This is a genomic window from Amycolatopsis sp. NPDC114504 (assembly GCF_055633595.1).
The window spans coordinates 613021-726856 of record NZ_JBVKDU010000002.1 but is presented as its reverse complement, the minus strand read 5'-3'; the positions used below and the strand labels follow the sequence as shown (position 1 = coordinate 726856).

General features: G+C 70.4%; 110 protein-coding genes and 1 tRNA gene (2 of these 111 running past the window's edge). 71 read left to right on the top strand and 40 right to left on the bottom strand.

The genetic code is table 11. From position 1 onward, the window contains the following. From ACZ7PG_RS15175 to ACZ7PG_RS15125, 11 genes are all read left to right on the top strand, one after another. Positions 1-1215, top strand: the 3' portion of a protein-coding gene (locus tag ACZ7PG_RS15175; RefSeq protein WP_470239658.1) for a glutamyl-tRNA reductase. It extends 93 nt beyond the left edge of the window; the window shows 1215 of its 1308 coding nt (coding positions 94-1308); the start codon falls outside the window, past its left edge; its stop codon occupies positions 1213-1215. A 20-nt stretch (positions 1216-1235) separates the two neighbouring features. Further along, positions 1236-2165 (top strand): hydroxymethylbilane synthase, encoded by a 930-nt coding sequence (gene hemC / locus ACZ7PG_RS15170; RefSeq protein WP_470239657.1) that lies wholly within the window; start codon positions 1236-1238, stop codon positions 2163-2165. A gap of 86 nt (positions 2166-2251) precedes the next feature. After that, positions 2252-3784: a bifunctional uroporphyrinogen-III C-methyltransferase/uroporphyrinogen-III synthase gene (locus tag ACZ7PG_RS15165; RefSeq protein ID WP_470239656.1), complete on the top strand. Its 1533-nt coding sequence runs from the start codon at positions 2252-2254 to the stop codon at positions 3782-3784. Between the two features lie 153 nt (positions 3785-3937). After that, positions 3938-4909, top strand: a complete 972-nt coding sequence (gene hemB / locus ACZ7PG_RS15160; protein ID WP_470239655.1) for a porphobilinogen synthase — start codon at positions 3938-3940, stop codon at positions 4907-4909. Between the two features lie 18 nt (positions 4910-4927). Continuing rightward, entirely contained in the window at positions 4928-5485 is a 558-nt protein-coding gene (locus tag ACZ7PG_RS15155; RefSeq protein ID WP_470239654.1) for a hypothetical protein, read from the top strand. Then, positions 5482-5928, top strand: coding sequence for a hypothetical protein (locus tag ACZ7PG_RS15150; protein WP_470239653.1), 447 nt, complete (start codon positions 5482-5484; stop codon positions 5926-5928). The genes ACZ7PG_RS15155 and ACZ7PG_RS15150 overlap by 4 nt, the downstream gene beginning before the upstream one ends. Positions 5929-5941: 13 nt before the next feature. Beyond that, entirely contained in the window at positions 5942-6280 is a 339-nt protein-coding gene (locus tag ACZ7PG_RS15145; RefSeq protein ID WP_470239652.1) for a hypothetical protein, read from the top strand. A 62-nt stretch (positions 6281-6342) separates the two neighbouring features. Next, positions 6343-7641 (top strand): efflux RND transporter periplasmic adaptor subunit, encoded by a 1299-nt coding sequence (locus tag ACZ7PG_RS15140; RefSeq protein WP_470239651.1) that lies wholly within the window; start codon positions 6343-6345, stop codon positions 7639-7641. Then, positions 7638-8351, top strand: a complete 714-nt coding sequence (locus tag ACZ7PG_RS15135) for an ABC transporter ATP-binding protein (protein ID WP_470239650.1) — start codon at positions 7638-7640, stop codon at positions 8349-8351. Before ACZ7PG_RS15140 ends, ACZ7PG_RS15135 begins: the two co-directional genes overlap by 4 nt. Next, a complete protein-coding gene (locus ACZ7PG_RS15130) occupies positions 8348-9553 on the top strand; it encodes an ABC transporter permease (RefSeq protein ID WP_470239649.1) in 1206 nt (401 codons plus the stop codon). The genes ACZ7PG_RS15135 and ACZ7PG_RS15130 overlap by 4 nt, the downstream gene beginning before the upstream one ends. An 11-nt stretch (positions 9554-9564) precedes the next feature. Continuing rightward, a complete protein-coding gene (locus ACZ7PG_RS15125) occupies positions 9565-10167 on the top strand; it encodes a hypothetical protein (RefSeq protein WP_470239648.1) in 603 nt (200 codons plus the stop codon). Here ACZ7PG_RS15125 and ACZ7PG_RS15120 read toward each other — a convergent pair. Further along, entirely contained in the window at positions 10164-10640 is a 477-nt protein-coding gene (locus tag ACZ7PG_RS15120) for a TspO/MBR family protein (RefSeq protein WP_470239647.1), read from the bottom strand. The genes ACZ7PG_RS15125 and ACZ7PG_RS15120 overlap by 4 nt on opposite strands. A 153-nt stretch (positions 10641-10793) precedes the next feature. Between ACZ7PG_RS15120 and hemL the strand changes: the two genes are divergently transcribed. The 7 genes from hemL (at position 10794) to ACZ7PG_RS15085 (ending at position 18304) form a co-directional block, all read left to right on the top strand. Next, positions 10794-12095 (top strand): glutamate-1-semialdehyde 2,1-aminomutase, encoded by a 1302-nt coding sequence (gene hemL, locus ACZ7PG_RS15115; protein ID WP_470239646.1) that lies wholly within the window; start codon positions 10794-10796, stop codon positions 12093-12095. Further along, positions 12092-12718 carry a histidine phosphatase family protein gene (locus tag ACZ7PG_RS15110; RefSeq protein ID WP_470239645.1) on the top strand — a complete coding sequence of 209 codons (627 nt, stop codon included), beginning with the start codon at positions 12092-12094 and terminating at the stop codon, positions 12716-12718. Before hemL ends, ACZ7PG_RS15110 begins: the two co-directional genes overlap by 4 nt. After that, positions 12715-13284, top strand: a complete 570-nt coding sequence (locus ACZ7PG_RS15105) for a redoxin domain-containing protein (RefSeq protein WP_470239644.1) — start codon at positions 12715-12717, stop codon at positions 13282-13284. Before ACZ7PG_RS15110 ends, ACZ7PG_RS15105 begins: the two co-directional genes overlap by 4 nt. A 277-nt stretch (positions 13285-13561) precedes the next feature. Then, entirely contained in the window at positions 13562-14335 is a 774-nt protein-coding gene (locus ACZ7PG_RS15100; protein ID WP_470239643.1) for a cytochrome c biogenesis CcdA family protein, read from the top strand. Then, entirely contained in the window at positions 14332-15927 is a 1596-nt protein-coding gene (resB, locus tag ACZ7PG_RS15095; RefSeq protein ID WP_470239642.1) for a cytochrome c biogenesis protein ResB, read from the top strand. The genes ACZ7PG_RS15100 and resB overlap by 4 nt, the downstream gene beginning before the upstream one ends. 3 nt (positions 15928-15930) lie before the next feature. Then, entirely contained in the window at positions 15931-16899 is a 969-nt protein-coding gene (gene ccsB / locus ACZ7PG_RS15090) for a c-type cytochrome biogenesis protein CcsB (protein WP_470239641.1), read from the top strand. A 76-nt stretch (positions 16900-16975) separates the two neighbouring features. Then, on the top strand, positions 16976-18304 hold the full coding sequence (locus ACZ7PG_RS15085; RefSeq protein ID WP_470239640.1) for a MinD/ParA family ATP-binding protein: 1329 nt from the start codon (positions 16976-16978) through the stop codon (positions 18302-18304). Between the two features lie 3 nt (positions 18305-18307). Here the strand turns inward: ACZ7PG_RS15085 and ACZ7PG_RS15080 are convergent, their stop codons facing one another. Both ACZ7PG_RS15080 and ACZ7PG_RS15075 read right to left on the bottom strand, forming a co-directional pair. Next, entirely contained in the window at positions 18308-18493 is a 186-nt protein-coding gene (locus ACZ7PG_RS15080; RefSeq protein WP_470239639.1) for a hypothetical protein, read from the bottom strand. Between the two features lie 330 nt (positions 18494-18823). Then, the gene (locus ACZ7PG_RS15075) at positions 18824-19036 is read right to left on the bottom strand and encodes a BldC family transcriptional regulator (RefSeq protein WP_072474890.1); all 213 of its coding nucleotides are present in this window, start codon (positions 19034-19036) and stop codon (positions 18824-18826) included. A gap of 280 nt (positions 19037-19316) precedes the next feature. On the opposite strand from ACZ7PG_RS15075, the gene ACZ7PG_RS15070 reads away from it, so the two are divergent. The 5 genes from ACZ7PG_RS15070 to ACZ7PG_RS15050 all read left to right on the top strand — a co-directional run bounded on the left by ACZ7PG_RS15070 (position 19317) and on the right by ACZ7PG_RS15050 (position 23722). Next, positions 19317-19790 carry an Lrp/AsnC family transcriptional regulator gene (locus ACZ7PG_RS15070; protein WP_364370594.1) on the top strand — a complete coding sequence of 158 codons (474 nt, stop codon included), beginning with the start codon at positions 19317-19319 and terminating at the stop codon, positions 19788-19790. An 11-nt stretch (positions 19791-19801) separates the two neighbouring features. Next, positions 19802-20077, top strand: a complete 276-nt coding sequence (locus ACZ7PG_RS15065) for a DUF4229 domain-containing protein (RefSeq protein WP_470239638.1) — start codon at positions 19802-19804, stop codon at positions 20075-20077. Continuing rightward, a complete protein-coding gene (gene cds1 / locus ACZ7PG_RS15060; RefSeq protein ID WP_470239637.1) occupies positions 20074-21156 on the top strand; it encodes an L-cysteine desulfhydrase Cds1 in 1083 nt (360 codons plus the stop codon). Before ACZ7PG_RS15065 ends, cds1 begins: the two co-directional genes overlap by 4 nt. A 130-nt stretch (positions 21157-21286) precedes the next feature. Further along, positions 21287-22861, top strand: coding sequence for a DUF7405 family protein (locus tag ACZ7PG_RS15055; RefSeq protein ID WP_470239636.1), 1575 nt, complete (start codon positions 21287-21289; stop codon positions 22859-22861). A 102-nt stretch (positions 22862-22963) separates the two neighbouring features. Further along, entirely contained in the window at positions 22964-23722 is a 759-nt protein-coding gene (locus tag ACZ7PG_RS15050) for a response regulator transcription factor (RefSeq protein WP_470239635.1), read from the top strand. On the opposite strand, the gene ACZ7PG_RS15045 is transcribed toward ACZ7PG_RS15050, so the two are convergent. From ACZ7PG_RS15045 to ACZ7PG_RS15030, 4 genes are read right to left on the bottom strand one after another with little or no spacing between them, the layout of a single operon-like run. Continuing rightward, entirely contained in the window at positions 23719-24588 is an 870-nt protein-coding gene (locus ACZ7PG_RS15045; protein WP_470239634.1) for a 1,4-dihydroxy-2-naphthoate polyprenyltransferase, read from the bottom strand. The genes ACZ7PG_RS15050 and ACZ7PG_RS15045 overlap by 4 nt on opposite strands. A gap of 37 nt (positions 24589-24625) precedes the next feature. Continuing rightward, positions 24626-24769, bottom strand: coding sequence for a hypothetical protein (locus ACZ7PG_RS15040; RefSeq protein WP_360472184.1), 144 nt, complete (start codon positions 24767-24769; stop codon positions 24626-24628). Positions 24770-24820: 51 nt separating this feature from the next. Then, positions 24821-25954, bottom strand: a complete 1134-nt coding sequence (gene menE / locus ACZ7PG_RS15035; RefSeq protein WP_470240764.1) for an o-succinylbenzoate--CoA ligase — start codon at positions 25952-25954, stop codon at positions 24821-24823. Between the two features lies 1 nt (position 25955). Further along, positions 25956-26879 carry a 1,4-dihydroxy-2-naphthoyl-CoA synthase gene (locus ACZ7PG_RS15030; RefSeq protein WP_470239633.1) on the bottom strand — a complete coding sequence of 308 codons (924 nt, stop codon included), beginning with the start codon at positions 26877-26879 and terminating at the stop codon, positions 25956-25958. 51 nt (positions 26880-26930) lie between these two features. On the opposite strand from ACZ7PG_RS15030, the gene menD reads away from it, so the two are divergent. The 3 genes from menD (at position 26931) to ACZ7PG_RS15015 (ending at position 30711) form a co-directional block, all read left to right on the top strand. Beyond that, positions 26931-28607, top strand: a complete 1677-nt coding sequence (gene menD / locus ACZ7PG_RS15025; protein WP_470239632.1) for a 2-succinyl-5-enolpyruvyl-6-hydroxy-3-cyclohexene-1-carboxylic-acid synthase — start codon at positions 26931-26933, stop codon at positions 28605-28607. 117 nt (positions 28608-28724) lie between these two features. Continuing rightward, the gene (locus ACZ7PG_RS15020) at positions 28725-30251 is read left to right on the top strand and encodes a M1 family metallopeptidase (protein WP_470239631.1); all 1527 of its coding nucleotides are present in this window, start codon (positions 28725-28727) and stop codon (positions 30249-30251) included. A gap of 22 nt (positions 30252-30273) precedes the next feature. After that, positions 30274-30711, top strand: coding sequence for a DUF3592 domain-containing protein (locus ACZ7PG_RS15015; RefSeq protein ID WP_470239630.1), 438 nt, complete (start codon positions 30274-30276; stop codon positions 30709-30711). Here ACZ7PG_RS15015 and ACZ7PG_RS15010 read toward each other — a convergent pair. Together ACZ7PG_RS15010 and ACZ7PG_RS15005 are read right to left on the bottom strand one after the other, a co-directional pair. Continuing rightward, the gene (locus tag ACZ7PG_RS15010) at positions 30638-31234 is read right to left on the bottom strand and encodes a GNAT family N-acetyltransferase (RefSeq protein ID WP_470239629.1); all 597 of its coding nucleotides are present in this window, start codon (positions 31232-31234) and stop codon (positions 30638-30640) included. The two genes, ACZ7PG_RS15015 and ACZ7PG_RS15010, sit on opposite strands and share 74 nt — an antisense overlap. A 202-nt stretch (positions 31235-31436) precedes the next feature. Beyond that, positions 31437-32273 (bottom strand): inositol monophosphatase family protein, encoded by an 837-nt coding sequence (locus tag ACZ7PG_RS15005; protein ID WP_470239628.1) that lies wholly within the window; start codon positions 32271-32273, stop codon positions 31437-31439. Between the two features lie 177 nt (positions 32274-32450). Here ACZ7PG_RS15005 and ACZ7PG_RS15000 point away from each other — a divergent pair, with 177 nt between their 5' ends. Then, entirely contained in the window at positions 32451-33521 is a 1071-nt protein-coding gene (locus ACZ7PG_RS15000) for a glycosyltransferase family 4 protein (RefSeq protein ID WP_470239627.1), read from the top strand. Position 33522: 1 nt separating this feature from the next. Next, the gene (locus ACZ7PG_RS14995; protein WP_470239626.1) at positions 33523-34626 is read left to right on the top strand and encodes a glycosyltransferase family 4 protein; all 1104 of its coding nucleotides are present in this window, start codon (positions 33523-33525) and stop codon (positions 34624-34626) included. Here the strand turns inward: ACZ7PG_RS14995 and ACZ7PG_RS14990 are convergent. Next, the gene (locus tag ACZ7PG_RS14990; RefSeq protein ID WP_470239625.1) at positions 34619-35086 is read right to left on the bottom strand and encodes a MarR family winged helix-turn-helix transcriptional regulator; all 468 of its coding nucleotides are present in this window, start codon (positions 35084-35086) and stop codon (positions 34619-34621) included. The genes ACZ7PG_RS14995 and ACZ7PG_RS14990 overlap by 8 nt on opposite strands. A gap of 53 nt (positions 35087-35139) precedes the next feature. On the opposite strand from ACZ7PG_RS14990, the gene ACZ7PG_RS14985 reads away from it, so the two are divergent. The 17 genes from ACZ7PG_RS14985 to nuoN all read left to right on the top strand — a co-directional run bounded on the left by ACZ7PG_RS14985 (position 35140) and on the right by nuoN (position 54095). Beyond that, positions 35140-35685, top strand: a complete 546-nt coding sequence (locus ACZ7PG_RS14985; protein ID WP_470239624.1) for a DUF4386 domain-containing protein — start codon at positions 35140-35142, stop codon at positions 35683-35685. A gap of 9 nt (positions 35686-35694) precedes the next feature. Beyond that, a complete protein-coding gene (locus tag ACZ7PG_RS14980; protein ID WP_470239623.1) occupies positions 35695-36384 on the top strand; it encodes a demethylmenaquinone methyltransferase in 690 nt (229 codons plus the stop codon). Between the two features lie 10 nt (positions 36385-36394). Next, positions 36395-37681 (top strand): geranylgeranyl reductase family protein, encoded by a 1287-nt coding sequence (locus tag ACZ7PG_RS14975; RefSeq protein WP_470239622.1) that lies wholly within the window; start codon positions 36395-36397, stop codon positions 37679-37681. A 639-nt stretch (positions 37682-38320) separates the two neighbouring features. Next, complete coding sequence (locus ACZ7PG_RS14970; RefSeq protein ID WP_155548770.1) at positions 38321-38740, top strand: NADH-quinone oxidoreductase subunit A; 420 nt, start codon at positions 38321-38323, stop codon at positions 38738-38740. 4 nt (positions 38741-38744) lie between these two features. After that, a complete protein-coding gene (locus ACZ7PG_RS14965) occupies positions 38745-39293 on the top strand; it encodes a NuoB/complex I 20 kDa subunit family protein (RefSeq protein WP_155548771.1) in 549 nt (182 codons plus the stop codon). A gap of 3 nt (positions 39294-39296) precedes the next feature. Further along, positions 39297-40046, top strand: a complete 750-nt coding sequence (locus ACZ7PG_RS14960; RefSeq protein ID WP_470239621.1) for an NADH-quinone oxidoreductase subunit C — start codon at positions 39297-39299, stop codon at positions 40044-40046. Further along, on the top strand, positions 40043-41374 hold the full coding sequence (locus ACZ7PG_RS14955) for an NADH-quinone oxidoreductase subunit D (RefSeq protein ID WP_470239620.1): 1332 nt from the start codon (positions 40043-40045) through the stop codon (positions 41372-41374). The genes ACZ7PG_RS14960 and ACZ7PG_RS14955 overlap by 4 nt, the downstream gene beginning before the upstream one ends. Further along, complete coding sequence (gene nuoE / locus ACZ7PG_RS14950; protein ID WP_470239619.1) at positions 41371-42249, top strand: NADH-quinone oxidoreductase subunit NuoE; 879 nt, start codon at positions 41371-41373, stop codon at positions 42247-42249. Before ACZ7PG_RS14955 ends, nuoE begins: the two co-directional genes overlap by 4 nt. Then, positions 42249-43529 (top strand): NADH-quinone oxidoreductase subunit NuoF, encoded by a 1281-nt coding sequence (gene nuoF / locus ACZ7PG_RS14945; RefSeq protein ID WP_470239618.1) that lies wholly within the window; start codon positions 42249-42251, stop codon positions 43527-43529. The genes nuoE and nuoF overlap by 1 nt, the downstream gene beginning before the upstream one ends. Next, positions 43526-46000: an NADH-quinone oxidoreductase subunit G gene (locus ACZ7PG_RS14940; protein WP_470239617.1), complete on the top strand. Its 2475-nt coding sequence runs from the start codon at positions 43526-43528 to the stop codon at positions 45998-46000. The genes nuoF and ACZ7PG_RS14940 overlap by 4 nt, the downstream gene beginning before the upstream one ends. Next, positions 45997-47346, top strand: a complete 1350-nt coding sequence (gene nuoH / locus ACZ7PG_RS14935; RefSeq protein WP_470239616.1) for an NADH-quinone oxidoreductase subunit NuoH — start codon at positions 45997-45999, stop codon at positions 47344-47346. Before ACZ7PG_RS14940 ends, nuoH begins: the two co-directional genes overlap by 4 nt. Then, positions 47333-47857 carry an NADH-quinone oxidoreductase subunit NuoI gene (gene nuoI / locus ACZ7PG_RS14930; protein ID WP_013222460.1) on the top strand — a complete coding sequence of 175 codons (525 nt, stop codon included), beginning with the start codon at positions 47333-47335 and terminating at the stop codon, positions 47855-47857. The genes nuoH and nuoI overlap by 14 nt, the downstream gene beginning before the upstream one ends. After that, positions 47854-48723, top strand: a complete 870-nt coding sequence (locus ACZ7PG_RS14925; RefSeq protein WP_470239615.1) for an NADH-quinone oxidoreductase subunit J — start codon at positions 47854-47856, stop codon at positions 48721-48723. Before nuoI ends, ACZ7PG_RS14925 begins: the two co-directional genes overlap by 4 nt. Beyond that, a complete protein-coding gene (gene nuoK / locus ACZ7PG_RS14920) occupies positions 48720-49019 on the top strand; it encodes an NADH-quinone oxidoreductase subunit NuoK (RefSeq protein ID WP_003081840.1) in 300 nt (99 codons plus the stop codon). The genes ACZ7PG_RS14925 and nuoK overlap by 4 nt, the downstream gene beginning before the upstream one ends. Positions 49020-49030: 11 nt before the next feature. Beyond that, positions 49031-50932, top strand: coding sequence for an NADH-quinone oxidoreductase subunit L (gene nuoL, locus ACZ7PG_RS14915; RefSeq protein WP_470239614.1), 1902 nt, complete (start codon positions 49031-49033; stop codon positions 50930-50932). After that, positions 50932-52521 (top strand): NADH-quinone oxidoreductase subunit M, encoded by a 1590-nt coding sequence (locus ACZ7PG_RS14910; RefSeq protein WP_470239613.1) that lies wholly within the window; start codon positions 50932-50934, stop codon positions 52519-52521. The genes nuoL and ACZ7PG_RS14910 overlap by 1 nt, the downstream gene beginning before the upstream one ends. A 2-nt stretch (positions 52522-52523) precedes the next feature. Continuing rightward, positions 52524-54095: an NADH-quinone oxidoreductase subunit NuoN gene (gene nuoN / locus ACZ7PG_RS14905; RefSeq protein ID WP_470239612.1), complete on the top strand. Its 1572-nt coding sequence runs from the start codon at positions 52524-52526 to the stop codon at positions 54093-54095. Positions 54096-54124: 29 nt separating this feature from the next. Here the strand turns inward: nuoN and ACZ7PG_RS14900 are convergent, their stop codons facing one another. The 5 genes from ACZ7PG_RS14900 to ACZ7PG_RS14880 all read right to left on the bottom strand — a co-directional run bounded on the left by ACZ7PG_RS14900 (position 54125) and on the right by ACZ7PG_RS14880 (position 57903). After that, positions 54125-54811 (bottom strand): ESX secretion-associated protein EspG, encoded by a 687-nt coding sequence (locus tag ACZ7PG_RS14900; protein WP_470239611.1) that lies wholly within the window; start codon positions 54809-54811, stop codon positions 54125-54127. Between the two features lie 3 nt (positions 54812-54814). Next, positions 54815-56071 carry a PPE domain-containing protein gene (locus tag ACZ7PG_RS14895; protein WP_470239610.1) on the bottom strand — a complete coding sequence of 419 codons (1257 nt, stop codon included), beginning with the start codon at positions 56069-56071 and terminating at the stop codon, positions 54815-54817. Further along, on the bottom strand, positions 56071-56679 hold the full coding sequence (locus ACZ7PG_RS14890; RefSeq protein WP_470239609.1) for a DUF3558 domain-containing protein: 609 nt from the start codon (positions 56677-56679) through the stop codon (positions 56071-56073). Before ACZ7PG_RS14890 ends, ACZ7PG_RS14895 begins: the two co-directional genes overlap by 1 nt. Beyond that, entirely contained in the window at positions 56679-57086 is a 408-nt protein-coding gene (locus ACZ7PG_RS14885) for a hypothetical protein (RefSeq protein ID WP_470239608.1), read from the bottom strand. The genes ACZ7PG_RS14890 and ACZ7PG_RS14885 overlap by 1 nt, the downstream gene beginning before the upstream one ends. A 160-nt stretch (positions 57087-57246) precedes the next feature. Beyond that, positions 57247-57903 (bottom strand): hypothetical protein, encoded by a 657-nt coding sequence (locus ACZ7PG_RS14880; RefSeq protein ID WP_470239607.1) that lies wholly within the window; start codon positions 57901-57903, stop codon positions 57247-57249. Positions 57904-58231: 328 nt separating this feature from the next. Between ACZ7PG_RS14880 and ACZ7PG_RS14875 the strand changes: the two genes are divergently transcribed. Next, positions 58232-59284 carry a polyprenyl synthetase family protein gene (locus ACZ7PG_RS14875; RefSeq protein ID WP_470240763.1) on the top strand — a complete coding sequence of 351 codons (1053 nt, stop codon included), beginning with the start codon at positions 58232-58234 and terminating at the stop codon, positions 59282-59284. Positions 59285-59299: 15 nt separating this feature from the next. After that, on the top strand, positions 59300-60547 hold the full coding sequence (locus ACZ7PG_RS14870; RefSeq protein ID WP_470239606.1) for a sunset domain-containing protein: 1248 nt from the start codon (positions 59300-59302) through the stop codon (positions 60545-60547). Here ACZ7PG_RS14870 and ACZ7PG_RS14865 read toward each other — a convergent pair. From ACZ7PG_RS14865 to ACZ7PG_RS14850, 4 genes are all read right to left on the bottom strand, one after another. Continuing rightward, positions 60540-60920 (bottom strand): VOC family protein, encoded by a 381-nt coding sequence (locus ACZ7PG_RS14865; RefSeq protein ID WP_470239605.1) that lies wholly within the window; start codon positions 60918-60920, stop codon positions 60540-60542. The genes ACZ7PG_RS14870 and ACZ7PG_RS14865 overlap by 8 nt on opposite strands. A gap of 95 nt (positions 60921-61015) precedes the next feature. Next, positions 61016-62080 carry a 2-oxoacid:ferredoxin oxidoreductase subunit beta gene (locus ACZ7PG_RS14860; RefSeq protein ID WP_470239604.1) on the bottom strand — a complete coding sequence of 355 codons (1065 nt, stop codon included), beginning with the start codon at positions 62078-62080 and terminating at the stop codon, positions 61016-61018. Further along, a complete protein-coding gene (locus ACZ7PG_RS14855; RefSeq protein WP_470239603.1) occupies positions 62077-63993 on the bottom strand; it encodes a 2-oxoacid:acceptor oxidoreductase subunit alpha in 1917 nt (638 codons plus the stop codon). Before ACZ7PG_RS14855 ends, ACZ7PG_RS14860 begins: the two co-directional genes overlap by 4 nt. Positions 63994-64254: 261 nt before the next feature. Continuing rightward, entirely contained in the window at positions 64255-65010 is a 756-nt protein-coding gene (locus tag ACZ7PG_RS14850) for an enoyl-CoA hydratase (RefSeq protein WP_470239602.1), read from the bottom strand. A gap of 22 nt (positions 65011-65032) precedes the next feature. On the opposite strand from ACZ7PG_RS14850, the gene ACZ7PG_RS14845 reads away from it, so the two are divergent. Then, complete coding sequence (locus ACZ7PG_RS14845; RefSeq protein ID WP_470239601.1) at positions 65033-65401, top strand: hypothetical protein; 369 nt, start codon at positions 65033-65035, stop codon at positions 65399-65401. A 250-nt stretch (positions 65402-65651) separates the two neighbouring features. Here ACZ7PG_RS14845 and ACZ7PG_RS14840 read toward each other — a convergent pair whose 3' ends face one another. After that, positions 65652-66098, bottom strand: coding sequence for an Lrp/AsnC family transcriptional regulator (locus tag ACZ7PG_RS14840; protein WP_155548792.1), 447 nt, complete (start codon positions 66096-66098; stop codon positions 65652-65654). An 83-nt stretch (positions 66099-66181) separates the two neighbouring features. Here ACZ7PG_RS14840 and ddaH point away from each other — a divergent pair, with 83 nt between their 5' ends. The 17 genes from ddaH to ACZ7PG_RS14755 all read left to right on the top strand — a co-directional run bounded on the left by ddaH (position 66182) and on the right by ACZ7PG_RS14755 (position 86636). Next, on the top strand, positions 66182-67009 hold the full coding sequence (gene ddaH / locus ACZ7PG_RS14835) for a dimethylargininase (RefSeq protein ID WP_470240762.1): 828 nt from the start codon (positions 66182-66184) through the stop codon (positions 67007-67009). 80 nt (positions 67010-67089) lie between these two features. Continuing rightward, complete coding sequence (locus tag ACZ7PG_RS14830) at positions 67090-67749, top strand: polysaccharide deacetylase family protein (protein ID WP_470239600.1); 660 nt, start codon at positions 67090-67092, stop codon at positions 67747-67749. A 212-nt stretch (positions 67750-67961) separates the two neighbouring features. After that, a complete protein-coding gene (locus tag ACZ7PG_RS14825; RefSeq protein WP_470239599.1) occupies positions 67962-68657 on the top strand; it encodes a glycoside hydrolase family 75 protein in 696 nt (231 codons plus the stop codon). Positions 68658-68721: 64 nt separating this feature from the next. Next, positions 68722-68985: a helix-hairpin-helix domain-containing protein gene (locus ACZ7PG_RS14820; RefSeq protein WP_470239598.1), complete on the top strand. Its 264-nt coding sequence runs from the start codon at positions 68722-68724 to the stop codon at positions 68983-68985. A 185-nt stretch (positions 68986-69170) separates the two neighbouring features. Further along, positions 69171-70487, top strand: coding sequence for a nucleotide sugar dehydrogenase (locus ACZ7PG_RS14815; RefSeq protein WP_470239597.1), 1317 nt, complete (start codon positions 69171-69173; stop codon positions 70485-70487). Then, a complete protein-coding gene (locus ACZ7PG_RS14810) occupies positions 70477-71658 on the top strand; it encodes a glycosyltransferase family 4 protein (RefSeq protein ID WP_470239596.1) in 1182 nt (393 codons plus the stop codon). Before ACZ7PG_RS14815 ends, ACZ7PG_RS14810 begins: the two co-directional genes overlap by 11 nt. Before the next feature lie 108 nt (positions 71659-71766). Continuing rightward, positions 71767-73125, top strand: coding sequence for an exopolysaccharide biosynthesis protein (locus tag ACZ7PG_RS14805; protein WP_470239595.1), 1359 nt, complete (start codon positions 71767-71769; stop codon positions 73123-73125). Further along, positions 73122-74894 (top strand): Wzz/FepE/Etk N-terminal domain-containing protein, encoded by a 1773-nt coding sequence (locus ACZ7PG_RS14800; protein ID WP_470239594.1) that lies wholly within the window; start codon positions 73122-73124, stop codon positions 74892-74894. The genes ACZ7PG_RS14805 and ACZ7PG_RS14800 overlap by 4 nt, the downstream gene beginning before the upstream one ends. Before the next feature lie 33 nt (positions 74895-74927). Beyond that, entirely contained in the window at positions 74928-76838 is a 1911-nt protein-coding gene (asnB, locus tag ACZ7PG_RS14795) for an asparagine synthase (glutamine-hydrolyzing) (RefSeq protein ID WP_470239593.1), read from the top strand. Next, positions 76835-79018 (top strand): bi-domain-containing oxidoreductase, encoded by a 2184-nt coding sequence (locus tag ACZ7PG_RS14790; protein WP_470239592.1) that lies wholly within the window; start codon positions 76835-76837, stop codon positions 79016-79018. Before asnB ends, ACZ7PG_RS14790 begins: the two co-directional genes overlap by 4 nt. 53 nt (positions 79019-79071) lie before the next feature. Continuing rightward, a complete protein-coding gene (locus tag ACZ7PG_RS14785; protein WP_470239591.1) occupies positions 79072-79266 on the top strand; it encodes a hypothetical protein in 195 nt (64 codons plus the stop codon). After that, positions 79263-81209, top strand: a complete 1947-nt coding sequence (locus ACZ7PG_RS14780; protein ID WP_470239590.1) for a heparinase II/III family protein — start codon at positions 79263-79265, stop codon at positions 81207-81209. The genes ACZ7PG_RS14785 and ACZ7PG_RS14780 overlap by 4 nt, the downstream gene beginning before the upstream one ends. Positions 81210-81218: 9 nt before the next feature. After that, complete coding sequence (locus ACZ7PG_RS14775; protein WP_470239589.1) at positions 81219-82742, top strand: right-handed parallel beta-helix repeat-containing protein; 1524 nt, start codon at positions 81219-81221, stop codon at positions 82740-82742. Position 82743: 1 nt separating this feature from the next. Continuing rightward, entirely contained in the window at positions 82744-83997 is a 1254-nt protein-coding gene (locus ACZ7PG_RS14770; protein WP_470239588.1) for an O-antigen ligase domain-containing protein, read from the top strand. Continuing rightward, entirely contained in the window at positions 83994-85169 is a 1176-nt protein-coding gene (locus ACZ7PG_RS14765; protein WP_470239587.1) for a glycosyltransferase, read from the top strand. Before ACZ7PG_RS14770 ends, ACZ7PG_RS14765 begins: the two co-directional genes overlap by 4 nt. After that, positions 85166-85813: a phosphatase PAP2 family protein gene (locus ACZ7PG_RS14760; RefSeq protein ID WP_470239586.1), complete on the top strand. Its 648-nt coding sequence runs from the start codon at positions 85166-85168 to the stop codon at positions 85811-85813. The genes ACZ7PG_RS14765 and ACZ7PG_RS14760 overlap by 4 nt, the downstream gene beginning before the upstream one ends. Positions 85814-86021: 208 nt before the next feature. Further along, complete coding sequence (locus ACZ7PG_RS14755; RefSeq protein ID WP_470239585.1) at positions 86022-86636, top strand: maleylpyruvate isomerase family mycothiol-dependent enzyme; 615 nt, start codon at positions 86022-86024, stop codon at positions 86634-86636. On the opposite strand, the gene ACZ7PG_RS14750 is transcribed toward ACZ7PG_RS14755, so the two are convergent. The 12 genes from ACZ7PG_RS14750 to ACZ7PG_RS14695 all read right to left on the bottom strand — a co-directional run bounded on the left by ACZ7PG_RS14750 (position 86623) and on the right by ACZ7PG_RS14695 (position 99340). After that, positions 86623-87237 carry an HAD family hydrolase gene (locus ACZ7PG_RS14750; protein WP_470239584.1) on the bottom strand — a complete coding sequence of 205 codons (615 nt, stop codon included), beginning with the start codon at positions 87235-87237 and terminating at the stop codon, positions 86623-86625. The genes ACZ7PG_RS14755 and ACZ7PG_RS14750 overlap by 14 nt on opposite strands. A gap of 166 nt (positions 87238-87403) precedes the next feature. Continuing rightward, positions 87404-88885 carry a right-handed parallel beta-helix repeat-containing protein gene (locus ACZ7PG_RS14745; RefSeq protein WP_470239583.1) on the bottom strand — a complete coding sequence of 494 codons (1482 nt, stop codon included), beginning with the start codon at positions 88883-88885 and terminating at the stop codon, positions 87404-87406. A gap of 93 nt (positions 88886-88978) precedes the next feature. Beyond that, complete coding sequence (locus ACZ7PG_RS14740; protein WP_470239582.1) at positions 88979-90295, bottom strand: glutamate-1-semialdehyde 2,1-aminomutase; 1317 nt, start codon at positions 90293-90295, stop codon at positions 88979-88981. Between the two features lie 5 nt (positions 90296-90300). Then, positions 90301-90849, bottom strand: coding sequence for a dTDP-4-dehydrorhamnose 3,5-epimerase family protein (locus ACZ7PG_RS14735; protein WP_470239581.1), 549 nt, complete (start codon positions 90847-90849; stop codon positions 90301-90303). Beyond that, positions 90846-92030, bottom strand: a complete 1185-nt coding sequence (locus tag ACZ7PG_RS14730; RefSeq protein ID WP_470239580.1) for a polysaccharide pyruvyl transferase family protein — start codon at positions 92028-92030, stop codon at positions 90846-90848. Before ACZ7PG_RS14730 ends, ACZ7PG_RS14735 begins: the two co-directional genes overlap by 4 nt. Further along, a complete protein-coding gene (locus ACZ7PG_RS14725; RefSeq protein ID WP_470239579.1) occupies positions 92027-92971 on the bottom strand; it encodes a glycosyltransferase family 2 protein in 945 nt (314 codons plus the stop codon). Before ACZ7PG_RS14725 ends, ACZ7PG_RS14730 begins: the two co-directional genes overlap by 4 nt. 7 nt (positions 92972-92978) lie before the next feature. After that, positions 92979-94361 (bottom strand): hypothetical protein, encoded by a 1383-nt coding sequence (locus tag ACZ7PG_RS14720; RefSeq protein WP_470239578.1) that lies wholly within the window; start codon positions 94359-94361, stop codon positions 92979-92981. A 5-nt stretch (positions 94362-94366) separates the two neighbouring features. Further along, complete coding sequence (locus ACZ7PG_RS14715) at positions 94367-95647, bottom strand: DUF4910 domain-containing protein (RefSeq protein ID WP_470239577.1); 1281 nt, start codon at positions 95645-95647, stop codon at positions 94367-94369. Beyond that, the gene (locus ACZ7PG_RS14710; RefSeq protein WP_470239576.1) at positions 95647-96666 is read right to left on the bottom strand and encodes an NAD-dependent epimerase/dehydratase family protein; all 1020 of its coding nucleotides are present in this window, start codon (positions 96664-96666) and stop codon (positions 95647-95649) included. The genes ACZ7PG_RS14715 and ACZ7PG_RS14710 overlap by 1 nt, the downstream gene beginning before the upstream one ends. 4 nt (positions 96667-96670) lie before the next feature. Further along, positions 96671-97318, bottom strand: a complete 648-nt coding sequence (locus ACZ7PG_RS14705; protein ID WP_470239575.1) for a PIG-L deacetylase family protein — start codon at positions 97316-97318, stop codon at positions 96671-96673. Next, positions 97315-98106 carry a glycosyltransferase family protein gene (locus ACZ7PG_RS14700; RefSeq protein WP_470239574.1) on the bottom strand — a complete coding sequence of 264 codons (792 nt, stop codon included), beginning with the start codon at positions 98104-98106 and terminating at the stop codon, positions 97315-97317. Before ACZ7PG_RS14700 ends, ACZ7PG_RS14705 begins: the two co-directional genes overlap by 4 nt. 1 nt (position 98107) lies before the next feature. Further along, the gene (locus ACZ7PG_RS14695) at positions 98108-99340 is read right to left on the bottom strand and encodes a class I SAM-dependent methyltransferase (protein ID WP_470239573.1); all 1233 of its coding nucleotides are present in this window, start codon (positions 99338-99340) and stop codon (positions 98108-98110) included. A 209-nt stretch (positions 99341-99549) separates the two neighbouring features. Between ACZ7PG_RS14695 and ACZ7PG_RS14690 the strand changes: the two genes are divergently transcribed. After that, entirely contained in the window at positions 99550-99918 is a 369-nt protein-coding gene (locus ACZ7PG_RS14690) for a YrdB family protein (RefSeq protein ID WP_470239572.1), read from the top strand. 58 nt (positions 99919-99976) lie between these two features. Here the strand turns inward: ACZ7PG_RS14690 and ACZ7PG_RS14685 are convergent, their stop codons facing one another. After that, positions 99977-100852 carry an LLM class F420-dependent oxidoreductase gene (locus tag ACZ7PG_RS14685; protein WP_470239571.1) on the bottom strand — a complete coding sequence of 292 codons (876 nt, stop codon included), beginning with the start codon at positions 100850-100852 and terminating at the stop codon, positions 99977-99979. Positions 100853-100892: 40 nt separating this feature from the next. Beyond that, entirely contained in the window at positions 100893-101861 is a 969-nt protein-coding gene (locus tag ACZ7PG_RS14680) for a YncE family protein (RefSeq protein WP_470239570.1), read from the bottom strand. A 132-nt stretch (positions 101862-101993) separates the two neighbouring features. On the opposite strand from ACZ7PG_RS14680, the gene htpX reads away from it, so the two are divergent. The 3 genes from htpX to ACZ7PG_RS14665 are packed head-to-tail and all read left to right on the top strand — an operon-like array spanning position 101994 to position 105304. Further along, positions 101994-102845, top strand: coding sequence for a zinc metalloprotease HtpX (gene htpX / locus ACZ7PG_RS14675; protein ID WP_470239569.1), 852 nt, complete (start codon positions 101994-101996; stop codon positions 102843-102845). Between the two features lie 52 nt (positions 102846-102897). After that, on the top strand, positions 102898-103992 hold the full coding sequence (locus ACZ7PG_RS14670; protein WP_470239568.1) for an LLM class flavin-dependent oxidoreductase: 1095 nt from the start codon (positions 102898-102900) through the stop codon (positions 103990-103992). 1 nt (position 103993) lies between these two features. After that, the gene (locus ACZ7PG_RS14665) at positions 103994-105304 is read left to right on the top strand and encodes an NtaA/DmoA family FMN-dependent monooxygenase (protein ID WP_470239567.1); all 1311 of its coding nucleotides are present in this window, start codon (positions 103994-103996) and stop codon (positions 105302-105304) included. On the opposite strand, the gene rfbA is transcribed toward ACZ7PG_RS14665, so the two are convergent. Together rfbA and ACZ7PG_RS14655 are read right to left on the bottom strand one after the other, a co-directional pair. After that, positions 105301-106182, bottom strand: a complete 882-nt coding sequence (gene rfbA, locus ACZ7PG_RS14660) for a glucose-1-phosphate thymidylyltransferase RfbA (protein WP_470239566.1) — start codon at positions 106180-106182, stop codon at positions 105301-105303. The two genes, ACZ7PG_RS14665 and rfbA, sit on opposite strands and share 4 nt — an antisense overlap. 56 nt (positions 106183-106238) lie before the next feature. Beyond that, complete coding sequence (locus ACZ7PG_RS14655) at positions 106239-107378, bottom strand: sialidase family protein (RefSeq protein WP_470239565.1); 1140 nt, start codon at positions 107376-107378, stop codon at positions 106239-106241. Between the two features lie 187 nt (positions 107379-107565). On the opposite strand from ACZ7PG_RS14655, the gene ACZ7PG_RS14650 reads away from it, so the two are divergent. Further along, entirely contained in the window at positions 107566-108237 is a 672-nt protein-coding gene (locus ACZ7PG_RS14650) for a hypothetical protein (protein ID WP_470239564.1), read from the top strand. A gap of 497 nt (positions 108238-108734) precedes the next feature. Here ACZ7PG_RS14650 and ACZ7PG_RS14645 read toward each other — a convergent pair whose 3' ends face one another. Beyond that, complete coding sequence (locus tag ACZ7PG_RS14645; RefSeq protein WP_470239563.1) at positions 108735-109226, bottom strand: YajQ family cyclic di-GMP-binding protein; 492 nt, start codon at positions 109224-109226, stop codon at positions 108735-108737. A gap of 118 nt (positions 109227-109344) precedes the next feature. Between ACZ7PG_RS14645 and ACZ7PG_RS14640 the strand changes: the two genes are divergently transcribed. Further along, positions 109345-109427 (top strand) — tRNA-Tyr (locus ACZ7PG_RS14640). 112 nt (positions 109428-109539) lie between these two features. Here the strand turns inward: ACZ7PG_RS14640 and lon are convergent. The 3 genes from lon to ACZ7PG_RS14625 all read right to left on the bottom strand — a co-directional run. Then, positions 109540-111942 (bottom strand): endopeptidase La, encoded by a 2403-nt coding sequence (gene lon, locus ACZ7PG_RS14635; RefSeq protein WP_470239562.1) that lies wholly within the window; start codon positions 111940-111942, stop codon positions 109540-109542. Between the two features lie 100 nt (positions 111943-112042). Further along, positions 112043-112897: an SAM-dependent methyltransferase gene (locus tag ACZ7PG_RS14630; protein ID WP_470239561.1), complete on the bottom strand. Its 855-nt coding sequence runs from the start codon at positions 112895-112897 to the stop codon at positions 112043-112045. 70 nt (positions 112898-112967) lie between these two features. Further along, positions 112968-113836, bottom strand: partial view of a GNAT family N-acetyltransferase gene (locus ACZ7PG_RS14625; protein WP_470239560.1) — the 3' portion only. Its footprint extends 70 nt past the window's final position; only the last 869 of its 939 coding nucleotides appear in the window; its start codon lies off the right edge, out of view — the gene reads right to left on this strand; the stop codon is at positions 112968-112970.

Genomic DNA, 113836 nt, shown 5'->3' with positions numbered 1-113836 from the left:
CTCGACGAGCTGCAGCAGGCCGAGCACATCAGCGAGGTCATGCTCGTCTCGACCTGCAACCGCATCGAGGTCTACGCGGTCGTCGAGGCGTTCCACGGCGGTCTCAACGACGTCACCGACGTGCTCTCCCGCCAAGCCGGGATGGAAGCCGCCGAGCTGTACGACAGCCTGTACGTCCACTACGCCGGTGCCGCCGTCGAGCACCTGTTCTCCGTCACCTCGGGCCTGGACTCGATGGTCGTCGGCGAGACGCAGATCCTCGGCCAGATCCGGTCCGCCTACGCCACCGCGCGCGAGGCCGGCACCGTCGGCCGCACGCTGCACGAGCTCATCCAGACCACGCTGCGCGTCGGCAAGCGCGTGCACACCGAGACCGGGCTCGACCAGCTCGGCGCGTCGGTCGTCTCCGAGGCCCTCGCCGCGGCCGGGGACATCGCCGGCAAGCACGCCGTCATCGTCGGCGCCGGTTCGATGGGCGCGCTGAGCGCGTCGCAGCTGCGCAAGGCCGGGATCGGCGAGATCACCGTCGCCAACCGCACCGACGCCCGCGCCCGCCGCCTCGCCGCGAACGTCACCGAGCAGGGCGTCCCCGCCCGCGCGGTCCCGCTGTCCCACGTCGCCGACGCCGTGCGCGACGCCGACATCGTGATCTGCTGCACCGGCGCGCAGGATGCCGTCTTCGGCCCGGCGCAGGTGCTGCCGCGCGGCAACCGCGACCTGGTCGTCTGCGACCTCGGCCTGCCCCGCGACGTCGACCCGGCGGTCGGCGAGCTGGCCGGCGTGCGGGTCGTCGACCTGGCCACCATCCAGCGCCGGATGCGCGAAGCCGGCACCCCGACCACCGAGCGCCAGACGGCCAAGGCGACCGGGATCGTCCTCGACGAGGTGCGCGACTACCTCGCCGGGCAGCGCAGCGCCGAGGTGACCCCGACGGTGACGGCGTTGCGCCGCCGCGCGGCCGAGGTCGTCGACGCCGAGCTGCTGCGGCTGGACCACCGGCTGCCCGACCTCGACGGCGCCGTCCGCGAAGAGGTCGGCCGCACGGTCCGCCGGGTGGTCGACAAGCTGCTGCACGCGCCGACGGTGCGGGTCAAGCAACTGGCCGCCGAGACGGCCGACACCGACTACGCGAACGCGTTGCGAGAACTGTTCTGCCTCGACCCGCAGGCGCCCGCCGCGGTGGCGAGCCCGAAGCCCCCACCGGAGAAGAAGTAGTAGTGACCAGAGTCATTCGCATGGGCACGCGTGGTTCGAAGCTCGCGCTCGCCCAGACCGGGACCGTCGCCGACGCCCTGCGCGCCACCGGCGCCGAGGTCGAGATCGTCAAGGTGACCACCCCCGGTGACCAGTCCTCCGCGCCGATTCCCACGATCGGGGTCGGCGTGTTCACCTCGGCGCTGCGGGAAGCCTTGCAGCGCAACGAGGTCGACGTCATCGTCCACTCGTACAAGGATCTGCCGACCGCGCCGGAGCCGGGCATCTCGCTCGCCGCCGTGCCGCCGCGCGCGGACCCGCGGGACGCTCTGATCGCTCGGGACGGGCTGACCCTGGGCGAGCTGCCGCCGGGCTCCACGGTGGGCACGGGCTCGCCGCGGCGCACCGCGCAGCTGCGCGCGCTGGGTCTCGGTTTGGAAATCGTGCCGATTCGCGGCAATATCGACACCCGCATGCGCAAGGTCACCGACGGCGAGCTCGATGCCGTGGTGCTCGCGCGTGCCGGACTGGCCAGGGTCGGACTGGCCGAGGCGATCACCGAGACCCTCGACCCGATCCAGATGCTGCCCGCGCCCGCCCAGGGCGCGCTGGCGGTGGAGTGCCGGGCCGCCGACGTGGACCTCGAGCACCTGCTCGCATCCACATTGGACGACGAGGGCACGCGGGCCGCGGTGACGGCCGAGCGTGCTCTGCTGGCCGCGCTCGAGGCGGGGTGCAGCGCGCCGGTGGGCGCGCTCGCCGAGATCGTCGAAGATCTCGACGCCGAGGGCAAGGTCGTGGAACGGATCTCGCTGCGCGGCACCGCCGCGGTCGACGGCGAGGACGGCGCGGTGGACATGGTCCGGGCCATCGCGCTGGCCGACAAGCACCAGGCCGCCCAGCTGGGCAAGGACCTGGCCGCCGAGCTGCTGGACCTCGGTGCCGGAGCCCTCTCCGGCCCCGCTCAGTAGCGCTCTCGCGAGCGCTTCGAAAAGAGACGTAGGAGACCTGCGTCCGTGCATTCGCGCACGGCCGCCGCAAGAGGAGAAACGCACAGATGACCCCCGCGCGAAAGACCACCGGGCGCGTAGCGTTCGTGGGCTCCGGGCCCGGCGACGCCGGCCTGCTCACGGTCCGTGCCCAGGAACTGCTCGCCAAGGCCGAGGTCGTGGTGACCGACCCCGACGTGCCCCAGGCCGTGCTGGCCATGGCGGCGGAGGGCGCCGAGGTCCGGCCCGCCGTCGGCGAGGCCACCGAGGTCGCCAAGGACCTCACCGCCGAGGCCAAGGCCGGCCGGCTGGTGCTGCGCCTGATCTCGGGCGACCCGCTGACGACCCCGGCCGTGGTGGCCGAGGTGCAGGCGGTCGCGCGCACGAGCGCCGTGTTCGACATCATCCCGGGCGTCTCGCCGGGCGCGGCCGTCCCGGCGTACGCGGGCGTCGCGCTGGGCGGCACGCACACCGAGGTCGACGTCCGCGGCGACGTCGACTGGGCGGCACTGGCCGCCTCGCCCGGCCCGCTGGTCCTGCACGCGACGTCGGCCCACCTGGCCGAGGCCGCGTCGGCGCTGACCGGCAACGGCGTCCCGGCGTCGACCCCGGTCGCGGTGACCGCGAACGGCACCATCAACACCCAGCGCACCCTCGACACCACGCTCGAGAAGGTCGCCAACGACGCGGGCGAGCTCGTCGGGCCGCTGATCGTCACGATCGGCCAGGCCGCCGGGCACCGCTCGAAGCTGTCCTGGTGGGAGTCGCGCGCGCTGTACGGCTGGAAGGTCCTGGTGCCGCGCACCAAGGAGCAGGCCGGCGAGATGGCCGAGCGCCTGCGCGGCCACGGCGCGACGTCGCACGAGGTCCCGACGATCTCGGTCGAGCCGCCCCGCAGCCCGGCGCAGATGGAGCGCTCGGTCAAGGGCCTGGTCGACGGCCGTTACCAGTGGATCGTCTTCACCTCCACCAACGCGGTCCGCGCGGTGTGGGAGAAGTTCGAGGAGTTCGGGCTCGACGCTCGTGCGTTCTCCGGCGTGAAGATCGCCTGCGTCGGCGCGGCCACCGCGGAGAAGGTCCGCTCGTTCGGCATCATCCCCGAGCTGGTCCCGTCGGGCGAGCAGTCGTCGGAAGGCCTGCTGGCCGAGTTCCCGCCGTACGACGACGTGCTCGACCCGGTCGACCGCGTGCTGCTGCCCCGGGCGGACATCGCCACGGAGACCCTGTCGGCCGGCCTTCGCGAGCGCGGCTGGGAGATCGACGACGTGACGGCCTACCGGACCGTCCGGGCGGCGCCGCCGCCCGCCGAGACCCGCGAGATGATCAAGACCGGCGGGTTCGACGCGGTCTGCTTCACCTCGTCCTCGACCGTGCGGAACCTGGTCGGCATCGCCGGCAAGCCGCACACCCGCACACTGGTCGCGTGCATCGGCCCGAAGACGGCCGAGACCGCGGTGGAGTTCGGGCTGCGGGTCGACGTCCAGCCGGAGAAGGCGGACGTGCCGCACCTGGTGGACGCGCTGGCTGAGCACGCCGCGCGGCTTCGCGCGGAGGGTGCGCTGCCGCCGCCGCGGAAGGCGAAGCGGGCTCGTCGCTCCTGAGGATCTGCAGTTCGTGAAGGCCGTCCCGGTTCGCCGGGGCGGCCTTCACGGCTTTCGGCGCCGCTGGTCGCGGCCGGTGCGCTCACCGATCGGAAAGGGCCGCTGAGCACCCTTGCGGAACGCCGCCTGCCCGGGCGGGGGTAACTTGGAAGGGTGTTCCCAGAGCATCGTCCCCGCAGGCTCCGCACCACCCCGGCCATGCGTCGCTTGGTGGGTGAGACGACGCTGCGGCCACGCCAGCTGATCCTCCCCATGTTCGTCGCCGAAGGGCTCGATGCTCCGAAGGCGATCTCGAGCATGCCGGGTGTCGTGCAGCACACCCGTGACACGCTGCGGAAGGCCGCCGTCGACGCGGTCAACGCCGGGGTCGGCGGGCTCATGCTCTTCGGCGTCCCCGAGCACCGCGACGCCGAGGGCTCCGGGGCCGTCGACGAGAACGGCATCCTCAACGTCGCCCTGCGCGACCTGCGGCACGAGCTCGGCGATGCCACCGTGCTGATGGCCGACACCTGCCTCGACGAGTTCACCGACCACGGCCACTGCGGCGTCCTCGACGCCGACGGCGGGGTCGACAACGACGCCACCCTGCGCCTCTACGCCGAGATGGCCGTCGCGCAGGCCGAAGCCGGGGCGCACGTGCTCGGGCCGTCCGGGATGATGGACGGGCAGATCGGCGTCATCCGCCGGGCGCTCGACGAGGTCGGCCACAGCGACAAGGCCATCCTCGCCTACGCCGCGAAGTACGCCAGCGCCTTCTACGGCCCCTTCCGCGAGGCCGTCGACTCGCAGCTCAAGGGCGACCGCAAGACCTACCAGCAGGACCCGGGCAACGCCCGCGAAGCGCTGCGCGAGATCGAGCTCGACCTCGCCGAGGGCGCGGACATGATCATGGTCAAGCCCGCGCTGTCCTATTTGGACGTCATCAAGGCGGCCGCGGACATCTCCCCGGTGCCGGTGGCGGCGTACAACATCTCGGGCGAGTACGCGATGGTCGAGGCCGCCGCGGCGAACGGCTGGCTCGACCGGGAACGCACGGTCCTCGAGGTGCTGACGTCGATCCGCCGCGCGGGCGCCGACATGATCCTCACGTACTGGGCCGCCGAAGCCGCTGCCTGGCTGGACTGACCAGCTATATTCACCCGCGTGGCGGACAGTAATCCCGAAAAAGCTGACACCGAAGACCTCAGCGGTCTGACCGACGACGAACGGCGCAAAAAGGGCCGCTCGCCGGACCCGCTGATGCCGGGGCAGAAGGCGCCGAAGGCGACACCGCCGCGGCCGGTGGCCATCTCGTTCTGGCTGTGGCTCGTCGGTGGCGTGGTGCTGATCCTCAGCTACGTCCAGCTGCTGACCAGCAAGTCCGCCGTCATCGACCAGTACATCAGGGGCACCACGGACCCGAAGTACACGCCGCAGATGATCGCGGACGGCGTCACGACGCTGCTGTGGTACCTGCTCGGCGGGTCGATCGTGTTCGTGCTGCTGTTCCTGCTCTTCGCGTACAAGGCCCGCGAGGGCACGCGCTCGGCCCGGACGGTGCTCACGATCCTGCCGATCGTGATGGTGCTGCTGATCATGGTCGTCGCGCCGATCATCAACTACCTGACGCTGCTCGGGGTGCTGCTGTTCGTCATCGCGGTGATCCTGATGTACCTGCCGTCGGTGGCGGCCTACTTCCCGAAGGCCGGCCGGAAGCCGTGAGCGACCGGCTCTACGCCGAGTCCGGCGTGAGCTGGGCCGCCATCGTCTGGGGCCCGGTGTTCGCGCTCGTCGGCGCGCTGGCCGAGCTGGCGACGGGCGGGCCGGTGCACGTCGTCGGCTGGCTGATGGTCGGCGCCGGGCTGTGCGCGATCACGGTGCCGTGGGTCTACGCGCGGCGCCGGTTCCTGTCGCTGGAAGTCACGACGAAGCAGCTGCGCCAGGGCCGGGAGAAGGTCGCGGCGGACCAGCTCGCGTCGGTGACGGACGTCGGCGTGCCGGTCGGGGCGCGGGTGCTCGGCGGCGGCTGGTCGGTCCCGCGCAAGTACGACTCGCTGCCGGTGGAGCTCGCGGACGGCACGATCGTCCTGGCGTGGGCGAAGGACGTCGAAGCCCTCCAGGACGCGCTGGACCGGCTCGTGCGGGCGACGCCGAAGGAAGCATGAGAAAATCGCTCCCGTGATCGACCTTCCGCAGCCCACCGGGGCCGAACTCTGGCCGCCGGAAGAAGCCGGCCCCCGGGATCGGCTGCACAAGCCTTGGCGGGCGCTCGTCGCCGCCGTGGAAGTCGTGCTCGCCGTCGCCGCCGGGTGGGCCGCCTACGCGCTCTGGCACGGCGGGTCCGCCACCGTCGTCACGCGCACCGACGACGGCGCGATCCTGGAGTCGCACCGGTACTTCGGCGGCATGCTCGCCGCCGCCATCGGGCTCGGGACCGTGGCCGCGCTCCTGCTGGTCGACGCGGTGCGTCAGCTCTCGCTCGCGGTCCGTGCGCGGCACCCCAAGCCGAAGGCCTGATACACAGCTCCCGCACAGGGAACGAACAGTCAATTGCTAAACAGCGGCGACACTGTTGCCGCATGACGCGCGTGCGTGCCTCGAAGGCATGGGTGATCAACGGTGCTCTGGTCGTACTGCTGGCCGGAGCGGCTTTCGGGATATATCAGGCATTCAGCCCCGAACCGAGCACGGCGCAGGCGCAGACGCGCAGCACTCCGGTGCGCCGCGCGACGGTCACGGAGACCATCTCCGCCGCCGGGACGCTCGCCAGCAGCTACACCGGCGCGGCGAACTTCTCGAGCGCGGGCAAGGTCACCTCGATCGACGTGAAGGTCGGCGACGTCGTGAGCGCCGGCCAGAAGCTCGCCACGATCGACGGCACGCAGGCGTCGAAGCAGCTTCAGGTCGCGAAGGCGAACCTCGCGGTCGCGCAGGACAGCCTGGACTCCGCCGAGGACGCCGAAGACACCCCCACGACCGGGCAGAACAGCCAGAACTCCCAGAACAGCGCGCAGTCGGCCGCCAACAGCGTCACCTCGGCCCAGGCGAAGCTGGACCAGGCCCAGCTCGACGTCCAGACCGCGCAGGAAACCCTCGACAACACGACGCTCTACGCGCCCGGCGCCGGCACGGTCACCGCGGTCAACGGCACGGTCGGGCAGCAGTCCTCCAGCGGCTCGGCTTCGAGCAGCAGCTCGCAGTCGTCGTCCAGCGGCAGTGGCCAGGGCGGGCAGGGGTCGAACTCCAGCTCGACGTCTTCGTCGAGCAGCTCCAGCAGCGGCTTCATCACCATCACGAACATGACCGGCCTGGTCGTGAACACCTCGGTCGCCGAGATCGACGTCAGCAAGGTCAAGGCGGGCCAGAAGGCCACCGTGACGCTCAACGCGCTGCCGGACAAGCCGGTCCAGGCGACCGTCTCCAGCATCAACCTGACGCCGACCACGAGCGGCAGCGTCGTGTCCTACGGCGCGCAGCTGGCCCTGACCGACCCGCCGGACGGGCTGCGGCCCGGCCAGTCGGCGAGCGTCGTCATCACCGTCGCCTCGGCCGAAAACGCGCTGAGCGTGCCGGCCGCGGCCGTGACGACCGCCGGCAACACCAACGTCGTCACCGTGCAGGAGAACGGCGCGAACGTCACGCGCCAGGTGCAGGTCGGCATCCGCGGCGAGTCGACGGTGCAGATCACATCCGGCCTGACCGAGGGCGAGAACGTCGTGCTGACCGCGACGGCCGCGACCGGCACCGGGGGCACCGGCCGGACCGGCGGCACGGGTGGCACCGGCGGGTTCCCCGGCGGCGGGACCGGGGGCTTCCCCGGCGGCGGCACGCGCACCGGCGGCACCGGCGGCACGGGTGGCTTCGGCGGCCGCGGGTGAACCCGGTGATCGCGGTCTCCGGACTGCGCAAGACCTACGGCGCCGGTGAGACGGCCGTGCACGCGCTGCGCGGCGTCGAGCTCACCGTGTGGCCCGGCGAGTACGTCGCCATCATGGGTGCCTCGGGCTCGGGCAAGTCGACGCTGCTGAACATGCTCGGCTGCCTCGACGTCCCGACGTCCGGCCAGTACCTCCTGGACGGGTTCGGCGTCGGGAAGCTGAACGAGCGGCAGTTGTCCTTGCTGCGCAACCGGAAGATCGGCTTCATCTTCCAGTCGTTCAACCTGGTGCCGCGGACGTCCGCGCTGTCCAATGTGGAGCTTCCGCTCGTCTACAGTGGACTGCGCCGGTCCGAGCGACGTCGCCGCGCGCTCGCGGCGCTCGACATGGTCGGGCTGTCCGACCGCGCCAAGCACCTCCCCAGCGAGCTGTCCGGCGGGCAGATCCAGCGCGTCGCCGTGGCGCGGGCGCTGGTCACCGGCCCGGCGATGCTGCTGGCCGACGAGCCGACCGGCAACCTGGACCGCCGCAGCACCGCGGACGTCCTCGGCGTCTTCGACCGGCTCAACCAGCTCGGGCGCACCATCGTCGTCATCACGCACGAGGACGAGGTCGCCGCGCACGCGCACCGCGTCGTCCGCGTGGACGACGGCCTCATCGTGTCGGACGAGGTGACCCGCGTGAGCGGCACCGTCGGAGCGGTCTCGTGAACTTCTTCGAAATCCTGCGCTTCGCCGTCCGCGGGCTCACCGCGAACAAGCTGCGCTCGGCGCTCACCACGCTCGGCATCACCATCGGTGTCGCGGCCGTGATCCTGCTCGTCGCGGTCGGCAACGGCGCGTCGGCGGCCATCGCGGCCAGCATCCAGGGCCTCGGCACGAACGTCGTCAACGTCTCCCCGGCGCGCGGCGGCGGGCAGGGCGCGTCCGCGCGGCCGCTGACCGTCCAGGACGCCCACGCGCTCGTCGACCCCATCGGCGCGCCGGACGTCAAAGCCGCCTCGCCGGTGGTGAACACGACGGCGACCGCGACCTACGGGCAGACGTCGTACGACATCTCCAGCGTCGCCGGCACCGAACCCGCGTACTTCGCGACGACCAACCGCGACCTCGCCGAGGGCCAGCTGTTCACGAGCGAAGACGTCACGGCCGCGCGCAAGGTCGTCGTCCTCGGCCCGACGACGGCGGAGTCGATCTTCGGCAGCAGCACCGCCGCGGTCGGTAAGAACGTGCTGCTCAACAGCATCCAGTTCACCGTGATCGGCGTGCTGCAGGCCAAGGGCAGCACCGGCCTGCAGAACGCCGACGACGTCGCGATCGCCCCGATCTCGGCCGTGCAGAACTCCCTGGCCGGCTACGGCAGCCTCAGCCAGATCGCCGTCCAGGCCACCAGCGCGGACTCCGTGTCGCTGGCCCAGTCCGAGATCACCGCGATCCTCAACGCCCGCCACGGCATCCGGCTCGGCGGCACCGCCGACTACCAGATCCAGAACTCCGAGCAGCTGCTCGCGACGCGGACGTCGGCCACCGAGACGTTCACCGTGCTCCTGGCGGCGGTCGCGGCGATCTCCCTGCTGGTCGGCGGGATCGGCGTCACCAACATCATGCTCGTCACGGTGACCGAGCGGATCCGCGAGATCGGCATCCGCAAGGCCATCGGCGCCCCGCGCTCGGCCATCCTCGGCCAGTTCCTCGCCGAAGCGACCATGCTCAGCCTGTTCGGCGGGCTGCTCGGCGTCGCGATCGGGCTGATCGGCAGCCGGTTCACCATCTCCGGGATCAAACCCGTCGTGGTGCCCTCGTCGATCCTGCTCGCCTTCGCGGTATCCGCCCTGATCGGGCTGTTCTTCGGCAGCTTCCCGGCGAACCGGGCCGCCAAGCTGCGGCCGATCGACGCCCTGCGTCACGAATAAGGAGTTCCTCGATGTCTTCGTCCACGACGACCCCGCCGGGATCGGCGCCGCAGGACGAGCCGACGGCCGTCCTCCCGGCCGTCGAGCCGACGGCGGAGCAGATCATCGCCAGCCCGGCGGTCGGCGGTGACCTGAACGCGGAGATGCGCCGCGCCGCGAAGCCCTTCTCCCGCAGCACGCTGGTGCTCGCCGGGCTCGTGGTGCTGGCGATCGCGTTCGGCGGCGGCGCCTGGACGCACGCGGCGTTCGGCTCGTCCTCCTCGACACCCACCGGGCGCCAAGGCGGCACCGGCGGGAACGGCGGGAACCAGACCGGCGGCCCGGGCGGCACCGGCCAGACCGCCGGCACCGGCCAGCAGGGCGGCGGCTTCCGCGGCGCCGGCGGCCGCGGCATCACCGGCACCGTCGACCACGTCGACGGCACCACGGTGTACGTGAAGACCGCGCAGGGCACCGACGTCAAGGTGTCCACATCGGACTCGACCACGGTCGGCGTCACCCAGCAGGGCAAGCTTTCCGACCTCAAGCCGGGCTCGACGGTCGTCGTCCAGGGCCAGGCGGGCGACGACGGGACGGTGGCCGCGCAGGCCATCACCCAGCAGGCGGCGCGCTAGTTGAGCGTGACGATCGCGGTGTTGAGCGCCGTCGCGTAGAGGATCCAGGCGAGGTAGGGCACCAGCAGCGCGGCGGCGACCTTCGAGCGGCGGGCGAACAGGACGATCGTCACGACCACGACGACGTCCAGCACGATGATGTCGACCAGCGCCGCCGTCGCCGCGCCGCCCTCGAAGAACAGCGGCGTCCACAGCAGATTGGCGAGCAGGCCGATGCCGTACGCGGCGAAGCCCCGGGTTTCGCCGTCGGTGCGCCAGTACAGCCAGCCGGCCAGCGCGATCATGACGTACAGGACCGTCCACACCGGACCGAAGAGGGACGAGGGCGGTGCCCACGGCGGCAGCTCGAGCCGCGCGTAGACGTCCTTCGCGGAGACCGCGGCCAGGGCACCGACCACGGCCACCACGGCGACGACGCCGAGGAAGCAGGCCAGCACCAGCCACGGGTTGCGCTGTGACACACGTTCGGTCACCGGCTGTTCCCCTCCCGGGCGGCGTCCGGCCATCCTAGGGCGGTTTGCCACACTGAACCTCATTCTGGTTAGGCCGGCGCTACGGATCGTGACCGGTCCGCGTACGGTGCCCTCTCGCGCCGGCCGACGGCTGAATGAGGTTCACTGGACCTCGTGAGCACTGGAACCGAGCAGTCCAAGGCATGGTTCGAACGCGCGAAGGCGGCCATCCCGGGCGGGGTGAACTCGCCGGTCCGGGCGTTCAACTCGGTCGGCGGCACCCCGCGGTTCATGGTCCGCGGCGAGGGCCCGCACCTGTGGGACGCCGACGGCAACCGCTACGTCGACCTGGTGTCGTCCTGGGGCCCGATGATCCTGGGCCACGCGCACCCGCACGTCGTCGAGGCGGCGCGCGCGGCGGCGACGTCCGGGCTGTCGTTCGGCACCCCGACGATCGGCGAGGTCGAGCTGGCCGAGGAGATCATCGGCCGGGTCGAGCCGGTCGAGCGGGTCCGGCTGGTCAACTCGGGCACCGAGGCCACGATGAGCGCGATCCGGCTGGCCCGCGGCTTCACCGGCCGGTCGAAGATCGTGAAGTTCGCCGGGTGTTACCACGGTCACGTCGACGCGCTGCTCGCCCAGGCCGGCTCCGGCGTCGCGACGCTCGGGCTGCCGACGTCGCCGGGCGTCACCGGCGCCCAGGCCGGGGACACGCTGGTGCTGCCCTACAACGACCTCGACGCCGTCCGGAAGTCCTTTGCGGACAACCCGGGCGAGATCGCCGCGGTGATCACCGAGGCCGCGGCGGGCAACATGGGCGCGATCGCGCCGGACGAAGGCTTCAACGCTGGCCTGCGCGACATCGCCCACGAGAACGGCGCGTTGCTGGTCATGGATGAGGTGATGACCGGGTTCCGCGTCTCGCGCGCGGGCTGGTTCGGCCTCGAAGGCGTGGCCGGCGACCTCTACACGTTCGGCAAGGTGATGTCCGGCGGGCTGCCGGCCGCGGCCTTCGGCGGCCGCGCCGACGTGATGGCCAAGCTGGCCCCGGGCGGGCCGGTCTACCAGGCCGGGACGCTGTCCGGGAACCCCGTCGCGGTGGCGACGGGCCTCGCGACGCTGCGCGCGGCCGACCACGCCGTGTACGCGGCGCTCGACGCCAACGCGAAGCGCCTCGGCGACCTCTTCCGGCGTGAGCTGAGCGCCGCCGGCGTCGCGAACCACGTCCAGTACGCGGGCAACCTGGTCAGCGTGTTCTTCGGCGACCAGGCGGTGCGTGACTACGCGGGCGCGCAGGCGTCCGAGACGTGGCGCTACCCGGCGTTCTTCCACGCGCTGCTCGACGCGGGCGTGTACGGGCCGCCGAGCGCGTACGAGGCCTGGTTCGTCAACGCGGCCATGGACGACGAAGCGTTCTCGGTGATCGAAGCGGCCCTGCCGGCGGCGGCTCGCGCGGCGGCGGAGGCGGTCAAGTGACCACGGTCGTCCACATGCTTCGCCACGGCGAAGTGCACAACCCCGAGAAGATCCTCTACGGCCGTCTGCCGGGCTACCGGCTGTCCGAGCGTGGGCAGCGGCAGGCGCTGACGGTCGCCGAGGCCGTCGCGGGCCACGACCTCGTGCACGTCGTCGCGTCGCCGCTGCAGCGCGCGCAGGAGACGGCGGGCCCGATCGCGGCGGCCCACCGCCTCGACATCGCGACCGACGAGGGCCTGATCGAGGCCGGCAACCAGTTCGAGGGCCTGCACGTCGCGGTCGGCGACGGCGCGCTGAGCGAGCCTCGCCACTGGCCGAAGCTCGTGAACCCGTTCAAGCCGTCGTGGGGCGAGCCGTACCTCGAGATCGCGCACCGGATGCTCGGCGCGGTCCACCGGGCCAGGGAGGCGGCTCTTGGTCACGAGGCTTTGTGCGTGTCGCACCAGCTGCCGATCTGGACGCTCCGGCGGTTCCTCGAAGGCAAGAAGCTGTGGCACGACCCGCGGCGCCGCCAGTGCTCGCTGGCGTCCCTGACGTCCCTGGTCTTCGACGGCGACGAGCTGCGCGAGATCGTCTACAGCGAGCCCGCCGGAACGACCGACCCCAAGGTGACCGGGGCATGAAACGGCTGGTCATCGGGGCCGTGGCGGTGCTGGCGCTGGCCGGCTGCAGCGCGGGCAAGGACGCGGTGGTGCAGGGGAGCAGCTTCAGCTTCGTCTCCCCGGGCGGCAAGGTCGACATCACCTACGACGTCGGACAGCGCCAGACCGCGCCGGTGCTGGCGGGCGACGACCTGATGAACGAGGGCAAGCAGCTGTCGCTGGCGGACTTCCCGGGCAAGGTCGTCGTGCTCAACCTGTGGGGCCAGTGGTGCGGGCCGTGCCGCACGGAGGTCCCGGAGCTGGAATCGCTGGCCAAGCAGGCACCGGCCGTCCAGGTGGTGGGCATCGACGTCCGCGACCCCGCCCGCGAGGTGGCCCAGGACTTCGTCCGCGACCGCAAGCTGACGTACCCATCGATCTACGACCCGGACGGCCGGGTGCTGCTCAAGCTGAGCGGCTACCCGCGCAACATCATCCCATCGACGATCGTGCTGGATAAGCAGCACCGCGTGGCGGCGGTGTTCTTGCGGCCGGTGCTGTCCCAGGACCTCCTCCCGGTGACGCAGCGCCTGGAGAAGGAAGCCTGATCGGGGGAGCCCGGCAGCCGAAGGCGGAACCGGCACCCACCCAGACCCCGCCCACCACCCCGATCCGAAGCCAGAACACGGACGGGAGTGCCGGGTCAAGGCATCTTTCCCGCCTTGACGCGGTGCTGCCGTCCGTAGTCACAATCGGGCTTCGGGGTGGTGAACCACCGCACAGCCGCCGAAACCACCGGGACCTACGTCCTGAACTGCTGTGACCGAGGTCCTGTGAACCGGCCCCGGAGTTCTCACCAGGACCTCACTGCCTACCCTCAATGCCGTGAACTCCGTGACCGAGCTGGCGATCTCCGGACCGCTGCTGCTCGCCGCGGGCGTCGCGCTGCTGGCCGGGACGATCTCCTTCGCCTCGCCGTGCGTCGTGCCGCTCGTGCCGGGGTACCTCGCGTACCTCGCCGCGCTCGTCGGGGCCGATGCTCCCGCCGTCAGCGGTGATGAGGAGCGCAAGAAAGGCCGGTGGGCCGTCCTCGGGGCCGCCCTGCTCTTCGTGCTCGGGTTCACCGTCGTCTTCGTCGCCACGCTGGGCACCCTCGTCTGGCTGGCCGACACCCTCACCCTCAACCAGGACCTCCTCCAGCGCATCGGCGGCGTCCTGACCATCGCGATGGCGCTCGTCTTCCTCGGCTGGATCCCCGGGCTGCAGCGCGAGGTCCGCTCGCACCGCGTCCCCGGCGGTGGCATCTGGGGCGCTCCGCTGCTCGGTGCGATCTTCGGCCTCGGCTGGACGCCCTGCATCGGCCCGACGCTGTCCGCCGTCACCACGCTGGCCAGCGCGACCGGCGGCGCCGAGGCCCGCGGGTACCTGCTGATCGCCGTCTACTGCCTCGGCCTCGGGGTGCCGTTCCTGCTCATCGCGCTCGGCGCCCGCTGGGCCGTGCGCGCCACCGACTGGGTGCGGCGGCACGGCCGCCAGGTGCAGATCTTCGGTGGCGCGATGCTGATGATCGTCGGCATCCTGCTGGTCACCGGCGTGTGGGGAGACCTGACGGGCTGGCTGCGCAACGAGCTCGCCGGCAACCTGGAGCTGCCGCTGTGACGACCACGGAGGCACCCCCCAAGACCCCGCAAGGCCCCACGCCCGCGAAGCGGACCTTCGCCTTCCTGCGCAACACCTGGCGCGGCCTGACGTCGATGCGCACCGCGCTCGTCCTGCTCTTCCTGCTCGCGCTGGCCGCGCTGCCGGGCGCGCTCCTGCCGCAGCGGAAGCTCAACGCCCCCAAAGTTGACGAGTACATCGCCGCCCACGGCTGGTGGGGCACCCTGCTCGACAAGCTCGAGTTCTACGACGTCTACTCCAGCATCTGGTTTTCGGCCGTCTACCTGCTGCTGATGATCTCGCTGGTGGGCTGCCTGGCCCCGCGCAGCTTCGACTACGTCAAGGCGATGCGCGCCAAGCCGGTGCTGACCCCGCGCAACCTCGCGCGGATGCCGCACTACCGGCTCGGCCGCGGCAAGACCGACGTTTCCGCCGAGGTCGCGGCCGTCCACAAGCAGCTGTCCGGCTGGCGCCGCGTCGAGCGCGAAGAGGCCGGCGGCGTCCGCACGATCTCCGCCGAACGCGGGTTCCTGCGCGAGACCGGCAACCTCGTCTTCCACTTCAGCATGCTCGGCCTGATCGTGTTCTTCGCGCTGGGCAAGCTCTACGGCTACGAGGGCCAGGTCATCGTCCAGGCCGACGGCGACAGCTTCTGCAACTCCGGCATCTACAACTACGACTCCTTCAACGCGGGCCTGCGCGTCGACGGCACCGACCTCGACCCGTTCTGCGTGAAGGTCAACGACTTCACCGTGCGGTACACCCCGGCGGGCGAGCCGGAGTACTACCACGCGAACATCCAGTACCAGTCCGGGCCGGACCTCGACACGAACACCTGGCGCCCGTACGGCCTCGAGGTCAACTCGCCGCTGCGGACCGCCGGTGACCGCGTCTACCTGCTGGGCCAGGGCTACTCGCCGCAGTTCACGGTGACCTTCCCCAACGGCGACAAGCGCACCCAGAACACCCAGTGGCGCACGGTCGACCCGACCACGATGCTCGCCGAGGGCGCGACGAAGTTCGACCAGCCCGGCGTCACCGACGAGGTGCAGCGGCGGACCCGCCAGCTCGCCATCACCGGCCTGTTCGCGCCGACGGCGTTCCTGCACGGCAACGTCCTGACGTCGTCGGCGCCGGAGCTGGACGACCCCTCGGTCGCCGTCGACATCATGCGCGGCGACCTCGGTCTGGACGCCGGGCGCGGCCAGTCGGTGTTCGAGATCGACCAGTCGCTGGTGGACGACGGCAGGCTGAAGAAGATCGCCCGCGAGAACATGAAGGTCGGCCAGGAGATCAAGCTCGACGACGGCACAAAGGTCCGCTTCGACGGCGTCAACCACTGGGTCTCCCTGCAGGTTTCCCACGACCCCACCCAGGGCTTCGTGCTCGGTTTCGCCATCTCGATGTTCCTCGGCCTCGGCGCGTCCCTGCTGGTCAAGCGCCGTCGGCTGTGGGTGCGGGTGAAGCCGGGGACCGAGAACGACCCGGGTACCGTGATCGAGGTCGCCGGGCTGGCCCGCACCGACCAGGCGGGGTACGGCGAAGAGTTCCACCGGATCAGCGAGCGCCTGATCAGTGGTCAGAAGGGCTGAGGCATGCCGATCAACGAGACGCTCTCGCAGTACAGCGACTGGCTGTACACCACCGCCGCCGCGATCTACGTCGTCGCGCTGATGATGACGCTGGTCGAGCAGGGCTTCGGCGCCAAGGGCAGGCTCGCCACCGAGCGGGCCAAGCTGCGGGCGCGCGAGCTCGTCGGCGCCGGCGGGCCGCCGATCGAGGAGGTCCAGGTCGCGCAGCGCCACGCCGGGCGGCCCGAGCGGATCGGCAAGATGGGCGCGTCGCTGCTCGTGCTCGGCGCGCTGCTGCAGCTGTCGGCGATCGTGCTGCGCGGGCTCGCCGTGCACCGCGCGCCGTGGGGCAACATGTACGAGTACGGCATGGCGGTCACCTTCATCACGGTGGTCACCTGGATCGTCGTGATGTGGAAGTTCCCGGTCCGGCACCTCACCGGCTTCCTGCTGCTGCCCGTCGTGATCCTGATGTTCATCAACGGCACGCTGCTGTACACGACCGCGGCGCCGGTCCAGCCCGCGCTGCAGTCGTACTGGCTGGTCATCCACGTCTCGGCGGCCATCATCGGCTCCGGCGTGTTCCTCGTTCCCGGGGTCGCCAGCGTGCTGTACCTGTTCCGCGCGGCCTACGAAAGGGACGAGACGAAGTTCGCCCGGTTCGCCTCGAAGCTGCCCGCGGCCGACGTCCTCGACCGGATCGCCTACCGGACGACCATCTTCGCCTTCCCGGTCTTCACCTTCGGCGTCCTCTGCGGCGCGGTCTGGGCCGAGTCGGCCTGGGGCCGGTTCTGGGGCTGGGACCCCAAGGAGACCGTCGCGTTCATCGCCTGGGTCATCTACGCGGCCTACCTGCACTCGCGGGCGACCGCCGGCTGGCGCGGGGCGCGGGCCGCGGCGATCAACATCGTCGGGTTCGCCGCGATGATCTTCAACCTGTTCTTCGTGAACCTCGTCACGGCGGGCTTGCACTCGTACGCCGGGGTGGGCTGAGCAGACCGCGGGATCGCCGACTACCGTCGTCGCCAGGGGGAATGATGTCGGGCGGAGTGCGCGGAGGTTTACACCGGTGACCGGACCCAGCGAAGAATCGGCTCCTGGCCACCCCGAACAGGCCGAACAGCAGCCCGCGGCGGCGGCTGAACCGAGCCTGTTCGCCGAAGACCGGACGGACTCGCACCCGCACCCCGAGACGTCCGGGGCCTTCGACGTGCAGCCGACGCAGGCCGTCGCGCCGCCGCCCAACCCGGCGGTGTCCGGGCCGCACCAGGTGCCGAACCCGGCCGTGTCGGGCCCGCACCAGGTGCCGCAGGCCCAGTACGGCTACGACCAGAACCTCCCGCCGCTGCAGCCGCAGTACGCGCAGGCGCAGGCCCAGTACCCGCAGCAGCCTCAGGGCCAGCCTTCGGGCTTGCCGCAGCCCCAGGGCGGGCGGCACGCGGCGGCGCCGCAGCAGCCGGGTCACGGCCACGACCTGTCGACCGCGCACCTGGTCAAGCAGATCAAGCGGCCTCCGCAGTCGGGCTGGCGCAAGGCCGTCTACGTCGGCTCCGGCAAGCTGATCAACCCCGGCGAGAGCCCGGCGGACACGCAGCGCCGCGACCTGATCGCGCGGGTCAACCAGCCGCTGCGCGGGTGCTACAAGATCGCGATGCTGTCGCTCAAGGGCGGCGTCGGCAAGACGACGGTGACGACGACGCTGGGCGCGACGTTCGCCTCGCTGCGCGGCGACCGCGTGGTGGCCGTGGACGCGAACCCGGACCGCGGCACGCTGTCGCAGAAGCTTCCGCTGGAGACGACGGCGACGGTCCGCCACCTCCTGCGCGACGCGGCCCGCATCACGCGCTACAGCGACGTGCGGTCGTACACGTCCCAGGGGTCCAGCCGGCTGGAAATCCTCGCGAGCGAGCAGGATCCGGCCGTCTCAGAGGCCTTCTCCGAGGACGACTACCGGCGCACGGTCAACCTGCTCGAGCACTTCTACAACATCGTGCTCACCGACTGCGGCACCGGACTGATGCACTCGGCGATGAAGGGCGTCCTGGACGTCGCGGACGCGCTGGTCGTGGTGTCGTCCGGTTCGGTGGACGGCGCCCGCAGCGCGTCGGCGACGCTCGACTGGCTCGAGGCCCACGGCTACGGCGAGCTGGTGAAGCGGTCGGTGGCGGTGATCAACTCGGTCCGCCCCAAGGGCGGGTCGGTCGACCTCGACAAGCTGTCGGCCCACTTCGGGGCGAAGGTCCGGGCGGTGTGCCAGGTGCCGTTCGACCCGCACCTGGAAGAGGGCGCGGAGATCGAGCTGGACCGCTTGTCCGGCGACACCCGCCTGGCCCTGCTGGACCTGGCCGCGACGGTGGCCGACGGCTTCGCGACCCCGCTCTCGCAGGGCTACCGGTAGGGCTCAGCCGTCTTCGTCCCGGCGCTTGCGTTGCTGTTCGGACAGCTGGCGCAGGAAGTCGGGGTCGTCATCCGGGGCGATCGGGGCGCGGCGCGGAGGCGACGTGACCCCGATCCGCTGACCGGCGAACGACCGCCACAGGAGCAGGGCGACGACCAGCGCGCCGACCGCCGCGAGCAGAGCGAGCATGCCGGATCCTTCCGTGTGGGTCCCCCGAGGTTAACCCGTCGAGCCGGTTTCGGCCCGAACCCCGTCGGACGGGGTGATAACCGGAACACGAAGGGCCGAGCGGGGTGGGGACGGTTCCCCTTGACGTGAACACGGATCCGGGACGCGGACGGTTCGCGAGAAAGCCCGCCGGCTGCGTCTTTCACCCGGGATGCGGGCTGGAAGCGCGGGTTCTTCACCCAAGCGCGAGCGGAGCAGGCTCCTCACCCGCGTGCCACCCCGAAACCACGAAGGGCCGCGCGGGGCGGGGAAAGTCCCCCGTACCCGACACGGCCCGGCGCTCGAGATGGATCAGGCCTTGCGGGCCGGTTCGCTGGCGTCCGTGGTCAGCTCCGCGAGGAGCTCGTTCACCTCGGACTCCCGGAACCGCCGGTGCCCGCCCGGGGTCCGGATCGAGCCGATCCGGCCCGCCGTCGCCCACCGGGTGACCGTCTTGGGGTCCACTCGGAACAGTGCTGCCACCTCACCAGGGGTGAGCAGTCGTCCGCCCATCGTCGCGGTCATTTTCCGCCTCCTTAACGACCTCACTGCTATACCGGAGGCGTCCGGGCCCTTCTGGCCCGTTCCGCCGGGGTAGCCAACACGGCAATCGTTGCACTTCACCCGTCGGGTACTCGAACGGTTGTCCAAGAGTAAAGAGCCCTTAAAGGTCAAAACGGACAGTTTGCTTACGTTGTGCAACTAATTTTCCGGTGACCTGACGTGCTCGGATGTCATCCGGCCCGGTCATCGGCCGCGAGGCGTGGTGCCAATGGGGGATTGTCCAACCGCATAGAGTGATGCCGTGGATCAGTTGGACCGGAAGATCATCGCGGCGTTGCGTATCAACGGACGGGCCACTTATGCGGACCTCGGGCGAGCTGTCGGGCTCTCCGCGTCATCAGTGCACGAGCGGGTGGGCAAGCTGGAAGCCGCCGGGGTGATCACCGGCTACCACGCGGTCGTCGACCCGAGCTCGGTCGGCCTCGGCGTCACCGCCCTCGTCAGCATCCATCCGACCGACACGGCAACCGAAGACGACGTCGCCGACGCGCTCGCCGAGCTCGACGAGGTCGAGAGCTGCTACGCGGTGGCGGGCGACGAGGCCTTCGTCGTCAAGGTGCGCGTCTCGACCGTGGACGAGCTGGAGCGGACGCTCGGCCGCCTTCGCCGCATCCCCGGCGTCGGGCGGACGAACACGACCGTCGTGCTCTCGACGCGCTTCGAGGGGCGCCCGAACAACGCGGGCCTGCAGCGCGACCGGGCGGGCGGCGCGTAGCCTGCCTTGGTGTGAGCAACAATCTGGCCCGTGACCTGACGCTGTACCTGCTGGCGCGGTTCGTGCTGGTCGCGGCGATCGCGTGGGTGCTGTCCCTGGCCGGCGTGCCGCTGCTGGTCGCGCTGGTCGTCGGACTGGTCGTCGGGCTCCCCCTGGGCCTCCTGCTGTTCCGCCCGCTGAACGCCCGCGTCACGGCCGGCCTGGCCAAGCGCAACGAGAAGCGCGCCCGGGCCCGTGCCGACCTGCGGGCGCAGCTGCGCGGTGACGTCTCCGGCCACTCCGAATGAGCCGCCTGCACGCCCGCAGCTGGGTCCGTGAGGCCGTCCGGATCATCGAGGCCGACGCGAACCGCAGCGCCGACACCCACCTGCACGTCTTCCCGCTGCCCCCGGAGTGGGGCATCGACCTGTACCTCAAGGACGAGTCCGTCCACCCGACCGGCTCGCTGAAGCACCGGCTTGCCCGGTCGCTGTTCCTGTACGGGCTCGTCAACGGCCAGATCGGGCCGGACACCGTGCTCGTCGAGGCCTCCAGCGGCTCGACCGCGGTGTCCGAGGCCTACTTCGCCCGCATGCTCGGCCTGCGCTTCATCACCGTCGTGCCGCGGCGCACGTCGAAGGAAAAGATCGCGCTCATCGAGTTCTACGGCGGTGAGTGCCACTACGTCGACCAGGCGCCGGCGATGTACCCCGAGGCCGAGCGGCTCGCCGCCGAGTGCGGCGGGCACTACCTCGACCAGTTCACCTACGCCGAGCGCGCGACGGACTGGCGCGGCAACAACAACATCGCCGAGTCCGTCTTCGCGCAGATGCGCTCGGAGCGCCACCCGGTGCCGGCGTGGATCGTGGTCGGCGCGGGCACCGGCGGCACGAGCGCGACCTTCGGCCGGTACGTCCGCTACAAGCGCCACACGACGAAGATCTGCGTCGTCGACCCGGAGAACTCGTCGTTCTTCGGCGCCTGGGAAACCGGGGCGCTCGACTACGCGACCGGCATGCCGTCGCGGATCGAGGGGATCGGCCGGCCGCGCTGCGAACCGTCGTTCGTGCCCGGCGTCATCGACGAGATGTTCCAGGTCCCCGACGCCGGGTCCCTGGCGGCCATCCGGCTGCTGCGCGAGCGCACCGGGCACTGGGCGGGCGGCTCGACGGGCACGAACCTCCACGGCGCGTTCCGGCTCATCTCGCGCATGGTCGAAGACGGCCAGGCGGGCAGCGTCGTGACGCTGCTGTGCGACGGCGGCGAGCGGTACGCGCACACGTACTACAACGACGAGTGGGTCGCCGAGCAAGGTCTGGACCTGGCGCCGCACACGGCGTTGTTCGAGGAGTTCCTGACGACGGGGAAGTTCGTCCCCGAGTCCTGATCCATTGTGGACGTTCGAGTACCTAGGGTTTTCCCCGCATACCTAGGTTCTTTTCGTCATGGTGGCGGGCGCGCGCGAAGATCTACCGTGGCCGGGCGCCGACGAGGGGCGGCGGGTCCCGGAGGTCGCCGTGTCCGCTGTCCCCGAACGTCCCGTGTCGAAGTGCCCGCTCGCCCACCGCTCCGGCGGTGACGCGGGGGTCAGCATCGTCCCGATCCGGTCCCGGCCGGTCGACCGCCGGACCGCCCTGCGCCGCACCGGCGTCGTCGCCGGCGCGATGGCCGCGCTCGGCACGCTCGAGCTGGTCTCCGGGTTCGCCAGGGTGCCGGTGCGGATGGCCTGGGCGGACGGCGACGCCGCATTCCCCGACGTCCAGTTCGACCTCGGCCCGTTCATGCCGCCCGCGCAGACGCTGGACGGCGTCCCGGTCGGGATGCCGCCGATCCACACCACGTTCGTCACCGCGCGGCTGAGCCGGGCACCGTCCAAAGCGGACGCGGGCCGGATGGAAACCGCGTTGCGCACCATCGAAGGCAACTACCCGTACGCGCCCGGCGGCATCTTCACGCACGTCGCCTACAGCGACACCTACTTCGCGCGGTTCCCCGCGGCCCTCGTGAACGCGAACATGCCGCGCACGCTCGCCGGGAACCAGCCGGTGCTGAAGCGGGCCGTCGCGGGCCCCACGGACGTCGCGCCCGGCGCGCACGCGCTCGAACTGCGGCGGCCCGAGTTCACCGTGCCGCTCGTGCTGGAGAACAACGACGTCCTGTTCACCGTCCGCGGCGACGACTGGAGCTACGTGGCCGACGTCGTCGCGTGGCTGGGCGGCAGCGGACGGCTCGTCGGGCGCCCGATCGCGTCGCCGAGGTTCGACGCGGGGATGACGATCACGTCGTCGCGCGCGATGTTCGTGCAGATGGGCCTGCCGCGCTACCTCGCCGACGCCAACCGGCTGCCGTTCGCGTCCTTCGTCAACCCGTTCTCCCCGATGTGGATGGGGTTCGCCGACCAGCAGGTGGACGCGAGCGCGCCGCCGCAGGACGTCACCTTCGTGGGCGGCCACGGGATCCGGCTGACGAACGCGCAACCCGGCGGGTACTTCGACAACGGTGCGGTGCAACACCTTTCGCACGTCCTGCTCGACCTCCAGCAGTTCTACGTGGACGGCCGCGACCCCGAAGAGGACGTTGACCACCGCGAGAACTTCGACGAGCGGCTGCAGTACATGTTCCAGTCACCGGCACAGGTGCCCGAGGACCCGGCCGACCCGTTCCGCGACGGCGGTGGCCCGCGCAGCCTCGGCATGCGCGGCGCGGTGCTGCGGAACCTGTTCAACGGCCGCGACTACGCGCGCACGAGCGCCGAGCGGTTCGCCCGGATCGGGCACGTCTCGCAGCTGCACCGCACCGGCCGGACGGCCGAAGGACGCCCGATCCACCTGCGGATCGACGGTCCCGGCTTCGACGCGATGGACGTCCGCGGCGGCCGGAACACGCCGAAGCTGCAGTTCTCCGGGTTCTTCCCGAGCGCCGACTTCTTCGCGGATCTCCGGCGCAGCCAGGCTTCCGTGGATCTGCTGGACGAATTCGACCTCGAGGAGGAGGACCACGGCCTGGAACGTTTCATCACGGCGACCCGGCGGCAGAACTACCTGGTTCCCCCGCGGCGGCACCGCGCGTTCCCGCTCGCCGAGCTGACCTGATCCCACAGAGCCCCCATTTGGTCCAGACCCTTCCGTGAGCGGGTGTGCGAAACTGTCGAACGGGCGATTCGCGAGGGGAAGCCGACCGGATCGAGGTGGGGCATGGCGACGAAGCCTGCCGTACGCGTCGTGGTGCAGCACGGCAACCGCCTGTTCCGTGAGCTGCTCGCGGAGAACCTGGCGCGCGTCCCCGGCGTTTCCGTCGTGGGGACCGTGCCGTCGCGCACCCGGCTCGCCGAAGTCTGTGAGGGCCGGACGCCGGACGTCGCCGTCTTCGAAGCCGACGCGGGGGATTCCGGTCCCCTGCCCGCGCCGGTCCGCCTCGTCGGTTTGGGCGACGGCGGATCCGGCACCGCGGGCACGACCGCCGTGGTGCCGTACGGGAGCGGGCTGCGGGTCCTGCTCGACGTCATCAAGGAGACGGGCGCACCGGCGCGGACGCCGGCACTGACCACGCGGGAGCGGCAGGTGCTGCGCCTGATCGGCGCCGGCCACACCCCGCGGCAGGTCGCGGTGGTGCTGGGGATCAGCCCGCGGACCGTCGAGAACCACAAGCAGCAGATCTTCGCGAAGCTCGACGTCCACAGCCAGGCGCACGCGGTCGCCCACGCCGTCCGGCTCGGCCTGGTCGGCGCGCCGGTCGAGCTGCCGGGGCCGTACCCGTTGTCGCTGACGCGGCGGGAGCGCGAGATCCTGGCGGCCATCGGCTCCGGCCACACGACCCGGCAGACGGCGTCGGAGCTCGGGATCTCGGCGCGGACGGTGGAGAACCTGCAGGGCGCGCTGTTCCGCAAGCTGCGGGTGCACTCGCGCACCGCGGCCCTCGTCGCCGCCCACGACCTGCGGCTGATCGAGGTCTAGAAGCTCAGCGCGACCGCCGCCAGCACCGCCCAGGCGAGCATCGCCAGGCCGGTGTCGCGCAGGGCCGGGATCAGCTCACGCCCGTGCGCGCCGCCGCCGACCGCGCGGACGGACTTCAGCAGCATCGGCGCCGTCAGGAGGGTGATCAGCAGCAGCGGGTGGAAGACGCCGACCGCGACGCTCAGCACGTACGGCACCGCGAGCAGCGTCAGGTACAGGCGGCGGGTGCCCTGGTCGCCCAGCCGGGTCGCCAGGGTCCGTTTGCCGGACTCGATGTCGGTCGGGATGTCACGCAGGTTGTTGGCCGTCAGGACCGCCGTCGAGAAGCAGCCGACTGCGACCGCGCCCGCCAGCGCCACCCAGCTGACCCGGCCGGCCTGGACGTACACCGTGCCCAGGACGCCGGCCAGGCCGAAGAACACGAACACCGCGATCTCGCCGAAACCGTAGTAGCCGTAAGGCTTCTTGCCGCCGGTGTAGAACCACGCGCCGAGGATGCAGACGCCGCCCATGGCGAGCAGCCACCAGTGCCCGCTGAGCACGACCAGCAGCAGGCCGAGCACCCCGGCCAGGCCCAGCGCGGCCAGCGCCGCCGTCAGCACGGCCTTCGGCGCGGCGACCCCGGAACCGACCAGCCGCAACGGACCGACGCGGTTCTCGTCGGTGCCGCGGATGCCGTCGGAGTAGTCGTTGGCGTAGTTGACGCCGACGATCAGCGAGAGGGCGACCAGCAGCGCGAGGGCCGAGCGCCACCACGAAAACGCGTCCAGCGCGACCGCCGCGCCGACGCCCGCCACCACCGGCGCCACCGCGTTCGGCAGCGTCCGGGGCCGGGCCCCCTCGATCCACTCGCTCACACTCGCCATGGCGTCATTCAACGCCATGTGGATCAGCGGGCGGCGGTCAGTCCGTGGTCGGCAACTGCCAGGTGAGCGTGCCGCTGTTGGGATCCGCGGCGGGCGGGTCGGCCAGCGCGGCGCCCGCGGGGAGCAGGAGCCCCAGCGTGACCGCCGTGCCTGCCAAGGCGATTCTGATCCAGCGCGTCATGGTGAGTAGCCAAGCGGGTGCACGCCGTACATGTCAACGAAGTGCCGCCATTCAGCCGCTCAAACCCGACAGAAGTCGCGCTTTCACCGCCGCGCGGTCGATCTTGCCCGGCCCGCGAAGGGGCAGCTCAGCGGCGTATTCGACGCGTTTCGGCGTGGCCGGCGCGCCCAGTTCGGCTCGGACGGCGGCGCGCAGTTCGTCCGCTTCGGGAGGTTCACCATCCGGGACGACCAGCGCCACGACGGCCTCGCCCCATTCCGCGTCCGGCAGCCCGACGACGCACGCGTCCCGCACGCCCGGCCGCGCTCCGAGCACCCGCTCGATCGCGTTCGCGGACACCTTCACGCCGCCGGTGTTGATCATGTCGTCGGCGCGGCCGAGTACCTCGATCCGGCCGTCGTCGTGACGAACCCCACGGTCGGACGTCGTGAACCAGCCGCCGTCGAACGACTCCGCGGTCAGGTCGGGCCGTCCGCGGTAGCCGTGCGCGAGGACGTCGCCCGCGATGCGGATGCGGTCCCCGGTGACGTCGACGCGGACGCCGTCGAGCGGGAAGCCGTCGTAGACGCAGCCGCTCGCCGTCTCGCTCATGCCGTAGGCGGGCACGATCCGGACGCCGGCGTCGGCCGCGCGCTCGCGCAGGGCCGCCGACGTCGCCGCCGCGCCGACCACGATCGCGTCGAACGCCTTCGCCGCGGCCAGCCCGGCGCCGCCGTCGTCGAGCAGCCGGACCAGCTGGGTGGGCACCAGCGCCGTGTACCGCGGCCCGCCCGTCAGCTTCGCTGCCGCGGCCGCGAAGTCGTCCGGCCGGAAGCCGGCGCCGGTCAGGAAGACGGGCTCGGTGCCGGCCAGCAGCGACCGGACCAGCACCTGCAGGCCGCCGATGTAGTGCGCCGGGGTGGCCAGCAGCCAGTGGCCGGGGCCGCCGAGCCGCACGTGCGTGGCCTCGGCGGACGCGACCAGCGCGCGGACCGAGAGCAGCACGCCCTTGGGCGCGCCGGTCGAGCCCGACGTGGCGATGACCACGGCCGTGTCCGGCTCGGCGGGCTCGGCCGGCGTCATCGCGTCGCGCAGCGCGGGGTCGGTGAACGGCAGCACGGCCGGGCCGCCGCCGAGCGCGTCGGCGACGGCTCTCTTCAGCGCTTCGAGCGCCTCGGGAGAGCCGTCGAGGTGGAGAGGGAGCAGCTCAGTAGTAATAGGGGACGTCCTTGAAGTCGGGGTCGCGCTTCTGCAGGAAGGCGTCACGGCCTTCGACGGCTTCGTCCTGCATGTACGCCAGCCGGGTGGTCTCGCCGGCGAACAGCTGCTGGCCGACCATGCCGTCGTCGGTGAGGTTGAACGCGTACTTGAGCATCCGCTGCGCCGTCGGCGACTTGCGGGTGATCTCCCACGCCCAGGTCAGGGCCTCTTTTTCGAGATCCGCGTGCGGCACGACGGCGTTCACCGCGCCCATCTCGTGCATCTGCTCGGCGGAGTACTCGCGGCCGAGGAAGAAGATCTCCCGGGCGAACTTCTGGCCGACCATCTTCGCCAGATAGGCCGAGCCGTAGCCGCCGTCGAACGAGCCGACGTCGGCGTCGGTCTGCTTGAACTTCGCGTGCTCGGCCGAGGCGAGGGTGAGATCGCACACGACGTGCAGGGAGTGGCCGCCGCCGGCGGCCCAGCCCGGCACGACCGCGATCACCGGTTTCGGGAGGAACCGGATCAGCCGCTGGACCTCGAGGATGTGCAGCCGGCCGGCCCGCGCGGGGTCCACCGTGTCGGAGGTCTCGCCGCTCGCGTACTGATACCCGGAGCGTCCGCGAATACGCTGGTCACCACCGGAGCAGAACGCCCACCCGCCGTCCTTGGGCGACGGGCCGTTCCCGGTGAGCAGGACACAGCCGACGTCGGAGCTCATCCGGGCGTGGTCGAGGGCCCGGTAGAGCTCGTCGACGGTGTGCGGGCGGAAGGCGTTGCGGACCTCCGGGCGGTCGAACGCGATGCGCACCACGCGTTTGCCACCGCGGTTCTCAGCGGAACGGTGGTAGGTGATGTCGGTGAAGGCGAAACCTTCGACCTCGGTCCACGCGGCCGGGTCGAACAGCTCGGAAACTCGGGCGTCATCCACGTTTGGGAGAATAGGACCTGTGGACACTTCTCATCTCGACGGAGCCTGCCGGTGAACCCTTCCACCGCGCAGGCCAGGGTGATCGTCGACGAACTCGTCCGCAACACCGTCTCCCACGTCGTCCTCTGCCCGGGCTCCCGCAACGCGCCGCTGTCGATCGCGCTCTACGACGCCGCGGCGGCCGGGAAGCTGCAGCTCCACGTCCGGATCGACGAGCGCGGCGCCGGTTTCCTCGCGCTCGGCATCGCCGCGCGCACCGGCCGCCCGGTGGCCGTGCTCTGCACGTCCGGCACCGCGGCCGCGAACTTCCACCCGGCCGTGCTGGAGGCCGACCGGGCCGGCGTCCCGCTGATCGTGCTGACCGCCGACCGGCCGCCGGAGCTGCGCGCGGCCGGCGCGTCGCAGGTCATCGACCAGCACCACCTCTACGGCAACGCGATCCGCTACTTCGACGAGCTGGCCGTCGCCGAGCGGCGGGCCGGCCAGAACTCGTACTGGCGCAGCCAGATCTGCCGGGCCTGGAACGCGGCCTACGGCGAATGGCGCTGCGGGCCGGTGCACCTGAACATCCCGTTCCGCGAGCCGCTCGTGCCCGACCTGGACGACGAGGGCGAGTGGTACGAGTCGCTGGACGGCCGTCCCGACGGCTCCCGGTGGACCGAGCTGCCGGACTTCGGCGCGCTGCCGTCGTTCGTGGTGCCCTCGGCGCGCCACGGCCTGGTCATCGCGTGCGACACCGGCGTCCAGGCGGCCAGCGAGTGGGCCGAGCAGCACGGCTGGCCGGTCGTGTCGGAGACCGGCGGGCTGGGCCTGTCCGGCGGCACGGCGATCTCGTCCGGCGCGTGGCTGCTGGGCGTCGAGGAGTTCATCGCGAAGCACAAGCCGGAGCAGGTGCTCTGCCTCGGCCGCCCGACGGTGTTCCGGCAGATCCAGAAGGTGATCTCGGACCCGTCGGTCGAGGTCCTGCTGGTCCGCCCGGACTCGGACTGGCCGGCGCCCGCGCACAACGTCCGGCAGGTCGGGCAGTGGTTCGACGAGCCGACCAAGCCCGCCGACCCGGAGTGGCTGGCGAGCTGGCGCCGGGCGGACGCGGCGGCGTCGTCGGCGGTCGCGTCGGTGCTGGACGCGGAGGCGTGGCCGTCCGGGCTGCGGGTGGCGTCCGAGCTGGTGGACGCGCTGCCCCCGGACTCGCTGCTGGTGGTGGGCTCGTCCAACCCGACGCGGGACGTGGCGCTGGCCGGCCGGCTGCGCGCGGACGTCCTGGTGCACCGCAACCGCGGGGTGGCGGGCATCGACGGAACGGTCTCGACAGCGATCGGCGCGGCGTACGTCCACCGCGGGCCGTCCTACGCGCTGCTGGGCGACCTGACGTTCCTGCACGACGCGTCCGGCCTGCTGACCGGCCCGGCGGAGCAGCGCCCGGACCTGACGATCGTGGTGTGCAACGACGACGGCGGCGGCATCTTTTCGCTGCTGGAGCAGGGAGCGCCCGAGCACGCGGCGAGCTTCGAGCGGGTGTTCGGCACGCCGCACGGCGCGGACCTGGGCGCGTTGTGCGCGGGCTACCGGGTGCCGCACGTGGTGGCGGAGACGCTGACGGAGTTCCGCGCGGCCCTGCGCCCGGCGCCGGGACTGCGGGTGGTGGAGGTCCGGGTGGACCGGTCACGGCACCGGGACCTGCACGGCCGCCTGCGCGCGGCGGTCAGCTCGGCCGTCTCCGCGGCCTGAGTCAACCGGTTTCCGAGCCGGGTCCCAGGAGGTAAGAACCTTCCTTCGCCGGTACCTGGCACCCTCTTGGCTGGCTACGTTCGAGCGCGCTGATCCTCACCCGTTGGAGGGATTCGAATGCGTGCAAGAACTCGCACCGGCCTCGGTGTGCTCGCGGCCGGGGTCGCCTCGGTGCTGCTCGCCGGTACCGCCAGTGCGGCCCCGACGCCCGGAGCACCGGGCGTCGGTGACTCGTACTACCCGAACGCCGGCAACGGCGGGACGGACGTGCTGCACTACGACATCCGCCTGACCTACCAGCCCGCGACCGACGTCCTCGCCGGCACGACCACGCTGCTGCTCACCGCCACGCAGGACCTTTCGCGGTTCGACCTGGACTTCGCGCTGAAGGCGTCGAGCGTGCTGGTCAACAACCGGCCCGCCCAGTTCGCCAACCAGAACGGCAACGGCGAGCTCGTCGTCACCCCGGCGCAGCCGCTGCTCAAGGGCCAGACCGCGACCGTCGTCGTCGCCTACTCGGACACGCCGTCGACCGAGACCGTCGACGGCCTCAACGCGTGGAAGAAGGGGTCGTTCGGCGCGCTCGGCGTCGACGAGCCGCAGAGCTCCGCGTGGTGGTTCCCGGCCAACGACCACCCGACCGACAAGGCGACCTACGACGTCACCATCGAGGCCCCGGATGACAACGTTGCCGTCACCAACGGCACGCTCGTCCGCACCACGAAGCAACGCGCCGGCTGGACCCGCTGGCAGTGGCGCAGCACGAAGCCGCAGGCCACGTACCTGACGTCGTTCATCGTCGGCAAGTACGAGCTGAACCAGTCGACGACCCCGGACGGCAAGCCGTTCATCACGGCGTACGGCTCCGACCTCGGCGACTCGCTGTACGCGGCGAAGGCCAGCGTCGAGCGCACGCCCGAGATCGACGCGTTCCTGGCGACGCAGTTCGGGCCGTACCCGTTCGAGGCCGAGGGCGGCGTCGTGACCAGCGGCATCACGTTCTCGCTGGAGAACCAGACCCGGCCGACCTACGGCGCGCGCAACTTCCGCGCGGGCTCCAACACGACGCTGATCGCGCACGAGAACGCCCACCAGTGGTTCGGCGACAACGTCTCGCTCGGCCGCTGGAGCGACATCTGGCTGAACGAGGGCTTCGCGTCCTACGCCGAGTGGCTCTGGTCGGAGCACGAAGGCGAGGGCTCGGTCGCCGAGCTCGCGCAGTACACGTACGACTCCAACCCGGCCGACGGCGACCTGTGGAAGCTCGTCCCGGCCGACCCGGGCGCGGACAACCAGTTCGACAACGCCGTGTACGACCGCGGCGCGCTGACGCTGCAGGCCCTGCGGACGGCCGTCGGCGACGAGTCGTTCTTCGCCATCTTGAAGGCGTGGCAGGCCCAGAAGGGCGGGTCGCACGGGCGGATCCAGGAGTTCATCGCGCTGGCCGAGAAGGTTTCGGGCAAGCCGCTGTACGACCTGTTCCAGACGTGGCTGTACACGGCGGGCAAGCCGGCGGTGGGCCCGAACGGCGCCTCGCCGGCCGCGTTCACGTCGGCTTCGGCTTCTCATACAGCTGCGAAGCCGAAGTCGTTCGACCAGATCCAGGCGAACCACCGGAATCTCGCCGCGGAACACGCGCACTGAGCGAGACCGCTACGCTCGCCGCGTGAGCACGAGAGGTGAGCGGGTGAGGCGCGTCGGGTGGTGGACCACCCTCGGCGTCGCCTCGCTCCTCACCATCATGTGCGTGTGCCTCCTGTTCGCGGCGATCCGCAACGACGGCGCGATCTCCGCCCAGCTCGGCACGGCGAACGCGACAGTGGATTCGGTGGCTTTCGACCGCACGATCATCCACTTCGAGACCCCGGACGGGATTGTTCACAGCCCGGCGAACGGGGTCCTCTATCCGGACGGCCTGGCCGCGGGACAGCTGGTCCGCATCGAGTACGACGCTTCCGATCCGGAGCTGGCGCGGGTGGCGGGTCGGTCGGCGGCTTTGACGCTGCTGCCGCTCGGGAGTTTTGTGTTCTTCACTTGGCTGGTGGCGGGGCCGGTGCTGTGGTGGATCCGGCGGCTGAACAAGCGTGCCACCGTTCCCGTGTGATGTCGTACTCGACTTCGCCCTGTTCGGATCCTTCGATGGGGTCTTCGTAGTCCGCGGCAGAGATGAACGCCCTGGCGAAGGTCAATCCTGCCGAGGTCATCGTTGCGCGGGATCCGGTGTTGACCGCCATTGTCTGGGCGAAGATGCGGTCGAGGTGTAGGTCTTCGAAGCCGTAGCGGATCAGTTCGCGTGAGCCTTCGCTTGCGTAGCCCCTGCGCCAGTGTTTTTGCAGGAGTCGGTAGCCGAGCTCGGCTTCGCCTTCGATGTTCGGCTGGTCTGGGCCGTGTGGTGGGCGCAGGATCCACCAGCCGATGAATTCTTCGCCCGTGAAGCCCATCCAGAAGCCGAATCCGGGAGCTACGTTCTTTCTGCGGACGTGCGCCTGCTCGACCTCGGCTCGGGTCGACGCGCGGCCGGTTAGGTAGCGCATGACCTCGGGGTCGGAGTCGAGTTCGTACTCGAGTTCCAGGTGCTCGTCGGTGAGGGGGAGGAGGGTGAGCCGCTGGGTTTGGAGGGTCGGCATGGGGTGATCCTCACAGCTGGCGCAACCCGATTTGTTTGTCTCCCGCTCCTCGTCCTCCATTGTTCAACACCGGATACCCGGCCTCAAGGGCGCCTTCGGCGTCGCTTCGCGATTCGCTTCGCTCACCCTTGACCCCGGGTCTCCGGTGCTGACTGCGGCTGGGACGAGGGGCGGGGGAGGTCTAGGGCGGGCCTGTTGCAGCTCAGCCTGCGTTGGCCGTCTCCTGCCACCAGCCCAGTACCTCGTCCGCCACCCCTGGGGCCGCCACCAACAACCCGTCCGTCGGCAGCGCCGTGTCGTCGCCGTGTTTGTCCAGTACCACCGCTCCTGCCTCGATCGCCATCGCCACCGAGCCGGCCACGTCCCACTCGTGGTAGCTGTGCAGTACCGCTGCCGCCGCGTGACCCAAAGCCACCTGGGCGATCGACAGCGCTGCCGAGCCCAGCACCCTTACCCCTGTGTGGGCCGCTGCCGCTCGCTCGATGAAGCCGCCCATTCCCGGCCATGGGCCCTGGCGGGCGAACTCCGTGCAGACCAGCGCTCCCGCCGTTACGCAGCGGTCCACCAGCTTGACCGGCTTGCCGTTCGCGCGGGCCCCTCGTCCGCGCGCCGCCGCGTAGATCTGGGCTCGGTACGGGTCTGCCACCACTCCCACCACCGGGCCCGCCGCGTCGACCAGTGCCAGGCTGTACGCGCACCACGGGACCCCCGCCACGTAGTTCGCCGTGCCGTCCACCGAGTCGACCACCCAGCGGTACTCCGCTACGTCCGCGCCGTGGTCCGCGCCGAACTCGTGGCCCACCACCGGGATGCCCGGGAACTCCGCCGTCAGGACGCGGCGGGTGTGCCGCTCCAGGATGCGATCGGTGTCGGTGACCCAGTCGAACGGCGAATCCAGCGTCGACGGGTGGGCGCCTCGGCCGGCGGTCGCGGTGATCACGTCGGTGGCGTCGTTGGCCAGCCGTCCGGCCACTTCGAGCGCCCTCGACAGCAGGCCGGGCTCGACGGGCCGCGGCGGCCGGGAGGACAAGAGGGTCATGCCTGCTTAGTCTGGGTCACCCTGGTTTCCGGGACACGACCTTGAGATGACATGTCGTGGCCGATCTGTTCCGGCAGCGTTGGCCGCAGTGTCACGCCGCCGCCAGGATCGGGTGCGATCGTCCAAGACGTGCGAGTCGCCATAGTCACCGAAAGTTTCCTGCCCCAGGTGAACGGCGTGACCAACTCCGTCCTGCGGGTCGTCGAGCACCTGCGCGAACGCGCCCACGACGTGCTGATCATCGCCCCCGGCCCCGGCCCGGACTCCTACCGCGGCGCCCCGGTCGTCCGGATCCCCGCGCTGGACTTCCCCGGGGTCAACTCCCTGCCGATCGGCGTGCCGACGCGCACGGTGCTCAACGCGCTCGCCGCGTTCGGCCCGGACGTCGTCCACCTGGCCTCGCCGTTCGTGGTCGGCGCGCGCGGGCTGGCCGCCGCGCGACGGCTGCGCGTCCCGTCGATCGCCGTCTACCAGACCGACATCGCCGGGTTCGCCGCCGCGTACGGCTTCGGCATCGCCGCGCGCGCCGCGTGGCGCTGGGTGCGGCGGCTGCACTCGCGGGCCGACCGGACGCTCGCGCCGTCGAGTGACGCGGTCGAGCAGCTGGAGCTGCACGGCGTCCCGCGCGTGCACCGCTGGGCGCGGGGCGTCGACATCGAACGGTTCTCCCCGCAGCACGCCGACCCGGCGCTGCGGGCCGAGCTGGCGCCGAACGGCGAGCTGCTCATCGGGTTCGTCGGCAGGCTGGCGCCGGAAAAAGAGGTCGACCGGCTGGCCGCGCTCGCCGACGTGCCGGGGATCCGCCTGGTCGTCGTCGGCGACGGACCCGAGCTCGAAAACCTCAGGGAACAGCTGCCCGGCGCGGCCTTCCTCGGCGCGAAGTACGGCGAAGAGCTCTCGAAGGCGTACGCGAGCTTCGACGTCTTCGTCCACACAGGCCCGCACGAGACGTTCTGCCAGGCGGTGCAGGAGGCGATGGCGTCCGGCCTGCCGGTGCTCGCGCCGGACGCCGGCGGCCCGAAGGACCTCGTCCTGCCCGGCCGCACCGGCTACCTGCTGCCCGCGGACCGCGAGCTGTTCGGCCCGGCGCTCGTCGAGAAGGTCGACGCCCTGCGCGACCCCGCCCTGCGGGCGAGGCTCGGCGAGAAGGCCCGCAAGGTCGTGCTGGGCCGCACCTGGCCCGCCGTCTGCCGCGAGCTGATGGGGCACTACGAAGCCGTGCAGGGCCGGGCCGCCCGCGCGGCTTGACATGCACATCGTCCAGCTCGCGAACTTCTACGGGCCGCGCTCGGGCGGGCTGCGCACGGCGCTGCACCACCTCGGCGCCGGGTACGTCGCGAGCGGGCACGAGGTCACGCTGGTGGTACCCGGCACGCGGTACGCCGACGAGGTCCTGCCGACCGGCGTGCGCCGCTTTTCCCTGCCGGCGCCGAAGATCCCGGGTACGGGCGGCTACCGCGCCGTCGACCCGCACCGCGTCCGCTCGGTCCTGCGAAGACTCGAACCCGACCGGCTGGAGGTGTCGGACCGGCTGACGCTGCGGGGGATGGGTGGCTGGGCGCGGCGCCACGGCGTCCCGAGCACGGTCATCTCCCACGAGCGCCTCGACCGGCTGCTGGAGCAGTTCCTGCTGCCCGAGCCGGTGGCGCGCCGCGTCGCCGACGTCGCGAACCGCCGGATGGCCGCGAGCTACGACACGGTCGTCTGCACGACGGCGTTCGCGCGCGCGGAGTTCGACCGGATCGCCGCGCCGAACGTCCACCGGGTGCCGCTCGGCGTCGACCTGGCGACGTTCCGGCCCGCCATGCGCGACGACGGCTGGCGCACCGGCCTGGCCGGGGGAGCGGACGCGCTGCTCGTCCACTGTGGACGGCTCTCGCCGGAGAAGCACGTGGAGCGCAGCGTCGACACGGTCGCTTCGCTGACCGATGCCGGCGTGAAGGTCCGGCTGGTGGTCGCGGGCGACGGGCCCCGCCGGCGGGCGCTGGAACGCCGGGCACGCGGGCTGCCGGTGACGTTCCTGGGGTTCCTGTCCGGCCGCGGCGACGTCGCGCGGCTGCTGGCCAGCGCCGACGTCTCCCTGGCGCCCGGTCCCCACGAGACGTTCGGCCTGGCGGCGCTGGAGGCCCTCGCGTCCGGGACGCCGGTGGTGGTGTCGGCGTCGTCGGCGCTGCGGGAGATCGTCCGGCCCGGCTGCGGCGCGGCGGTCGACGACCACGCGCCCGCGTTCGCGACAGCCGTAACGAACCTGCTGGAAAGCCCCGAGGACCTGCGCCGCGCGGCGGCCCGGGCGCGGGCCGAGGAGTTCACCTGGCCCGCGTCGGTCGCCGGGATGCTGGCGGCGTTCAGCTGATCCGGCCACGCGCGTAGCCGGGGTGGACGCCGGGGGTGAGGCCCTGGTCGTCGGCGATCTTCGTCAGGAGCTCGTGGAGCGTCGCGCGCTCCTCGTCGGTGAGCGGCGCGGTGATGGTGCGCTCGTGGGAGGCCGCCGTCTGGGCGATGCGGCCCATCAGCGCGCGGCCGTCTTCGCTCAGCTCCAGCGCGTAGAGCCGCCGGTCTTCCGCGTTGCGGCGCCGCTCGATCAGGCCGCGTTTCTCCAGGCCGTCGACCAGCGGGACCAGCCGCGTCGCCGGCGTGCCGAGCTGCTTGGCCAGCGCCTGCTGGCTCTGCCCGGGCCGCGACGCGACCAGCCGCAGCAGCCCGACCTGCGGCGGGGTCAGGTCCAGCTCGCCGATCCGCTCGGTGAACCGCATCGCCGCGTGCGCGCCGACCTGGGCGAGCAGGAACGCGCTGCCGAACCGGGGAGCTTCCATGGCCGGAACGATAGTCGTTGACAATTGATTACACCAGTGTAATCGTTTACGGTATGAAACGAATTGCGATCGTCGTCTACGCCCTGTTCACCGTCGCCGGGGGAGTCCTCGGCGCCACCGGCACCCGCCCGGGCTCGTCCGCCGCCGAGGTCACCGCCTACGTCGTCGCCCACCAGGGGCTCGTCCAGGCGCTGGCCCTCGTCGTCTTCGGTGCCGGGCTGTCCCTCGCGACCTGGACCGCGGCCGCGAGACCACCGCGTCTCGGCTTCGCCGGCGGCCTGCTCGCGTCGGGGTCGCTCGTGCTGAGCGGCCTCGCCACGTGGACGGCCGCCCAGAACCCGGACTTCGCCCGCCCCTTCACGTCGCTGGCCTTCGCGAGCGGGGCCTTCGGCTTCGCGGTGCCCCTCGCGCTGCTGATCGCGGCCGTCGCGGCCACGACGCGGCGGTGGGTGGCGATCACCGGGTACGTCATCGCCGCGCTCTCGGCGCTGTCGGCGTTCAGCGTGCTGACCGACGTGCTCTACCCGTTGATCCCGGTCGCGCGCTTCGGCGGGCTCATCTGGCTGGTGCTCGCCACCTTCACGAAGGCGGACGACTAGATTCAAGCCATGTCACGCGCAAGCCTGGACAAGGATCCGCACGAAGTCGCCGCGATGTTCGACGGCGTCGCGGACGGGTACGACCGGGCGAACTCGTTCATGACCTTCGGTTTCGACCGGCGCTGGCGCACCACCACCGCCCGCGTGCTCGACGCCCGCCGCGGCGAGAAGGTCCTGGACCTCGCCGCCGGCACCGGGGTGTCCACCGTCGAGTACGCCCGCGGTGGCGCCTGGTGCCTGGCCGCGGACTTCTCGTTCGGCATGCTCCGGGCCGGGCTGCACCGCAACGTGCCGATGGTCGCGGCGGACGCGCTGAACCTGCCGTTCGCCGACGACAGCTTCGACGCCGTGACGATCTCCCTGGCGCTGCGCAACTTCGTCGACACGAAGGCCGCGCTCACCGAGATCGCCCGGGTGGTCAAGCCGGGCGGCCGCCTGGTGATCTGCGAGGTCTCGACCCCGCCGTTCGCCCCGATCCGGTTCATCCACCGGCGGTTCATGCTGAAGCTGCTGACCTGGGTCGGCAAGCGGACGTCGTCGAACCCGGAGGCGTACTCCTACCTGGCCGAATCCATGCTGGCCTGGCCGGACCAGCGCACGCTCGGCGAGATCATCGCGAGCGCGGGCTGGACCGACGTCGAGTGGTTGAACCTCACATTCGGCGTCGTGGCGATCCACCGAGCGAAGAAGCCTGCCTAAACTCGCGTTCATGAGTCGACGCACCGCAGACCAGGACGCCGAAGTCATCGTCGTCGGCGCCGGGCCCGCCGGATCCACTGTCGCGACGTACCTGGCGAGGTCGGGCGTCGACGTCCTGCTGCTGGAGAAGACCGAGTTCCCCCGCGAGAAGGTCTGCGGTGACGGCCTGACCCCGCGCGGCGTCAAGCAGCTGATCGACCTGGGCATCGACACCAGCGAGGACGCCGGCTGGGTGCACAGCCGCGGCCTGCGGATCCTCACCGGCGACCTGACGCTGGAGCTCGACTGGCCGGACCTCACGAGCTACCCGCCGTACGGCGTTTCCCGGACCCGCCACGACTTCGACGACCTGCTCGCGAAGCTCGCGGTGAAGGCGGGCGCGCGGCTGTACGAGCGCACGACGGTCACCGGCGCGATCACCAGCCCGGGCGGGCGCGTGGTCGGCGTCGAGGCGAAGGTCGGCCCGGAGCGGACGCCGGTGAAGTACCGCGCGCCGCTGGTCCTGGCCTGCGACGGCGTGTCCGCGCGGCTCGCGCTGAGCGTCGGCATCCAGAAGAACGAGAAGCGCCCGATGGGCGTCGCGGTGCGCCAGTACTACAAGAGCCCGCGCCACGACGACCCGTTCATCGAGGGGCACCTCGAGCTGTGGGACAGGTCCGACCCGCGCGACCCGAAGCTGCTGCCGGGCTACGGCTGGGCGTTCCCGCTCGGCGACGGCACGGTGAACGTCGGCCTCGGGATGCTGTCGACGTCGGCGTCGTTCCGGAACACCGACTACCGCGCGCTGCTGCGCCAGTGGCTCGACGGGACGCCGGAGGAGTGGGGCTACCGCGAGGAGAACGCGATCGGCAAGGTCGGCGGCGCCGGCCTCCCGATGGGCTTCAACCGCACCCCGCACTACCGCGACGGACTCCTGCTGCTCGGCGACGCGGGCGGCATGGTCAGCCCGTTCAACGGCGAGGGCATCTCGGCGGCGATGGAGTCGGCCCAGATCGCGGCGGAGGTCGTGGTCCAGGCCCTGGCCCGGCGCGAAGGAGCTTCGCGTGAGCGGGCGCTGGAGGCGTACCCGCGGGCGGTCGGCGAGCTGATGGGCGGGTACTACCAGCTGGGGAACGTGTTCGCGAAGATCATCGGCAAGCCGAAGATCATGCACGCGTGCACCAAGTACGGGCTGCGCATCAACAAGCTCCTGCCGCTGGTCTACAAGGGCCTGTCCGGCTGCTACGACGCCAAGGGCGGCGACGGCGTCGACCGCCTGATCTCGGCGCTGGCGAAGGCGGCACCGACCCCGCGCTGACCCGGATCGACGGCCCCGGCACGACTTCCGTGCCGGGGCCTTTCCGCGCGGCCGTGCGCTCCGGGGCATCACGCGTGATCCGCGGGGCATCACGCGTGACCAGAGAGGCTTCACGCGTGATCCGGCGGGCATCGGCGTGATGCCCGTCCAGTCACGTGTGATGCCCGTCCGAGCACGTGTGATGCCCCTTGCCGCACCGGCTTTTCGCGCGCGGACACACGGGTGGCCTAACAAGTTGGCCGTGCGGTCAGTGGGATAGCTCACAGGCCGGCGCCCTGTTTGTCCGGCCGACAGGCGATCTTGAACGGTCTTCGCCCAGGTCGCGCGGGCGCTGTCACCGAGCCGTGACAACGTTGGCGCTGGAACTTAGGGCACCCTTATAACATGGGGGCCTAGGGACAAGAATGTGAGTCGCGTCCTACACTCCCCCCATGCTTTGTGAATCCCTTCACATCCGCGACGAGTGGCTTGTGAACTATTTCACAAGCGAGCTGTGTTTTCCCTCCGGGCCCAGCCACGGGCCGTAAGGAGACCCTGACCCTCGGCGGTGTGACCCAGGTCCCTTAGGGTGCCGACGAGGCCAAGCGGTTCCCACCACAAGCACAACCGCATCGGCGCGGAAAGGATGGCGAAGACCCCGTGCTGACGTTGCTGACCCGAACCGACACGGTGCAGCTGGCGCAAGAGGCCCCGAGCCTGAAGCCCTACCTGCCCCTGGTCCTGTTGTTCGTGCTGGCGCTCGCGTTCGCCGTGTTGTCGGTGCTGCTGGGCCCGCTCGTCGGCCCCAGCCGCTACAACAAGGCCAAGCTCGAGGCCTACGAGTGCGGCATCGAACCGTCCCCGCAGCCGCTCGTCGGCGCCGGGCGGATGCCGGTGGCCTACTACATCACCGCGATGCTGTTCATCCTGTTCGACATCGAGATGGTCTTCCTCTACCCGTTCGCCGTGCAGGCGGACGCGCTGGGCACGTTCGGCCTGGTGGAGATCCTGCTGTTCATCGCGACGGTCGGCTTCGCGTACGCCTACGTGTGGCGGCGCGGCGGCCTGGATTGGAACTAGACCCATGGGCCTCGAAGAGAAACTCCCCAACGGCATCCTGCTGGCCAGTCTCGAAGGTCTCGTCAACTGGTCGCGGAAGAACTCGATGTGGCCCGCGACCTTCGGGCTCGCCTGCTGCGCGATCGAGATGATGACGGTCGGCGGCTCCCGCTACGACATCGCCCGCTTCGGCATGGAGCGCTTCAGCGCGACGCCGCGGCAGGCCGACCTGATGATCGTCGCCGGCCGGGTCACGCAGAAGATGGCTCCGGTCCTGCGCCAGATCTACGACCAGATGGCCGAGCCCAAGTGGGTGCTCGCGATGGGCGTCTGCGCCTCCTCCGGCGGCATGTTCAACAACTACGCCGTGGTCCAGGGCGTCGACCACGTCGTGCCGGTCGACATGTACCTGCCCGGCTGCCCGCCGCGGCCGGAGATGCTGCTGGACGCGATCCTCAAGCTGCACGCCAAGATCCAGGACGAGCCGATCAACGCCCGCCGCGCCGCGATCCGCGCCGCCAGCGGGGCGCGCACCGAGCTCGTCGCGTCGTCGATCAAGTACGCGAAGAAGTAAGCGATGACTGAAACTCCTGAGACCGGCGGCGAGCAGTCCAGCGCCGACCGTCCCGAAGGCGGCCTCGAGCCGCGGGGCACCCGCCCCGCCGAACCGGTCGTCACCGGCCGCGAACGCCAGGGCATGTTCGGCGTCCACGGCACCGGCGACACCTCCGGCTACGGCGGCGTCCGGCTCCCGGCCTATAACCCGGCGCCGGCCGAGCGCCCGTACGGCGGCTGGTTCGACCAGTTCGCCGACGAGTTCTACGCGGCCCTGTCGGACAACAAGATCCCCGCCGAAGCGATCCTGCAGACGACGGTCGACCGCGGCGAGATCACCTTCTACGTCGCCCGCGAGAAGCTGGCCGAAATCGCGAAGGTGCTTCGCGACGACGGCGGTCTCCGCTTCGAGCTGCTCAGCTCGGTGTCCGGGGTGGACTACGGCGTCGACGTCCCGCAGCGGCTGCACTCCGTGTACCACTTCACGTCCCTGACGTACCGTCGCCGCATCCGGCTCGAGGTCACCCTCGACGTCGACGACGCGCACGTGCCGTCGCTGGTCGGGATCTACCCGACCGCCGACTGGCAGGAGCGGGAGACCTGGGACATGTTCGGCATCGTCTACGACGGTCACCCCGCGCTCACCCGCATCCTCATGCCGGACGACTGGGACGGCCACCCCCAGCGCAAGGACTACCCGCTCGGCGGGATCCCGGTCGAATACAAGGGCGCGGAGATCCCGCCGCCGGACCAGCGGAGGTCGTACTCGTGACGATTAACGAAGACACCACCCCAGTCCCCGAGGCCGACTCGCGCGACACCACCGAAGGCCGCGTCTACTCGGTCTCCGGCGGCGACTGGGACGACGTCATCGCCGACGCCGCGCACGACGAGCGCATGGTCATCAACATGGGCCCGCAGCACCCGTCGACGCACGGCGTGCTCCGGCTCGTGCTGGAGATGGAGGGCGAGACCGTCACGCAGCTGCGGTCGGTCATCGGCTACCTCCACACCGGCATCGAGAAGAACTGCGAGTACCGGACCTGGACCCAGGGCGTCACCTTCGTGACGCGCATGGACTACCTGGCCCCGCTTTCGACGGAGATGGCGTACTGCCTCGGCGTCGAGAAGCTGCTGCAGATCGAGGCCCCGCGCCGCGCGCAGCTGCTGCGCGTGATGCTGCTGGAGATCAACCGCATCGGCTCGCACCTGGTCTACATCGCCACCGGCGGCATGGAGCTCGGCGCCACCACCGCGATGACGCTCGGCTTCCGCGAGCGCGAGGTCGTCCTGCACCTGCTGGAGCACCTCACCGGCCTGCGCATGAACCACGCGTTCATCCGCCCCGGCGGCCTCGCGCAGGACATGCCCGAGGACTACCGCGAGAAGGTCACCGAATTCGTCAAGACGATGAAGGAACGCCTTCCGCTGTACGACAAGCTCTTCACCGGGCAGCCGATCTGGCGCAACCGGCTCAAGGGCGTCGGGTACCTGCCGGTCGACGCGTGCCTCGCGCTCGGCGTCACCGGCCCGGTGCTGCGGTCCGCCGGCCTGCCGTGGGACCTGCGCAAGACCGAGCCGTACTCCTGCTACGACGAGTTCGACTTCGACGTCCCGGTCGACAACGGCGCCGACTGCTGGTCGCGCTACCTGATCCGGGTGCACGAGATGCACGAGAGCCTCAAGATCATCGAGCAGTGCCTGGAGAAGCTCGAGCCGGGCCCGGTCATGGTCGAGGACAAGAAGGTCGCCTGGCCCGCGCAGCTGTCGATCGGCAGCGACGGCATGGGCAACTCGCTCGAGCACGTCAAGAAGATCATGGGCCAGTCGATGGAGTCCCTGATCCACCACTTCAAGCTGGTCACCGAGGGCTTCAAGGTGCCGGCCGGGCAGGTCTACACCTCGGTCGAGTCGCCGCGCGGCGAGCTGAGCGCGCACCTGGTGTCCGACGGCGGCACGCGGCCGCTGCGGGTCCACGTGCGCGAACCGAGCTTCGTGAACCTGCAGTCGATGCCCGCCATGGCCGAAGGCGGCCTGGTCGCGGACGTGATCGCCGCGATCGCCTCGATCGACCCCGTCATGGGGGGAGTGGACCGATGACCTCAAGCACCGCAGTCCCGGAACCGGGGCCGAACGCGGCGGACCGGACGCACGCGGCCGCCGGTGGCGACGTCGACGTGATCGCCATCGCGCCGGATCCCGCGGTCGCCGAAGGGATCCTGGCCGACACCCCGCTCGAAGACATCTTCGACGACGGCGTCGTCGCCCGGGCGCAGGACCTGATCGCGCGCTACCCGGTGTCGCGCTCGGCGCTGCTGCCGATGCTGCACCTCGTGCAGTCGGTGCAGGGCTACGTCAGCCAGGAGGGCATCGCGTTCTGCGCGAAGCAGCTCGAACTGTCCGACGCCGAGGTCAGCGCGGTCGCGACGTTCTACACGATGTACAAGCGGCGTCCGTGCGGTGAGCACCTCGTGAGCGTCTGCACCAACACGCTGTGCGCGGCCATGGGCGGCGACGCGATCTACAAGAAGCTCCAGACGCACCTCGGTTCCGAGGAGGAGCCGCTGGGGCACAACGAGACCGCGGGCACGCCGAACGAGCCGGGCTCGGTCACCCTCGAGCACGCCGAGTGCCTCGCGGCCTGCGACCTCGCGCCGGTCATCCAGGTCAACTACGAGTACTTCGACAACCAGACCGAGGACAAGGCCGTCGCGCTGGTCGACGCGCTGCGGGCGGGCAAGAAGCCGGCCCCGACGCGCGGCGCCCCGCTGTCGAGCTTCAAGGCCGCCGAGCTGCAGCTCGCCGGGTTCTTCCCGGAGGACGAGCGCCAGTACCGCACGGACGTCGACGGCCCTTCGCAGGCTGTCGAAACCTTGCGGGGCGCGAAGCTCGCGCAGGACCGCGGCTGGGTCGCCCCGGTCGCCCAGGACGTCCCGCTTCCTGCTGTGCCTGTTAAAGATGGGGAGAAGAAGTAATGGCAGATCCCATTACGCCGGTCCTCACGAAGCGCTGGCTGTCGCCGAACTCCTGGCAGATCGGGACGTACGAAGCGCTGGAGGGCTACACGGCCGTCCGCAAGGCGCTCGCCGGCACGCCGGAGCAGCTCGTCCAGCTGGTCAAGGACTCGGGCCTGCGCGGCCGCGGCGGCGCGGGCTTCCCGGCCGGCATCAAGTGGTCTTTCATGCCGCCGAACTTCGACAAGCCGCACTACCTGGTGATCAACGCCGACGAGGGCGAGCCGGGCACGTGCAAGGACATCCCGCTGATGATGGCGGACCCGCACTCGCTCATCGAGGGCTGCATCATCGCCTCGTACGCGATGCGCTCCAACCACTGCTTCATCTACGTCCGCGGCGAGGCGCTGCACTGCATCCGCCGCCTCAACGCGGCCGTGCGCGAGGCCGAAGCGGCGGGCTACCTGGGCGAGAACATCCTCGGCTCGGGCTTCGACCTCAAGATCACCGTCCACGCGGGAGCGGGCGCGTACATCTGCGGCGAGGAGACGGCGCTGCTCGACTCGCTGGAGGGCCGTCGTGGCCAGCCGCGGCTCAAGCCGCCGTTCCCCGCGGCCGCCGGTCTGTACGCCGCGCCGACCACGGTCAACAACGTCGAGACCATCGCGAGCGCGCCGTTCATCGTGAACGGCGGGTCGAGCTGGTTCCGCGAGATGGGCCGCGAGAAGTCGCCCGGCCCGAAGATCTACTCGATCTCCGGCCACGTCGAGAAGCCTGGCCAGTACGAGTGCCCGCTCGGCACCACGCTGCGCGAGCTGCTCGACATGGCGGGCGGCATGAAGGACGGCGTCCCGCTCAAGTTCTGGACCCCGGGCGGCTCGTCCACCCCGATGTTCACCGCCGAGCACCTCGACGTTCCCCTGGACTTCGAAGGCGCGGCGGAAGCCGGGTCGATGCTGGGCACGACCGCCGTGCAGGTCTTCAACGAGACGGTGTCGGTGCCCTGGGCCGTGATGAAGTGGACGCAGTTCTACGAGCACGAGTCCTGCGGCAAGTGCACGCCGTGCCGCGAAGGCACGTACTGGCTCGCGCAGATCCTCGAGCGGATGGTCGAGGGCCACGGGACCGAAGAGGACATCGACACCCTCCTCGACGTCTGCGACAACATCCTCGGCCGGTCGTTCTGCGCCCTCGGTGACGGCGCGGTGTCGCCGATCCAGAGCGGCATCAAGTACTTCCGCGAAGAATTCCTGGCTCTGTGTGAGAGCAACAAGCGCGAACTGGTGGGAGCGCAGGCATGACGATCGCCCCCGACAAGCCCGAGACGGCCGAAACGCCGGTCCCCGAAGGCCACGTCAAGCTGGTCATCGACGGCGAAGAGGTCATCGCCCCCAAGGGCGAGCTGATCATCCGCACGGCCGAACGCCTCGGCACGGTCATCCCGCGGTTCTGCGACCACCCGCTCCTCGACCCGGCCGGCGCCTGCCGCCAGTGCCTGGTCGAGGTCGAGATGGGCGGCAGGCCGATGCCGAAGCCGCAGGCGTCCTGCACGATGACCGTCGCCGACGGCATGGTCGTCAAGACGCAGCTGACGTCGCCGGTCGCGGACAAGGCCCAGCAGGGTGTGATGGAGCTGCTGCTCATCAACCACCCGCTGGACTGCCCGATCTGCGACAAGGGCGGCGAGTGCCCGCTGCAGAACCAGGCGCTGGCCCACGGCCGCACGGAGTCCCGGTTCGTGGACACCAAGCGGACGTTCCAGAAGCCGCTGCCGATCTCGTCGCAGGTGCTGCTGGACCGCGAACGCTGCGTGCTCTGCCAGCGCTGCACCCGGTTCTCCCGCGAGATCGCCGGCGACCCGTTCATCGAGCTCCTCGAACGCGGCGCCCACCAGCAGATCGGCACCGCCGAGACGGCGGACGTCCTGGACCTCGCGTCGCGCACGACGTCGGGCCAGCCGTTCCAGAGCTACTTCTCCGGCAACGTCATCCAGATCTGCCCGGTCGGTGCCCTCACGAGCGCCGCCTACCGGTTCCGCTCCCGCCCGTTCGACCTGGTGTCCGCGCCGAGCGTCTGCGAGCACTGCTCGTCCGGCTGCGCCGAGCGCACCGACTTCCGGCGCGGCAAGGTCCAGCGCAAGCTGGCCGGCGACGACCCGGAAGTCAACGAGGAGTGGATCTGCGACAAGGGCCGCTTCGCGTTCCGCTACACGGGTGCCGACGACCGCATCCGCCGTCCGCTGGTCCGCAACACCGAGACCGGTGAGCTGGAAGAGGCCTCCTGGACCGACGCGCTGCGCATCGCGGCCGCCGGCCTGACCGAGGCCCGCGCCAACGGCGGCGTCGGCGTCCTGCCCGGCGGCCGGCTGACCGTCGAGGACGCCTACGCGTACTCGAAGTTCGCCCGCGTCGCGCTGCGGACCAACGACGTCGACTTCCGCGCCCGCCCGCACTCGGCCGAGGAGCTCGCGTTCCTCACCTCGCACGTCGTGGGCGTGACGCCGGAGTCCGGTGTCACCTTCGGCGAGATCGAGCGGGCCCGCACGGTCCTGTGCGTGGCGTTCGAGCCCGAGGACGAGGCGCCGATCGTGTTCCTGCGGCTGCGCAAGGCGGCCCGCAAGAACCGCACCCGGGTCGTCCACTTGGGACAGTGGACGACGTCGTCGGTGCGCAAGACGTTCGGCGAGCTGCTCGCCTGCGTCCCCGGCCAGGAAGCCGCGGCCATCGAAGGCATCGCCAAGCACGCGCCGGACCTCGACGAGGGCCTGCGCGGCGAAGGCGCCGTCGTCCTCGTCGGCGAACGCGCCGCCCAGGTGCCCGGCCTGTTCTCCGCGCTGCACGACCTCGTCGAGCGCACCGGCGTCCGGCTCGCGTGGATCCCACGCCGCGCCGGCGACCGGGGCGCGCTGGCCACGGGCTGCGTGCCGACGCTGCTGCCGGGCGGCCACCGGGTCGGCGACGACGCGGCTCGCGTCGCCGTCGAAAACGCCTGGGGCGTCCCGATCCCGGCCGCGCCGGGTCGCGACGCGACGGAGATCCTCAAGGCCGCTTCGGGCCGCGAGCTGGGTGGTCTGGTCGTCGGCGGCGTCGACCCGTTCGACCTGCCGGACCCGGACCTGGCGCTGCGCGCGCTGGACGGCGCCGGCTTCGTCGTCAGCCTGGAGCTGCGGCACAGCGCGGTGACCGAGCGCGCGGACGTCGTGCTCCCGGTGGCCGCGTCCGACGAGAAGGCGGGCAGCTACCTCAACTGGGAGGGCCGCACCCGCCCGTTCGACGTCACCATCGAAGGCACCGGCGCCCTGCCGGACTGCCGGGTGCTCGACACCCTCGCCGTCGAGATGGACGCCGACCTGTTCACGCAGACGCCGGCCGCCGCCCGCGGTGACTTCGAGAAGCTCGCCCCGGCCTCGGCCCTGCGCTGGGGCAACGTCGAAGCGGAGACCGGCGGAGCCACGGCGGCCCCCGGCGCCGGCCAGGCGATCCTGTCGAGCTGGCGTCAGCTGATCGACAACGGATCGCTGCAGGACGGCGAGCCGCACCTGAAGGGCACCCAGCGCACGCCGGTCGCGCGGCTGTCCGCGAAGACCGCCGAAGGGCTGGGCGTCACCGTGAAGGTGAGCACCGAACGCGGTGCGATCACGCTGCCGGTGGAGATCGCGGACCTGCCCGACGGCGTCGTGTGGCTGCCGGGCAACTCCGACGGCTCCGCCGTGCTCAAGACGCTCGGCGCCGGGCACGGCGCCGTGGTGAACCTCGCTGGGGGTGAACAGTGACTCCGTTGCTGACCGAGGTCGCTGTCGGGAGCGTTCCCGACGCGGCGACGCGCGCGGCGCTCCTGGCGGACGACCCGTTCTGGCTGATCCTGCTGAAGTCCGTGGTCATCCTGCTGATCGGCCCGATCTTCACGATCCTGCTGATCGTCTGGGAGCGGAAGGCCGTCGGCCGGATGCAGAACCGGCCGGGTCCCAACCGCGTCGGCCCGAACGGCTACCTGCAGTCCCTGGCGGACGCGATCAAGCTGCCGTTCAAGGAACAGATCATCCCGGACACCGCCGACCGCAAGGTGTACTTCCTCGCCCCGGTCATCTGCGTGGTGCCGCCGCTGATCGCGCTGGCGGCCATCCCGTTCGGCCCGGTCGTCTCGATCTTCGGCGAGCGCACCGTCCTCCAGCTGCTCGACCTGCCGGTCAGCGCGCTGGTGATCCTGGCCTGCTCCTCGATCGGCGTCTACGGCATCGTGCTCGCCGGCTGGGCGTCGGGCTCGCCGTACCCGCTGCTGGGCGGCATGCGCAGCGCGGCGCAGGTGATCTCGTACGAGATCGCGATGGGCCTGTCGATCGTCGCGGTGATCCTGCAGTCCGGTTCGCTGGACCTAGCCGACATCGTCGCCAAGCAGCAGCCGGCGTGGTTCCTCTACCTGATCCCGAGCTTCGTGATCTACCTGATCTCGATGGTCGGCGAGACCAACCGCGCCCCGTTCGACCTCCCCGAGGCCGAGTCGGAGCTGGTCGGCGGCTTCCACACCGAGTACAGCTCGATGAAGTTCGCGATGTTCTTCCTCGCCGAGTACGTCAACATGGTGATCGTGTCGGCGTTCGCGACGACGCTGTTCCTCGGCGGCTGGATGGCCCCGTGGCCGCTGTCGCTGATCGGGAACAACGTGCTCAACACCGGCTGGTGGCCGGTGCTGTGGTTCTTCGCGAAGATGTTCGTCCTGCTGTTCGGGTTCATCTGGCTGCGCGGCACGCTGCCCCGCCTGCGCTACGACCAGTTCATGCGCCTGGGCTGGAAGGTCCTGGTCCCGCTGAACCTGGTGTGGATCGTCATGGTGACCTTCGCGAAGGTGATCAGCTGGAACACCGCGTCGATCATCATCGCCGCGGTCGCGATCTTCATCGTCGTCGCCCTGTTCTTCTACGTCCGCGCGGCGGGCCGTGAAGAGGAGAGCGAGACCATCCCGGTGACCGGTGGCGGTTTCCCGGTCCCGCCGCTGGACCTCAAGGTCCCGCAGACCACCCCGCGTCAGAAGGCTTTGGCCAAGGCCGAGGCGAAGGCGGCCCGCCGCAAGCCGGCGGCCGTCGGTACCGCAAAGGAAGGAGCGCAAGATGGGGTTTCTTGATCCCGTCAAGGGCTTCGGCGTCACCTTCGGGATGATGTTCAAGAAGGTCGCCACCGAGGAGTACCCGGAAGCCGGCGCACCCGCCGCCCCGCGGTACCACGGCAGGCACCAGCTGAACCGTCACCCGGACGGCCTCGAGAAGTGCGTCGGCTGCGAGCTGTGCGCGTGGGCGTGCCCGGCGGACGCGATCTTCGTCGAGGGCGGTGACAACACCGAGGAAGCCCGGTTCTCCCCTGGCGAGCGGTACGGCGCGGACTACCAGATCAACTACCTGCGCTGCATCGGCTGCGGCCTCTGCATCGAGGCGTGCCCGACGCGGTCGCTGACGATGATCAACTTCTACGAGCTGGCCGACGACGACCGCCAGCGGCTGATCTACACGAAGGAAGACCTCCTCGCGCCACTGCTGCCCGGCATGGAGCAGCCGCCGCACCCGATGCGGCTCGGCGAGAACGAGCAGGACTACTACGTGAACGGTCCGGAGCTGGCTCGCGGGGAGGGCATCAAGTGATCTCCGCGCTTCTGGCCCAAGCTCCGACGGGCGCCGCTGCCGGTGTCTCGACCGGTGAGGCCATCGCGTTCTGGATCCTCGGGCCGCTCTGCCTGCTCGGCGGCCTCGGGATGATCTTCTCCCGCAACGCCGTCCACTCGGCGCTGTGGCTGGTGCTCACGATGCTGAGCCTGGGCGCGCTGTACATGATCCAGTCGGCGCCGTTCCTGGGCTTCACGCAGATCATCGTCTACACCGGCGCGATCATGATGCTGTTCCTGTTCGTCCTGATGCTGGTCGGCCGCGAGAGCTCCGACTCGGTCGTCGAGGTCCTGCGGGGACAGCGGCTGGCGGCGACGGTGCTCGGCATCGCGCTCGCCGCGCTGCTGGCCACCGGTATCTACCGGGCGCTGGCCAACGTCACCCCGGCCGTCCCGCTCGACTCGGCCACCGCGGCCGGCGGCGGGCCGAAGGGCCTGGGCCGGCTGATCTTCACCGACTACCTGTTCCCGTTCGAGCTGACGTCGGCGCTGCTCATCACCGCCGCGGTCGGCGCGATGGTGCTGGCCTTCACCGACCGCCACGGCAAGGGCGGGAAGCTCACGCAGAAGGAACTGGTGCTGCTGCGCTTCCGCGGTGAGCACGACCGGCCGTCGCCGCTGCCGGGCCCGGGTGTCTTCGCCACCGCCAACTCGGTCGCGACGCCGGCGCTGCTGCCGGACGGCTCGGTCGCCCCGGAGTCGCTCTCGGCGATCATCGAGTCCACGTCGGCGATCGAGCTGGCGAAGGAACGCAAGCTCGTCGCGGACGACGTCGAGCACCCGGACGCGCACGCGCTGGTCGGTTCCGAGGGTGCTCCGGAAGGTTCGGAAGGGGAGAAGGCATGACCCCGACGTACTACCTGCTGCTGTCGGCGCTGCTGTTCGCGCTCGGCGCGGTCGGCGTGCTGGTGCGGCGCAACGCGATCGTCGTGTTCATGTGCATCGAGCTGATGCTCAACGCCGTGAACCTGTCGCTGGTCACGTTCGCCCGGATCAACGGCGGGCTCGACGGCCAGATCATGGCGTTCTTCGTCATGGTCGTCGCGGCCGCCGAGGTCGTGGTCGGCCTGGCGATCATCATGGCCATCTTCCGCACCCGGCGCTCGGCCTCGGTCGACGACACCAACCTGCTGAAGTACTAGGAGACCTCCGAGTGACCGCATCATCGTGGCTGCTGGTGGCCCTTCCGGCTCTCGGCGCCCTGATCCTCCTGCTCGCCGGGAAGCGCGCCAAAGCCTGGGGGCATCTGCTCGGCACGGCCACCGTCACGCTCGCCTTCGTCTACGGGCTGATCCTGTTCTTCACGGCGAACACGAGCACCACGACGGACACCAAGCTCTACTCGTGGATCCCGGCCGGCGCCCTGCAGGTCGACTTCGGGCTGCGGATCGACGCGCTGTCGCTGACGTTCGTGCTGCTCATCACCGGCGTCGGCATGCTGATCCACTACTACTCGATCGGCTACATGGCCGACGACGAGGGCCGGTACCGCTTCTTCGCGTACCTGAACCTCTTCGTCGCGTCGATGCTGATCCTGGTGCTGGGCAACAGCTTCGTGACGCTGTACCTCGGCTGGGAAGGCGTGGGCCTCGCGTCCTACCTGCTCATCGGCTGGTACCAGGGCCGCCCGTCCGCCGCGACCGCGGCGAAGAAGGCGTTCCTGATGAACCGCGTCGGGGACGTCGGGCTCGCGCTGGCGATCTTCATCATGTTCAAGTACGCGGGCTCGACCGGCTACGCGCAGGTCTTCCAGGCGGTCGCCGACGGCAAGTTCTCGCCGGGCGCGATCACCGCGATGGCGATCCTGCTCCTGCTGGGTGCCTGCGGTAAGTCCGGCCAGTTCCCGCTGCAGGCGTGGCTCCCGGACGCGATGGAGGGCCCGACTCCGGTGTCGGCCCTGATCCACGCGGCGACGATGGTGACCGCGGGCGTCTACCTGGTGGCCCGCTCGAAGGACATCTTCAACGCCACCGAAGACGGCCGCTTGATCGTCACGCTGGTCGGCACGGTCACCCTCCTCTTGGGGTGCATCATCGGCTGCGCGTACGACGACATCAAGAAGGTCCTCGCGTACTCGACGGTCAGCCAGATCGGCTACATGATGCTCGCCGTCGGCCTCGGGCCGATCGCGTACGCGCTGGGCATCATGCACCTGGTCGCGCACGGCTTCTTCAAGGCCGGGCTGTTCCTCGGGGCCGGCTCGGTCATGCACGGCATGAACGACGAGGTCGACATGCGGAAGTTCGGCGGCCTGCGCAAGAAGATGCCGATCACGTTCATCACGTTCGGCCTCGGCTACCTGGCCCTGATCGGCATCCCGCCGCTGTCGGGCTTCTTCACCAAGGACGCGATCATCGAAGCGGCGTTCAGCCAGGGCGGCTGGCGCGGCTGGGTGATGGGCGGCGCCGCGCTGCTGGGCGCCGGGCTCACCGCGTTCTACATGACGCGCCTGATGATGATGACGTTCTTCGGCAAGGAGCGCTGGAAGGACATCAAGTCCTCCGACGGCCGCGACTTCCACCCGCACGAGTCCACGGCGGTCATGTGGGTCCCGATGGCGGTGCTGGCGGTCGGCTCGGTCGGCGCCGGCGCGTTCTTCGCCCTCGGTGACCGCTTCGCCGAGTGGCTGACCCCCTCGGTCGGCGAGCTGGTGGAGGAACACCACTCGCCGCTGGACGCCGGCGTGATCTCGGCGGGCGCGATCGTGTTCTCGCTGCTGGGTGTGGTGATCGCGTACCTGATCTTCCGCCGTGACGTCCCGGTCGAGCGGCCCGAGCGGGTCTCGTTCGTCACCCGCGCGGCCCGCAAGGACCTGTACGGCAACGCCCTCAACGAGACGCTGGTCGCCCGCCCGGGCACCTGGCTCGCGCGGGCGCTGGTGTTCGTCGACAACCGCGGCGTCGACGGCGCGGTCAACGGCCTGGCCGCCTCCCTCGGCGGCGGCTCCGGCCGGCTGAGGCGGCTCCAGACCGGGTTCGTCCGGTCCTACGCGCTCTCGATGCTGGGCGGCGCGTTCCTGCTTCTGGCGGCTCTCCTGCTGGTGAGGTTCTCCTGATGACCTGGTTGCTGATCCTCATCCTGGTGCCGCTCGCCGGCTCCCTGGTGCTGGCGTTCCTCAAGGGGAACGACCGCGCCGCGGTGCTGGCCGCGCTGGGGTTCTCGATCCTCGAGTTCCTGCTGATCATCCCGTTCTGGCTCAGCTACTCGCCTTCGGGCGCGCGGCTGCAGATGACGTCGAGCTTCGACTGGATCCCGAGCTTCGGGGTGCACATCGCGTTCGGCACCGACGGCATCTCGCTGATCATGATCGCGGTGATCGCGCTGCTGGTGCCGATCGTCGTCGGCGGCCTCGGCACGCTCGACAAGCTGCCGCCGGGCCGCAGCGCGGGTGGTTTCCTCTCGCTGATCCTGCTGCAGGAAGCGCTCACGATCGGCGTGTTCGCCGCGACCGACGTCTTCCTGTTCTACGTGCTGTTCGAGATCATGCTGATCCCGATGTACTTCCTGATCGGCGGCTACGGCGGCGCGAACCGGCAGTACGCGGCGGTGAAGTTCTTCCTCTACTCGTTCCTCGGCGGCCTGATCATGCTGGCGTCGGCGATCGGGGCGTACTCGCTGGCGAAGGACAAGCTCGGGCACGGCACGTTCGACTGGGCCACGCTCGTCACGGTCGTCCGCGACGCGCCGCTGTCCACGCAGATCTGGCTGTTCCTCGGGTTCTTCCTGGCGTTCGCGATCAAGGCGCCGCTGGTGCCGTTCCACACCTGGCTGCCGGACGCGGCGGGGGAGGCGCCGATCGGCGTCGCCGTCCTGCTGGTCGGCGTGCTGGACAAGGTCGGCACGTTCGGGTTCCTGCGCTACTGCCTGCCGATGTTCCCGGACGCGAGCAAGACCCTCGCCCCGCTGGTGCTGGTGCTCTCGGTGATCGGTGTCCTTTATGGATCGATCCTCGCGGCCGGGCAGCGGGACATGAAGCGGTTCATCGCCTACGTCTCGATCGCCCACTTCGGCTTCATCTCGCTCGGCATCTTCGCGTTCAACGAGCAGGCGATGGTCGGCTCGGCGACGTACATGCTGAACCACAGCATCGCGACCGGCATGCTGATCGTGGTGATCGGCCTGGTCGTCGCGCGCGGCGGGTCGACTCGCATTTCGGACTACGGCGGCATGGCCAAGGTGACGCCGTTGTTGGCCGGCCTGTTCCTGCTCGCCGGCCTGTCGACGCTTTCGCTGCCGGGCACCAACTCCTTCGTCTCGGAGTTCCTGGTGCTCATCGGGGCGTATGTCGACCAGCCGGTGTACACGATCCTCGCCACGGTCGGCATGGTCCTGGCCGCGGCGTACGTCCTGTGGCTCTACCAGCGCGTCATGCAGGGCCCGGTCCGCGGTGATGCTGTGTTGTCGCCGGCCCCGACGGGGCCTCCCACCCCGACCAGCGTGGAGTCGGGTGGCGCTGTAGCCACCGCGATGGCGCCGGAGCTGGGCGTCAAGAAGGCCATCACGGACCTGAACGGCCGCGAGATCGCGATCCTGGCGCCGCTGGTCGTGCTGGTCCTAGTCCTCGGCTTCTACCCGAAGCCGGTGCTCGACACAGTCACCCCGACGGTGCAGCAGACGCTGTCCGCGGTCCAGGGAGGCAAGTAACCGTGCTCGACATCCTCCTGACCCAGGCGCCGGAGCCACCGATCGTGACGCCGTCGGTGAACTACCCGGCAGTCCTGCCGATGCTGATCGTCTTCGGCGCGGCGTGCCTCAGCGTGCTGGTGGAGGCGTTCGCCTCGAAGCGCTCTCGGTTCGGCGCGCAGGTCGTGCTGAGCCTGGCGGCGATCGTCGTGGCCGGCGCGAGCTTGTTCATCTACGCCACGGGTGACGCGCCCGCGGGCGGCGTCAAGACGTTCAGCGGGGCCATCTCGATCGACCGGCCGGCGCTGTTCCTCTGGGGCACGCTGCTCGCCCTGGCCGTCGGCGCGGTGCTGCTGATCTCCGACCGCGTGGTCGAGCCGGGCGGCGCGCTGGTCGCGCAGGCCGGCATCCGCCCGGGCACGGTCCAGGACCGCGCCCAGACGGCGACGGTCATGCAGACCGAGGTCTTCCCGCTGATGCTGTTCGCGCTCGGCGGCATGATGGCGTTCACCGCGTCGAACGACCTGCTGACGATGTTCATCGCGCTGGAAGTCCTGTCGCTGCCGCTGTACCTGATGTGCGGCCTCGCGCGTCGGCGGCGTCTGTTGTCGCAAGAGTCGGCGGTCAAGTACTTCCTGCTCGGCGCGTTCTCATCGGCGTTCTTCCTTTATGGACTGGCGCTGCTGTACGGCTACGCGAACTCCGTGAAGCTGGGCGACATCGCGGCCGCGGCGGCCGGTTCGGACCGGTCGGACACGCTGCTGTTCGCGGGCCTCGGTCTGCTTGTGGTGGGCCTGCTGTTCAAGGGTTCGGTCGGCCCGTTCCACACGTGGACCCCGGACGTTTACCAAGGAGCGCCGACGCCGGTGACGGCGTTCATGGCGGCGTGCACGAAGGTCGCGGCGTTCGGCGGGATCCTGCGGGTGCTGTCGGTGGCGTTCGGCTCGACCAGCTGGGAGTGGCGCGGAGTCCTCTGGGGCGTCGCGATCATCTCGATGGTGATCGGCGCGGTGCTGGGCCTGACCCAGACGGACGTCAAGCGCATGATCGCGTACTCGTCGATCGCACACGCGGGCTTCCTGCTGGTGGGCGCGATCGCGATCACGAAGGACGGGCTGTCGAGCACGCTGTTCTACCTGCTGGCGTACGGCTTCACGACGCTGGCGGCGTTCGGCGTGATCAGCCTGGTCCGCGATTCCTCGGGCGAGGCGACGCACCTCTCGGCGTGGGCCGGGCTGGCGAAGCGGTCACCGCTGGTGGCCGGGGTCTTCACGTTCTTGCTGCTGGCCCTGGCCGGGATCCCGTTGACATCCGGTTTCGTGGGCAAGTTCGTGGTGTTCTCGGCGGCGCTGTCGGACGGAATGGCCCCGCTGGTGGTGGTGGCCCTGGTGTTCAGCGCGGTGGCGGCGTTCTTCTACCTGCGGGTGATCGTGCTGATGTACTTCTCCGAGCCGGCGGCCGACGGCCCGTCGGTGTCGGTCCCGGGCTTCGGCACGGGAACGGCGATCTTCTTGGGCACAGCGGTGACGCTGATCCTCGGCCTGGTCCCGGCATTCGCCCTGGGCTGGGCGGGCGCGGGCGGTTTCGCTTCCTGAGTCGTTGCTTTCTCCGGCCGCCGCTCCTGTCAGTTGGGAGCGGCGGCTTTCAGTTTCTGGCTCAGTTGTTTCGGTTCACCGGGCAGGACGCTGATGTAGTCGCCGTCGAGCGCGATCCCGACGCGTCCGGCTTCGAGGTCGAGGTAGTTGACGGTGGCGGCCCCGGCGTAGAGCTGCCCAAGGCCGAAGTGCGGCTGCCGGAAGAAGGCGTCGAGTTCCTGCGCTTCCCGGCTCCGGGCGGGGGCGTCGTCGAAGATGTCGCTCTCTTCGGCCTTTTCGAAGTCTTCCTTCGGCAGCGAGAAGGGCTTGATGGGCGCCGGCTCGTATGGCGGCAGGTTCGCCACCAGAGCGTCTTCCGGGCTTGTCTCCACACCCCTGAGTTCAACCCGATCGCCCAGACAGACGACGGAGACAATGGAGCGTCCACGGGCGGCGACGAGAATGCCACGTTGGGCGGTCTCGTCTCGGGCGTAGCCGTGAAGTGCGGTCGCCGGGCTGTCGATGAGGTGCAGGACGTCTTCGAATTCCGGGGTGAAGCCGTTGCCCTGGATGAAGCCGAGTTCGCTGAGTTCCTCGAAGGCTTCCCGGTTTATGTGCTGTTTCGCGGACGGCGGGATGTAGCGAAGTCCTTTTGCGAGGACTGGGTGAGGATCGCCACCGCCGACGTTGCGCAGGGCGGTGAGCAGGGTGTCCAGGGAGAGTTCGGCGTTGAGCATGTGTTATTTCTTCTCGCCGATCACCGGAGGCATCGGCTTTTCCGGGAAGCCACCGAAGGTTTCGTCGGGGTCGGGGTTTTGCAGGTAGGGGGCTTTTTTCTTTTCGCGGTCTTCTTCTTTGCCACGTCCCCCGCCGAGGGGGCCGCCCATGGGCATGCCGTTGGCGCCCCGCTGTCCGGTGGCCCCTCGGGTGGCAGCCCCGCCGGGGAGCCGTTCCTCGGGCATGCGGGCGCCGGTGTTCGCTCCGGGGGTTCGCATGCCGGGTTGTCCTGGCGTTGTGCCCGTGCTTGTTCCCGTTCCTGGTCGGTACCCGGTGCCGGTATTCGTTCCCGGTTGGTATCCGGTCCCCGTCCCCGGTCCGAACCCGCCCGAGTAGCCCCCGGGGCCGAAGACGCTGTTCCCACCAAAGTTGCCACCGGACTGGCCGGTAGGCCCGAACTGATACCCACCCTGAGCGGCGGCGGGAGGCGTGACGGGCTTGGGAACGTAGCTGTTGGCGTGGGTGCCGTCCGGATCATTGACGCCGGGCTGCTGAGTTTGGTTCTGGAACTGGTTGTGGTTCTGGGTCTGTTGCTGGACTTGGTTTTGAACCTGGTTGTGAACCTGGTTCTGTCCGGGTTGGACGGTCTGCCGGTTCTGCTGCGACGGAACTTGCGGCTGCCGAGGATCCCGAGCCCACTCACCGGTATCAGTGGGGCCGGTAGTGCGGTCAGCCCGATCGGTCATCCCAATGGGCGATCCGGAGTCGGCGAGCTGAGCGTATTGAGCGGGCATCTGCCCACCATTGGTGCCACTGGCGGAGTGATAGGCACTAAAGGCATCGATGTTGGCCTGGCTGTCGGCCTGCCAGCCGGCGACTTTGGTTTTGTAGGGTTCATAACCATCACCGTTGATGGCATGAAGAACATCCGCCGAGGTGAGCTCAGGAGGCTGCGGAGGAACGGGCTTGACGGAGTACTTGACGGTCCCAAAGGCATCCATCTGAGCACCAACGGCAGACTGCGCGGTCCTGAGGTGAACAGCATCATCGGCAGCGGCTTGAACAAGCGGAAGGGTGGCATCAGCGGCAGCTTGCCCAGCACCGCCTTGCCACCCGGACATGGTCTTGGTCCGAAGAGAGCTGATCCGCTGGGCGCGTTCAACCATCCGATTGGTCAGGTTGTTAGCGTCGCGTTCAGCGTTGGATAGCGACTGCGATCCTTCACCGCCGGTGATCTGAGCGTAAATCTCGGCTGCAGTCAGTGGTGTCTCAGCGGTCATCACTGCGCCCCCTTGATGTTGGCTATAACCTTTTCGGCTACTTCATGTGCGGCGGCGCAGGGGTCCTTCTTGCCCACGTTCACTTCGGACTGGGTGATGGAGACATCGATCATTTCGTGGTCGCTGGTACCGATAGCGACAGCGCATCGCCCGTTGCTGGATCGTTCGTCCTGCAGCCCGTATGCGACCGCTGGTAGTCCTGCGACTGGTTCCATGGGCATGAACAGGCGGAACGTCGAGCCTTGCTTCTCATAAATGCCGGTGAGGCCAGCCTGATTCACCTTGTTGAAGATGACGCCGATTTTCGCCTGTGTCGTGCCAGTCGGGTGCCAGTCGCACGTTGGACCACCAGGTGCGTCCAGCTGCTCCTTGGCTGTGGCGCTTGATCCGAGCAGCGTGGCGATTTCCTCGCTCGTCAAGGCTTCACAGGGCGCCTGCTTGAGCCGAGTTGTATCGACCGGCGTCTCGACTTTGGGCACGCCGGGAGCCGGCAATGTGTCCGCCGAACTCGACGACGTGACGACGGGTGTAGCGGTTCCTGCTTTGGTGTCCGAACAAGCTGTCAAGGCCAGCAACGATGCGCTTAACAAGGCGACTGGGCGGCGCATCACAGCGTGCCTCCTGTCTGCTTGATCTCGGTTGCCTGGTTTTCCTCTGCCGTGGCGTACGTGCCCAACGCCGTCACGAACTTCGCGGCCATCGCTCGGCAGTACTCCATCCGTTGCTGGAGGGCGCGATCGAGTGCATCACCCGACGCGCAGATTCGGTCGGCATTGCCAATGCTTGCGTACTCGAGGCCTGGTCCGTGGGTCGTAGCGATGGACCGAGCTTGCTCACGATCATCTTGAAACTCGTGCGCGAGGTCGGACCACTCCTTGACCAACTCATGCAGCGTCGCCTCGTCGTACTCGAAACCCGCTCCGCCGCCCCCGCCCCCATAAGCCCCCGCGCGGTGGGTCAACCCCCGCAACGGCGCTCGCCGGGTGTTCGGGTCGTAGACCGGACCCTCAGACATCGCACAACCCCGTCGTCATCAGCTCTCCCCTAGCTTGCAGTGTGCTCCGCCCCGGGCACCCTGCGTATCCGACGGCCCGCACACTACCAGGGTTCCCTCGCCCCAAAAGACGGGAAAAACGAAGGGCCGCGGCCCCCTCGGCCGCGGCCCTTCGATTCCCCTACGGGGTCGGTGAACAGGACGTGTGGCCCAGCACCACCTGGCCACTGATTCCCGATGCCGGGAGGAAATTGATCCGCAACATCGTCAAACCGATGCTGCCGTCACCCGGGAGGTTCTGCGTGTTGAACACCGCGTTCGCCAGCACCGTTCCGTTGGACTTCTTGATCGGTGCCGAATAACCGACCGGGACCGGGCTCGGGGGGTTCGGGATGCCCGACATGCCTCCGAAGCTCCAGCTCGCGTTCGTCTGCGTCTGGGTCGCCGTGCACGTCACCTTGAACGTCGACAGCTTGACGCGGGGGCCGCCCGCGCTCACCAGGGCCGACAGCTCGAAGTTCTTGCCCGTTGCCGTGGACGTCGTCGTGGTCGCGTCCGTGTCGGGGTTCGTCACCGTCGTCGTGCAGGACGATGTGCCGCCGCCGAAGGTGATGCCCGTCTTCGACACCGGTTGGGCCGTTGCGCTCGTCGGGCCGTCCACCGAGCACTTGCCCTGGACCGGCACCGTGACCGTCGTGCCGGACTTCGTGAACTCGGCCGAGCCGATCTGGGCCACGCCCGGCTGGGGAGCGGCCTGGGCCGGCGCCGCGGCCACGGTGAGTCCTACCACCATCAATGTCCCGGCGAGCGCACCCCGCCTCGCGATCGTGTTGCGCATATCGCGTCCTCCTTGACGACCGGGGAGAGCGACGCTCTTCCTCGAGGTGAATATCCGCCCCCCGGCGACGTCCGTTGCGCCCGAAACCGCTGATCACCCCTTCGTGGATCATGAACCACCCGGTGGGTAATCCCGCCGGTATCCGGATCCGGCCCTGTTTCACCTACAGTGACGGCGGCACGCGGCGGGCCCCTCCGGATCGAGCGCCGCCGAGGTGTCATGTTCGTCACCGTTTCCGCAGGACAGCGGGTAAACGGCGGCGCGGGGTAGCCACTACGCTCAAGGCAATACCCGACCGGTGCACGAGTAGAGCGGAGCCGACGTGTCTGTGCCATCCCCAGCCCCCGGGGCGGGATCCCTCCCCGCTGCGCCGGGTGGCGCCCTCGAGGACCTGCGCGCGTCGGTCGGCCTGCAGATCGCCGACGAGACCCTGCTGCGCGCGATCGCCACCGGGCTGGCCGACGTCGAGAAGCTGCTGCGCGAAGTCGTCCGCAGTGACGTCCAGGCCGTCAACGACGCCGCGTTGCACCTGGTCGAGGCCGGGGGCAAACGCTTTCGTCCCCTCTTCACCCTGCTGTCCGCGCAGTTCGGGCCGAAGCAGGACGACCACGTCGTGATCGCCGCCGCCGCGGTCGAGCTGGTGCACCTCGCCACGCTCTACCACGACGACGTCATGGACGAGGCGGACATGCGCCGCGGCGCCGAGAGCGTCAACGCCCGCTGGGACAACACCATCGCCATCCTCACCGGCGACTTCCTCTTCGCGCACGCCTCGCGCCTGGTCGCCGACCTCGGCACGGACGCGGCGCGGATCATCGCCGAGACCTTCGGCGAGCTGGTCACCGGCCAGATGCGCGAGACCGTCGGCCCCGGACCGGGTGACGACGCCGTCGCGCACTACCTCACCGTGATCGCGCAGAAGACCGGTTCGCTGATCGCCACGTCCGGCCGCTTCGGCGGCATGATGTCCGGCGCCGCCGAGGAGCACATCCAGGCGCTGCGCCGGTTCGGCGACATCATCGGCACCGCGTTCCAGATCTCCGACGACATCATCGACATCGCCTCGCCGTCCGACGAGCTCGGCAAGGCCCAGGGCACCGACCTGCGCGAAGGCGTCCGGACGCTGCCGATGCTGTACGCGCTCGCCGACCCGGGCACGGACCCGCGGCTCACCGAGCTGCTTTCCGGCCCGATCGCCGACGACGCCGTCGTCCAGGAGGCCCTGGAGCTGCTGCGGGCGAGTAGCGGACTCGATCGAGCACGCGTCACCCTTTCCGACTACGCTCAGCGCGCGCGAGCCGAGCTTGCCGCGTTGCCCGCGTCACCCGCCCGGGACGCGTGCGAGTCGGTCGCCGACTACCTGGTCGCGCGCACGCACTAACAGGGGCAGGAAGAGATGTCCATTTTCGGACAGGTTTGGCTGTGGAGTCTCGCGGCGTTCTTCGTCGGGGTGCTGCTCACCTGGCTGGTGCTGGTGCTGCCGCTCCGCAAGAGCGTCCGCAAGCTGGAGAGTTCGCTGGCGCAGGCCCACGCCGACGCCGCGCGGACCCCCGCGAACGCCGCCGGGCTGGCCGCGCCGGGCACCGAGACCTTCACCCGGCCGGAGCCGCGGTTCGAGCCGTCGCCGTCGCGGCAGGAGACGTCCTACCCGGGCACGCTCGTCGCCGCGGCGCCGCTCAACCGCGATGACGTCCACGACGACATCGACGCGGACTTCGCCGAGCTGGACTCGCAGGTGCCGCCGGGGACGCACCCGGAGCCCGACGACGCCTTCCGGCCGGAGCCCGACGACGACGCGTCGTACCGCGCCTCGGAGACCCAGATCCTGACTCCGGTCAGCGAGCCGGAGCCCGAGGACCCGTACCGCACGGCGGCGACCGAGTACCTGGCGCCGGAGGACGAGCTCGAGCCCGCCACGCCGGCGCTTTCGCGGCTCGAGCAGCAGCTCGACCCGGAACCCGCGGCCGGTTCGCTGTTCCAGCCGCCGGCGGGGGAGACGCCCGCGGCGGCGACGCCGGACTGGTTCGACCACGAGCAGCCGAGCGAACGGTCGGCGTTCGAAGAGCCGATGGAGCGCACGCGCTACCTGTCGGTCGGCGGCGAGCAGACCGAAGAGGCCGAAGAGGACGAGCCGGAGGAAGAGCCGCAGTACGCGTTCGCCGGCGACGACTCCGGGGCCAACGGCGAGCTGGAGGTGCCGCCGGAGACGCCGGCCGAGTCGACGCAGGTGCTGCCGAAGCGGCAGCCGCGCGAGGCGTTGCGCGGTGGATTCGAGGCACCGCAACCGATCCAGCCGTCGATGCGCACAGTCGAGCGGCGCGAGACCGACCATTCCGGCGCGCACAGCGGTTCGCTGTTCGAGCCGTCGGTGCAGCCGAACCAGGCCGCCGCACTGGCCGCGCCGGAGCCCCCGCCCGCGCGGCAGGCGGCCGGGGACGCCGTCCCGCCCGGTCCGTTCGGTCCCGGCTCGGCGATGCCGCGGCCCGGCGGCGGACGACCGGGTGACGGGTTCGAGGTGAAGGCGAGCGTCACGGCGTTGCGCTACTGCACCGACGATTCGGCGCAGTTCCCGAAGATGGTGGCCGAGGTGTGGTTCCGGACCGCCGAGGACGCCGAGCGGGTCGGGTTCCGGCCGCTCAGCTGAGTTTTCCGCGACGAAGGGCCGCCCGCGGGCGGCCCTTCGTCGTTTCACGCCGCTTGGAACAGGACGAGCGCGGCGCCGCCGGGATCGTGACCACCACCAGGGAGCCGACCGGCAGGTCCGTTCGTTCTCGCACGATCTTTCCGCCCAGCTCCACCGCCTTCGCCGCCGCGGAGTCCACATCGGACACCGGCGCGTAGGGCAGCCACTGCGGCGTGCGGTCGTCGTCCGGGGCCAGCTCGGTGAGACCGCCCCAGGGCCGGCCGTCTTCGGTCAGCAGGGCGCCGGAGGTCTGCCAGCCCAGCAGTTCGCCGAAGAACCGCCTGCTGCCGTCCGCATCGGACGTCCGGACATCGAAGAACACGAAAGGTCGCATGACCTAAAACTTAGGACACGTGTCCTAATCGAGGCAACCCCCGAACGTCGAAGGCCGCCATGCACCGGGCATGGCGGCCTTCGGAAAAGCAGGAGCTACGCGACCGTCCAGGTGTCCTTGCCGCGCAGGAGACCCTGCAGGTCGGGCGTGCGGGCTGCGCGGGCCTGCTCGACCTGGGCGCGGGCGCCGTCGTCGTACGTCGGGCGCTCGACCTGGCGGAGGATGCCCGTCGGGACGTGGTTGAGGCTCTGGTCGCCCAGGCGCGACAGCGCGAACGCGTACGACGTGTCGTAGATCGACGGGTCGTGCACCACGACGTTGTCCTCGCCGATGTCGGCGACCTTCGCGACGTCGAGGCCGCCCCAGTCGCCGCGCTTGACGCCGAACTCCTGGTTCGGGCCGAAGCGGATCGGCTCGCCGGCGCGCAGCGGGATCAGCCGGGCGGCGGCCTCGTCGGCGTCCTTGAGGACGTCGAACGCGCCGTCGTTGAAGATCGGGCAGTTCTGGTAGATCTCCACCAGCGCCGACCCGCGGTGCTGCGCCGCGGCCTGCAGGACCTCGGTGAGGCCCTTGCGGTCGGAGTCCATCGCGCGGCCCACGAACGACGCCTCGGCGCCGATCGCCAGTGAGAGTGGGTTGAACGGCGTGTCCACCGACCCCATCGGCGTCGACTTGGTGACCATGCCCTGGCCCGACGTCGGGGAGTACTGCCCCTTGGTCAGGCCGTAGATCCGGTTGTTGAACAGCAGGATCTTGATGTTCACGTTGCGGCGCAGCGCGTGGATCAGGTGGTTGCCGCCGATGGACAGCGCGTCGCCGTCACCGGTGACGACCCACACCGACAGGTCCGGGCGCGTGGTCGCGAGCCCGGTCGCGATCGACGGCGCGCGGCCGTGGATCGAGTGCATGCCGTAGGTGTTGAGGTAGTACGGGAAGCGCGAGGAGCAGCCGATGCCCGAGATGAACACGATGTTCTCGCGCTTGAGGCCGAGCGTGGGCAAGAACGACTGGACCGCGTTCAGCACGACGTAGTCGCCGCAGCCGGGGCACCAGCGGACTTCCTGGTCGGACTTGTAGTCCTTGGCCTTCTGCGGCTCGTCGGTCGTCGGCACAAGGTCGAGGCCGCCGACGGTCGGGAGCCCGATGTCGATCGCGGTCATTTCGCCGCCTCCGTAGTGATGATCTCCGAGAACAGGTTCTGCAGCTCTTCCGCCTTGAACGCCATGCCCGCGACCTTGGTGTGGCTGTGCACGTCCACCAGGTACTTCGCTCGCAGCAGCAGCGCGAGCTGGCCCAGGTTCATCTCCGGCACCACGACCTTGTCGTAGCTGCGCAGGATGTCGCCGAGGTTGGCCGGCAGCGGGTTGAGGTGACGCAGGTGCGCCTGCGCGATCGGCAGGCCGAGCTTGCGCACCCGGCGGCACGCGGCCCCGATCGGGCCGTAGGACGAGCCCCAGCCCAGGGCCAGCACGCGCGCCTTGCCGCCGGACGGGTCGTCCACCACGACGTCCGGGACGTCGATGCCGTCGACCTTCGCCTGGCGCAGCCGGACCATCTTCTCGTGGTTGGCCGGGTCGTAGGAGATGTGGCCGGTCTTGTCGGCCTTCTCCAGCCCGCCGATGCGGTGCTGCAGCCCGGGCGTGCCCGGCACGGCCCAGGCGCGGGCGAGCGTCTCGGGGTCGCGCACGTAGGGCCAGAACTCGCCGGAGTCGTTGTCCGCGTTCGGCTCGGACGCGAACTCGACGTGCAGGTCGGGCAGCGTCTCGACGTCCGGGATCAGCCACGGCTCGGAGCCGTTGGCGATCGCGCCGTCCGAGAGCAGCAGCACCGGCGTGCGGTACTTCAGCGCGATCCGGGTGGCCTCGACGGCCGCGTCGAAGCAGTCCGCGGGGGACAGCGGCGCGACGATCGGGACCGGCGACTCGCCGTTGCGGCCGAACATCGCCTGCAGCAGGTCGGCCTGCTCGGTCTTGGTCGGCAGGCCGGTCGACGGGCCGCCGCGCTGGACGTCGATGACGACCAGCGGCAGCTCGACCATCACGCCGAGGCCGACGGCTTCGGACTTCAGCGCGACACCCGGGCCCGACGTCGAGGTGACGCCGAGCGCGCCGCCGTAGGACGCGCCGAGGGCGGCGCCGATGCCGGCGATCTCGTCCTCGGCCTGGAAGGTGATGATGCCGAAGTTCTTGTGCTTGGACAGCTCGTGGAGGATGTCCGACGCCGGCGTGATCGGGTACGTGCCGAGCAGGATCTGCAGGCCGGAGCGCTGCCCGGCGGCCACGATCCCGTAGGCGAGCGCGGTGTTGCCGGTGATCTGCCGGTAGGTGCCCTGGGCCAGCTTGGCCGGGGCGACCTGGAACGTCGTCGCGAACGACTCGGTGGTCTCGCCGTAGTTCCACCCGGCCCGGAAGGCCAGGATGTTGGCCTCGGCGATGTCGGGCTTCTTGGCGAACTTCTCGCGCAGGAACTGCTCGGTGCCCTCGGTGGGCCGGTGGTACATCCACGACAGCAGGCCGAGGGCGAACATGTTCTTGCAGCGCTCGGCGTCCTTCTTGCCGAGGCCGGTGTCGGCGAGCGCGCCCTGGGTCAGCGTCGACATGGCGACCCGGTGCACCTGGTAGGGCGCGAGGGTGTCGTCGTCGAGCGGGTCGGTCGCGTAGCCGACCTTGGTCAGGTTGCGCTTGATGAAGTCGTCGGTGTTCAGGATGATCGTCCCACCGTGCGGGACGTCGGCGAGGTTCGCCTTGAGCGCGGCCGGGTTCATCGCCACCAGCACGTCCGGCCGGTCGCCGGGGGTGAGGATGTCGTAGTCGGCGAAGTGCACCTGGAAGCTCGAGACGCCGGGGATCGTGCCCTGTGGCGCGCGGATCTCGGCGGGGAAGTTCGGCATCGTCGACAGGTCGTTGCCGAACGCGGCGGCCTCGGACGTGAAGCGGTCACCGGTCAGCTGCATGCCGTCACCCGAGTCGCCGGCGAACCGGATGACGACCCGGTCCAGCTTGCTGATCTCGGTCGGCCTGGTCGCGGCGAGCGAGCCGTGACCAGCGCGGTTGCCGTTCGCACTCGTGCTCATGGGTCAGGGATTCCCTCTCTCCCGACGTTGCGGCCATCGGTCGCCTGCCCGGTGTCGTGACACTCAGATCACCAGGCCCTACCACGAGGTTAGCTCGCGCTCGACAACGATGTTCCTAGACTCCCGCCGTCCGGAACGACCTCATTGCTGCGCTAGCGGTCTTCTGTGCTGGTCCGACAAATATGTGTGACCGATGGTAACGTGTAAACCCTTGTCTTCGCTGTGACCCGGGTCTCGCGTAGGGGTGTCCACTTGCTGGGATCAGGAACGGGCGCGGATCCGGGCCCGCATGGCCTCGAGCCGCTCGGCGAACTCCGGCGAGGCCAGCGACGCGAGCTGCGGCTCGATTTCGACGTCGACGGCGTCGGCGTGCGCGGCCAGCGAGGCGGTCGTCCGGAGGCTGCGCTTGGTGGCCAGGAGCGCTTCGCGCGGCGCGGCGACCGCCGGGGCCGCGAGCTCCTTCGCGGCGGCGACGAGGTCGCCTTCGACCACCCTGAGCGCCAGCCCGGCGCGCACGGCCGCTTCGGCGTCGAGCGGCTGCCCGAACAACGTCATCGCGGCGGCCTGCTGGGGGCCGGCCAGCCGCTGCGTCATCCACGTCATCCCGCCGCCGGGGTGCAGCCCGAGCTCGAGGAACCGGGCGACGAACTTGGCGCGCGGCCCGGCGAGGCGGACGTCGGCGGCGAGCGCCAGGTTGAGCCCGGCGCCGACGGCGGCGCCCCCGACCGCGGCGATGGTCGGCAGCGTGCACCGCGCGACGGCGAGGAAGCCCTCGTAGATGGCACGCAGGCCGGTCTCGTCGGCGCTGCCGAGCGCGCTCAGGTCGGCTCCGGCGCAGAACGCGGGCGGCGTGCCGGTGACGATGACGGCGTGGACCGACTCGTCCCGTTCCGCGGCCTCGACGGCGGCCGCGAGCTGGGCGGAGAGGTCGAGGGTGAGCGCGTTGCGGCTGGCGGGCGCGTCGACGGTGAGCAGCGCGACGCCACCGGTGTGCTCGCTGACGATGCTGTCGGTCATCGCGTCAGGGTATTAGTGGTGCATGGGGGAATTGCTGGTGGTGCTGGTGGGCAACCTGCTGACGATGATCGACATGTCGGAGCTGTTCGGCGGCCGCCGTCGCCGGGCCCGGGCGGCGGCGTTCGCGCGCGGCGAGCGGGTCGAGTTCCCGTGCGTGCTGCGCGACGACGAGGCGACGTCCGGCCGCGAGCGGCGAGGCTGGCTCGCGGTGGGCGAGGGGCCGGTGACGTGGCGGACGCCGGGCGCCGAGCCGGTGGGGTTCGACCCGGGCGAGCTGACGATGCAGGCGGTGGACCGCCAGGCGGTGACGTTCCACGCGGCGGGCGGCCGCACGGAGCTGCGGCTGCACCCGGACGAGGCCCCGCTGGTGCTGCGGGCGCTGGCCGGCTGAGGTGGGCTCGGGCTCCGGTCGACCGGGTATCGCCGGTGGCTCCCGGGCCCCTGGCCCATCGGCGAGGGTGGGCCTCCGGCCCCCGGTCGCCAGCGTATCGGCGGGATCCGACGGTTTCGCGCTCTCGGCGGCTCGCGCTCGCCGTCGCTCCACACCCTGCCGGGCCTGTGCATCCCGCCGGCCTCGCCCGCGCCGTCGCCCTCGAACCGTCGGTCCCCGCCGATAAGCTGGAAGACGGGGGCCGGAGGCGTCAGCTCTCCGGCGTCGGCGGCCGCTCCAGCAGCCGCGAAAGCACGACCGTCGACACCGTCCGGTCCACGATCTCCAGCCCGCGCAGCCGCTCCAGCGCCGTCTCCAGGTGGTGGATGTCCGCCGCGCGCAGGTGGACGATCGCGTCCGCCGCGCCCGACACCGTGTACGCCGCCACCACCTCCGGCAACGGCTCCAGGCGCGCCCGGATGCGGGCCGGCGTGATGTTGCCCTGGCACGTGACCTCGACGAACGCCTCCGTTCCCCAGCCCAGCGCCTCCGGGTCGACCACCGCCGTGAACCCGCGGAGGATGCCCGTTTCGAGGAGCCGGTCGACCCGCCGCTTCACCGCCGGGGCGGACAGGCCGACCACCTTGCCGATCTCCGCGTAGCTGGAGCGCGCGTTCGCCACGAGGCACGAAACGATTCGCTGGTCGATGGTGTTCACACGCAACACTTAGCACAGATGCGCGCAGCGAACAGCGATTGATTGCGAGATTAGGCGCCCCTTACCCTGAATTCATGCAGGCGATGCGCGTACCGACCACCCGTCGATACCTGATGTGCCCCCCGCGCCACTTCGCGGTGGACTACGTGATCAACCCCTGGATGGACCCGACCCAGCCGGTCAGCGCCGACAAAGCCGTCGAGCAGTGGGCCGAGCTGCGCGACACCTACCGCCGTCTCGGCCACACCGTCGAGGAGATCGACGCCCAGCCCGGCCTGCCCGACATGGTCTTCGCCGCGAACTCCGGCACGGTCGTCGACGGCCGCGTCCTCGGCTCGCGGTTCCGCGCGCCGCAGCGCGCCGCCGAGGCCGAGCACTTCCGCCGCTGGTTCGTCGAGCACGGCTACCGCGACATCACCATGCCCGAGAAGATCAACGAGGCCGAGGGCGACTTCGCCTGGACCGGCACCCTGCTGCTCGCCGGCACCGGCTTCCGGACCGACCCGGCCGCGCACGCCGAGGCCCAGGAGGTCCTCGGCGTCCCGGTCGTCTCGCTGCACCTGGTCGACCCGCGCTACTACCACCTCGACACGGCGCTGTTCGTGCTCGCCGAGGCGACGGACACGACGCGCGCGCAGATCGTCTACTACCCGGAGGCGTTCTCGGCCGGCTCGCGCCGCGTGCTTGAGCGGCTCTTCCCGGACGCCGTGCTCGCGACGAAGGAAGACGCCGAATGCTTCGGCCTCAACGGCGTTTCCGACGGCCGCAATGTCGTCCTGCCCGTCGAGGCCACCCGACTGGGTGAACTCCTCGCCGATCGGGGGTACGAGCCGGTCTACGTCGACATCTCCGAGCTGCGGAAAGCCGGCGGCGGACCCAAGTGCTGCACGCTCGAAATCCGGAAGGGCTGATTTTCCGGAAAACCTGTAACTCACCCGTTTGCCATGGCGATTAATCGAGGTAACAAATCGACTACTCGCAGTGGCAGGCGGTGGAAGTGGTGACGGTGAACCTCGCCCTGCACGGGATCGGGCGGCCGGCTCGCCAGCTCGACCCCGGCGAGGACGAGCGCTGGGTGACGGTCGAGCAGTTCGAGCGGGTGCTGGAAGTCGTGGCCGACCGCGACGACGTCCACCTCACCTTCGACGACGGCAACGAGTCCGACGTCGAGATCGCGCTGCCGCGGCTGGTCGACCGCGGGCTGACCGCCGAGTTCTTCCCGCTCGCCGGCCGCCTCGGCCAGCGCGGCTACCTCGACCGCGCCGGTCTGCGCGAGCTCGTGCGCGGGGGCATGGAGATCGGCTCGCACGGCTGGGAGCCGCGCGACTGGCGCCGGCTCGACGACAGGCATGCCCGCCGTGAGCTGACGGACGCGCCGAAGCTCCTCGGCGACCTCTGCGGCCGGCCGGTGCGGCGGTACTCGCTGCCGTTCGGCGCCTACGACAAGAAGGTGCTGACGCGGCTGAAGCAGGCGGGCGCGACGCGGGTGTACTCCAGCGACGGCGGCGCGGCGAGTCACGACGGCTGGCTGCAGGCGCGCACCGAGCTGAGCCACGACCTCGACGGCGACTGGCTGGACGAGGTGCTCGTCGCCGGGCACCGGCGGGCCGGGAACTGGGTGAGCCGCGTGTTCCGGCGCGCTGTCCGTTAAGCCTGATTCCGCGCGACCTGCGAGTCCCGGCCAACGGCACACGTCCCGAACCCGTTTCGCACGTCCCGCTCCGGTGAGCAGCCTTTTCGTCAACTTCGTTCGCATGATGGGAAATTCCCGCACCGTCAGGTCTTGTACCGGCTCTCGCCCGGGTGCATCCTGGTCGCCACGCCGCCGTAAGGAAAGTTTCCTAACTAAAGGGAGCACCAGGTATGCGGAAACTGATCCTGCTCGCGACACTGGCGCTGGCCGCGGCCGTGATGCCCTCGGCCCTCGCGTCGGCAGCCCCGGCCCCCGCCGCCGCGCCGGCGACCACCGCGGCCGCCCCGACCGCGGCCCAGCTGCTCGCCAAGACGACCAGCTGCAAGCAGATCTCCAACGGCAAGTACAAGACCGACGAGGACGTCTCCAGCAAGACTGTCGCCGTCTGCGATGCCAACGGCGCCGTGTTCTGGAAAGCCGACATGGACATCGACTGCGACGGCCAGCGCTCCACGCAGTGCAACGAAGACACCGACTGCTGCTACCAGGACGACACGGCGTTCCACCAGTCCGACGGCAAGCCGCTCAACGCCGCGAAGCTGCCCTACATCGTCGTGCCCAGCTCGAGCAGCATCTGGAAGTACTCGTCGTCGCAGCTGAAGGGCGGCGGCTCCTGCGCCGTGATCTACAACGGCAAGGTCGAGTACGCCGTCATCGGCGACACCGGGCCGACGCAGATCATCGGCGAAGCCTCCTACGCCACCGCGAAGGACCTCGGCATCAACCCCGACCCGTCCAACGGCGGCACCGACTCCGGCGTGACGTACATCTGCTTCAAGAACTCGACCGTCTCGCCGATCGAGAACCACGCCAACGCGACGAGCAAGGGCCAGAGCCTCGCGACCACCTTCGTGAACAACAACTGACGCACGCGCGAACCGGGGCCGATCCGCATCTGACGGGATCGGCCCCGGCTGCTGTGCTGGGGGCATGAGCAAGGAACTGCTGAAACTGGCGAACATCGGACCGGCGATGGTCCGCGACCTCGCCCGGCTGGGCATCACCGAGCCCGCCCAGCTCGCCGGGCAGGACGCCGTCGAGCTGTACGAACGCCTCTGCGAGACCGACGGCGTCCGGCACGACCCCTGCGTGCTCGACACGTTCCTGTCCGCGGTCGACCAAGCCGACGGCGCCCCTCCGCGGCCGTGGTGGACCTACACCCCGGAACGGAAACGGCTTCTCGGGACCCGCTGACCGGAACCGCACCGACCGCGTTGCCCACCCACTGCAACATGCATTTTCGAGACCTCATTTTTACCCGAAAACAGTTACGCCTAACGGCCTCCTCACGCATTACCCCGTTCGCCGTCCCGGCGGTAACGATCCAGGGGAGCGCGGCGACCAACTTGAGGGTCGCGTGGAATAGCGGAGGTTTTGGCGTGAGGATCAGTGTCTTCGGGCTCGGTTATGTCGGTTGTGTCTCCGCCGCGTGCCTGGCGGGGCAGGGACACCGGGTGGTCGGCGTGGACGTCAACCCGGTCAAGATCGACCTCGTCACCCAGGGCAAGGCCCCGGTGGTCGAGGAGCGGATCGGCGAGCTGACCGCCGAAGTCGTCGCGAGCGGCGCGCTGAGAGCCACGACCGACGTCGCGGAAGCCGTCGCCGACAGCGAGATCTCGCTCGTCTGCGTCGGCACGCCGTCAGCGCCGAACGGCAGCCTCTCGACCGTCTACCTCGAGCGCGTCGCCGAGGAGATCGGCGAGGCGATCGCGAAGAAGAGCGAGCGGCACACCGTCGTCTTCCGCAGCACGATGCTGCCGGGCACCTGCCTGGACCTGCTGATCCCGATCCTGGAGAAGTCCTCGGGCCGCACGGCCGGCGTCGACTTCGGCGTCGCGGTGAACCCCGAGTTCCTGCGCGAGGGCACCAGCGTCCGCGACTTCTTCGACCCGCCCAAGACCGTGATCGGCGAGATCGACGCGGCCAGCGGCGACGCCGTCGCGGCGCTGTACGAGGGCCTGCCCGGCCCGGTCTTCCGCGTGCCGATCCCGGTGGCGGAGATGACGAAGTACGCCGACAACTCCTTCCACGGCCTGAAGATCGGGTTCGCGAACGAGCTCGGTTCGATCTGCCGGGCGCTCGGCCTCGACTCGCACCAGGTGATCGACGTCTTCCTCGCCGACACCAAGCTCAACATCAGCCCGGCCTACCTCAAGCCCGGCTTCGCGTTCGGTGGCTCCTGCCTGCCGAAGGACCTGCGCGGGCTCGTCTACGCCGCGCACCGCAACGACGTCAGCGTGCCGATCCTTTCGCACGTGCTCGCGTCCAACGCCGATCACCTGCAGCGCGCGTTCGACCTGGTCGCGCGCACCGGCAAGCGCAAGGTCGGGCTGTTCGGCCTCTCGTTCAAGCCGGGCACCGACGACCTGCGCGAGTCCCCGCTGGTCGAGCTGGCCGAGAAGCTGCTCGGCAAGGGCTTCGACCTCAAGATCTACGACGCCAACGTCAGCCTCTCGCGACTGATGGGCGCCAACCGCGAGTACATCGAGAGCCGGCTGCCGCACCTCGGCCAGCTGCTCGCCGGGTCCGTCGAAGAAGTCATGGACCACGCCGACGTCCTGCTCGTCGGCACCAAGGACCCGGACGTGCTGGCGGCCCTGCCGCACGGCGGCGACCGGGCCCTCATCGACCTCGTCCGCCTGCCCGACGCCGCCGAGCGTCGCCTTGAAGAGGGATACGCCGGCCTTGCCTGGTAAAGCGCTCATCCTCGTCGAAAACCTCTCCGTCCCCTTCGACCGGCGGGTCTGGCAGGAGTCCACGACCCTGCGCGACGCCGGGTGGGAAGTCCACGTGATCTGCCCGCAGGGCACCAAGCGCGACACCGAGGCCGAAGCCGTCGTCGACGGCGTCCACATCCACCGGTACCCGCTCAAGGCGGCGACCGGCGGACCGGCCGGTTACCTGCAGGAGTATGGCACCGCGCTGTGGCACACGCTGCGGCTCGCCCGCAAGATCGGGCCGGTCGACGTCGTCCACGCCTGCAACCCGCCGGACCTGCTGTACGTGGTCGCCAAGGTGCTGAAGCGGCAGGGCGCGCGGTTCATCTTCGACCAGCACGACCTCTGCCCGGAGCTGTACCTCTCGCGGTTCGACCGCGGGCAGGACCTCCTCTACCGCGGGGTGTGCGCGCTCGAACGCGCCACCTACCGCGCCGCCGACGTCGTGATCTCGACGAACGAGAGCTACAAGCAGGTCGCCCGGATCCGCGGCGGCAAGAAGCCCGAGGACGTCTTCGTGGTGCGCAGCGCCCCGGTCGTCGAGCGGTTCCACGAGGTTCCCGTCGAGCCCGAGCTGAAGAAGGGCAAGCCCTTCATGCTCGCCTACCTCGGCGTGATGGGCCCGCAGGACGGCGTCGACTACGCCCTGCGCGCGCTCGCGAAGCTGCGGGACGAGATCGGGCGCACCGACTGGCACGCGGTGTTCGTCGGCTCCGGCGACGCCTTCGACGACATGGTGGCGCTCTCGGCGAAGCTCGGGCTGGCCAACCAGGTCGAGTTCACCGGCCGGATCCCCGACGAGGACCTGGTCCGCTACCTCTCCACCGCCGACGTCTGCCTGTCGCCGGACCCGCTGAACCCGCTCAACGACGTCTCCACGATGAACAAGGTCATGGAGTACATGGCGATGAGCAAGCCGATCGTCTCGTTCGAACTGCGCGAAGCGCGCGTTTCGGCCGGCGACGCGGCGGTCTACGCCCCGGCGAACGACGAATCGGCGTTCGCGAAGCTCGTCTCGCAGCTGCTCGACGACCCGGAGGAGCGGGTCCGGATGGGCAAGCTCGGGCAGGCCAGGGTGGCCGGCGCGCTGTCCTGGGAGAACTCGGCGAAGTCCTTGCTCGCGGCATATGAGCACGCAGTGAAGTCCTGATCGCCGTTCGGTCAAGAACTCACGGGACGTGTAACCAATGCTCCCGGTCCGACGACGGTTCGGGTAACCGGCCGATCATGTGAACCCGTTCGGCGTACCCGCTCAGGAATGGAGATACCGCCGTTGACTGACGACACGGTGCGCCTGGCCCTGGTCGGGCAGGTCCTCCGCCGGCGCTGGCGGCTGCTGGTCGCCCTCGCCGTCCTGGGCGCGGCGGTCGGCGCCGGCGCTTCGGTGCTCTTCTCGCCCGGCTACCAGACCTCCTCGAGCGTGCTGCTCCAGGGACCGCGCCAGGCGGACGAGCTGCTCACCCAGGCCGAGGTCGCGACCAGCTCGGTCGTCCTCGACCGCGCCGCGGCCGTGCTGCCGTTCCACCCGAGCGGCGCCGACCTGAAGAAGCAGGTCACGGCGTCCGTGGCGAACGGCAACGTCGTGACGATCACCGTCTCGGCCGACACCGCCGAGCACGCCCAGCAGCTCGCCGACCAGGTCGCGCAGCAGTTCGTCAAGTACTCCGGGCAGCTGGCCAGCAACTCCGCGGACGCGTCGGTGCAGCTGGCCCAGGAGCAGCGCGAAACGCTGCGCCAGCAGGTCCAGCTGACCACGCAGAAGATCAGCGACCTCGCCAAGACCGTCGGCGGCGACCTGACCGTCGAGAGCGTCCAGGTCCGCACGCAGCTCGAAGGCCTGCGGACGTCGCTGGAACAGGCCATCAACGACCTCAACCAGGCCGACCTCGCGACCGGCGTCGGCAACACCGTGGTGCTGGGGGCGTCCGAGCGCCCGACCGGGCCGGCCGCCCCGACCCTGGTGCAGCTCGTCGCCGGGGGCGCGGTCCTGTTCTTCCTCGCCGGCGTGTTCGGCCACCTGTTCGCCGCGCGCGCCGACCGGCGGCTGCGGGGCGAGCCGGAGATCGCCTCGGCACTCGGCTCGCCGATCCTGGCCGGCGTCGACGTCACGACGCCGCGGGGCGACCGCCTCCCGGCGACCGGCCTCTACGGCAAGCTGAGACGGCTGCTCGGCGGCGACCGGCCGTGGGTGCTGCCGCCGGTCGCGACGTCGGCCGACGAGGTCAACCGCGACATCCGCTACCGCCGGGTGCTGGCCCGCCTGGCCACCGGCCCCGCCGACGTCCTGCTGCTCGTGGCCGAGGACGACGAAACCGGCAAGCTGGCCGCCGGGCAGCTCGAGGAGCTGGCCGACCGGCTGTCCGTGCCGCTGCGGACCTTCGAGTTCGCGGCCGGGCGCCCGACGGTGCCGGACGCCGGCCCCGACGCCGGTGTCCTGGTGGTGCTCAGCGCCGGCTCCCGCACCGCGTGGGAGCTCGTCCGGCTCGCCGAAGCCTGCTCCGACGCGGGCCAGGAGATCGTCGGCGCGGTCCTCTCCCATCCCGTCCGGCCGTCCGGGCCGGAAGCCGAACCCGTGGCGGAAGACGCCCCCGAGAAAGCCCTGGCAGGTTCGGCGTGACGACAACCTCCGAAACTCCGGCCGCTCCGCTGGTCGATCTCCAACGCCTGTTCGTCGCGATCCGCCGTCGCAAGCGGCTGTGGCTGGCCACGGCGCTGCTCGGGCTGATCGCCGGCGCCGCGGTGGCGGTCGTGCTCCCGGCGCCGCCGACCGCGGTCACCAAGGTGATCGTCGTCCACCAGGACGACTCGCCGACCGACAGCGGCACGCTGATGCGCACCGACGTCGCCGTCCTGTCGACGACCCAGATCGCCGAAGGCGCCCTGAAGAAGATCAACAGCACCGAGTCGCCCGAAGAGTTCATGAAGAACTACGCGGGTCTGCCCGTGACGAACAACGTCATGCAGATCACCGTCAAGGCGAAGAGCGACGAAGAGGCCGTGGCGCAGGCGAAGGCGCTGGCCGACACGTTCATCACCGACCACGTCCAGCGCAGCCAGGCCGCCGCGGCCGCGCAGTCCAAGGCCATCCTCGACCAGCGGAAGAACGCGCAGGACGAGCTGTCCAAGGTCGACCAGCAGATCTCCGACGAGACCGGCAAGGGCCGCAACGCCAACGCCAGCACCCTCGAAGGCCTCTACGGCCGCCGCGCGGCGCTCGCGTCGCAGATCTCCGACTTCGACTCCCGCGCGCAGCAAGCCGGCATCGGCAGCCCGCAGGTCGCCGCGGGCACCCAGATCGTCGACGCGCCCCGCGCGCTGCCGAAGGCGTTCCTCAAGACCACCGCGACCAACGGCGGCGTCGGCTTCGCCCTCGGCCTGGCACTGGGGCTCGTGATCGCCGCCGTCGGCGCGGTGTCGCGCGACCGGCCGGTGCTGCGCCGCGAGATCTCCACGCACCTCGGCGCGTCCGTGCTCGCCCAGCTGCCGTCCAAGCGCCGGGGCCCGGCGCGGCTGTGGCGGCGCTCCCGGGCGGTGTCCGAACGCCAGCGCGTCGCCACGACGCTGGTGCGCGCCATCAAGAAGGACAAGCCCCAGGTGTCGCTGCTGGAGCTCGGTGCGCCGAAGCTCGCCGCCGCGCTCGCCCTCGACATCGCCGGGGAGCTCGCCGCCGACGGCAAGGCGAGCGTCCTCGACGACCTGCCGGGCGAGGACGTCCGCAAGCTGGCCGCCGAAACGCAGAGCGAGATCACCGTCGTCGGCGCCGGCGACCCGGCCGCCGAGCCGGACGAGCGCCGGGTCGGCGTCGGCACGGTCTCGCCGGGCACCGCGTGGACGGACCTGGAGCACCTCGGCCGGGAGACCGTGCTGGTCGTCAAGGCCGGGCACGCGAACACGCTGTGGCTGCACACCGTGGCGCGGCAGCTCGCCGACCAGCAGATCCCGATCGTCGGCGTGGTGCTGGTCGACCCGGACCCGCGCGACAAGTCCGACGGCACCCTGTGGGACGGCCTGCACACGGCCCTGCGCGGCCGCGCCAAGGCCGCTCCGGCGGTGCACCGCGTCTCGGTCGTCGAGCACGAGGACCGCATCGACGAACTGGCCGCCCGCATCGCCGAGCGCGTCGCGGTCGCCGAGCCGCCGACGCGGCGGATCGCGCCGGTCCGGCCGGTCGGCCCGCCGCCGGCGCTGGCCAAGCCGCCCGCGGCACCGCTGCCGGAACCCGGCAAGGTCAGCGTCCCGGACCACCTGGACGCACCGACGAAGAAGTTCGCCCCGGTCAAGCCGCCGAAGCGGCCGACGCCGTTCAAGCGCGACCACGGCGAACCGGCGCACAAAGGCGAACTGAACGCCGAGCTCGAGTCAGAAAAGAGCGCGGAGGTCTCCTGACCACCGCGCCGCGACGAAGGGGACCCACTCGAGATGTGCGGCATCGCAGGCACCTACCTCTGGCCGGATGGCGGGCCGCTCACCGACCGGCTGACCAAGACGCTGGCCCACCGCGGGCCGGACGGCTCCGGCCGGTACGACCACGCCGTCGGCGGGGGCTCGGTCCACCTCGGGCACCGGCGGCTCTCGATCGTCGACCTGACCGAGACCGGCGCCCAGCCGATGGTCCTCGACGGCCTCGCGCTGAGCTACAACGGCGAGCTGTACAACGCGCCCGAGCTGCGGGCCGAGCTTTCCGCCGCCGGCGTGCGGTTCCGCGGCACGTCCGACACCGAGGTGCTGCTGCAGGCGTGGCGGCGCTGGGGCACGGACTGCCTGCCGAAGCTGCGTGGGATGTTCGCCTTCGCGATGTTCGAGGAAGGCACCGGCGAGCTGTTCCTGGTCCGCGACCAGCTGGGCATCAAGCCGCTGTTCTTCGTGCAGCGCGGCGGCGGGGTCGCCTTCGCCTCCGAGCTGAAGGCGCTGGCCGGCGAGCTGAGCGGGTCGCTGCAGGTCGACAACGCGGCGCTGATCGCGTCGCTGCTCTACTACTGGGTGCCGGACAGCCGCTGCGCCTACCAGGGCGCGGAGAAGCTGCAGCCGGGCACGTGGCTGCGCTGCCGCCCGGATGGCCAGGTCGACCGCGGCCGCTACTGGTCGCTGCGGGAGGTCGCCGAGGAAGGTGCGGCGTTCGAGGGCGAGGTCGACCTGCACGAGGTGATCGCCGAGTCGACGGCCAAGCACCTGATCTCCGACGTCCCGGTCGCGACGTTCCTTTCGGGCGGGCTGGACTCCAGCTACCTGACGGCGCTGGCCGCGCGCTCGCAGCCGGGGATCTCCGCGTACACCATCGGCTTTCGCGCCGAGGACGCGAAGTTCGAGGCGATGCCGGACGACCTCAAGTACGCCCGGATCGTCGCGGAGAAGTTCGGCGTCGACCTGCACGAGATCGAGATCGCGCCGCAGGTGCTCGACCTGCTGCCGAAGATGACCTACCACCTCGACGAGCCGATCGGCGACCCGGCGGCGATCAACTCGTTCATCATCTGTTCGGCCGCGCGCGACGCCGGCGTCAAGGTGATGCTGTCCGGGATGGGCGCCGACGAGCTGTTCGCCGGGTACCGCAAGCACCTCGCGAACCTGATCGCGTTGCGCTACCACAAGGTTCCGGGCGCGGTGCGCAAGCCGGTCGAGTCACTGGTGGACCGGCTGCCGGTCGCTTCCGCCAAGCGCGGGTACCGGTCGGTGCGGTTCGCGAAGCGGTTCCTGTCCTTCGCGGGCCTGCCCGAGGAGACGGCGTTCCGGCGCAGCTACACGATGTACGACCAGGCCGAGCTGCTCTCGCTGGTCAACCCGGACTTCGCAGCCGACGTCGACTCGGTTTTGACCGAGCATGCGGACACCTACAACGACCAGGCGCTCGACGACTTCGTCAACCGCATGTGCCTGGCCGACTCGCGGATGTTCCTGCCCGGGCTGAACCTGACCTACACCGACCGGTCGACGATGGCCGCGTCCACCGAGGTGCGGACGCCGTTCGTCGACGTCGAGGTCGTGCGCGCCGCGTTCAAGATCCCGGGCGACAAGAAGATCGTCGGCCGCGCCGGCAAGGTCGCGCTGAAGAACGCGGCGCTGAACATCCTGCCGAGCGAGATCGTGCACCGGCCGAAGGGCCTGTTCAGCGCGCCGCTGCGGGCGTGGATGAGCCGCGACCTGGCACCGCTGGTGCGCGAAGTCGTCAACGAGGGCGTGCTCGTTTCTTCCGGATTTCTGCAGCGGGAGGCGTTGCAGCGCATGGTCGCCGAGGACGCCGCCGGTCAGGAAGACCGCGGCAAGCACCTCTGGCACGTCTTGACTCTTGAGTATTGGTACCGGAACGCGATGTCTGGAGCGGGAGCGAAGTGAAGCAGGTAGTCCAGAACTACAAGAGCGGTGAGCTGGCGCTGCTGGAAGTGCCCGAGCCCGCCTGCAAGGCCGGCGGCGTGCTCGTCCGCACGGTGTACTCGCTGATCTCGACCGGCACCGAGATGATGAAGGTGTCCGAGGCCAGCCTGTCCCTGGTGGGCAAGGCGAAGGCCCGCCCGGACCAGGTCGCGAAGGTCATGCAGAGCGTCGCCACCAACGGCCTCTCGGCGACCTACCGCAAGGTGACGTCCAAACTGGACTCCTACACCCCGCTCGGCTACTCGCTGTGCGGCATCGTCGAGCAGGTCGGCGACGGCATTACCGACGTCGCGGTCGGCGACCTCGTGGCCTGCGCGGGCAACGAGCACGCCCTGCACTCCGAGCTGAACTGGGTGCCCAAGAACCTCTACTCGCGCGTCCCGGCCGGCGTCGACCCGCGGCACGCGGCGTTCGGCACCGTCGGGTCGATCGCCATGCAGGGCGTCCGCCGCGGCGAGCCGCAGATCGGCGACGTCGCGCTGGTCATCGGCCTCGGCCTGATCGGCCAGCTCGTCGTGCAGCTGCTGACGTCGTCGGGAGTGCGCGTCGTCGGCGTCGACCCCGACCCCGAGCGCTGCAAGCTCGCCGAGAGCCTCGGCGCGCTGACCTGCGCACACCCGGCGTCCGGCATCGTCGACACCGCCGTGGAGGAGCTGACGCACGGCGCGGGCGTCGACCAGACGTACCTCGCCGCGGGCGGCAACACGAACGACCCGGTGGAGCTGGCCGCGAAGCTGTCGCGCGACCGCGGCCGCGTCATCGACATCGGCAAGTGCAAGCTCGACCTGCCGTGGAACGCCTACTACGAGAAGGAACTGGACGTCCGGTTCTCGCGGTCGTACGGGCCGGGCCGCTACGACCCGTCGTACGAGCTCGAAGGCCGCGACTACCCGATCGGCCAGGTCCGCTGGACCGAGCGCCGCAACCTCGAGTGCGTCATCGACCTGATCGCGCGCGACCGCCTCGACGTCGAGCCGCTGATCACGCACGTGTCGGACTTCTCCGCCGCGGTCGAGACGTACAAGGCGTTGAACGAGGGCGAGCTCAAGGCCGTCGCGGTGCTGTTCCGCTACCCGGACGCGGTGGCTCGGACGGAGCCGGTGATCACGTCCGCGCGGGTCGGCGTGGCTTCGGCTTCGTCTTCGGCGGCCGCTTTGCCGGCCGGGCAGGCCGTGCGCCTGGGCTTCATCGGCGCGGGCAACTACGCGTCGTCGATGCTGCTGCCGCACCTCGCCGAGCGTGCGGACGTGCAGCTCAAGCACGTCGCGACGACGTCCGCTCTCTCGGGAGCCAACGCGAAGCGGAAGTTCGGCTTCGCTTCGGCGTCGACGGACATCGACAACGTCCTCGGCGACTCGTCGATCGACGCGGTGTTCGTCGTGACGCGGCACAGCTCGCACGCCGAGCTGACGCGCCAGGCGTTGCTGGCGGGCAAGTCGGTGTTCGTCGAGAAGCCGCTGGCGCTGTCGCCGGAGGAGCTGCAGAAGGTCCTGGACGCGATCGAGGAGTCCGGCAACGACCGCCTCCAGGTCGGCTTCAACCGCCGGTTCGCCCCGCTGCTGCACGAGGCCCGCGGCCAGTTCGGCCCCCGCGTCGGCCCGGCGACGGTCCGGTACCTGGTCAACGCGGGCCGTCTCGACCACGGCAGCTGGTACAACCAGACCGCCACCGAGGGCTCCCGCTTCGCGGGCGAGGGCGGCCACTTCATCGACACGGTGAGCTGGCTGCTCGACGCCGACCCGGTGTCGGTGTACGCGACCGGAGACCTCCAGGTGACGCTCGGCTACGAGGACGGTTCGACGGCGGTCATCACGTACGCCGAGACGGGCTCATCGGGCTTCCCGAAGGAGACCCTCGACCTCACGGCGGACGGCAAGGTCCTGAAGTTCGACGACTTCGTGCGCGCATCGGTGTACTCCCGCAAGAAGTGGGCCAGCTCCCGAATCCCGAAGGGCCGCGACAAGGGCCAGGCCGCCGAGGTGGACGCGTTCCTGACGGCGGTCCGCACGGGAGGCCCGATGCCGATCTCGGTGGCCTCGATGGCCGCGACGACGCTGGCGACGTTGGCCGCGCAGGCGAGCGTCTCGAACGCGGCGCCGGTCCGGATCGAGGTGCCGACCAAGGCGGGTGCCCCGGCATGACCAGGTGTGGGGGCGATCGGGCTGCAGCCGGTGCGGAAGGCGGGTGCTCGGAGATGACGAGCGTCCCGCCGATCCGGCTGGCGCGGAAGGCGGGTGTCCGGCCGGGCGTCGCGCCGGTCCGGCTGGAGCTGCCGCAGGAGGCAGGTGCCTTGGGCAGGCCGAGCGTCGCGCCGGTCCGGTTCTCGCGGAAGGCGAGCGTCGCGCCAGTTCGGGTGGAGCTGCCGCGGGAGGCAGGTGCGCGGACATGATGGGGCCTGGCTGGTACCTGCGCCGGCTTTCCCGGATGGGGCCGGCGGAGGTCGTCGGCCGTGCTCGGCATGCCGTTGTCCAGCGGCAGTGGCGGACTGCCCTGCCCACGCCGCCCGACTGGCCGTCGCACCCGCGCTTCACGGCCGCGCTGCCGGATGGGGTGCTGGGCAAGGTGCCCGGCGAGGCCGTCAAGCGGCTGCTCGCCACCGCCGACGAGCTGATGACCGGCCGCGCCGAGTACTTCGGCGTGGTGCGCTCGGACCTGGAGTCGCCGGACTGGTTCCTCGACCCGAAGACCGGCCGGCGCGCGCCGTCGGACGTGTACGCCTTCGATGTCCCGTACCGGTCGGAAGACACCGTCGGCGACATCAAGCAGATCTGGGAGCCGTCGCGCCACCAGCACCTCACCGTGCTGGCCGCGGCGTACGCCCTGAGCGGCAACTCGGACTACGCGGAGCGCGCGGCCGCCCACCTGCGTTCGTGGTGGGCGGAGAACCCGCCGCTCCAGGGGCCGCACTGGGTCAGCGGCATCGAGCTGGGCATCCGGCTGCTGTCGTGGGTCTGGACGCGCCGCCTGCTCGACGGCTGGGCCGGCGTCGGCGAGCTGTTCGAGGACAACCCGGACTTCCAGCTCCAGCTGTGGCACCACCAGAACTGGCTTTCGACGTTGCGCAGCCACGGCTCGTCGGCGAACAACCACGTCATCGCCGAGGACGCCGGGCTGCTGGCCGCGGCGTGCGCGTTCGGCTGGTTCCCGGAGTCGCCGCGCTGGCGGACCGAGGCGATGCGCTCGCTCGACGTCCAGCTGGGCCGCAACACCTTCGACTCGGGGCTGAACGCCGAACTGGCGTCCGAGTACCACGGCCTGGTCCTGGAGCTCGGCCTCGCGGCGGCGGTCGAGGCCGACGCGGCGGGCACCCCGGTGCCGGATTCGACGTGGGGCGTCCTGCTGCGGATGACCGACGCGCTGGCGTCCATTGTGGACAACCGGCTCCGGCCGCCGCGCCAGGGTGACGCCGACGACGGCTTCGGCCTGATCGTCGACGGTCTCGAGACCGACCGTTGGGCGTCGCTGCTGGCGACCGGCGAGGCGCTGTTCGGCCGGCTCGACTGGTGGCCGCCGATCCCGGGCGACGACGTCCGCACGCCGTTGCTCGCGTCGCTCGCCTCGCGCACTCCGCGGGCTTCCGGCGTCCGCGCCGGGCGCCGTCCCGCCCACCTGCGGGACGCGGGCATGACGATCCTGCGGTCGGGCCGGATCTGGGCTCGCTGCGACGGCGGCCCGCACGGCTTCCTGTCGATCGCCGCGCACGCCCACGCCGACGCGCTGTCGGTGGAGGTCCGCCACGACGGCGTCGACATCCTCGCCGACCCTGGCACCTTCTGCTACCACGGCGAGCCGCGGTGGCGGTCGTACTTCCGCTCGACGCTCGGCCACAACACCCTCGAACTGGCCGGGACCGACCAGTCGGTGTCCGGTGGGCCGTTCCTGTGGACGCGGCACGCGGTCACGAAGGTGCTCGACGTGCGCACCCCCGACGAAGGCCCCTCCCGCTGGACGGCGGCCCACGACGGCTACGCGCCCGCGGTCCACCGCCGCACGGTCCACCTCGACGGCGACGTGCTGAAGATCGTCGACGAAGTGCTCGGCGACGCCCGCCCGGCCGCCCGCCTGGCGTTCCACCTCGGCCCGGCGGTCACCGTCCGGCTCGAGGGGAACGTCGCCCACCTGAACTGGCAAGGCACCGCCACGGGTTCCGTGGCACCGGTGCACACCGCCGTCATGGAACTGCCGCCCGAGCTGTCGTGGACGGCCCACCGCGGCGAGCTCGACCCGCCCCTCGGCTGGTACTCCACGGGCTTCGGCCGGAAGGAACCTTCGACCACGCTCGTCGGCTCCGGCACCCCCGGAAACCTCGCCACCCTGCTCCGCTTCAGTTAGGACCCGCCCGTGACAGCCCGCCGCTCCCGACTCCGCCGTGCCGCTCCGCTGCTCGGCGTCCTCCTCACGGTCGCGGCGTGCTCGAGTGGCCCGGACAGCACCGGCCCGGCCCAGGCGACCGCCGTCCCCAGCGGGTCGGTCGCGGCGGTCTGCGACAAGGAGCCGGCCGGCCCGTCGACGGCCCCGGCGGGCGCGGTCGTCGTCGACCCGGCAGTACCGGGCGACCTCGCCACCAAGACGCGCGCGGCCGGAGGCGGCACGACGTTCTGGCTCAAGCCGGGCAAGCACATCCTCGGCGACGACAAGTACGACCAGGTCTCGCCCAAAGACGGCGACGTCTACATCGGCGCACCCGGCGCGGTCGTCGACGGCCGGAAGATCAACCAGTACGCGTTCACCGGCCACGGGACGAACGTCAAGCTCACCTACCTGACGGTCCAGGGCTTCGTCGCGCCCCGCGACGAGGGCGTGGTCAACCACGACTCCGGCGACGGCTGGGTGATCGAGCACTCGACCATCCAGGACAACGACGGCGCCGGCCTGATGGCGGGCGCGCGCCAGCAGGTGCGCGGCAACTGCCTGCGCCGCAACGGCCAGTACGGGATCAACGCCTTCTCCGGCAACACCCCGATCACCGCGCTGGTCGTCGAGGGCAACGAGATCGCGGGCAACAACACCGGCGACTGGGAAGCCAAGATCGACGGCTGCGGCTGCACCGGCGGCGTCAAGTTCTGGGACGTCAACGGTGCCGACGTGCGCGGCAACTGGGTGCACGACAACAAGGGCACCGGCCTGTGGGCCGACACGAACAACAACGACTTCCTCATCGAGGGCAACCTCATCGAGAACAACGACAGCGCCGCGATCATCTACGAGATCAGCTACAACGCGATCATCCGCGACAACACGATCCGCAAGAACAACTGGGTCGACGGCCGCCGGTACGCCGACAAGGGCGACAACTTCCCGACCCCGGCGATCTACATCTCCGAGTCCGGCGGCGAGCCGCGGATCAAGGCGCGGACGGCGAAGCTCGAGATCTCCCGCAACTACCTGGAGAACAACTGGTCCGGGATCACGTTGTGGGAGAACGCCGACCGGTACTGCAACAGCCCGGCCAACACCTCGTCCGGGGACTGCACCCGGCTGGTGCCCGACGTCAAGACGTGCGCGGACCCGGCCATCACCAGCGGGCCGCTGCTGAGCGACTGCCGCTGGAAGACCCAGCACGTCGACATCCACGACAACAAGTTCGTCCTGGACCCGGCCGTCGTCGGCTGCCAGGCGTCGTGCGGCCGGATGGGACTCCTCTCGAACTTCGGCACCTACCCGGACTGGTCGCCGTACAAGGGCGACGTCGTCCAGGAGGCGATCACGTACAAGCAGGACAACCGCTGGCACGACAACAGCTACGCCGGCCCGTGGACCTTCATCGCTTACACGACCGACCGCATCCTCGAGGTCGGCGAGTGGGAAGGCTCGCCGTACTCGCAGGACACCGGCAGCACGTACACCGCACAGGGCGGGGGCTGACATGACGGCGCAAACCGGTATCGCGGGCATCCGCGGCGACGCCGCGGCCGAGCCGGCGTCGGCGACGCCGAAGTGGGCCGCGCTGGCGTGGGCCCTGCTGATCATCAACACGCTCGGCTCGACCGGCGCGAAGACGGTCATCCCGCTCCCGCGCTCGGTCAGCCAGCTGGTCACCATGGGCTCGCTGATGACGGCGTTCGTGATCGCGCTGGCGCTGAACAAGCACCTGCGGATCCGGCCGAGCGCGTACCTGCTGCTGCTGACGTTGCTGCTGCTGACGAGCATCCTGTCCAGCGCCGACCTGCAGGAGGGCGCCGGCGCGTTGTTCCGGTGCTTCCGGCTCACGGTGTTCGTCTCCACGCTCTGGTTGCTGACCCGCTGGTGGGACGGCGGGTTCACGTTCGTCCGAGCCCATATCCGGACGTACTCCGTCGTGCTCGCGTCGGTGGCGATCGGCCTCGTGATCTCGCCCGGCAACGCGATGCCGGAGGAGTACGGCGGCCGGCTTTCGGGCGCGGTCTGGCCGCTGACCCCGCCGCAGATCGGCCAGTACGCGGCGGTCATCTCCGGGCTCACGCTCCTTCTCTGGTTCGGGCGTCGCACGACGTGGCGCAGCGCGGTGTACATCGTGGTGCCGGCGTTGGGGCTGTTGCTGCTCACACACACCCGCACGGCGACGCTCGGCCTGGTCGCCGGGCTGGCCGTGGCCTTCCTGTCGATGCTGTTGACCAGCGCCCGCGCGCGGAAGGTGTTCGCCTGGACGGTCGGTGTCGGCGGGGTCTCCGGCGTGGTGCTGGCGGGCGCGCTGCAGGCGTGGTTCCTCCGCGGGCAGAGCGCGGACAACTTCTCCAGCCTGACCGGCCGCGCGAAGGTGTGGGACGCGCTGCTGGAGGCCCCGCGGACGACGTCGGAGTACATCTTCGGGGTCGGGCTGACGGACAAGTCCTACGACGGCCTGCCGATCGACAACAGCTGGCTCGCGATCTACCACGAGCAGGGCTTCGTCGGGATCGCGCTGGTGGCGGGGTTCCTCCTCACGTTGGTCGTGGTGGCCGTGCTGCGGCCGCCGTCGCTGGCTCGCGCGTGCGCGATCTTCCTGATCACCTACTGCCTTTCGGCCTCCTACACCGAAGCCGGTCTCGGCGACGCGTCGCCGTACCTGCTGCACCTGGCCCTGGCCGCGTCGCTGCTGGTCCGCGGGGCGCCGCAGTCCGACGAACAAGCATTCATCCCGGCGAAGGGGACAAGCGCGTGAAGGTGCTCGTGGTGCACAACCGGTACCGCTCCGAGCAGCCGAGCGGCGAGAACAACGTCGTCGACGCCGAGGTGACGCTGCTCGCCGAGGGCGGGCACCAGGTGTCGCTGTTCGAGCGCCGCAGTGACGACATCGCCACCATGCCGGTGCCCCGCAAGGCCGCGGTGCCGCTGACGGTGCCGTGGAACCCGGCGGTGCGGAAGGAGCTCGCCGCCCGGCTGCGCGCGTCGCGCCCGGACGTCGTGCACATCCACAACACGTTCCCGCTGCTGTCGCCGTCGGTGGTCGCGGCCTGCGCGGACGCGGGGGTGCCCGCGGTCGCGACGCTGCACAACTACGGGATGGTCTGCCCACCCGGCACGCTCCACCGCGACGGCCGCATCTGCACCGAGTGCGTCGGCGGCGCACCGCTGCCGGCCGTGAAGCACGGCTGCTACCGCGGTTCACGTGTGGCGACGCTCCCGATGGCGGCGAGCACGGCCGTGAACCGGCGCCGGTGGTGGACGGGCATCTCCCGGTTCTTCTGCATTTCGGCGGCTCAACGTGACCTCCTGGTGTCGGCCGGAATGCCCGGCGAGCGGATGGCGGTGAAGCACAACTTCGTCACCGACCCCGGCGTCCGCCGCACCGGCGACGGCAAGCACGTGCTGTTCCTCGGCCGCGTCACCGAGGAGAAGGGGGTCGGCCTGCTGATGCGGGCGTGGGACCGCCTCGGGGGTGCCCTGGGGATCCCGCTGGTCATCGCCGGCACCGGCCCGATGCAGGACGAGGTCGCGACCTGGGCGGACGGCCGCGCCGACGTCTCGTACGTCGGCCTGCAGAACAAGGCGGAGTGCCGGGCCCTGACGGCCGACGCGGTGGCGGTGGTGGCGCCTTCGACGTGGCTGGAGGCGTTCGGCCTGGTGGTCGTCGAGGCCATGGCCGCGGGCGTCCCGACGGTGGCGGCGTCGCACGGAGCGTTCCCGGAACTGGTGGAAGACGGCGTCACCGGTCTTCTGCACGCACCGAACGACGCCGACTCGCTCGCGGACCGGCTGCGGGTGGTGGCCGGCGACCGCAACCACGAGATGGGCGACGCGGCCCGAGTCCGGTACGAGAAGGACTTCACCCCGGCGGTCGGCTTGGACCGGTTGATCGCCGGGTACGAGGCGGCGATCGAGGCGCACGGGTGAGGCAGCTGGTCCGTGAGGCGCCCGCGGCCCTGCCGGCCGCGTTGCGCGCCCCCCTGGCCATGACGGCTGCCCTCGCGACGGCGGTCATGGTCGCCCTGGGCATCCTGCACTTCCACGACTCGGGGCTGACGGGGATCGACGCGGCGGTGCTCCCGTCGATCGACGGCGTCCAGCCGCCGTGGCGGTACGTGGCCCTGGTCTTCGACTTCGGCGGCGAGCCCGTGGGGTCGACGATCCTGGTCGCGGTGCTCGCGGTGGTCTGCTTTCTGCTCCACCGCATCCGGACGGCCGTGCTGACCGTGCTCGGCGTGGTGGCCACGGTGGCGGTGACGACGCTGCTGAAGCCGATCGTCGGCCGCACCATCCACGGCGAGTTCCTGTCTTATCCGAGCGGCCACACGGCGTTGGCCACCGCGCTGGCGGTGGTGATCGCACTGCTGCTGGCCGACCGCCTGGGTCTCGGCCGGGCACCGGCGGTGGTCCTGGTCCTGGGGTTGGCCTTCGTCGCCGGGCTGGCGATGGGGTGGGCCGAAGTGGCTCTGGGCGCCCACTACCCGACGGATGCCCTGGGTGGGTTCTGTGCCGCGCTGGCGGCCGTCCCGGCGACGGCGTGGCTCGTGGATCGCGTGGCCGAACGGCTGTGAGGCCGGGCCGTCGGGCGCTGCGGTGGCTGATCGGCGAATCAGGCTGAGGAATGGTCGCGCCGGATCCGCGTGGTCGCGGGGCTTTCGCAGCCGGTACGGGAACCCCCGCGGTGCTGTTCCGGCTGGGTCGGCGCCGGTCTCCGCCCAGCTGTCGGTCTGGGGCGGTCGCGTTCGTCGGTGGGGTGACCTACCTGCGAAGGAGAGACCGATGATCCAAGACCTGATCGCCGCCGAACGGCGGGAGCTGGCCGACGTGCTCGGTGAGCTGTCGCCGGCCGACTGGGGCTCGGCGACCCTGTGTGCCGGGTGGCGGGTTCCCGAGGTGGTCGCCCACATGACCATGCCCTTCCGGTTCTCGACCGGACGGTTCGTGCGCGAGATGGTGAAGTCCGCGGGCCGCTTCAACCGGATGGCCGACCGCGTGGCTCGCCGGGAGGCCGTCGAGCTTTCCCGGGAGGCTTTGGTCGCCTCGCTGCGGGACAACGCCGACCACCAGTGGCGGCCGCCCGGCGGCGGACCGGAGGGCGCTCTGAGCCACGACGTGATCCACGGCCTCGACATCACGACCGCTCTCGGGCTGGAACGCCGCGTGCCCCGGGAACGACTGGAGGTGGTTCTTGGCGGGATCAGGCCGAAGCACGCGAAGTACTTCGGCGTCGACCTGACCGGCGTCTGCCTGCGTGCCGACGATCTCGACTGGTCGTATGGCGCCGGGACCCCGCTCACCGGTCTGGCCCAAGACCTGCTTCTTGTTCTCTGCAACCGGCGTCTGCCGGCGGGACGTCTTCGGGGGGAGCCGAGCGCGCGCTTCACCACGGTCTGAGCTCCTTCCGCAAAGCCTCCATTGTGGACAGTTGAGCCGTGCCGTACCGCAACGCCTGCAGTCCCGTGGCGCGCGCGGCCGAGACGTTCTCCGCGCGGTCGTCGATGAGCAGGATCCGGTTCGGCGCGACGTCGAGGCGGAGGCAGACGGCCGTGAACGCTTCGGGCGCCGGCTTGCGCACTCCGGTGTCGCCGCTGACGAACCAGTCGGTCAGGTACTCGCCGAGGCCGAACCGGTCGCGCAGGAGCTTCGACCACTCGCCGACGTCGTTGCTCAGGCACCCGAGTCGCACTCCGGTGGCGTCGAGCTCGGCGAGGACCGCGACCACGCCTTCGGTCAGGCGGTGGTTCCGGCAGTACTCCTCGTCCGACGCGCCGGACGCGCCGGCCGTCGCCCAGAAGTCGGCGGAGGACATCTTGCCGAGGCTGCATTCCTGGTACAGCTGGGCGATTTCCTCCCGGCGTAGCACGCAGCCGTGACTGCGGAGGTAGGGCACGAGCAGCTCACCGACGTCGTCGGCGGAGGAGTAGAGGACGCCCATCGCGTCGAACAGGACGACGTCGATCGCGTCGCGGTCGAGGGGTGCGGGGATGGCGGACATGTCTCCGACGGTACCGAACACCCGTGCGAACGCCATCGCTGAAACGGGTGAAGTGCGACTGTCCGGAATTCTCCGTTCGCGACTTTTCCCTTTCACTGCAAGGGAAAGAGTGACCGCAGGCGCGGACCGCGTCGAAAAGTGTCGGACCCCGTCGGCAAGCTCCTGATCAGCAGCCGGCGGTCCCACCGTCGAACGAAGAACACTCGTCCTGCGAGTAGGGCTCCGCCCGCCAGCCCGCAGCGTCGACCGTCCTGGAGGTGTCATGCGCGACGAAGGTCCACGGCCCGGCGTAGGAGTTGTCGTGCCACCGGTTGCCCTGCCGGAAGGTGATCGCCTCCTCCACGACGGTTCCCTTGTAGGGAGACCAGTCGGGGAAGGTGCCGTAGTTCGACAGCAGTGCCATCCGCCCGCAGAGGCTCGTGCAGCCCACCCGTCCCGGGTCGAACCGGAAGGTGTTCCCGTGCACTTCCACGCGCTGGGTCTTCCAGCGGCAGTCGTCGTACGCCGGTGGCTGGGCGATCGTGCCGGCCGTGCACGAAGACTTCGAAGCCACCTTGGTGCAGTAGCCCGAAGACGTGTTGGCCGGGCTGTTGCAGAAGCGGTCGGCGTTCTCCCACAACGTGATCCCGGCCCAGTTGTCCTCGAACGTGTTCCCGCTGATGTCGACGGCCGAGGTCCGGGCCGGCACGCGGGGCTCGCCGCCCGACTCCGACAGGTACACCGTCGCTGCCGGGAAGTTGTCGTCGCGCGACGCGAACGCGCGGCCCTGCACCAGGGTGTTGCCGCGGAACGTGTTGCCGCGCAGTACGAGGTTGTAGCTGGTCTCGTAGAACAGCGCCTCGGCGTCGTTGGCCTCGAACAGGTTGTCCTCGACGAGGAAGTCATTGTTGTCCGTGTCCGCCCACAGGCCGGCACCGTGGTTGCCGTGGACCCAGTTGCCGGTGATGTCGGCGCCGTTCACGGCCCAGAACTTCGCGCCGCCACTGCACCCGCAGCCCGGCACCTTGGCCTCCCAGTCACCGGTGTTGTTGCCGGTGATCTCGTTGCCCTCCAGCACGAGCCCGGTGATGCCGTCACCGGCCTGGTAGGCGTTGAGCCCGTACTGGCCGTTGTTCCGCAGGCAGCTGTGCCGGACGACCTGGCGTGCCCCGGCCATCAGTCCCGCGCCGGCGTTGTCCTCGATGGTCGTGTTCTCGATGAGCCAGCCGTCGCCGGAGTCGTGGTTGACCACGCCCTGGTCCTGGAGCGCGGCGAACCCGCGGATCGTGAGCCCGCGGAGCGCGACGTCGCGGGCCCGCTGGGTGAAGGCCGCCTGGTTGACGCCACGGCCGTCGACGACCGCACCCGGCGCGCCGAGGTACACGTCGCCGTCCTTCGGGGCGACCTGGCCGAACCGGTCGGTGCCGAGCGTGTGGGTGCCGGGGCGGAGCCAGAACGTCGTGCCGGGCGGGTTCGCCGCCGTCTTGGCCGAGAGGTCCCCGTCGACGCCCGGATCGACGGGGACGGCCCCGGGAGGCGCTTCCTCGTGCCCCGCGGGCTGGTGGTCGCACACCGGCCCGGGCCCGTCGGTGGCCCGCGCGATCGCCGGGCAAGCCACGGCGATCAGGAGCGAGCAAGCGGCGACGAGTACCGCACGAGGTCTGCCCATGGATGGAAGTTACGCACGAACGGGCTGGAAAACAGTCACCCTCAAGTGTCCTCATCGGACCCAAGGGGTGAATCCGGCCCGTCCGGGCGGAGATCAGGCGAACTTGCGGAACACCGGCTGCACCGGCCGGCCGCCCATCCACGGAGTCGGGTCGTTGGCGTCGAGGGCCTTCCGGTAGACCGTGCAGGCCTGGGCGACCACGTCGATCGTCTTGTCGATGTCGGCCTCGGTGAGCGCGGCGCTGACCACGAAGGACGGTCCGAGCACCCCGCCGGAGACCAGCTCGCGCAGGAACAGCGTCCGGTACGGCTGGGACGGCTTGAGCTCCTCGTCGAGCGTGCCGAAGACCAGGTTGCTGGACCGGCCGCGGACGACCACGTGGTCGCCGACCCCGATCCCGGCCGCGACCTCGCGGACGCCGGCGGCGAGCCGGTCGCCGAGAGCGTGGAGCCTGCCGATGACGTCCTCGTCGCGGTAGACGTCCATGACCGCAATCGCGGCGGCGAGGGAGTGGGTCTCCGCGCCGTGCGTGGTGGAGAGCAGGAACACGCGCTCCCGGTCGGTGTGCAGCCCGCCGATCTCCATCAGCTCCCGCTTGCCTGCCAGCGCGGAGACGGCGAAGCCGTTGCCGAGTGCCTTGCCGAACGTCGAGAGGTCCGGGGTGACGCCGTAGAGGCCCTGCGCGCCGTGGGCGGACCAGCGGAACCCGGTGATCATCTCGTCGAAGATCAGCACGGCGCCGTGGCGCGTGGCGAGCTCCCGCAGGCCCTTGAGGTACCCCGGCGGCGGGCCGACCGCGGCGGCCGGCTCCAGGATCAGGCACGCGATCTCGCCCGCGTGGCGCTGCAGCAGCTCCTCCGTGGCCTGCAGGTCGCCGTAAGGGAAGGACACGACCGCTTCCGTCGTCTCCTCCGGGATGCCCGCGTTCATCGGCGTGGTGCCGATGAACCAGTCGTCGGTGGAGAAGAAGGCGTGGTCGGCGCACTTGGCGACGATCCGGCGGCCGGTGGCGGCGCGCGCCAGCCGGACCGCGGCGGTCGTGGCGTCCGAGCCGTTCTTGGTGAACTTCACCATGTCGGCGGTCGGGACGGTCTCGAGGAACCGCTCGGCGGCTTCGGCCTCGATGATCGACGGGCGGATGAAGTTGCTGCCCTTGTCCAGCTCGGCCCGGACGGCATCCAGGACTCGCGGGTGGGCGTGGCCCAGGCTGACTGCTCTCAGCCCGGAGCCGTACTCGATGTACTCGTTGCCGTCGACGTCCCAGACGTGGCCGCCGAGGCCGCGGGAGATGACCGGAGCCATCATGTCGGGATACTGGTCCGAGCCCTTGGCGTAAGTGTGCGCTCCGCCCGGGATGACCCGGTGCAGCCGCTCGTTCGCCTCCGTGGAGCGGGGCAAGTTCGTTCCCATGGGGGTCACCTCGTTGGTTTCAACGCCTCTCCGAGAGACGGCGCGCGCTCATCCCGGTCACTGACCATTGTGACCGACAGTGGCCACGAAATGTCCAATTCTGGGTCTTTGTACGAAATTGTGATGTCTTCGGACGGGTCGTGGGGACGATCGATACGGTACGAGACGTCCGAGATATCGGTGAGTGACTGGAATCCGTGCGCGCAGCCCGCGGGGATGTACACGGAAACCTGCGTGTCACCGGAAAGTTCGAACGTTTTCACAGCACGGAATGTGGGCGAACCCGGTCGGAGATCCACGACGACGTCGAAGATCGCGCCGGAAGAGCACCGCACCAGCTTCGCCTCGCCGGCTCCGCCGCGCAGGTGCATCCCGCGGACGACTCCCTTGCGGGAGCGGGAAAGGCTGTCCTGGGCGAAGCCGTCCGGGTCGATCCCCACCGACGCCACGACGTCGCGGTCGAACGTCCGGCTGAAGAAGCCGCGCTCGTCGGCGTGCGGGGTCGGTTCGAACAGGTACACGCCCTCGATCTCGGGCACCGGAATGGCCTTCATCGCGCACCCCCGAAGAGGGCCGCCGAAAGGGCGGCGAACTGGTCCTTGAGTCGTTGGACGTTGTTCTCGTTCCGTTCCGCCAGGATCTGGCGCAGTTCCGGCGAACGGTTTTCGAGTTCGGTGAACTGCTCGACGAGCCGGTCGAAGTCGACGGTCTTCGCCCGCTGGGTGAAACCGTCGAGGCCCATCTCCGCCATCAGCACGTCGTTCTTCGGCGCGTACCCGATCGCGACGGTCGGTTTCGCGACCTTCAGGGCGCAGAGCACGTTGTGGTAGCGCGTGGCCACCACGCTGTCCACCGCCGCCATCTCGTGCATCAGCTCGTCCAAGGTCTCCGCCGTGGCCGCCGTCACCAGCGGGGAAGCGGTCTTCTCGATGATCTCGTCGACGACCTGCCGGTCGATCTGGTCGCCGATGAACAGCCGGACGGGTCTGCCCTGGTCAACGAGCCGGCCGACGAAACGGTTCATCGTGTCCACGTAGTGGCGGTAGATGCGGTCGCCGTCGGCGCGGTCGTCGTTGCCGCCGTAGTAGGCCATCACGCCGACGCCGACGGTGCCCGGCACGCCGTCGGCGTCCGGGGTGGGAAGGGAGAACGCGAGGTCGGGGTAGACCTCGTCGCGGCTGGTGTCGACACCCATGGCGCGCATGGCGTCGCGGGAGATGTCGTCGCGGTAGGAGCGGTAGGCGGCGAGCCTGCCGGCCCAGCGGACCAGCGTCCGGGTGGCCCGCGCGCTGATGTGGTTCGCGCCGACGCTGACCAGCGCGACCTTGGTGCCGAAGAGCCGCCCGGCGGCGGAAAGGAGGAACAGCGAATACGGGAAACCCCACGGACGCAGCGGAAGCGTCGCTTCAAGGACGCCCATGCCGGGCACGATGACGACGTCCTGCTCGCGGACCCAGGCGGCCGTGCGGCCGATGTCGACCAGCTTGCCGAGTCCCTTGAGGACGATCGACCGGAGGCCGGACGCCGTCTCGTACTCGGCCTGGTTCCAGTGCAGGGGCGTGGTGTCGACGCCGTACCGCTCGCGGACGATGTCCGGGCCGCCCACCAGGCCGGTCAGGACGGCGTCCGGGTGCTCGGTGCGCAGGTAGCCGAGCACGGCTTCGAGGGAACCGTCGTTGCCGAGGTTCCCCGAGCCGAGCAGGCCGAAGACACCGACGCGCGGGGCACGCTTCACGCGAGCCTGCCTTCGCGGCCGGCCACGATCTCGTTGACCGTGGTGACGTCGGAGGCGGTCGGCGCGCGGTCCTCGACGCGCTCGCCGTGGCCGGACTTCGCGCGGTTGGTCAGCCAGCTGCCGAGGTGCGCGAAGCACTCGCGCTTGTCGGCGGCCGAGATCGGTGCGCGGCGGATCAGGTCCGCGAAGCCGTAGACGTACTCGCCGAGCAGGCGGACGGTGGGATTCCGGAGCCGGTTCGCGCGCCGCGGGTCCAGATTCGCGCACCGGCTCCGGATGGTCGGGTTGGCCCGTTCCGCGCGGCCCGGGTGGTCGCGGCGGAAGTAGAGCAGCTCGGGCACCTGGTGGAACGCACCGTGCAGGGCCATCTCCGCGGAGTAGGTCCGGTCGGCGTGGTGGTAGCTGTCGAGCGGCTTCACGCGGCGGAGGACGTCGGTGCGGATGACGCCGTAGAAGTCGTCGCCGCCGGGCTCGAACAGGATGCTGCGGAAGCGGTCCGGGGCGTGCGGGGACGCGGTGTTCAGCGTGTACTGGAGCGGCTGGACGATGCGGCCGTCGCCGTCGATGATCGCCTGGTCGCAGTGGGCCAGCATGATCTCGGGGCGCTCGTCGAGGGCCTCGATGCACCGCTTGAGCAGGTCGCGGGCGTAGAGGTCGTCGTGGGAGACCCACTTGAAGAGCTCGGTGCGGGACACGTCGAACACGTAGTTGTGGTTCGGGGTCGCTCCGATGTTCTTCGGCTGCCGGACGTAGCGGATCCGGGAGTCCTTCTCGGCGTAGCGGCGGCAGATCTCGTCGGTGCCGTCCGTGGACGCGTTGTCCGAGATGATCAGCTCGAAGTCTTCGTAGGTCTGGCCGAGCAGGGCGTCCAGCGACTCGGCGAGGTACTCCTCGCCGTTGTACACCGGGAGGCCGAGGCTCAGCCGCGGGACGGTGGTCATGGAGTCCTCATTCCTTGATCGGCTCTTTGATCGGCTCGAAGACCACGGTGGTTTCGTTGATCGTTTCCCTGAGCGGGGCGAAGACGATCGTGGGCGCGTCGAACCCGGGGTCGTCCGGGGCCGGCGGCACGTAGTCGCGCAGCCCGAGCCGCAGCTGCCACCACCAGACGATCGACCCGGTGAGCGTCGCGGTCGCGACACCCCAGGCGGACCCGGCCGCACCGCCGAGGAAGGCACCGGTGATGCCGAACGTGACGTAGAACAGGGAGGCGATCAGCTGCGACCGCAGGCTCCGCGGGGCGGCGCCGAGGGCACGGAGCCCGGCGGCCGCGCCAGTGGCGATGCTCGCGCCGACCACGGCGAGGGTGACCGGGAGGATCAGCGGGGACGACGAGTCCCACACGTCACCCATCACCCAGCGGCCGGCGCTGTCGGGCAGGAGTAGCAGCAGGCCGAGGCCCCAGCACAGCGCGGCGGCGGCCTGCCCGCCGCCGAGGATCACGCAGAAGTGCTTGAGCCGGTGCGGTGCCCGCTGGAGCACGCGCGCACCCTCGGCGACCGTGACCAGCGACAGGCCCATGAGCAGGGCCAGGAACGGGCCGAGCAGCTGCTCGGCACCGCGGACCGCGCCGACGGCGGTGATCCCGGTGATGGCGCCGAGACCGTACGCGCGCAGCTGGGACGCGCCGCTGTTGCTGACGTTCTCGATCAGGTACCGGACACTCAGGTCGCGCTGCGTGCGGAGCCAGCCGGCGAGCTCGCGCGGGTGCGGGAGGATGCCCGTCTGGAACCAGCCGTAGACCGCGGCGAGCGCGGCCGCGATGCCCCAGGCCAGCACGAACGCGACGACCGTCCCGATCCGGCCGGCGATGAACAGCGCCGGCATCAGCGCGACGCCACACACGACGTCGTTGAGGAACGCCTTCTTCCCCTGGCCGCGAGCGAAGAACGCGAACCGCCACGCGTCCTGCAGCAGCAGGCCGGGCAGGACGACGGCGAGCGCGACGAACGCGTTGCCGAGCGGGCCGCCCGCGGCCAGCCCGGCGATCAGGCTGACCACGCCGGTCACGCAGCCGACGCCGATCGCGGTGCCGGACGCGCTGGCGACCCCCAGGCGCCAGCGGTCCTCCGGCACCGCGCTGAACCGCACCATCAGCGGGTCGGTGGCCAGCCCGCGCGACACGTTCAGCACCACGCCGTAGGTGACCCAGGCGAGGCTGAAGATGCCGAACGCGAACGTGCCGAGCTCGCGGGCCACGTACAGCCCGACGGCGAAGTTGGTCAGGCTGGACACCGCCTGGTCGCCGAGGCCCCAGCTCAACCGTCCGGCCATCGCGCGCACCGCGCCCGACCGGAAGATCGAGCGCGGCGCACGGCGGTGGTTGGCCACGGCGCTCACTCCTTGACCAGACCGGCGTCGTGCAGGGCGCGGGCCGCGACGTCGACGATGTCGAACGGCAGGCCGGCCCGCTCGGCGATGTCGAGGAGCGAGTGCTCGCCGTCGGAGAGGTTGAGCACCCAGAGCATCGCCATCTGGGCTTCCTTGGCGTCGCTGCGGCCGCCGAGCGAGTCGTACAGCCCGCGCTTGCCGAGCTGCGGCTCGCCGTACGGGCTGAGGTTGACGTACCGGCGGTTGCGGTCCAGGACGCCGAACGCGTCGCGAAGTGCGCCGAGCGTGTCCTCCATGGCCGCCGGCGAAACGAAACTCGGGTTGTCCGCGGAGGTGTGGTACTCGGGGTAGCCCGCGTACGGCGTCCGCGTCAGGGACCCGACGCCGAGGTTGAAGCCGGGCGAGCAGAACTGGCGCTCGTCATAGCCATACGGCGAGAAGTCGACAACGCGGTGCTCGCGTGACCGGAGCACGTGCTGCAGCACGCGGTCGATCTCGGCGTCGTCGCGGCGGGACTTCTTGTACGTCAACGGTCCCGAGTCGCCCGCGCACGCCAGCACCAGGCCATGACGAACCTTCTCGATCCGCGAGGCGTTGCGTGCCAGCCACGTGATCGAGCCGATCGTCCCCGGCATGAACAGGAACCGGTAGGTGTAGTGCGGCTGAGACTCGGCCAGCTGCTGCGCCAGCGAGACGGCCACCGCGATGCCGGCCAGGTTGTCGTTGGCCAGCGACGGGTGGCAGACGTGGCACGAGACGATGACCTCGTCGGTGACGCGGCCCGGGACGACGTGCTCGCCGTAGGTGAGCGAACCGTCGGCCAGGGTCGAGTCGATGACGACGTCGTACTCGCCGTCGGGCAGCGCGTCGAGCTTCTCCTGCGCGAGGCAGAAACCCCAGGCCGGGGCGTAGTAGCTGGTCCGGTACGGCACCCACGACGGCTGGTCCGGCAGCGTGTGCAGGTGCTCCCGCAGCTCGCTCAGCGGCATCCGCCGCGACACCGGGACGCTGTACCCGACGACGTGCAGGTTCGACTCCTGGAAGTCGATGACGCGCTCACCCGACGGCGACGCGACGTACGCGTCCCGGATGTTCCACTCCTGCGGGATCGTCCAGTCCAGCACCGCCGTCCCGGTCGGGACCTCGTGCCGCTCCAGCGCGATGTGCTCGCCGATGATGTCCAGGGTCTGCCGCACGCCGTCGCCGGTGATGCTGCGGCAGATCGGGTACAGCCGTTCGACCAGGGCGTGCAGCTCCGCCCCCGACCGCAGCTGCGTGCCCGTCACTAGTGCCGCCGCATGGTGTCGTCGATGCGGCCGGCTTCGCCTTCGCTCTTCAGCCAGGCGAGCCGGGTGAACAGCTTCTCGAACGACTCCCGGGTCAGCCCGAACTTGCGGTAGGCCTCGATGAGCTCGACGGCGCCGTCCTTGACCGACCACTCGCAGGCGAAGCCCGGGATGGCGTCGCGGAAGCGCGAGAAGTCGACGCGGTAGGAGCGCGGGTCGGCGCCCGCCTCGCCGGTGATGTTCAGCGTCGAGCCGGGCACGGCCTCGACGACCTCCTGGGCGATCTCGGCGACGGTGACGTTGTTGTCCTCGGTGCCGATGTTGAAGGCCTTGTTGTGCACGGCCTCCTTGGGCGCGGTCAGCGCGGCCGTGAACGCGCGCGCGATGTCCTGGGCGTGCACCAGGGGCCGCCACGGCGTGCCGTCGGAGAGCACCAGCACCTCGCCGGACAGGTGCGCGTGCGCGGTCAGGTTGTTCAGCACGATGTCGCCGCGCAGCCGGGGCGAGTAGCCGAACGCCGTTGCGTTGCGCATGTAGACCGGGGTGAAGTCGTCGTCGGCGAGCTCGTGGACGTCGGCCTCGACGCGCACCTTCGACTCGGCGTACGGCGTCACGGGCTTCAGCGGCGCGTCCTCGTTGACGAGGTTGGCACCGCCCGCGCCGTACACCGAGCAGGTCGACGCGTAGAGGTACCGCCCGACGCCGGCCTCCTTCGCCAGCTTCGCGAGCTTCACCGACGCGTGGTGGTTGATGTCGTAGGTCAGCTCCGGCGCGAGCGAGCCGAGAGGGTCGTTCGACAGCGCGGCGAGGTGGATGACCGCGTCGAAGCCCTCCAAGTGCGAGACGGTGACGTCGCGCAGGTCGACGGCCACCCCGGCCGGGTCGGCCGGCGCGGGCCCGAGCAGGCAGTCCTCGAACAGGCCCGAGTCGAGGCCGGCGACCTCGTGACCGGCGGCGGCGAGCACCGGGGCCATCACCGTCCCCAGGTAGCCCTTGTGCCCCGTCAGCAACACCCGCATCGGATCAGCCCTTCAGATCGAGAGTGAGTTTCTTGACGAAAAACGCTTCGGCGTACTTCGTGGCCGCTTCGATCCCGCGGATCCGCGCCAGGCCGAGGAACGCTTCGCGGTCGTACCAGCCGCGGTGCCGCTGCGACGCGTAGTGCTCCTGCAGCAACCGGACCTTCGACTCGGCGACGTCGTCGTCGAGCGGCTGGTACACCGAAGGGGCCCCGAGGTCGCCGTCCCACTTGACGATCTCGTAGCCCAGCGCCAGGTGGTCGCGGAACGTCGTCGGCACCAGCTTGGCGAGCCCGCGGTGGTCCTGGTGGGCGTCGTCGGTCCGGGGCGCCAGGATGACGTCCGGGTCGGTCCGCCGCCGCAGCTCCTCCAGCGCGTTCTTGGCCTCTTCCCAGTGCGCCGGGAACCGCCCGTCCGGCAGCTTGAGCACCGTCACGTCGAGCTCGGCGCCCGGGCAGAACGCCGCCAGCGCCGTCCGCTCCTCGTCCTCGCGGGGCGTGCCGCCGCCGGAGAGGATCAGGGCGTCCACCTTCAGGCCCGGCCGCGACGCGCACAGCGTCAGCAGGGTGCCACCGGCGCCGATCGCGATGTCGTCGCAGTGCGCGCCGAGGGCGACGACGCCGCCGAGCCGTCCCGGCCGGAGCCCGATCACGCGGTGCTCGCGACGGGCTGCTCCCAGAGCGCCCAGGGCTTCTTGCCGTGCGTGTAGGCGTCGTCGAGCGCAGCGCGCTCCTTGACCGTGTCGGTCGGCTTCCAGAACCCGCGGTACGGGTACGCCAGCAGCCGGCCGCGCTTGGCCAGCTCGCCGCAGCCGTCGGCGACCAGGTCACCGTTCTCCGGGATGTGGTCGAAGACCTCCTGGCGGAGCACGAAGTACCCGCCGTTCTCCCACAGCGGCATCTCGCTGACCGCGGTGATCGACCCGACCATGCCGCCTTCGTCCATCTCGACGCAGTGGAACGACGACTGCGGCGGGACGACCATCATCGACGCGCCCGCGTCGGTGTTCGAGAACCGCTCGATCATGTCGGGCAGCGGGACGTCGGACAGGACGTCGGCGTAGTTCGCGAGGAACATCTCGTCGCCGTCGAGGTAGTCGCGCACGCGGCGCAGGCGCTCACCGATCGGCGACTCGATGCCGGTCTGCACGAACGTGATCGTCCAGTCGGCGATGTCGGTCGACAGCAGTTCGGGCTGCCCGTTGCGCAGGACGAAGTCGTTGGAAATGGTTTCCTGGTAGTTCAGGAAGAAGTTCTTGATGTGCGCCGCGCCGTAGCCGAGGCACAGGATGAACTCCGTGTGGCCGAAATGCGCGTAGTAGCGCATCACGTGCCAGATGAGCGGTCTCGGCCCGACCATCGCCATCGGCTTCGGGACGTCGTCGGCCGCGCCGTTGCGCATCCGCATCCCGTAGCCACCGCAGAAGAGAACGACCTTCACTTCACTGCACCTCGACGATTTCCAGGCGGGGGATGGGGAACACGAGCTTTCCGCCCCACTCACCCACGAACGACAGCTGTTCGGTCAGTTCCTCCCGGAGGTTCCACGGGAGGACGAGCACGTAGTCGGGCCGGTCGGCTTCGATCCGCTCCGGCGGCAGCACCGGGATCCGGGTGCCCGGGGTGAACCGGCCGTGCTTGTACGGGTTGCGATCGACCGTGTACTGCAGCAGGTCCGTCCGGATGCCGCAGTGGTTCAGCAGGGTGTTGCCCTTGCCCGGGGCGCCGTAGCCGACGACGGTCTTCCCGTCGTTGCGCGCCTCGATGAGGAACTTCAGCAGGTCCAGCCGCACGCGGGTGACGCGCTCGGCGAACTCGGTGTACCCGGACAGCTCGTGCAGCCCGGCCGCCTTTTCGCGCTCCAGGACGTCGGTCATCCGCTCGCTGGGCTCGCCCGCGACCTCGTCGGGACGCGCCCAGAGCCGGATCGAGCCGCCGTGCGTCGGCACCAGCTCGACGTCGACCACGGTCAGGCCGCCGGTCGCGAGGGCCCGGCGCGCGGATTCGACCGTGTAGTACTGGAAGTGCTCGTGGTAGATCGTGTCGTACTGGTTCTTCTCGATCAGCGTGAGCAGGTGCTGGACCTCGATGGAGACCCAGCCGTCGTCGGCGACGAGCGCGCGCAGGCCCTTCGTGAAGCCGAGGACGTCGGGGATGTGCGCGTAGACGTTGTTCGCGGCGACCAGGTCGGCCGGGCCGTGCTCCTCGCGCACCTGCCGGCCGGTCTCCTCGGAGAGGAAGGCCGTCAGGGTGGGCACGCCGGCGTCCCGCGCGGCCTGCCCGACGTTCACCGAAGGTTCGACACCCAGACACCGGATGCCGTGCCCGACGACGTGCTTGAGCAGGTAACCGTCGTTGCTGGCGACCTCGACGACGAACGACTTCTCGTCGAGCCCCAGCCGTTCGACCGAGCCGTCGACGAACCGCTTCGCGTGCTCGACCCACGACGTCGAGAACGACGAGAAGTACGCGTACTCGGTGAAGGTGTCGTCAGGATCGATCAGCGGGGGGATCTGGGCGAGCCAGCACTCGGTGCACACCATGAGGTGGAGCGGGAAGGTGGCTTCCGGCTCGTCGAGCTGTTCGGCGGTCAAGAATCGCTCACACGGGGGAGTGGCCCCGAGGTCCACCACGCTGGCCGTGTTTGTCGAACCGCAGAGTCGACATGTGGTCATCTACCAGGCTCCTTGGCTCAGCGGTCGCGATCTGCGCTTAACACGTCGAGCAGGGGTGGATCCTCGTTACAGCGACGCGTGGTGGCCTGGTGGACCGATTCGGAACCGCAACATCACCACGCCGGGCGGGTGACGTGTGTCCGAGATCACGGACGGTGCCGGTCCGGATCCGTAACGTCCACAGTGGACCTGGGCCCTAGGCTGGCGCGATGACTCCGGAGCCGACTCCCCGCCTGAGCGGGATCGCGGGCGTGGTGCTGACGGTCCGCTTCCTGACGGAGCTGGCCCTGCTGGGCGGCCTCGCGCTGGCCGGCACCCAGCTCGGCAGCGGGGTGGCGCTGGCGATCGTCGACGCGGTCCTGCTGCCCGTGGTCGCAGCCGCGATCTGGGGCCTGTTCATCGCCCCGCGGGCGAGCCGCCGGCTGCCGGAACCGGCCCGCTTCCTGGTGGAGTTCGCCCTGTTCGCGGCGACCGGCGTGGTGCTGGCGCTGGTTGGCTGGCTGGTGGCGGGGATCGTGCTGGCCGTCGTCGGCATCGGTGTCGCGGCGCTGACCCGCGTCGTCGCCAAGGACGGCTGAGCCCCCTCCGCCGGGTGGCGGCGGAGAGGGCTCGGGCAACTTGCCGATCGCGAGTTGCTCAGCCGAGCTTGTCGGCGGCCGGGATGACGTCGGTGCCGAACTTCTCCAGCACCGCCGGGTTGTGGACGTTCGGGACCATGCCGAGGGCGACGTGGATGCCGAGCCCGTTCAGCCGCTCCAGCTCCTTCAGCAGCTCGCCGGACTTCTCGCCCGTCTCGCCGACGTCGAGGATGTGGTAGACGGTCTTGACGATCGAGTCGTAGTCACGGCCCTGCTCGTCGCAGTGCCGCCGGAGCACGTCGAGCTTGTGCTCCAGCTCCGGGCTGTTGAACAGGTTGCACGCGTCGGCGTACTTCGCGACGAGCTTCAGCGTCTTCTTCTCGCCGCCGCCGCCGATCATGATGAGCGGACGCGGCTTCTGCAGCGCCTGCGGCACGTTCAGCAGCCGTTCGGCGTCGAAGTGCTTGCTCTTGAACGGCTCGTCGCCGTCGGCCCACATTTGCAGCACGTACTGCAAGTTCTCTTCCAGCAGTTCGAACCGCTCGGAAACGGGCGGGAACGGGAAGCCGAGACCCTTCGACTCCTCCTCGTTCCAGCCCGCGCCGATGCCGAGGACCGCGCGGCCGCCGGACAGCACGTCCAGCGTCGTGATCGCCTTGGCCAGCAGGCCCGGGTGGCGGTAGAGGACGCCGGTGACGACGGTCAGCAGCTTGGCGCGCTGGGTGTGCGCGGCGATGAAGCCGAGGGTCGTGTACGCCTCGAGCATGTCGTTCTCGACGGGACCGACCCCGCCGATCTGGAAGAAGTGGTCCATCACGGCGATGGAGTCGAAGCCCGCGTCGTCGGCGGTGCGGACGACGGCGGCCAGTTCGGCGCCCAGCGCGGACGCCCCGTTCGGCCAGGTGAAGTCGGGGATCTGCAGTCCGAGTTTCATAGTCTCCGACCGTATACCTGGAGTTACCCCAGCCGGGTGCTCAGAAATCCCGGATGAGGGAAACCCTGCCGTGCAAGGGATCCGTGACGAACACCGTGCGCGTGCGCTGGTCGACCGCGACGTCGCCGGGGTTGACGCCCAGCGACAGCTCGCCGGTCAGCGTCCCGCTCGCGCCGTCGATCCGGCTCACCCCGTTCTGGCCGCCGTTGGTGTACACGGTGTTCGTGCCCTGGTGCACGGCCAGCGCGGAGGATTCGCTGCGCAGCAACACGGTCTTGCGCTCGGTGTGCGTCGCCGCGTCCACAATGGACATGTGGTGGATGCCGGAGTTGGCCACGTACACCGAACCGCTCCCGGCGTGCACCGCGACGGCGGTCGGCCGCGCCCCGACCTTCACGCTGGCGACGAACTTCCCGGTGTCGATGGAGAACACCTCCAGGGAGTCCGTGCCGGTGCTGGTGCAGTAGGCCAGCTTGCGGCCGGGGTCGACCGCGACCCCGCCGAGGCTCGGCTTCGGGCCCGGCACGAGCGCGGCGAGCGTGCAGCTGACGCCGTCGAGCACGGCGAGCGTGCCGGTGCCGCCGCTGGCCGCGTAGACGCGGTTGGCCTGCTCGTCCACGGCCAGCGCGGACGCGCCGGCCCCCGCGCCGATCACGCTCACCAGGTCGTGGGTGCGGCCGTCGAGCACCACGACGGTGCCCGCCGGCGGGTTCGCGACGTAGATCCGGTTGGTCGCCGTGTCCACCGCGACGTCACCGGGGGCGCCGCCGACGCTGATCACCGCACCGGCCGCGGCGGTGCGCGGGTCGATGACCGTGAGCGTCCCGGCCTGGGGATCCGTGACGTACGCGAGCCCGGTGACCGGGTTCACCGTGACCGCGGTGGGCGCCCCGCCGAGCTCGATCGACCGGACGTCCTCCGCCCGCGCGACCCCGGGTAGGACCAGTGCGCCGGCACCGGCCGTGACCAGGGCGAACAGGGTCCGCCGGCCTATCGGGCGACCTCGCATCCGCGCCTCCGCTCGTGATCGACTCGCCTCCCGAGCCTAACCCGCGCGATCATCACGTGAAGGAACTTCGCGTCCCCCGATCGCGTTGTTTCCTGTGGGTAACCCACTTCCAGAGCGGACGGAGGCGAGCGCGTGCACGGGCACCAGAACGGACTGAAGACGGCGATGCTGCTCGGTCTGCTGTCGGCGATCATCATCGCGATCAGCGGCCTGTTCGGCCGCGGCGCCCTGGTCATCGGCCTGGTCGTCGCGCTCGGGATGAACGCCTTCGCGTACTTCAACTCGGACAAGCTGGCGCTGCGCGCGATGCACGCGCGGCCGGTGTCCGAGGTCGAGCAGCCGGCGATGTACCGGATCGTGCGCGAGCTCGCGCACGTCGCCCGCCAGCCGATGCCGCAGCTCTACCTCAGCCCGACCGTCGCGCCCAACGCGTTCGCGACCGGCCGCAGCCCGCGCCACGCGGCCGTCTGCTGCACCACCGGCATCCTCGACCTGCTGGACGAGCGCGAGCTGCGGGCCGTGCTCGGCCACGAGCTGTCCCACGTCTACAACCGCGACATCCTCATCTCGTGCGTCGCCGGCGCGCTGGCCAGCGTGATCAGCGTGCTCGCGAACATCGCGCTGTTCTTCGGCGGCAACAACCGCGACGGCAGCCCGCTGGTCAGCCTGATGCTGATCTTCGTCGGGCCCATCGCGGCGGCCGTCATCCGGATGGGTGTGAGCCGGTCGCGGGAGTACCAGGCCGACGCGTCCGGCGCCGAGCTGACCGGCGACCCGCTGGGCCTGGCCTCGGCGCTGCGCAAGCTGGAGGCCGGGACGCGGGCGCGGCCGCTGGTCGCCGAGCCGCAGCTCGTGTCGCAGTCGCACCTGATGATCGCGAACCCGTTCCGGCCGGGCGAGGGCCTGAGCAAGCTGTTCTCGACGCACCCGCCGATCGCCGACCGCATCGCGCGGCTCGAAGAGATGGCCCGGCGCCGGTTCTGATCCCAGCTGGTGGGAGCGGGAATCCGGGTTTCGTCCCAGAAGTTCTCAGGGCATGGTCTCCGCAGAGCTGCATCTGGGCGTCGCCATCGACGGGGCCGGGTTCCACCCGGCCGCCTGGCGGGTGTCCGCGGCCGAACCCGCCGCGCTGTTCACCTCCGGCCACAACCTGAAGTACGCGAAGCTGGCCGAAGCCGCTTCGCTCGACTTCGTGACCCTCGACGACTCGCTGGCGCTGCAGTCCGGCGGCGAGGGCGTCGTGCGCGGGCGGCTCGACGCTCTGCTCACGCTGTCGGCCATCGCGCCCGCGACCAGCCGGATCGGCCTGGTCCCGACGGTCACCACCACGCACACCGAGCCGTTCCACGTCTCGACGTCGGTGGCGACCCTGGACTACGCGAGCCGCGGCCGCGCCGGCGTGCTCGCGGTCCCGTCCTTGACCGCCTCCGAGGCCGCGCACTTCGGCCGTCGCCCGGCTCCTTCACCCCAGGACGCGGAGGCCGAGACCGCCGAGGTCGTCGACGTCATCACCAGGCTGTGGGACAGCTGGGAGGACGGCGCGATCATCCGCGACGCCGCCACCGGCCGGTTCATCGACCGCGACAAGCTGCACTACGTCGACTTCGAGGGCCGCTTCTTCAGCGTGAAGGGCCCGTCGATCACCCCGCGCCCGCCGCAGGGCCACCCGGTGACCGCGGTCTACGGCGACTCGCCGCACGCGGTCGGCGCCGACCTGGTGATCACCCGCGCCGACCACCTCGACGCCGTGAGTGCCGCGGCCGCCCGGTTCCCCGGTGCCAAGGTCCTCGCGACGGTGTCGATCGTGCTCGCCGAGACCGAGCAGGGCGCCCGCGACCGGCAGCACGAGCTGGACGCCCTGGTCCCGTTCGAGCCCGTCGGCCTGTCGTTCGTCGGCACCCCCGCGCAGCTGGCCGCCGAGCTGCCCCGCTGGGCCGCCGAGACCGGCGTCGCCGGGTTCCACCTGCGGCCCGCCGTCCTGCCCGACGACCTCGACCTGCTCGCCGGCGAAGTCGTCCCGGCGCTGCGGGCGGCCGGCGCCTTCCGGACCGGCTACCGCGGCACGACGCTGCGCGACCACCTCGGCCTCGGCCGGGCCGTCAACGCCTACGCCGTCACCCCGGGAGCCTGAGATGACCAAGCAGATCAAGCTCGCCGCGCACTTCCCCGGCGTCAACAACACGACGGTGTGGAGCGATCCCGCGTCGGGCAGCCAGATCGACTTCGCGTCCTTCGAGCACCTCGCGCGCACGGCCGAGCGCGGCAAGTTCGACTTCCTCTTCCTCGCCGAAGGCCTGCGGCTGCGCGAGCACGCCGGCAAGATCCTCGACTCCGACGTCGTCGGGCGCCCCAACACGACCACCGTGCTGGCCGCGCTCTCCGCCGTCACCACGCACCTCGGGCTGGCCGGGACGCTGTCCTCGACGTTCAACGAGCCCTACGAGGTCGCCCGCCAGGTCGCGAGCATCGACCACCTCTCCGGCGGGCGCGCGGCGTGGAACGTCGTGACGTCGCCGGACGCGTGGACCGGCGAGAACTTCCGCCGCGGCGGCTTCCTCAAGCGCGAGGACCGCTACGCGCGAGCCGAGGAGTTCCTGGCCACCGTGCGCGAGCTGTGGGACAGCTGGCAGCCCGGCACTCTGGTGGGGGACAAGGAGAACGGCGTCTTCGCCCGCGACCCCGGCAAGTTCGTCCACAGTGGACCGCAGTTCGACATCCACGGCGAGTTCACGCTGCCGCGCACGCCGCAGGGGCAGCCGATCGTCATCCAGGCCGGCGACTCCGACGAAGGCCGCGAGTTCGCCGCGAAAGCCGCCGACGTCATCTTCAGCCGCCACGGCACCCTCGAAGACGGCCAGGCGTTCTTCCACGACGTCAAGCGGCGGCTGGCCGCGTACGGCCGAGAGCACGGCGAGCTGCTGATCATGCCGGCCGCGACGTTCGTCCTCGGCGACACCGACGCCGAAGCCGAAGAGTACGCGCGCGAGATCCGGCTCCAGCAGGTCCGGCCGGCGACCGCGATCCAGTTCCTCGAGCAGGTCTGGAGCCGAGACCTGTCGGACTACGACGTCGACGGGCCGCTGCCGGAGGTCGACCCCGACCCGGCCGCCGAGCCGCTGACCTGGGGCCGCGTGCGGCACGAGAAGGATCCTGCGCAGGTGGCACGCAAGTGGCGGGCGCTCGCGGAGGAGAAGAAGCTCTCGATCCGCGAGCTGGTGATCGAGGTCACCGCGCGCCAGCAGTTCGTCGGCACGCCGTCCACGGTCGCTTCGACGATCGACGAGTACGTGCAGTCCGACGCGGCCGACGGGTTCGTCCTGGTGCCGCACCTGACCCCGGGCGGGCTCGACGAGTTCGTCGACAAAGTCGTCCCCCACCTGCAGGAACGCGGGGTGTTCCGCACCGAGTACGCCGGGCCGACACTGCGCGAGCAGCTGTTCTAGACCGAAGCTCCCGCGGCCGCGGCGACTGCCTTCACGTAGTCGCCGTAGCCGGACTTCGCCAGCTTCTCGCCCAGCGCGTAGCACTCTTCGGCGGTGATGAAGCCCATCCGCAGCGCGATCTCCTCGAGGCACGCGATGCGCACGCCGGTGCGGTGCTCCAGCACCTGCACGAACTGGCCGGCTTCGAGCAGCGAGTCGTGCGTGCCGGTGTCGAGCCAGGCGAAGCCGCGGCCGAGGTCGACCAGCGCCGCCCGGTCCTGGCGCACGTACGTGAGGTTGACGTCGGTGATCTCGAGCTCGCCGCGAGCCGACGGCGTCAACGCGCCGGCGATGTCGACGACCTCGTTGTCGTAGAGGTACAGCCCGGTGATCGCCTTGTTCGAGCGCGGCTTCGCGGGCTTCTCCTCGATGGAGACCAGCTTGCCGGCCGCGTCGACCTCGCCGACGCCGTAGCGCTCGGGGTCCTTCACCGGGTAGCCGAACAGGACGCAGCCGTCGAGGTCGCGCACGGCCTGCTGCAGGCGGCCGGAGAAGCCCTGGCCGTAGAAGATGTTGTCGCCGAGCACGAGCGCCACGTCGTCGTCGCCGATGAAGTCCGCGCCGATCACGAAGGCCTCGGCCAGTCCGTTCGGGCTGGGCTGCTCGGCGTAGGAGAACGAGACGCCGAACTGGTCGCCGTTGCCGAGCAGCTTGCGGAACATCGGCAGGTCGGCGGGGGTGGAGATGACGAGGATCTCGCGGATCCCGGCCAGCATCAGCACCGAGATCGGGTAGTAGACCATCGGTTTGTCGTAGACCGGCAGCAGCTGCTTCGACACCGCCTGGGTGATCGGGTGCAGGCGTGTCCCGCTGCCTCCGGCCAGCACGATGCCCTTCATGGACTGCCTCCCTCTCCGCGGCCAAGACCCCGCCACCCTACGGGCAGGGCCCGGCGTCAGAAGGCCGGTCCCTTGCCGAAGTACGCGGCGCAGCGGCCGTTGAGCCACTCGGTGGCGATCTCGAGCACGTTCTTGCCGTCGTCGACCGGCAGCACCGTCGAGGAGTAGTTCGGGCAGAAGTTGTTGTAGATGCCGGTGATGTGCACCGGGGCGGGCAGCTCGTACCAGTTGCCGCTGCCGAAGTTGTCGTTCGCCAGCAGCACCTGGCCGTTCTTCGGCTGCGGCTGGCCCTTCGCGTTGGTGTAGATCTGCCCGACCATGACGATCCGGACGCCGTTGGGGCCGCCGGGGAAGAGCGTGATCGTCTGCGCGTGCTGGAAGTAGTTGCCGTTCGCGGTGTTGACGCGCGTACCGGGGTCGGTGGGGCTGCCCCAGTTGGCGCCGTCGGGCGAGATCTTGAAGTACGGGTCGCAATAGCGGTCGCGGAAGTTGCAGATCTCGTAGGCGAAGTAGTAGCGGCCGTCGGGCAGCCTTCGGATGATCGGCATGCCGGGCCGGACCCGGTCCGGCGGGATGGCCAGGGTGAGCTGCTTGGTGCCCCAGTTCACGCCGTCGGTCGAGGCGACGCGGTTGAGGACCTGCGCGTACTTCGGTGCCTGCGTCTCGTCGGCGAAGTGGAGCCAGAGCGTGCCGCCGGCGTCGATGGTGAACTCGGGCTCCCAGACGCCGTCGATGTTGTGTGAGCGCGCGGCCTCGGACAGGAAGACCCACGAGCGGCCGCCGTCCTTGCTGGCCCAGACCTTGATCCCGACGCGCCGCTGCGCCCCGGCGTCCTGCCGGTAGGAAGCGGCCCAGAGCAGGGTGCCCGCGCGGAGCCGCCCGACCCGCTGCGGCAGTTCGTAGAGGGTGCCGCAGCACATGCCGTACCGGCCGTCGGGGTCGTGGATGGCGCCGATCTGGTGGAACGTCGCGCCCTCGTCGGTGCTCTCCAGGACGGGCGTGAACTTGCCGCTGGAGTCTTCGCTGGTCAGCGCGGCGATGATGTGCCCGCGGCCGAAGATCGAGTGGTCGAGCCGGACCAGGCGTGCGTAGGAGCCGAGGCCGGGCAGCAGCAGCTTGCGCTCGGCGGCGCTCGCGGGGGTCAGTGTCGCGCAGATCACGATGAGTGACAGCACGAAGGCGAGCGAACGGCGCATCCTGACCCTCTCCAAGCGGTGACCGCGCGATTACAGCACGCGGGCCCGGTCCTTCGTGGACAGTCACACGGGCATTCGCGCGTTCGAGGGAGCTGCTGAGCGCTTTCGGGTGACCGGTTACGTAACGCTCCGGCAAAGGCCGCCGAAAGATCACCAGGGGGCCGGTTGGTGGCCCCGAGGGGGAACGATGAAGCTCCGGCTGTCCTGCCTGCTGCTGGTGGCGTTGGTATCGGCGTGCGCACCGGACACGGGGTTCGGCACGATCGTCGGGGCGCCGACGTCAGAGTCGGCTTCAGTGCCGCAGCCGCCCACGACGTCCGCGGCCCCGGCGGTGCGCGACGTACCGACGGAGACGCACACGGGCAAGGGCGAGGGCCAGTTCGACGTGACGTGGCCGGCGGACCAGCTGGGCTTCTTCACGTTCGACTGCCCGAAGTGCTCGGCGAACGTGATCATCAGCACCGACGGCGGCGAGTTCAGCCTGGTCAACGCGATCGGCAAGTACAAGGGCACCACGTGGCTCAACACGGACCCGGACCGCCCGACGACGAAGATCACGGTCCTCGCGAACGCGGCGTGGACGGCAACGATCGCGGATCACCGGAGCGTTCCGACGGCGGCACCGGGCGCGCCCTCGTCGGGTAAGGGTGACGCGGTTTTGCGCATCCCGGAGGGGATCGCGAAGGTCAAGTTCACGGCGAAGACCCGAGGGAACGTCGCGCTGTGGGTGCATGCGGAGGATTTCAAGGACCTGCTGGTCAACGAGATCGGGGACGTGGACGTGGAGAAGGAGGTCCGGGGGCCGGCTTACCTGCGGGTGGACGGGTATGAGGCCGGCTGGACGGTGACACCGTCCTGAGCGGGCGTCGCGGGGTTGTTGACCCTCCACTTTGACTAGTGGGTGGCCTCTCGGCATCTCGTCGACCTGGCGCAGCCCGATCACGCCGGGTCAAGGGGCACCTTCGCGCCGACCGTGACCAAGCTCCGAAACTGCCCCTTGCCGCGGCGTGATAGCCCTCTGGGAGGTCGACGAGATGCCGTCTGGTCACCCACGGACGCAACGTACGAGCCCCGCCGGCCATCTCGGAGACCTGCCCGTCCGGCGAGGACATCTCTTCTCGGATCGCCCGCTTACCCGAACCGGGCGGCCACCTTGATCCTCTAGGGAGATCAACCGAGGAGAGCCCGAGGCGCCGCGGCATCGCGGGCGAGTCGCGCAGGGTCGATCCGGGCTCGGCTCGCTGGAGCACGGCGTCCACGTCGGCCGTGCTGAAGATGCGGATCCGCAGGCCCGCCCGCCCGCCGTTGTACCCACGGGCACCTGAAACCAGATACCCGCAGGTCAACGACGATAAGTCACCGGTAGTTGGTGAACTGCAGCGCGATCTCGAAGTCCTTGCCCTTCAGCAGGGCGATCACGTCCTGCAGCTGGTCCTTCTTCTTGCCCGACACCCGCAGCTGGTCGCCCTGGATCTGGGCCTGGACGCCCTTCGGGCCCTCGTCGCGGATGAACTTGGCGATCTGCTTCGCCTTGTCCGAGGCGATGCCCTGGATGATCTTGCCGCCGAGCTTGTAGATCTTGCCCGACAGGGCCGGCTCGTCCGCTTCGAACGCCTTCAACGAGATGCTGCGCTTGATCAGCTTCTCCTTGAACACCTCGACCGCGGCCAGCGCGCGCTCCTCCGTCTCGGACTCGATCGCGATCGCTTCCTCGCCGGACCAGTTGATCGTCGTGCCCGTGCCGCGGAAGTCGAAGCGCGTGCCCAGCTCCTTGCTCGCCTGGTTCAGCGCGTTGTCGACCTCCTGGCGGTCGACCTTGCTCACGACGTCGAAAGAGGGATCCGCCACGTGTCCTCACACCTCGTACTCGCTAGTCAGGGGCCACCCAGCCTAGCCCCGGGTATCCCGGTTGACCCTCACCGGGAGCCGTTGGGTAAGCTTCTTTCCGGCCGGTACGACCGGTCTTGGCGGGTTACCCGAGTGGCCAAAGGGGACTGGCTGTAAACCAGTTGGCTTACGCCTACGGGGGTTCGAATCCCTCACCCGCCACAGTCAAGGCCCCGTGATCCGAGTTCAGATCACGGGGCCTTTTTTGTGGGGAGAACGGCCGGCTTCCCTTGGGGGAGAGGGAAACCGGCCGTCCGGGGGGCGGCGTTCGGGGTTACGCCGCCTGGGAAACCGGCATCGAAGCCGGCGTCAAGGCGAGGTCCAAGACCTCGCGGACGTTCGCCACCGCGTGGACGTCCAGCTGGGCGAGCACCTCGGCCGGGACGTCGTCCAGGTCCGGCTCGTTGCGCTGGGGGATGATCACCGTCTTCATGCCTGCCCGGTGGGCCGCCAGCAGCTTCTGCTTCACGCCGCCGATCGGGAGCACTCGGCCGGTCAGGGACACCTCGCCCGTCATCGCCACGTCCGCGCGGACCACCCGGCCCGAGAGCAGCGATGCCAGCGCCGTCGTCATCGTCACGCCCGCCGACGGTCCGTCCTTCGGGACCGCGCCCGCCGGGACGTGGACGTGGATGCCGCGCTCGCGCAGGTCGCCCACCGGGAGCTCCAGCTCCGCGCCGTGCGACCGCAGGTAGGACAGCGCGATCTGCACCGACTCCTTCATCACGTCGCCGAGCTGGCCGGTCAGCTGCAGCCCGGACGCGCCGGACTCCTTGTCCGCCAGCGACGCCTCGATGTACAGGACGTCACCGCCGGCACCCGTCACCGCCAGGCCCGTCGCCACACCCGGGGTCGCGGTCCGCTGGGTCGACGCGGGCAGCGACGACTCCGGCACGTGCCGCGGGCGGCCCAGGTAGTCCGGAAGGTCGGGAGCGTCGATCGACAGCGGCAACGCGACCTCGTCCAAGGCCACCTTGGTCGCGATCTTCCGCAGCACCTTCGCGATGGTCCGGTTCACGTCGCGCACGCCCGCCTCGCGGGTGTACTCGGCCGCGATCCGGCTGAACGCGGCGTCCGTCAGCACCACGTCCGCCGTGGCCAGGCCGGCTCGCTCCAGCTCGCGGGGGAGCAGGTGGTCGCGGGCGATGGTGACCTTCTCGTGCTCGGTGTAGCCGTCCAGCGTGACGAGCTCCATGCGGTCCAGCAGCGGGCCGGGGATGGTCTCGAGCGCGTTGGCCGTCGCCAGGAACACGACGTCGGACAGGTCCAGCTCGACCTCGAGGTAGTGGTCGCGGAACGTGTGGTTCTGCTCCGGGTCCAGCACTTCGAGCAGCGCCGCCGTCGGGTCGCCGCGGTAGTCGGCGCCGACCTTGTCGATCTCGTCGAGCAGCACGACCGGGTTCATCGAGCCGGCTTCCTTGATGGCACGGACGATCCGGCCGGGCAGCGCGCCGACGTAGGTGCGGCGGTGGCCGCGGATCTCCGCCTCGTCGCGGATGCCGCCCAGGGCGACCCGCACGAACTTGCGGCCCATCGCCTTCGCGACGGACTCACCCAGCGACGTCTTGCCGACCCCGGGAGGGCCCGCGAGGGCGAGCACGGCGCCGGACCGGCGTCCGCCGACCGGGCCGAGACCCGATTCCGCGCGACGCTTGCGCACGGCCAAGTACTCGATGATGCGTTCCTTGACGTCGTCGAGGCCGGCGTGGTCGGCGTCCAGCACGGCCCGCGCCGCGGCGATGTCGTAACTGTCCTCGGTGCGCTCGTTCCAGGGCAGCTCCAGGACGGTGTCCAGCCAGGTGCGGATCCAGCCGCCCTCGGGGGACTGCTCGGACGTGCGGTCCAGCTTGTCCACCTCGGCCAGCGCGGCCTTCTTGACGGCGTCAGGCAGTTCGGCGCCTTCGACGCGGGCGCGGTAGTCCGTCTCGTCAGTGGTGCCGTCGAGCTCGCCGAGCTCCTTGCGGATGGCCTCGAGCTGGCGGCGCAGCAGGAACTCCTTCTGCTGCTTCTCCATGCCCTCGGCGACGTCCTTGCGGATCGTGTCGGTCACCTCGAGCTCGGCGAGGTGCTCCTTGCTCCACTCGAGCGCCTTCTCCAGGCGTGCGCTGACGTCGAGCGCGGTCAGCAGCTCGAGCTTCTGCTCGGTGTCGAGGTACGGCGCGTTGCCGGACAGGTCGGCGACCGCCGAGGGGTCTTCGACCTGCTGGACGGCGTCGATCAGCTGCCAGCCGCCGCGCTGCTGGAGGACCGAGATGACGACGGCCTTGTACTCGGCCGCGAGCTGCGCGGTCCGGTCGTCCGTGGTCTCGGTGGCGTCTTCGGCGTGCACCCAGCGGGCGGCGCCGGGTCCGTCGGCCATCCGGCCGACGACCGCGCGGGAGGTGCCGCGCAGCAGGACGGCGGCCTTGCCGCCGGGCACGCGGCCGATGCGCTCGACCGTCGCGACGGTGCCGAACTCGGCGTATTCGCCGTGGACGCGCGGGACGATGAGGACCTCGGCCTTGGCGGTGCCGGTCGACCGGATGCCGGGGAACGACGCCTGGCTGGGCGTGTTGGCCTGGGCGGACTCCACCGCGGCTCGCGTCTCGGTGTCGGTGAGGTCGAGCGGGACGACCATGCCCGGCAGCACGACGTCGTCATCGAGCGGGAGCACGGGCAGGAGGCGGGTGTCGGACATGTGCACTCCTCGTGTAGTTGAGTCTGCCTAGCTCAACTCTCCGATGGGTGCGTTTGTTTCCGATGGTGCGTTCGCCCACAGCGATCAGGGAAACCGCAGGTCAGCGGCCTGGCTTCACTCCGATACCGCACCACGCGTACGGGCGGGCCTCCGCCTCCAGCGCGTTCAGCTTCCGGTCGGGCCGCCAGTCCGGCAGGTGCACGATGCCCGGTTCGAGCAGCGGCCAGTCGCCGAACAGCGGCTCGATCTCCTCGCGGTCGCGCAGCCACACCGGGTTGCTCGTCTTGCGGTACTGCTCGACGAACCAGCGCAGCCCGGCCAGGGTCTCGCCGGTCCCGTCGCCCTCGCTCATCTGCGAGATCGCGAGCCAGCTCCCGGGCGCGAGCTTGTCCCGGTACGCCTTGAGCAGGCCGATCGGGTCGTCGTCCGGCCCGACGAAGTGCAGCACCGCCATCATCATCAGGCAGACGGGCTTCGAGAAGTCGATGAGCCGCTTCGTCTCTTCGGCGCGCAGCACGGCCTTCGCGTCGCGCATGTCGGCCTGGACGATGCCCGCCCAGTCCGTCGCCGCCTCCTCTTCGAGGATCAGCGTCGCGTGCGCGACCGCGACCGGCTCGTAGTCGACGTACACGACCGTCGCGTCGTGGTCCTCGGGCAGCTCGGCCTCGACGACCTCGTGCACGTTGCCGGCCGTCGGGACGCCGGAGCCGAGGTCGATGAACTGCCGGATGCCGGCCCGCAGCGCCGCCCGCACCGCGCGGTTCATGAACTCGCGGTTCTGCTTCGAGCCGGGGCGCACCAGCGGCCACTGCTGCTCCATGCGCCGGCCGAACTCGCGGTCCACGGCCCAGTTCTGCGTGCCGCCCAGGTACCAGTCGTAGATCCGGGCCGCGGACGGCTTCTCGGTGTCGACGCCTTCGGGTGCTCTCGGCGCGGAATCCCGCTGATCGGTCACTTCCGGCTCCCCTCGCTGCTCCGGGAGCCAGCCTATAAGGACTCGAGACCAGGGGTAATCCGCCAGTCGTTCACCGAACGGCTGGTCGACGCTGCCAGTACGTCCACAGCGGGCGGTACCCCTGCGCGTACCAGAACGGCGTCGACAGCGGGTTCGCCGCCGCGTGGTGCAGGAGGACGACGTCGGCGCCCTCTTCGTCCAGGACGTGGTGGGCGTGGGTGGCGAGCGCGGTACCGACACCGGACGACCGCGCCTCCTTCGCGACGGCCAGCGACGACAGGTAGCCGACGCGGTCCGCCGCGACGCGGTCGCTGATCCAGCCGGTCTCGCCGGGGTGCTGGACGTTCACCATGCCGAGCGGACGGCCGTACAGCTCGGCGATCCACAGTGGCGGTTCCGGGCGGTTCAGCTGTTCGGCGAGGTCCTTGGCCATGATGTCCTCGACGCCCTTGCGCAGGTTGACCGTGCCGTACTGCGCGTCGAAGGAGTGCAGTTCGAGTCCCAGCGAGACGACGGTCTCGAGGTCGCCGGGCTCGGCGCGGCGGATCTTGACGCCGGGGGTGCCGCGCGGGCCCACCGGGTCCATCCGCTCGGCCGGGCGGACCGCGATCACGCGCAGCGGCGCGAAACCGTGGTGCAGCATTTCCCGCGTGCCGGCGGCGTCCCGGCTGGCGCGCGGGACGATCGCGGCGGTCTCGGTGTCGCCGCGCTCGGCGACCGCGCGCAGATGTTCATCCCATCGGGTGAGGAGGGCGTCGAGGGCGGCCGCGGGCTGCGGGCCGGCGAGCTGGAGGTCGAGCCGGTGCTCGGTCAGCGCCCGCCACGGCGCGTTCGGGGCGTCCTGGTCGACCTGGATGCGGGAGGCCAGCCCGGACGCGGCCGAACCGGCGGTCGAGACCTCCAGCACCGCGGCGCTTTCGGCCGCTTCGAAGGGAGAGG

What these genes read in the sequence shown, in the direction of transcription:
- ACZ7PG_RS15125 (WP_470239648.1), top strand. Translation starts at nt 9,565, where the DNA reads ATGTCTTCGTCCACGACGACCCCGCCGGGATCGGCGCCGCAGGACGAG.
- ACZ7PG_RS14980 (WP_470239623.1), top strand. Translation starts at nt 35,695, where the DNA reads ATGTCACGCGCAAGCCTGGACAAGGATCCGCACGAAGTCGCCGCGATG.
- ACZ7PG_RS14910 (WP_470239613.1), top strand. Translation starts at nt 50,932, where the DNA reads ATGACCTGGTTGCTGATCCTCATCCTGGTGCCGCTCGCCGGCTCCCTG.
- ACZ7PG_RS15040 (WP_360472184.1), bottom strand. Translation starts at nt 24,769, where the DNA reads ATGACGCGCTGGATCAGAATCGCCTTGGCAGGCACGGCGGTCACGCTG.
- ACZ7PG_RS14670 (WP_470239568.1), top strand. Translation starts at nt 102,898, where the DNA reads ATGGTCTCCGCAGAGCTGCATCTGGGCGTCGCCATCGACGGGGCCGGG.
- ACZ7PG_RS14855 (WP_470239603.1), bottom strand. Translation starts at nt 63,993, where the DNA reads ATGAGCACGAGTGCGAACGGCAACCGCGCTGGTCACGGCTCGCTCGCC.
- ACZ7PG_RS15105 (WP_470239644.1), top strand. Translation starts at nt 12,715, where the DNA reads ATGAAACGGCTGGTCATCGGGGCCGTGGCGGTGCTGGCGCTGGCCGGC.
- ACZ7PG_RS15010 (WP_470239629.1), bottom strand. Translation starts at nt 31,234, where the DNA reads ATGCCGACCCTCCAAACCCAGCGGCTCACCCTCCTCCCCCTCACCGAC.
- nuoF (WP_470239618.1), top strand. Translation starts at nt 42,249, where the DNA reads ATGGCAGATCCCATTACGCCGGTCCTCACGAAGCGCTGGCTGTCGCCG.
- ACZ7PG_RS14820 (WP_470239598.1), top strand. Translation starts at nt 68,722, where the DNA reads ATGAGCAAGGAACTGCTGAAACTGGCGAACATCGGACCGGCGATGGTC.
- ACZ7PG_RS14745 (WP_470239583.1), bottom strand. Translation starts at nt 88,885, where the DNA reads ATGGGCAGACCTCGTGCGGTACTCGTCGCCGCTTGCTCGCTCCTGATC.
- ACZ7PG_RS14990 (WP_470239625.1), bottom strand. Translation starts at nt 35,086, where the DNA reads ATGGAAGCTCCCCGGTTCGGCAGCGCGTTCCTGCTCGCCCAGGTCGGC.
- nuoE (WP_470239619.1), top strand. Translation starts at nt 41,371, where the DNA reads ATGACCTCAAGCACCGCAGTCCCGGAACCGGGGCCGAACGCGGCGGAC.
- ACZ7PG_RS14750 (WP_470239584.1), bottom strand. Translation starts at nt 87,237, where the DNA reads ATGTCCGCCATCCCCGCACCCCTCGACCGCGACGCGATCGACGTCGTC.
- ACZ7PG_RS15050 (WP_470239635.1), top strand. Translation starts at nt 22,964, where the DNA reads ATGGCGACGAAGCCTGCCGTACGCGTCGTGGTGCAGCACGGCAACCGC.
- ACZ7PG_RS14735 (WP_470239581.1), bottom strand. Translation starts at nt 90,849, where the DNA reads ATGAAGGCCATTCCGGTGCCCGAGATCGAGGGCGTGTACCTGTTCGAA.
- cds1 (WP_470239637.1), top strand. Translation starts at nt 20,074, where the DNA reads ATGAGCCGCCTGCACGCCCGCAGCTGGGTCCGTGAGGCCGTCCGGATC.
- nuoK (WP_003081840.1), top strand. Translation starts at nt 48,720, where the DNA reads ATGACCCCGACGTACTACCTGCTGCTGTCGGCGCTGCTGTTCGCGCTC.
- ACZ7PG_RS15080 (WP_470239639.1), bottom strand. Translation starts at nt 18,493, where the DNA reads ATGCTCGCTCTGCTCGCGGCGGTCGGCGCGCTGGTCGTCGCCCTGCTC.
- ACZ7PG_RS15165 (WP_470239656.1), top strand. Translation starts at nt 2,252, where the DNA reads ATGACCCCCGCGCGAAAGACCACCGGGCGCGTAGCGTTCGTGGGCTCC.
- ACZ7PG_RS14845 (WP_470239601.1), top strand. Translation starts at nt 65,033, where the DNA reads ATGGGGGAATTGCTGGTGGTGCTGGTGGGCAACCTGCTGACGATGATC.
- ACZ7PG_RS14805 (WP_470239595.1), top strand. Translation starts at nt 71,767, where the DNA reads ATGGAGATACCGCCGTTGACTGACGACACGGTGCGCCTGGCCCTGGTC.
- ACZ7PG_RS14900 (WP_470239611.1), bottom strand. Translation starts at nt 54,811, where the DNA reads ATGCTCAACGCCGAACTCTCCCTGGACACCCTGCTCACCGCCCTGCGC.
- ACZ7PG_RS14870 (WP_470239606.1), top strand. Translation starts at nt 59,300, where the DNA reads ATGTCCATTTTCGGACAGGTTTGGCTGTGGAGTCTCGCGGCGTTCTTC.
- ACZ7PG_RS14960 (WP_470239621.1), top strand. Translation starts at nt 39,297, where the DNA reads ATGACTGAAACTCCTGAGACCGGCGGCGAGCAGTCCAGCGCCGACCGT.
- ACZ7PG_RS15005 (WP_470239628.1), bottom strand. Translation starts at nt 32,273, where the DNA reads ATGACCCTCTTGTCCTCCCGGCCGCCGCGGCCCGTCGAGCCCGGCCTG.
- ACZ7PG_RS15140 (WP_470239651.1), top strand. Translation starts at nt 6,343, where the DNA reads ATGACGCGCGTGCGTGCCTCGAAGGCATGGGTGATCAACGGTGCTCTG.
- ACZ7PG_RS14850 (WP_470239602.1), bottom strand. Translation starts at nt 65,010, where the DNA reads ATGACCGACAGCATCGTCAGCGAGCACACCGGTGGCGTCGCGCTGCTC.
- ACZ7PG_RS14860 (WP_470239604.1), bottom strand. Translation starts at nt 62,080, where the DNA reads ATGACCGCGATCGACATCGGGCTCCCGACCGTCGGCGGCCTCGACCTT.
- ccsB (WP_470239641.1), top strand. Translation starts at nt 15,931, where the DNA reads ATGCCGATCAACGAGACGCTCTCGCAGTACAGCGACTGGCTGTACACC.
- ACZ7PG_RS15045 (WP_470239634.1), bottom strand. Translation starts at nt 24,588, where the DNA reads ATGGCGAGTGTGAGCGAGTGGATCGAGGGGGCCCGGCCCCGGACGCTG.
- ACZ7PG_RS14940 (WP_470239617.1), top strand. Translation starts at nt 43,526, where the DNA reads ATGACGATCGCCCCCGACAAGCCCGAGACGGCCGAAACGCCGGTCCCC.
- lon (WP_470239562.1), bottom strand. Translation starts at nt 111,942, where the DNA reads ATGTCCGACACCCGCCTCCTGCCCGTGCTCCCGCTCGATGACGACGTC.
- ACZ7PG_RS14780 (WP_470239590.1), top strand. Translation starts at nt 79,263, where the DNA reads ATGATGGGGCCTGGCTGGTACCTGCGCCGGCTTTCCCGGATGGGGCCG.
- ACZ7PG_RS14985 (WP_470239624.1), top strand. Translation starts at nt 35,140, where the DNA reads ATGAAACGAATTGCGATCGTCGTCTACGCCCTGTTCACCGTCGCCGGG.
- nuoI (WP_013222460.1), top strand. Translation starts at nt 47,333, where the DNA reads ATGGGGTTTCTTGATCCCGTCAAGGGCTTCGGCGTCACCTTCGGGATG.
- ACZ7PG_RS14665 (WP_470239567.1), top strand. Translation starts at nt 103,994, where the DNA reads ATGACCAAGCAGATCAAGCTCGCCGCGCACTTCCCCGGCGTCAACAAC.
- ddaH (WP_470240762.1), top strand. Translation starts at nt 66,182, where the DNA reads ATGCGCGTACCGACCACCCGTCGATACCTGATGTGCCCCCCGCGCCAC.
- ACZ7PG_RS14695 (WP_470239573.1), bottom strand. Translation starts at nt 99,340, where the DNA reads ATGACCACATGTCGACTCTGCGGTTCGACAAACACGGCCAGCGTGGTG.
- ACZ7PG_RS14995 (WP_470239626.1), top strand. Translation starts at nt 33,523, where the DNA reads ATGCACATCGTCCAGCTCGCGAACTTCTACGGGCCGCGCTCGGGCGGG.
- hemC (WP_470239657.1), top strand. Translation starts at nt 1,236, where the DNA reads ATGGGCACGCGTGGTTCGAAGCTCGCGCTCGCCCAGACCGGGACCGTC.
- ACZ7PG_RS15075 (WP_072474890.1), bottom strand. Translation starts at nt 19,036, where the DNA reads ATGACCGCGACGATGGGCGGACGACTGCTCACCCCTGGTGAGGTGGCA.
- ACZ7PG_RS14865 (WP_470239605.1), bottom strand. Translation starts at nt 60,920, where the DNA reads ATGCGACCTTTCGTGTTCTTCGATGTCCGGACGTCCGATGCGGACGGC.
- ACZ7PG_RS14685 (WP_470239571.1), bottom strand. Translation starts at nt 100,852, where the DNA reads ATGAAACTCGGACTGCAGATCCCCGACTTCACCTGGCCGAACGGGGCG.
- ACZ7PG_RS14895 (WP_470239610.1), bottom strand. Translation starts at nt 56,071, where the DNA reads ATGACCGCTGAGACACCACTGACTGCAGCCGAGATTTACGCTCAGATC.
- ACZ7PG_RS14885 (WP_470239608.1), bottom strand. Translation starts at nt 57,086, where the DNA reads ATGTCTGAGGGTCCGGTCTACGACCCGAACACCCGGCGAGCGCCGTTG.
- ACZ7PG_RS14740 (WP_470239582.1), bottom strand. Translation starts at nt 90,295, where the DNA reads ATGGGAACGAACTTGCCCCGCTCCACGGAGGCGAACGAGCGGCTGCAC.
- ACZ7PG_RS14650 (WP_470239564.1), top strand. Translation starts at nt 107,566, where the DNA reads ATGAAGCTCCGGCTGTCCTGCCTGCTGCTGGTGGCGTTGGTATCGGCG.
- ACZ7PG_RS14755 (WP_470239585.1), top strand. Translation starts at nt 86,022, where the DNA reads ATGATCCAAGACCTGATCGCCGCCGAACGGCGGGAGCTGGCCGACGTG.
- rfbA (WP_470239566.1), bottom strand. Translation starts at nt 106,182, where the DNA reads ATGAAGGGCATCGTGCTGGCCGGAGGCAGCGGGACACGCCTGCACCCG.
- ACZ7PG_RS14975 (WP_470239622.1), top strand. Translation starts at nt 36,395, where the DNA reads ATGAGTCGACGCACCGCAGACCAGGACGCCGAAGTCATCGTCGTCGGC.
- ACZ7PG_RS14770 (WP_470239588.1), top strand. Translation starts at nt 82,744, where the DNA reads ATGACGGCGCAAACCGGTATCGCGGGCATCCGCGGCGACGCCGCGGCC.
- asnB (WP_470239593.1), top strand. Translation starts at nt 74,928, where the DNA reads ATGTGCGGCATCGCAGGCACCTACCTCTGGCCGGATGGCGGGCCGCTC.
- ACZ7PG_RS15020 (WP_470239631.1), top strand. Translation starts at nt 28,725, where the DNA reads ATGCGTGCAAGAACTCGCACCGGCCTCGGTGTGCTCGCGGCCGGGGTC.
- ACZ7PG_RS14965 (WP_155548771.1), top strand. Translation starts at nt 38,745, where the DNA reads ATGGGCCTCGAAGAGAAACTCCCCAACGGCATCCTGCTGGCCAGTCTC.
- ACZ7PG_RS14785 (WP_470239591.1), top strand. Translation starts at nt 79,072, where the DNA reads ATGACGAGCGTCCCGCCGATCCGGCTGGCGCGGAAGGCGGGTGTCCGG.
- ACZ7PG_RS14710 (WP_470239576.1), bottom strand. Translation starts at nt 96,666, where the DNA reads ATGCGGGTGTTGCTGACGGGGCACAAGGGCTACCTGGGGACGGTGATG.
- ACZ7PG_RS14825 (WP_470239599.1), top strand. Translation starts at nt 67,962, where the DNA reads ATGCGGAAACTGATCCTGCTCGCGACACTGGCGCTGGCCGCGGCCGTG.
- ACZ7PG_RS14880 (WP_470239607.1), bottom strand. Translation starts at nt 57,903, where the DNA reads ATGCGCAACACGATCGCGAGGCGGGGTGCGCTCGCCGGGACATTGATG.
- ACZ7PG_RS14680 (WP_470239570.1), bottom strand. Translation starts at nt 101,861, where the DNA reads ATGCGAGGTCGCCCGATAGGCCGGCGGACCCTGTTCGCCCTGGTCACG.
- ACZ7PG_RS14690 (WP_470239572.1), top strand. Translation starts at nt 99,550, where the DNA reads ATGACTCCGGAGCCGACTCCCCGCCTGAGCGGGATCGCGGGCGTGGTG.
- ACZ7PG_RS14655 (WP_470239565.1), bottom strand. Translation starts at nt 107,378, where the DNA reads ATGCGCCGTTCGCTCGCCTTCGTGCTGTCACTCATCGTGATCTGCGCG.
- ACZ7PG_RS14890 (WP_470239609.1), bottom strand. Translation starts at nt 56,679, where the DNA reads ATGCGCCGCCCAGTCGCCTTGTTAAGCGCATCGTTGCTGGCCTTGACA.
- ACZ7PG_RS14725 (WP_470239579.1), bottom strand. Translation starts at nt 92,971, where the DNA reads ATGACCACCGTCCCGCGGCTGAGCCTCGGCCTCCCGGTGTACAACGGC.